The organism is Pseudomonas sp. TH43, from assembly GCF_016650635.1.
Lineage (GTDB): Bacteria > Pseudomonadota > Gammaproteobacteria > Pseudomonadales > Pseudomonadaceae > Aquipseudomonas.
The window spans coordinates 1395268-1508757 of record NZ_JAEKFI010000004.1 but is presented as its reverse complement, the minus strand read 5'-3'; the positions used below and the strand labels follow the sequence as shown (position 1 = coordinate 1508757).

104 protein-coding genes and 1 pseudogene (1 of these 105 only partly in view) are annotated in these 113490 nt (G+C 58.8%); 72 read left to right on the top strand and 33 right to left on the bottom strand.

Annotated features, from left to right (window positions below; genetic code table 11):
- On the top strand, window positions 1-744 hold the 3' portion of the coding sequence (locus JFT81_RS23310; RefSeq protein ID WP_201229375.1) for an FAD-dependent oxidoreductase. It extends 405 nt beyond the left edge of the window; only the last 744 of its 1149 coding nucleotides appear in the window; its start codon lies off the left edge, out of view; its stop codon occupies window positions 742-744.
- 190 nt (window positions 745-934) lie between these two features.
- Entirely contained in the window at window positions 935-1210 is a 276-nt protein-coding gene (locus tag JFT81_RS23305; protein WP_003213368.1) for an HU family DNA-binding protein, read from the top strand.
- 99 nt (window positions 1211-1309) lie between these two features.
- Here JFT81_RS23305 and JFT81_RS23300 read toward each other — a convergent pair whose 3' ends face one another.
- The 3 genes from JFT81_RS23300 to JFT81_RS23290 are packed head-to-tail and all read right to left on the bottom strand — an operon-like array spanning window position 1310 to window position 3469.
- Window positions 1310-2254, bottom strand: coding sequence for a phosphatidate cytidylyltransferase (locus JFT81_RS23300; protein ID WP_201229374.1), 945 nt, complete (start codon window positions 2252-2254; stop codon window positions 1310-1312).
- Window positions 2251-2850, bottom strand: coding sequence for a lysophospholipid acyltransferase family protein (locus tag JFT81_RS23295; RefSeq protein WP_201229373.1), 600 nt, complete (start codon window positions 2848-2850; stop codon window positions 2251-2253). Before JFT81_RS23295 ends, JFT81_RS23300 begins: the two co-directional genes overlap by 4 nt.
- The gene (locus JFT81_RS23290; RefSeq protein WP_201229372.1) at window positions 2837-3469 is read right to left on the bottom strand and encodes a CDP-alcohol phosphatidyltransferase family protein; all 633 of its coding nucleotides are present in this window, start codon (window positions 3467-3469) and stop codon (window positions 2837-2839) included. The genes JFT81_RS23295 and JFT81_RS23290 overlap by 14 nt, the downstream gene beginning before the upstream one ends.
- Window positions 3470-4143: 674 nt before the next feature.
- Here JFT81_RS23290 and tssA point away from each other — a divergent pair.
- The 42 genes from tssA to JFT81_RS23085 all read left to right on the top strand — a co-directional run bounded on the left by tssA (window position 4144) and on the right by JFT81_RS23085 (window position 50374).
- Window positions 4144-5706, top strand: coding sequence for a type VI secretion system protein TssA (tssA, locus tag JFT81_RS23285; protein ID WP_201229371.1), 1563 nt, complete (start codon window positions 4144-4146; stop codon window positions 5704-5706).
- Window positions 5707-5738: 32 nt separating this feature from the next.
- On the top strand, window positions 5739-6242 hold the full coding sequence (tssB, locus tag JFT81_RS23280; protein ID WP_201229363.1) for a type VI secretion system contractile sheath small subunit: 504 nt from the start codon (window positions 5739-5741) through the stop codon (window positions 6240-6242).
- 25 nt (window positions 6243-6267) lie between these two features.
- The gene (gene tssC / locus JFT81_RS23275; protein ID WP_201229359.1) at window positions 6268-7743 is read left to right on the top strand and encodes a type VI secretion system contractile sheath large subunit; all 1476 of its coding nucleotides are present in this window, start codon (window positions 6268-6270) and stop codon (window positions 7741-7743) included.
- A 9-nt stretch (window positions 7744-7752) separates the two neighbouring features.
- On the top strand, window positions 7753-8160 hold the full coding sequence (gene tssE, locus JFT81_RS23270) for a type VI secretion system baseplate subunit TssE (protein WP_201229358.1): 408 nt from the start codon (window positions 7753-7755) through the stop codon (window positions 8158-8160).
- Window positions 8161-8400: 240 nt separating this feature from the next.
- A complete protein-coding gene (locus tag JFT81_RS23265) occupies window positions 8401-8811 on the top strand; it encodes a hypothetical protein (protein WP_201229357.1) in 411 nt (136 codons plus the stop codon).
- On the top strand, window positions 8811-9590 hold the full coding sequence (locus JFT81_RS23260; protein WP_201229356.1) for a hypothetical protein: 780 nt from the start codon (window positions 8811-8813) through the stop codon (window positions 9588-9590). The genes JFT81_RS23265 and JFT81_RS23260 overlap by 1 nt, the downstream gene beginning before the upstream one ends.
- A complete protein-coding gene (locus tag JFT81_RS29550) occupies window positions 9581-9703 on the top strand; it encodes a hypothetical protein (protein ID WP_277952812.1) in 123 nt (40 codons plus the stop codon). The genes JFT81_RS23260 and JFT81_RS29550 overlap by 10 nt, the downstream gene beginning before the upstream one ends.
- Window positions 9700-10146, top strand: a complete 447-nt coding sequence (locus JFT81_RS23255) for a hypothetical protein (protein WP_201229353.1) — start codon at window positions 9700-9702, stop codon at window positions 10144-10146. The genes JFT81_RS29550 and JFT81_RS23255 overlap by 4 nt, the downstream gene beginning before the upstream one ends.
- A complete protein-coding gene (locus JFT81_RS23250; RefSeq protein WP_201229351.1) occupies window positions 10139-10564 on the top strand; it encodes a hypothetical protein in 426 nt (141 codons plus the stop codon). Before JFT81_RS23255 ends, JFT81_RS23250 begins: the two co-directional genes overlap by 8 nt.
- Before the next feature lie 27 nt (window positions 10565-10591).
- Window positions 10592-12379, top strand: coding sequence for a type VI secretion system baseplate subunit TssF (tssF, locus tag JFT81_RS23245; RefSeq protein WP_201229349.1), 1788 nt, complete (start codon window positions 10592-10594; stop codon window positions 12377-12379).
- On the top strand, window positions 12343-13350 hold the full coding sequence (gene tssG / locus JFT81_RS23240) for a type VI secretion system baseplate subunit TssG (RefSeq protein ID WP_201229347.1): 1008 nt from the start codon (window positions 12343-12345) through the stop codon (window positions 13348-13350). The genes tssF and tssG overlap by 37 nt, the downstream gene beginning before the upstream one ends.
- An 11-nt stretch (window positions 13351-13361) precedes the next feature.
- Complete coding sequence (tssH, locus tag JFT81_RS23235) at window positions 13362-16019, top strand: type VI secretion system ATPase TssH (RefSeq protein ID WP_201229345.1); 2658 nt, start codon at window positions 13362-13364, stop codon at window positions 16017-16019.
- Window positions 16020-16029: 10 nt separating this feature from the next.
- Entirely contained in the window at window positions 16030-17550 is a 1521-nt protein-coding gene (locus JFT81_RS23230; RefSeq protein WP_201229343.1) for a sigma 54-interacting transcriptional regulator, read from the top strand.
- A 312-nt stretch (window positions 17551-17862) separates the two neighbouring features.
- Window positions 17863-18003, top strand: a complete 141-nt coding sequence (locus JFT81_RS23225; protein ID WP_003229566.1) for a hypothetical protein — start codon at window positions 17863-17865, stop codon at window positions 18001-18003.
- An 18-nt stretch (window positions 18004-18021) separates the two neighbouring features.
- Window positions 18022-19218: a type VI secretion system-associated FHA domain protein TagH gene (tagH, locus tag JFT81_RS23220; RefSeq protein ID WP_201229341.1), complete on the top strand. Its 1197-nt coding sequence runs from the start codon at window positions 18022-18024 to the stop codon at window positions 19216-19218.
- A 5-nt stretch (window positions 19219-19223) separates the two neighbouring features.
- Entirely contained in the window at window positions 19224-19724 is a 501-nt protein-coding gene (gene tssJ / locus JFT81_RS23215; protein ID WP_201229339.1) for a type VI secretion system lipoprotein TssJ, read from the top strand.
- A gap of 2 nt (window positions 19725-19726) precedes the next feature.
- Entirely contained in the window at window positions 19727-21058 is a 1332-nt protein-coding gene (gene tssK, locus JFT81_RS23210; protein WP_201229337.1) for a type VI secretion system baseplate subunit TssK, read from the top strand.
- A gap of 5 nt (window positions 21059-21063) precedes the next feature.
- Window positions 21064-21939 (top strand): type IVB secretion system protein IcmH/DotU, encoded by an 876-nt coding sequence (gene icmH / locus JFT81_RS23205; protein ID WP_008078709.1) that lies wholly within the window; start codon window positions 21064-21066, stop codon window positions 21937-21939.
- A 13-nt stretch (window positions 21940-21952) separates the two neighbouring features.
- Window positions 21953-25492 carry a type VI secretion system membrane subunit TssM gene (gene tssM / locus JFT81_RS23200; protein ID WP_201229327.1) on the top strand — a complete coding sequence of 1180 codons (3540 nt, stop codon included), beginning with the start codon at window positions 21953-21955 and terminating at the stop codon, window positions 25490-25492.
- On the top strand, window positions 25492-26220 hold the full coding sequence (locus JFT81_RS23195; RefSeq protein ID WP_008078706.1) for a PP2C family serine/threonine-protein phosphatase: 729 nt from the start codon (window positions 25492-25494) through the stop codon (window positions 26218-26220). The genes tssM and JFT81_RS23195 overlap by 1 nt, the downstream gene beginning before the upstream one ends.
- Window positions 26217-27218, top strand: a complete 1002-nt coding sequence (locus JFT81_RS23190; protein ID WP_201229319.1) for a serine/threonine-protein kinase — start codon at window positions 26217-26219, stop codon at window positions 27216-27218. Before JFT81_RS23195 ends, JFT81_RS23190 begins: the two co-directional genes overlap by 4 nt.
- A gap of 28 nt (window positions 27219-27246) precedes the next feature.
- Window positions 27247-29295 (top strand): type VI secretion system tip protein VgrG, encoded by a 2049-nt coding sequence (locus JFT81_RS23185; protein WP_201229317.1) that lies wholly within the window; start codon window positions 27247-27249, stop codon window positions 29293-29295.
- A 10-nt stretch (window positions 29296-29305) separates the two neighbouring features.
- Window positions 29306-30325 carry a sel1 repeat family protein gene (locus JFT81_RS23180; protein ID WP_201229315.1) on the top strand — a complete coding sequence of 340 codons (1020 nt, stop codon included), beginning with the start codon at window positions 29306-29308 and terminating at the stop codon, window positions 30323-30325.
- Window positions 30325-33468 (top strand): hypothetical protein, encoded by a 3144-nt coding sequence (locus JFT81_RS23175; protein WP_201229313.1) that lies wholly within the window; start codon window positions 30325-30327, stop codon window positions 33466-33468. Before JFT81_RS23180 ends, JFT81_RS23175 begins: the two co-directional genes overlap by 1 nt.
- Window positions 33465-34559 (top strand): tetratricopeptide repeat protein, encoded by a 1095-nt coding sequence (locus tag JFT81_RS23170; protein ID WP_201229311.1) that lies wholly within the window; start codon window positions 33465-33467, stop codon window positions 34557-34559. The genes JFT81_RS23175 and JFT81_RS23170 overlap by 4 nt, the downstream gene beginning before the upstream one ends.
- Window positions 34560-35242: 683 nt before the next feature.
- Window positions 35243-35443, top strand: a complete 201-nt coding sequence (locus JFT81_RS29500) for a lysozyme inhibitor LprI family protein (protein ID WP_242485660.1) — start codon at window positions 35243-35245, stop codon at window positions 35441-35443.
- Between the two features lie 101 nt (window positions 35444-35544).
- Window positions 35545-36072, top strand: coding sequence for a hypothetical protein (locus JFT81_RS23160; protein ID WP_201229309.1), 528 nt, complete (start codon window positions 35545-35547; stop codon window positions 36070-36072).
- A gap of 34 nt (window positions 36073-36106) precedes the next feature.
- Window positions 36107-36532 carry a hypothetical protein gene (locus JFT81_RS23155; RefSeq protein WP_201229307.1) on the top strand — a complete coding sequence of 142 codons (426 nt, stop codon included), beginning with the start codon at window positions 36107-36109 and terminating at the stop codon, window positions 36530-36532.
- A 100-nt stretch (window positions 36533-36632) separates the two neighbouring features.
- Window positions 36633-37514: a hypothetical protein gene (locus tag JFT81_RS23150; RefSeq protein ID WP_201229305.1), complete on the top strand. Its 882-nt coding sequence runs from the start codon at window positions 36633-36635 to the stop codon at window positions 37512-37514.
- Between the two features lie 545 nt (window positions 37515-38059).
- Window positions 38060-38485: a hypothetical protein gene (locus JFT81_RS23145; protein WP_201229304.1), complete on the top strand. Its 426-nt coding sequence runs from the start codon at window positions 38060-38062 to the stop codon at window positions 38483-38485.
- A 10-nt stretch (window positions 38486-38495) separates the two neighbouring features.
- Entirely contained in the window at window positions 38496-38972 is a 477-nt protein-coding gene (locus JFT81_RS23140) for a hypothetical protein (protein WP_201229302.1), read from the top strand.
- Window positions 38969-40345: a lysozyme inhibitor LprI family protein gene (locus JFT81_RS23135; protein ID WP_201229300.1), complete on the top strand. Its 1377-nt coding sequence runs from the start codon at window positions 38969-38971 to the stop codon at window positions 40343-40345. The genes JFT81_RS23140 and JFT81_RS23135 overlap by 4 nt, the downstream gene beginning before the upstream one ends.
- Window positions 40346-40483: 138 nt before the next feature.
- On the top strand, window positions 40484-41878 hold the full coding sequence (locus JFT81_RS23130; protein WP_201229298.1) for a TIGR01777 family oxidoreductase: 1395 nt from the start codon (window positions 40484-40486) through the stop codon (window positions 41876-41878).
- A 9-nt stretch (window positions 41879-41887) separates the two neighbouring features.
- Window positions 41888-44338: an alpha/beta fold hydrolase gene (locus JFT81_RS23125; protein ID WP_201229296.1), complete on the top strand. Its 2451-nt coding sequence runs from the start codon at window positions 41888-41890 to the stop codon at window positions 44336-44338.
- A 38-nt stretch (window positions 44339-44376) separates the two neighbouring features.
- Window positions 44377-45054, top strand: a complete 678-nt coding sequence (locus JFT81_RS23120) for a hypothetical protein (protein WP_207199914.1) — start codon at window positions 44377-44379, stop codon at window positions 45052-45054.
- A gap of 88 nt (window positions 45055-45142) precedes the next feature.
- A complete protein-coding gene (locus tag JFT81_RS23115) occupies window positions 45143-45592 on the top strand; it encodes a hypothetical protein (RefSeq protein ID WP_201230629.1) in 450 nt (149 codons plus the stop codon).
- 10 nt (window positions 45593-45602) lie between these two features.
- Window positions 45603-45974 carry a hypothetical protein gene (locus JFT81_RS23110; RefSeq protein ID WP_201229294.1) on the top strand — a complete coding sequence of 124 codons (372 nt, stop codon included), beginning with the start codon at window positions 45603-45605 and terminating at the stop codon, window positions 45972-45974.
- 19 nt (window positions 45975-45993) lie between these two features.
- Entirely contained in the window at window positions 45994-46542 is a 549-nt protein-coding gene (locus JFT81_RS23105; protein WP_201229293.1) for a hypothetical protein, read from the top strand.
- A complete protein-coding gene (locus JFT81_RS23100) occupies window positions 46529-47383 on the top strand; it encodes a tetratricopeptide repeat protein (protein WP_201229292.1) in 855 nt (284 codons plus the stop codon). Before JFT81_RS23105 ends, JFT81_RS23100 begins: the two co-directional genes overlap by 14 nt.
- Entirely contained in the window at window positions 47380-48141 is a 762-nt protein-coding gene (locus tag JFT81_RS23095; protein WP_201229291.1) for a lysozyme inhibitor LprI family protein, read from the top strand. Before JFT81_RS23100 ends, JFT81_RS23095 begins: the two co-directional genes overlap by 4 nt.
- A gap of 55 nt (window positions 48142-48196) precedes the next feature.
- Window positions 48197-49195, top strand: coding sequence for a hypothetical protein (locus JFT81_RS23090; protein ID WP_201229290.1), 999 nt, complete (start codon window positions 48197-48199; stop codon window positions 49193-49195).
- Window positions 49196-49354: 159 nt separating this feature from the next.
- The gene (locus JFT81_RS23085; RefSeq protein ID WP_242485640.1) at window positions 49355-50374 is read left to right on the top strand and encodes a hypothetical protein; all 1020 of its coding nucleotides are present in this window, start codon (window positions 49355-49357) and stop codon (window positions 50372-50374) included.
- A gap of 62 nt (window positions 50375-50436) precedes the next feature.
- Here the strand turns inward: JFT81_RS23085 and JFT81_RS23080 are convergent, their stop codons facing one another.
- Window positions 50437-50808, bottom strand: coding sequence for a DUF6124 family protein (locus JFT81_RS23080; RefSeq protein ID WP_201229289.1), 372 nt, complete (start codon window positions 50806-50808; stop codon window positions 50437-50439).
- Between the two features lie 531 nt (window positions 50809-51339).
- On the opposite strand from JFT81_RS23080, the gene JFT81_RS23075 reads away from it, so the two are divergent.
- Complete coding sequence (locus JFT81_RS23075; protein WP_201229287.1) at window positions 51340-51723, top strand: helicase; 384 nt, start codon at window positions 51340-51342, stop codon at window positions 51721-51723.
- 279 nt (window positions 51724-52002) lie between these two features.
- Here the strand turns inward: JFT81_RS23075 and JFT81_RS23070 are convergent, their stop codons facing one another.
- From JFT81_RS23070 to exbB, 6 genes are all read right to left on the bottom strand, one after another.
- The gene (locus tag JFT81_RS23070; protein WP_201229286.1) at window positions 52003-53403 is read right to left on the bottom strand and encodes an aminoacyl-tRNA deacylase and HDOD domain-containing protein; all 1401 of its coding nucleotides are present in this window, start codon (window positions 53401-53403) and stop codon (window positions 52003-52005) included.
- Between the two features lie 79 nt (window positions 53404-53482).
- On the bottom strand, window positions 53483-55558 hold the full coding sequence (recG, locus tag JFT81_RS23065) for an ATP-dependent DNA helicase RecG (protein ID WP_201229285.1): 2076 nt from the start codon (window positions 55556-55558) through the stop codon (window positions 53483-53485).
- Between the two features lie 9 nt (window positions 55559-55567).
- Window positions 55568-56497, bottom strand: coding sequence for a hydrogen peroxide-inducible genes activator (locus JFT81_RS23060; RefSeq protein ID WP_201229284.1), 930 nt, complete (start codon window positions 56495-56497; stop codon window positions 55568-55570).
- Window positions 56498-56754: 257 nt separating this feature from the next.
- The gene (locus JFT81_RS23055) at window positions 56755-57501 is read right to left on the bottom strand and encodes an energy transducer TonB (protein WP_201229283.1); all 747 of its coding nucleotides are present in this window, start codon (window positions 57499-57501) and stop codon (window positions 56755-56757) included.
- Complete coding sequence (gene exbD / locus JFT81_RS23050; protein ID WP_201149356.1) at window positions 57498-57926, bottom strand: TonB system transport protein ExbD; 429 nt, start codon at window positions 57924-57926, stop codon at window positions 57498-57500. The genes JFT81_RS23055 and exbD overlap by 4 nt, the downstream gene beginning before the upstream one ends.
- Before the next feature lie 6 nt (window positions 57927-57932).
- Window positions 57933-58886, bottom strand: coding sequence for a tonB-system energizer ExbB (gene exbB / locus JFT81_RS23045; RefSeq protein WP_201229282.1), 954 nt, complete (start codon window positions 58884-58886; stop codon window positions 57933-57935).
- Window positions 58887-59074: 188 nt separating this feature from the next.
- Between exbB and JFT81_RS23040 the strand changes: the two genes are divergently transcribed.
- Complete coding sequence (locus JFT81_RS23040; RefSeq protein WP_201229281.1) at window positions 59075-59932, top strand: SDR family oxidoreductase; 858 nt, start codon at window positions 59075-59077, stop codon at window positions 59930-59932.
- 139 nt (window positions 59933-60071) lie between these two features.
- Here JFT81_RS23040 and JFT81_RS23035 read toward each other — a convergent pair whose 3' ends face one another.
- The 6 genes from JFT81_RS23035 to JFT81_RS23010 form a co-directional block, all read right to left on the bottom strand.
- Entirely contained in the window at window positions 60072-60812 is a 741-nt protein-coding gene (locus tag JFT81_RS23035) for a hypothetical protein (RefSeq protein ID WP_201229280.1), read from the bottom strand.
- A gap of 69 nt (window positions 60813-60881) precedes the next feature.
- Window positions 60882-61262, bottom strand: coding sequence for a RidA family protein (locus tag JFT81_RS23030; RefSeq protein ID WP_003229509.1), 381 nt, complete (start codon window positions 61260-61262; stop codon window positions 60882-60884).
- Between the two features lie 24 nt (window positions 61263-61286).
- Window positions 61287-63392, bottom strand: coding sequence for a bifunctional GTP diphosphokinase/guanosine-3',5'-bis pyrophosphate 3'-pyrophosphohydrolase (gene spoT, locus JFT81_RS23025; RefSeq protein ID WP_007920338.1), 2106 nt, complete (start codon window positions 63390-63392; stop codon window positions 61287-61289).
- A gap of 57 nt (window positions 63393-63449) precedes the next feature.
- Window positions 63450-63713: a DNA-directed RNA polymerase subunit omega gene (rpoZ, locus tag JFT81_RS23020; protein WP_007894670.1), complete on the bottom strand. Its 264-nt coding sequence runs from the start codon at window positions 63711-63713 to the stop codon at window positions 63450-63452.
- Between the two features lie 167 nt (window positions 63714-63880).
- Complete coding sequence (gene gmk / locus JFT81_RS23015) at window positions 63881-64501, bottom strand: guanylate kinase (RefSeq protein ID WP_201229278.1); 621 nt, start codon at window positions 64499-64501, stop codon at window positions 63881-63883.
- A 10-nt stretch (window positions 64502-64511) separates the two neighbouring features.
- Window positions 64512-65375: a YicC/YloC family endoribonuclease gene (locus tag JFT81_RS23010; protein ID WP_201229277.1), complete on the bottom strand. Its 864-nt coding sequence runs from the start codon at window positions 65373-65375 to the stop codon at window positions 64512-64514.
- 269 nt (window positions 65376-65644) lie between these two features.
- Between JFT81_RS23010 and rph the strand changes: the two genes are divergently transcribed.
- The 4 genes from rph to JFT81_RS22990 all read left to right on the top strand — a co-directional run bounded on the left by rph (window position 65645) and on the right by JFT81_RS22990 (window position 68972).
- The gene (rph, locus tag JFT81_RS23005) at window positions 65645-66367 is read left to right on the top strand and encodes a ribonuclease PH (RefSeq protein WP_201229276.1); all 723 of its coding nucleotides are present in this window, start codon (window positions 65645-65647) and stop codon (window positions 66365-66367) included.
- A 28-nt stretch (window positions 66368-66395) separates the two neighbouring features.
- Window positions 66396-66764, top strand: a complete 369-nt coding sequence (locus JFT81_RS23000) for a DUF4870 domain-containing protein (protein WP_201229275.1) — start codon at window positions 66396-66398, stop codon at window positions 66762-66764.
- 29 nt (window positions 66765-66793) lie between these two features.
- Window positions 66794-67687 (top strand): AraC family transcriptional regulator, encoded by an 894-nt coding sequence (locus tag JFT81_RS22995; protein ID WP_201229274.1) that lies wholly within the window; start codon window positions 66794-66796, stop codon window positions 67685-67687.
- Between the two features lie 94 nt (window positions 67688-67781).
- Window positions 67782-68972, top strand: a complete 1191-nt coding sequence (locus JFT81_RS22990) for a Xaa-Pro peptidase family protein (RefSeq protein WP_201229273.1) — start codon at window positions 67782-67784, stop codon at window positions 68970-68972.
- A 58-nt stretch (window positions 68973-69030) separates the two neighbouring features.
- On the opposite strand, the gene JFT81_RS22985 is transcribed toward JFT81_RS22990, so the two are convergent.
- A complete protein-coding gene (locus tag JFT81_RS22985) occupies window positions 69031-69810 on the bottom strand; it encodes an exodeoxyribonuclease III (protein ID WP_007920349.1) in 780 nt (259 codons plus the stop codon).
- An 82-nt stretch (window positions 69811-69892) separates the two neighbouring features.
- On the opposite strand from JFT81_RS22985, the gene pyrE reads away from it, so the two are divergent.
- Window positions 69893-70537: an orotate phosphoribosyltransferase gene (gene pyrE, locus JFT81_RS22980; RefSeq protein WP_008078597.1), complete on the top strand. Its 645-nt coding sequence runs from the start codon at window positions 69893-69895 to the stop codon at window positions 70535-70537.
- A 109-nt stretch (window positions 70538-70646) separates the two neighbouring features.
- Here pyrE and JFT81_RS22975 read toward each other — a convergent pair whose 3' ends face one another.
- The 6 genes and pseudogenes from JFT81_RS22975 to coaBC all read right to left on the bottom strand — a co-directional run bounded on the left by JFT81_RS22975 (window position 70647) and on the right by coaBC (window position 76312).
- Window positions 70647-71030 carry a hypothetical protein gene (locus JFT81_RS22975; RefSeq protein ID WP_201229271.1) on the bottom strand — a complete coding sequence of 128 codons (384 nt, stop codon included), beginning with the start codon at window positions 71028-71030 and terminating at the stop codon, window positions 70647-70649.
- Window positions 71017-71589, bottom strand: coding sequence for a hypothetical protein (locus JFT81_RS22970; protein WP_201229269.1), 573 nt, complete (start codon window positions 71587-71589; stop codon window positions 71017-71019). The genes JFT81_RS22975 and JFT81_RS22970 overlap by 14 nt, the downstream gene beginning before the upstream one ends.
- 437 nt (window positions 71590-72026) lie before the next feature.
- Window positions 72027-72932, bottom strand: coding sequence for an acetylglutamate kinase (gene argB / locus JFT81_RS22965; protein ID WP_003229488.1), 906 nt, complete (start codon window positions 72930-72932; stop codon window positions 72027-72029).
- Between the two features lie 17 nt (window positions 72933-72949).
- Window positions 72950-74353, bottom strand: a pseudogene (locus JFT81_RS22960) (phosphomannomutase/phosphoglucomutase); the annotation flags it as partial.
- Between the two features lie 289 nt (window positions 74354-74642).
- Window positions 74643-75098, bottom strand: coding sequence for a dUTP diphosphatase (gene dut, locus JFT81_RS22955; RefSeq protein ID WP_034152055.1), 456 nt, complete (start codon window positions 75096-75098; stop codon window positions 74643-74645).
- A gap of 5 nt (window positions 75099-75103) precedes the next feature.
- Window positions 75104-76312, bottom strand: a complete 1209-nt coding sequence (gene coaBC, locus JFT81_RS22950; RefSeq protein WP_201229267.1) for a bifunctional phosphopantothenoylcysteine decarboxylase/phosphopantothenate--cysteine ligase CoaBC — start codon at window positions 76310-76312, stop codon at window positions 75104-75106.
- A gap of 135 nt (window positions 76313-76447) precedes the next feature.
- Here coaBC and radC point away from each other — a divergent pair, with 135 nt between their 5' ends.
- Window positions 76448-77122 (top strand): DNA repair protein RadC, encoded by a 675-nt coding sequence (gene radC, locus JFT81_RS22945; RefSeq protein WP_201147456.1) that lies wholly within the window; start codon window positions 76448-76450, stop codon window positions 77120-77122.
- A 130-nt stretch (window positions 77123-77252) separates the two neighbouring features.
- Here the strand turns inward: radC and JFT81_RS22940 are convergent, their stop codons facing one another.
- Window positions 77253-78839, bottom strand: coding sequence for an ABC transporter substrate-binding protein (locus tag JFT81_RS22940; RefSeq protein WP_201229266.1), 1587 nt, complete (start codon window positions 78837-78839; stop codon window positions 77253-77255).
- Between the two features lie 448 nt (window positions 78840-79287).
- Here JFT81_RS22940 and rpmB point away from each other — a divergent pair, with 448 nt between their 5' ends.
- Both rpmB and rpmG read left to right on the top strand, forming a co-directional pair.
- A complete protein-coding gene (gene rpmB, locus JFT81_RS22935; protein WP_007920377.1) occupies window positions 79288-79521 on the top strand; it encodes a 50S ribosomal protein L28 in 234 nt (77 codons plus the stop codon).
- Between the two features lie 11 nt (window positions 79522-79532).
- Window positions 79533-79688, top strand: a complete 156-nt coding sequence (gene rpmG, locus JFT81_RS22930; protein ID WP_003177274.1) for a 50S ribosomal protein L33 — start codon at window positions 79533-79535, stop codon at window positions 79686-79688.
- 206 nt (window positions 79689-79894) lie between these two features.
- Here rpmG and JFT81_RS22925 read toward each other — a convergent pair whose 3' ends face one another.
- On the bottom strand, window positions 79895-80257 hold the full coding sequence (locus JFT81_RS22925) for a cupin domain-containing protein (RefSeq protein WP_201229265.1): 363 nt from the start codon (window positions 80255-80257) through the stop codon (window positions 79895-79897).
- A gap of 240 nt (window positions 80258-80497) precedes the next feature.
- On the opposite strand from JFT81_RS22925, the gene JFT81_RS22920 reads away from it, so the two are divergent.
- Complete coding sequence (locus JFT81_RS22920) at window positions 80498-81991, top strand: aldehyde dehydrogenase (RefSeq protein WP_016985821.1); 1494 nt, start codon at window positions 80498-80500, stop codon at window positions 81989-81991.
- A gap of 298 nt (window positions 81992-82289) precedes the next feature.
- Entirely contained in the window at window positions 82290-83435 is a 1146-nt protein-coding gene (locus JFT81_RS22915) for an MFS transporter (RefSeq protein WP_201229263.1), read from the top strand.
- A gap of 189 nt (window positions 83436-83624) precedes the next feature.
- Here the strand turns inward: JFT81_RS22915 and JFT81_RS22910 are convergent, their stop codons facing one another.
- Window positions 83625-85160 (bottom strand): phospholipase D family protein, encoded by a 1536-nt coding sequence (locus tag JFT81_RS22910; RefSeq protein WP_201229262.1) that lies wholly within the window; start codon window positions 85158-85160, stop codon window positions 83625-83627.
- 382 nt (window positions 85161-85542) lie between these two features.
- On the opposite strand from JFT81_RS22910, the gene JFT81_RS22905 reads away from it, so the two are divergent.
- From JFT81_RS22905 to JFT81_RS22890, 4 genes are all read left to right on the top strand, one after another.
- Window positions 85543-86214: a DUF1120 domain-containing protein gene (locus tag JFT81_RS22905; protein ID WP_201198915.1), complete on the top strand. Its 672-nt coding sequence runs from the start codon at window positions 85543-85545 to the stop codon at window positions 86212-86214.
- 168 nt (window positions 86215-86382) lie between these two features.
- Entirely contained in the window at window positions 86383-87099 is a 717-nt protein-coding gene (locus JFT81_RS22900) for a fimbria/pilus chaperone family protein (RefSeq protein WP_201229261.1), read from the top strand.
- The gene (locus JFT81_RS22895) at window positions 87096-89489 is read left to right on the top strand and encodes a fimbria/pilus outer membrane usher protein (protein ID WP_201229260.1); all 2394 of its coding nucleotides are present in this window, start codon (window positions 87096-87098) and stop codon (window positions 89487-89489) included. Before JFT81_RS22900 ends, JFT81_RS22895 begins: the two co-directional genes overlap by 4 nt.
- A 13-nt stretch (window positions 89490-89502) precedes the next feature.
- Window positions 89503-90003: a hypothetical protein gene (locus JFT81_RS22890; RefSeq protein ID WP_201198903.1), complete on the top strand. Its 501-nt coding sequence runs from the start codon at window positions 89503-89505 to the stop codon at window positions 90001-90003.
- Here JFT81_RS22890 and JFT81_RS22885 read toward each other — a convergent pair.
- Window positions 89990-91423, bottom strand: a complete 1434-nt coding sequence (locus JFT81_RS22885; protein ID WP_201229258.1) for a PLP-dependent aminotransferase family protein — start codon at window positions 91421-91423, stop codon at window positions 89990-89992. The two genes, JFT81_RS22890 and JFT81_RS22885, sit on opposite strands and share 14 nt — an antisense overlap.
- Before the next feature lie 179 nt (window positions 91424-91602).
- Between JFT81_RS22885 and JFT81_RS22880 the strand changes: the two genes are divergently transcribed.
- Window positions 91603-91848, top strand: a complete 246-nt coding sequence (locus JFT81_RS22880; RefSeq protein ID WP_201229257.1) for a DUF1127 domain-containing protein — start codon at window positions 91603-91605, stop codon at window positions 91846-91848.
- A 116-nt stretch (window positions 91849-91964) separates the two neighbouring features.
- On the opposite strand, the gene JFT81_RS22875 is transcribed toward JFT81_RS22880, so the two are convergent.
- The gene (locus JFT81_RS22875) at window positions 91965-93275 is read right to left on the bottom strand and encodes an FAD-binding oxidoreductase (RefSeq protein ID WP_201229255.1); all 1311 of its coding nucleotides are present in this window, start codon (window positions 93273-93275) and stop codon (window positions 91965-91967) included.
- 148 nt (window positions 93276-93423) lie between these two features.
- Between JFT81_RS22875 and JFT81_RS22870 the strand changes: the two genes are divergently transcribed.
- The gene (locus tag JFT81_RS22870; protein ID WP_064116421.1) at window positions 93424-93777 is read left to right on the top strand and encodes a YkgJ family cysteine cluster protein; all 354 of its coding nucleotides are present in this window, start codon (window positions 93424-93426) and stop codon (window positions 93775-93777) included.
- 122 nt (window positions 93778-93899) lie between these two features.
- Here JFT81_RS22870 and JFT81_RS22865 read toward each other — a convergent pair whose 3' ends face one another.
- Complete coding sequence (locus tag JFT81_RS22865; RefSeq protein WP_003177284.1) at window positions 93900-94388, bottom strand: Lrp/AsnC ligand binding domain-containing protein; 489 nt, start codon at window positions 94386-94388, stop codon at window positions 93900-93902.
- 153 nt (window positions 94389-94541) lie between these two features.
- On the opposite strand from JFT81_RS22865, the gene dadA reads away from it, so the two are divergent.
- From dadA to JFT81_RS22835, 6 genes are all read left to right on the top strand, one after another.
- Window positions 94542-95846, top strand: coding sequence for a D-amino acid dehydrogenase (gene dadA / locus JFT81_RS22860; RefSeq protein WP_150649016.1), 1305 nt, complete (start codon window positions 94542-94544; stop codon window positions 95844-95846).
- Window positions 95818-96171, top strand: coding sequence for a RidA family protein (locus JFT81_RS22855; RefSeq protein WP_201229253.1), 354 nt, complete (start codon window positions 95818-95820; stop codon window positions 96169-96171). The genes dadA and JFT81_RS22855 overlap by 29 nt, the downstream gene beginning before the upstream one ends.
- A 95-nt stretch (window positions 96172-96266) precedes the next feature.
- Complete coding sequence (alr, locus tag JFT81_RS22850) at window positions 96267-97340, top strand: alanine racemase (protein ID WP_201229251.1); 1074 nt, start codon at window positions 96267-96269, stop codon at window positions 97338-97340.
- 88 nt (window positions 97341-97428) lie between these two features.
- Window positions 97429-97977: a cupin domain-containing protein gene (locus JFT81_RS22845; RefSeq protein WP_025112726.1), complete on the top strand. Its 549-nt coding sequence runs from the start codon at window positions 97429-97431 to the stop codon at window positions 97975-97977.
- 181 nt (window positions 97978-98158) lie between these two features.
- Window positions 98159-98575, top strand: coding sequence for a c-type cytochrome (locus JFT81_RS22840; protein WP_053125000.1), 417 nt, complete (start codon window positions 98159-98161; stop codon window positions 98573-98575).
- A gap of 346 nt (window positions 98576-98921) precedes the next feature.
- Window positions 98922-100850 (top strand): acetyl-CoA hydrolase/transferase family protein, encoded by a 1929-nt coding sequence (locus JFT81_RS22835; protein ID WP_201229249.1) that lies wholly within the window; start codon window positions 98922-98924, stop codon window positions 100848-100850.
- Window positions 100851-101053: 203 nt separating this feature from the next.
- Here JFT81_RS22835 and JFT81_RS22830 read toward each other — a convergent pair whose 3' ends face one another.
- Complete coding sequence (locus JFT81_RS22830) at window positions 101054-101992, bottom strand: hypothetical protein (protein ID WP_201229247.1); 939 nt, start codon at window positions 101990-101992, stop codon at window positions 101054-101056.
- A 459-nt stretch (window positions 101993-102451) separates the two neighbouring features.
- On the opposite strand from JFT81_RS22830, the gene JFT81_RS22825 reads away from it, so the two are divergent.
- The gene (locus JFT81_RS22825; protein WP_201229245.1) at window positions 102452-103600 is read left to right on the top strand and encodes a hypothetical protein; all 1149 of its coding nucleotides are present in this window, start codon (window positions 102452-102454) and stop codon (window positions 103598-103600) included.
- Window positions 103601-103925: 325 nt separating this feature from the next.
- Here JFT81_RS22825 and JFT81_RS22820 read toward each other — a convergent pair whose 3' ends face one another.
- A complete protein-coding gene (locus JFT81_RS22820; protein ID WP_201229243.1) occupies window positions 103926-104498 on the bottom strand; it encodes a xanthine phosphoribosyltransferase in 573 nt (190 codons plus the stop codon).
- Window positions 104499-104556: 58 nt separating this feature from the next.
- Window positions 104557-106566, bottom strand: a complete 2010-nt coding sequence (gene rep / locus JFT81_RS22815; RefSeq protein ID WP_201147467.1) for a DNA helicase Rep — start codon at window positions 106564-106566, stop codon at window positions 104557-104559.
- Between the two features lie 262 nt (window positions 106567-106828).
- Between rep and JFT81_RS22810 the strand changes: the two genes are divergently transcribed.
- Window positions 106829-108502, top strand: a complete 1674-nt coding sequence (locus JFT81_RS22810; protein WP_201229240.1) for a bifunctional diguanylate cyclase/phosphodiesterase — start codon at window positions 106829-106831, stop codon at window positions 108500-108502.
- Window positions 108503-108700: 198 nt separating this feature from the next.
- On the opposite strand, the gene JFT81_RS22805 is transcribed toward JFT81_RS22810, so the two are convergent.
- Window positions 108701-110098, bottom strand: a complete 1398-nt coding sequence (locus JFT81_RS22805) for a NorM family multidrug efflux MATE transporter (RefSeq protein WP_201229238.1) — start codon at window positions 110096-110098, stop codon at window positions 108701-108703.
- Window positions 110099-110257: 159 nt separating this feature from the next.
- Between JFT81_RS22805 and JFT81_RS22800 the strand changes: the two genes are divergently transcribed.
- Together JFT81_RS22800 and JFT81_RS22795 are read left to right on the top strand one after the other, a co-directional pair.
- Window positions 110258-111178 (top strand): LysR substrate-binding domain-containing protein, encoded by a 921-nt coding sequence (locus tag JFT81_RS22800; protein ID WP_201229236.1) that lies wholly within the window; start codon window positions 110258-110260, stop codon window positions 111176-111178.
- A gap of 184 nt (window positions 111179-111362) precedes the next feature.
- On the top strand, window positions 111363-113339 hold the full coding sequence (locus tag JFT81_RS22795; protein WP_201229234.1) for a methyl-accepting chemotaxis protein: 1977 nt from the start codon (window positions 111363-111365) through the stop codon (window positions 113337-113339).
- The last annotated feature ends 151 nt before the right edge of the window (window positions 113340-113490 follow it).

The following is a 113490-nucleotide window of genomic DNA, read 5'->3' as shown; positions in this document are numbered from 1 at the left end:
TTTCGCGCGGCAGCGGCCGGCAAACGCCGGGTGTTGCTGCTCGGCGCTGGTCTGATTGGCTGCGAATTCGCCAACGACCTGATCCTCGGTGGCTATGAAGTGCAACTGGTCGCGCCGTGCGAACAAGTCATGCCGACCTTGCTCCATCCGGCCGCTGCGGCAGCGGTACAGGCAGGGCTGGAAAGCCTCGGGGCAAAATTCCACCTCGGCCCGGTGCTGACGCGCTTGCAGAAAGTCGCTGACGGCCTGGAAGCGCATCTGTCCGACGGTCAGGTCATCGCCTGCGATGTGGTGGTCTCGGCGATCGGTCTGCGTCCCCGCATCGATCTGGCAGCGGCTGCCGGCGTGCAGGTCAATCGCGGCGTCGTCGTCGACCGGCACCTGAAGACGTCCCACGCCAATATCTATGCGCTGGGCGACTGTTCCGAGGTCGATGGGCTGAATCTGCTGTACGTGATGCCCCTCATGAGCTGTGCGCGAGCGCTGGCACAAACCCTGGCAGGAAACCCCACCGCCGTGAACTACGGTCCGATGCCGATCACCGTAAAAACTCCGGTGTGTCCGCTGGTAGTTTCGCCACCGCCACGGGGCAGCGAAGGCGTCTGGAGCGTCGAAGGGCAGGGTGGCGACATCAAAGCCCTGTGCCACAGCGCCGACGGTCAGTTGCTGGGTTACGCGCTGACGGGCGCGGCGGTCATGGAAAAACTTGCCCTGAACAAACAGCTTCCGGCCCTGCTGGCGTAAATACCGGTCGTTCTGTCGGAATCACCCCGGTTTTGCCCCCACAAAGGTCGTAGTGAGACTGGCGCAGGCCTTGTCCGCGTGCCATTCTCACTCCCGTCTGCCGCAGAGTAGAGCCTGCGGCGCCTTGGGCGCTGTTCCAACGAGAACAGCACGGACATAACAACAAAAAACCGTCAAAGGGGCTTCACTAATGCGTAAACCAGAACTCGCCGCTGCAATCGCTGAAAAAGCAGATCTGACCAAAGAACAGGCCAACCGCGTACTCAACGCCGTTCTCGAAGAAATCACCGGCGCTCTGCACCGCAAGGACAGCGTCACGCTGGTGGGCTTCGGCACCTTCCTGCAACGCCATCGCGGTGCGCGCACCGGCAAAAACCCGCAAACCGGTGAGCCGGTGAAAATCAAGGCCAGCAACACTGTTGCGTTCAAGCCAGGCAAGTCGTTGAAAGACAGCGTCAATCCTTAATACGGCGAACTCCCTCAATCGCGGGGGCGCTGTATAAAAAAATGGGCATACCGATTGCGGTCGGATGCCCATTTTTTGTGCCTGAAGAAAGTGCCCGGATCAGGCCGAGAAGAAGTACCGGGTCAAGTGGAAGAAGATCGGTGCCGCGAAGCAGATCGAGTCCATCCGATCCAGCATGCCGCCGTGGCCCTTGATCATCGTGCCCCAGTCTTTTGCGCTCAGGCTGCGCTTGATGGCCGACATGACCAGCCCGCCGAGGAAGCCCATCACCACAATCACCAGCGACATCAACAGGGATTGCCAGAAGTTGAACGGCGTCATCCAGAACATGCAACCACCGATCAACGTGGCGCTCAAGCCCCCGCCGATCAAGCCCTCGACGGTTTTCGACGGGCTCACCAGCGGCGCGACCTTGTGTTTGCCGAAGAGCTTGCCGAACACGTACTGCAGCACATCGCTCATCTGCACCACAAATACCAGATAGAACAGCAGCAAGGCGTTCTGGCCCTGGAACCCTCGCAAGTCCAGGAGCAACAGCGCCGGAGCGTGGCTGATGCAGTAGAGGCAGATCATCACACCCCACTGAATCTTCGCCGTGCGCTCAAGGAAACCCTCGGTGTCCTGACTCAACACGGCAATTGCCGGCAACAAAAGGAAGGCATACACCGGCACCAACAGGGTGAACATCGAGTACCAGTGCATGCCGATCAGCAGGTATTGCAGCGGAATCAGGATGAAAAACGCCGAAAACAGTGCGTTGTGGTCACCGCGTGCGGTGGGAGCCAGAGTGATGAACTCACGCAGCGCGAACAGCGAGATGAAGGCAAACAACACCACTGTCGCGTTAGGCCCCAGCAGCCATGACACGAAGAAAATGATCACCATCCCCCACCAGGCATTCACCCGTTGGTTGAGGTTGTCGATGGTCGCGATCGAGCTTGCGCTTTTTGCCCGCCGCGCCAGCACGTAACCGGTCAGCGAGGCGACCGCCAGCAACCCGGCGATGGCCGCGAAGAACCAGAGGAATTTGGTTTCCAGACTCATTTCGACAACCTCACGATGGCTTCACGCGCTCGCTCCAAAAACACTTGTTTCTCCTCACCGGCAATCCTTTGCAGCGGGTCGCCGATGCGGATCGTGCAAATGATCGGCAGTGGCACATGTTTGCCTTTTGGCATTGAGCGGTGCAGGTTTTCGAGGTAAATCGGCACCAGATCAACGTCGGGAAAGGTCTCGGCCAAACGGTACAGGCCGGATTTGAATTCGCCCGGCAGCGCTTGGGTGGAGCGCGTGCCCTCTGGGAAAATGATGATCGAATGGCCGGCCCGCACCACATCGAAAATCGGCTCGAGCACATTGACGCCGGGCGCCGGATTACGCTCGATCAGCACTGCATTCAGGCCCTTTTCCGAGATGTACTTGAGAAAGCGGTTCTTGCCCCAGTAGTCGGCGGCGGCCACCGGTTTTACATCTTTTCGGGCTTCCGGTGGCAAGGCGGCGATAATCGCCAGGGTGTCCATGTGGCTGGTGTGGTTGGCGAAATAGACACGTTGGCGCGACAGGTCCGGTGGACTCTCCCAGCGAGCGGTTACGCCGATCAAGAAGCGCAACAACGAGATCAACGCATTACTGATCCACATGGTGATTCCCCTTCAATTGCCGGGCGATAGCCAGCGTGCGTGAGACGCAAGTGGCGACGGAGCCGATGGCGATGATCGTCAGTGCAATCAGCAAAGCGTAGTGGGTCGAGTAATAGCTGGCTTCGAACGCGTTCAACAGCAAAGCCACCGTCATGACCGCCATTCGATGCTGTTTGGCCATCGGCCCGATGAAGCTTTGCGCGAGGCCAAGCGAGCCGCCGAACACTCGTACATACGCGGTCAGCGCTGCGGCGAGCGCCGCAAACCAGCCCAGATCAGACTGACCGATGGCGTAGCCGAGCCCGACGATCAGCAGGCTGTCCGCGACGCGATCGGGGAATTCGTTATAGAGGCTGCCGATGGCTGATTGTTTGCCGCCCTCGATGGCCACCATGCCATCGAACAAGTTGCATAACAGGCGCAATTGGATGGCCAGAGCGCAGAGGATCGAGCCCGTGATTCCATCGTCGATATTGAGCGCGGCTGCGCCGAACAAGGCGAAAACGATGCTGACGACCGAGATCTGATTCGGCGTGATGTTGCTGTTCACCAGTCGCTGGGTAATGTATTTCGCCCAGCCCGCGGACCGCGTCTTGATGGGCCTTCTGTTGTCGTCCATGTGCAATGTCCATATCAATGATGAATGCCATCCAATTGATGACGGCGGGCGACAATATAATGACTTTTCCAAGTGGCGACGCTATTAGCGTTGAAACAATTTGATGTAAGAACACTCCTCGACATCTGTCAGTAAAATACTTGCCCAAGTTTTCCGGCCAATCGCAACAGTTAGCCGTGTATTGCCGTGTTAAGCGCACAAGTTTCCATGAAAAATAAAAATGCTAGCAAATTGATGGCACTTCTGCCGGCGTCTGTTGTCGTCGGCAATGGGTAGATAGATACGCTGCATTTATAGGAAAATTCCTACTTCTATTTCCTGCAAGTGCAGGCATGCTTTTACCCGTGGTTTGGAACGGATGTTCAAAGTGCCGGGTAAGCCTGCAGCGAGCCGCTCTATCTCTAGGGTTGTGGCCAGGCGCGAGCATCAGGGCAAATATAAATCGACATCAGGGAATCCCCTGTCACATATAGGGCGATCTCCTACAAGCAGCAATGAACACTTCGTCTTGTTGTTTAACCAGATGCTTGCTAGTGGCCATCATTGTGATTACGATGCGCGCACTTGATAGAGCACACACTCAATTGGATGAGTCGCGTCACTGCTCTTCGATACTGTCCCGCGCCGCTGAAACTCCAATAGGCGCACGACTGTAATCCAATTAAAGGCCATGGATGTCCTACTCAAGCAAACTTTCCGCCCATTACCTCGAACTCGCGAAAGTCTCTGTTTCCAAAGAGAATTTTGCGGGCGAAGACGTACGCTTTTCGAGCGAATTCGAGGCCCTGGAAAGTGAGCTGGCCAAAGCCTCGTCGATGCACGAAAGCGGGCAGATCGACTGGCTGAAAATTCGCGAAAACAGCGAAAACCTCCTGCGTACCCAATCCAAGGATCTGCGTGTCGGCGCCTGGCTGACCTGGTCGTTGTATCAGCGTGAATCCTTCCCAGGGCTACTGGCCGGCCTCGGTCTGCTGCACCATCTGTCGGAAAACAACTGGGCCGACGTTCATCCGCTCAAACCCCGCACCCGTGCCGCCGCCATTGGCTGGCTGGTGCCGCGTCTTGAGCAGGTGATCACCGAAAACATCGCGATCAAAGAGCAGCTGCCGATGTTCCGGCAGCTCTCCGAGCACCTGTCCGGCCTCGAAGCCGCGTGTGCCGAGCATTTGGGCGACGACTCGCCGCTGTTGCTGCCGATCTCCCGTCGCCTGAAAACCATGATCCAGCGTGCGGCCGACAACCAGCCGGCCCCCGGCGTCGTCGGTGCGGCGGTGGCGCAGGTCAAGCAGGCCGCCAGCCAGTTGCTCGCCCCCGGCGCACCGATCGACAACGAAAGAGACGCGCACAAAGCCCTGCGCGCCCAGCAGGACAGCGCCCGTCCGCTGTGCGCCTGGTGGCTCAAACAGAAAGCCACCGACCTGCGCGCCCTGCGCCTGAACCGCACGTTGCTGTGGATGACCATCGACGCCGTGCCCGAACGCAACGCCGAGCAGATCACCGTGTTGCGCGGTCTGCCGCTGGAAAAACTCAAGCTCTACCAGGACCGTTTCGATCAGGGCAAATACGCCGACCTGCTGGTGGAACTGGAGGCGAGCCTGGCGAAGGCGCCGTTCTGGTTCGATGGCCAGAGGATGGTCTGGGAATGTCTCCAGAACCTCAACGCCGAGCTGGCCATGCGCGAAGTGGAAATCCACTTCGCGCTTTTGATTCAGCGCCTGCCCGGCATTGTCGAATTGCGCTTCCATGACGGCGCGCCGTTTGCCGATCCGTCCACCCGGGCGTGGATCGCCGCCAACGTCATGCCGCACCTGCAAAGCGCCAGCGCGCCGCGCAAGGTCGAAAGCGAAAACGTCGAAACCCAGCCGGCCTGGGAAAAGGCCCTCGAAGAAGTTCTGCCACTGCTGCGCAAGGAAGGCTTGAAGCCTGCCGTGCAGACGCTCAAGCAAGGCTTGCAGTCGGCCCATGGCGGCCGCGAACGGTTCTTCTGGCAGTTCGCCCTCGCGCGCCTGTGCTTCATGGCCAAGAAATACGAACTGGCCAAGAACCAGCTGGAAACCCTCGATCAGACATTACAGGACTCAGGCCTGCACGCCTGGGAGCCCGATCTTGCATTGGAAGTGCTGCACCTGCTGCACAGTTGCTGCGAGTTGTTGCCGCAGAACCATGCCGTACGTGAACGCAAGGAAGAGATTTATCGCAGGCTGTGCCACCTCGATCTCGAAGTGGTACTCGAATAGGCCCCAGGGCCACAACCGCAAGGAGAAAAGCCATGGCCAAAGAAGGCTCGGTAGCCCCCAAGGAACGCATCAACGTCACCTTCAAACCCGCCACCGGCGGTGCTCAGGAAGAGATTGAACTGCCGCTGAAGCTGCTGGCAATCGGTGACTACACCCACCGCAAGGACGAGCGCAAAATCGAAGATCGCAAGCCGATCAGCATCGACAAGATGACCTTCGACGAAGTGCTGGCCAAGCAAGAGCTGCAACTGACACTGAGCGTACCGAACCGTCTGCAGGAAGATGGCGACGCCGACGAGCTGGCTGTGCAACTGCGCGTCAATTCGATGAAGGACTTCAACCCGGCCAGCCTGGTCGAGCAAGTGCCTGAGCTGAAAAAACTGATGGAACTGCGCGATGCGCTGGTGGCCCTCAAAGGCCCGCTGGGTAACGCACCTGCGTTCCGTAAAGCGATCGAAGGCGTGCTCGCCGACGACGAATCCCGCGGTCGCGTACTCGGTGAGCTGGGCCTGAACGCCGCAGCCCCGGACGCCTGAGACTCCAGCCAAGGAAGCCAACACAATGAGCACTAGCGCAGCACAAGAGAAGAGCGCCGAAAACGGCGAGTACAGCATTCTCGACAGCATCATCGCCGAAACCCGTCTGACCCCGGACGACGAAGCCTACGACATCGCCAAGCGCGGTGTGTCGGCGTTCATCGAAGAACTGCTCAAGCCGCAGAACAACGGTGAGCCGGTCAAAAAAGCCATGGTTGACCGCATGATCGCCGAGATCGATGCCAAGCTCAGCCGTCAGATGGACGAAATCCTTCACCACCCGGACTTCCAGTCGCTGGAATCGGCGTGGCGTGGTCTGCAGTTGCTGGTCGATCGCACCAACTTCCGCGAAAACATCAAGATCGAAATCCTCAACGTCTCCAAAGACGACCTGCTGGACGATTTCGAAGATTCGCCGGAAGTCATGCAGTCTGGCCTGTACAAGCACATCTACACCGCTGAATACGGCCAGTTCGGTGGTCAGCCGGTTGGCGCGATCATCGCCAACTACTACATGTCGCCAAGCTCGCCGGACGTGAAACTGATGCAGTACGTGTCCAGCGTAGCCTGCATGTCCCACGCGCCGTTCATCGCCGCTGCCGGTCCGAAATTCTTCGGTCTGGAAAGCTTCACCGGCCTGCCGGATCTGAAAGATCTGAAAGACCACTTCGAAGGCCCGCAATTCGCCAAATGGCAGAGCTTCCGTACCTCGGAAGACTCCCGCTATGTTGGCCTGACCGTGCCGCGTTTCCTGCTGCGTAACCCGTACGACCCGGAAGAAAACCCGGTCAAATCGTTCGTGTACAAGGAAACCGTTGCCAATAGCCACGAGCACTACCTGTGGGGCAACACCGCTTACGCGTTCGGCACCAAGCTGACCGACAGCTTCGCCAAATTCCGCTGGTGCCCGAACATCATCGGCCCACAGAGCGGCGGTGCGGTTGAAGACTTGCCTCTGCACCACTTCGAAAGCATGGGCGAAATCGAAACCAAGATCCCTACTGAAGTTCTGGTTTCCGACCGTCGTGAATACGAACTGGCCGAGGAAGGCTTCATCTCCCTGACCATGCGTAAAGGCTCCGACAACGCGGCGTTCTTCTCCGCAAGCTCGGTGCAGAAGCCGAAGTTCTTCGGCATCAGCGCAGAAGGCAAGGCGGCAGAGCTGAACTACAAGCTCGGCACTCAACTGCCGTACATGATGATCGTCAACCGCCTGGCTCACTACTTGAAAGTGCTGCAGCGCGAGCAACTCGGTTCGTGGAAAGAACGTACCGACCTCGAGCTGGAACTCAACAAGTGGATCCGTCAGTACGTTGCCGACCAGGAAAACCCGAGCGCCGAAGTGCGTGGCCGTCGTCCGCTGCGCGCTGCGCAAATCATCGTCAGCGACGTTGAAGGCGAGCCAGGCTGGTACCGCGTGAGCTTGAACGTGCGTCCGCACTTCAAGTACATGGGTGCCGATTTCACCCTGTCGCTGGTTGGCAAGCTGGACAAAGAGTAAGAGCGACTCATGGACGGATACGGCAGCCTGTTCGAACGCCTCAACGGCGACGCGCAACTACGCAAGGGCAACAGCCTTGAGGCTTGTGCCATGGCGTCAGTGGCTGCCCATCTGGCCAAAATGCTCAGCACCCGGGCCGGCAGCGTGCAAACGCTGTCCGACTACGGGTTGCCCGATCTCAATGACATGCGCCTGAGCCTGCACGACTCCCTGAGTCAGGCCCGTCTGGCTATCGAAAACTTCATCGAAGCCTACGAGCCGCGCCTGAGCAACGTGCGTGTCATTTCCCTGCCGCGTGATCACGATCAGCTTCGCCTGTCCTTCAGTATCGAAGGCCTGCTGGAAGTTGAAGGTTTCAAGCGTCAGGTCAGTTTTTCCGCGCGCCTGGATGGCAGCGGGCAAGTGAAGGTGAATTAAGACCATGCGAGGGAGCGCCGTACACCGGAGCCCGTTCGCAACGTTGGGGCGTAGCGCTGTGCTTTTTTTCGCCCTAGCGGCCGCTGCGCTGATCGCTGCTGCCTGTTACGTGAAAGCGACGGCGGCACGCCTGGCTCAAGAGTTCACCACGGATGTACGCTGGTATTGGCTGGGTACCCGAGCGGTCTACCCGACAGTGACAGGTTACGAGGGCTGGAATATTCCAGCGTGTGGCCAACCATGAACATGCGTAAGTATGCGAGGACGGTTGGTGTCTTCCTGGCCGTGGCGCTATTGCTGCCAGTGATCGTAGTGATCAACGAATTGACGCGTGCCCCGTCCCTGGTGACCTTCAGTCCTTCCGGCGATTACCGATTCGAGGTGGTACCCGCCAGTTGGATGATCGGTGCCTCCGGCATGCTCTATCTCAGACTGATTGACCTGAAAGACCCCGGCCACACTTACCGTACGCCGCTGATGATCCGTGAGTCGCTGTATATGCGCGGCTATGAGGACAAGGAAGTCGTCGGCGTGTCGTGGATTGATTTCAACAAGGCTGATCGAACATTCACGTGGTCGCTTCCAAGCTGGAAAGAGCATTGGGCCAACAGCGTGATCAGCAATACCCCTTATAAAGTGATAGAAAACTGATGGGTACCCGACTCATTGGATTGGCCGTGCATGCGCTGGCCTGCGTGATTTATATCGTCCTGAATGGCTATGCCGTGCCGGCCTACAAACAGCTGGTCGGTGGACTGACCTCGCGTGGTGTAGCCATTGGCATGGCGATGTACCTGATTTTCTATTTTTTCGTTTCTCTCAATCTGATTCTGGTCTTCATCCAGCGCCAGGCCATTCAGTTCGGTCTGGTAATTTTCATGATGCTGACGATCCTGTTTTACCTGCTGCCGCAGTATCCCATCCGGGGTTTGGCGTACTGCGCACTTACGGGTGGCTTGACGGTTGGCGGGATCCTGCTGAGCAGCGCCATAAACTCGGTGTACACCCGCTGGCGCCGGCAGGCGGGCGCGCAACCGCTGAAGATTCACCCGCGTCGAGCGACATCGCGACTGCTGCTGGTGACCGCGCTGATCGGTGTATGCATATGTACCGTTTTGCTTGGGTTGAAGATTTTCGGTGGTGTAACGGCAGAGCCCATCACCCGACACTCGAACGATTCGGGCGAGTGCTATCTCGTCACCTACGCGCCCGGCTATCACAAGCTGGGATTGCTCGGGAGTGTGTTCGAGTTGTTCGCCAGTGAGTACTTTTTCCGCGTGTACACCGCTGACGGCGCGCTGCTCGAATCGTCCGAATGGAATTTTCGGGTGACTGAAGTTTTCGGTGGGCCCCCGGAGTTCAGCGGCTCGACAGTACTGTATCCCGGCACGCAAGGTTACGAAGACTGGTGGGTGCCGGAATGCGCCTGATCACTTTGCTCGTCCTCCCCAAGCAGCCTCTTTTTTACGGGCTGACGGCGCTGCAGTCGTTGGTTGCGATCGAAATGGCCGGCGCTTACTACTCATCGTTGCCTGTCGCATGAACCTGCCAGCCCGCCTGATCTGCTGCCTGTTGATCCACAGTGTTTTCTGTGTGGGTTACACGTTGCTGAACAATTTTGCCGCCGACTGGTACATCGCGACCTACGGCGGTTTGACCTCGCGTGGGGTGAACATTCGCCTGACCAGCAAATTCCTCTACGAGTTTTTCCTGGTGTTCAACTGGCTGTTGGCGATGATCCTGGTTCTGCGCGTGAAGCTGGTGTTGTGGGCGATCTGGGTAGCGCTGGTGCTGTTGTGGATGCTGCCGGATCACCCGCTGCGGGCGCTGCTGTATGGCGTCGGTCAAGGGACTTTCACCCTGGCGGCGATTCTTCTCTGTACCGGGCTGGATCGTTGGTACACGCGCAGGTCCAACGCTGGAAAGCACCCAGCACATGGGCAAGAACCGGTCAGCGTGTCTGTCGCGGGGGCCGAGCATGCTTAGTCGCGCGCAACTGAACTTCTTCATGGCGGCCTTGTGGACGCCATTGCTGCTGATGCTGGCGTTTTCATCCTATGGCCTTTGGATTGGCGACTACTCGACACTCGAATCGCCCGAGACCCATTGGGTGTATCTGCTGTGGTTCGGTATGCCCGGGCTGCTGCTGTTTGCGCTGTGGGTATCGCGGGCGGCGAAGAGTCGAAGCGAGCGACAAGCGCTGCGGATGGTGTGGTGGGCGCCGGTCAAGTTCATCCCGTTCTACGCCGTGCCGTGGATGCTTTATGGCCTGTGCAGCCTGATCGCCGGCCCATTCGATGACGCTTTCATGGCCTACAGCTGGTTTTTGCTGGTGCCATACCTCCTGATCGCCGGTTATGTCTGTGCCGGCGTGACGGTTGCGCTCTACAGGATATTTTTTTGATGAGTACCACTACCAGGCAGGTAACCCGTGTCCTTTAACCACTACTACCAAAGCGAACTCACCGCTCTGCGCCAACTCGGTCGCCGTTTCGCCGAGCGTAGTCCGGCGCTGGCTCCGTATCTGGGGCAGGCCGGGCGGGACCCGGACGTGGAGCGGTTGCTCGAAGGCTTTGCGTTTCTGACCGGACGCTTGCGCCAGAAGCTCGATGACGAGCTGCCGGAGCTCAGTCATTCCCTGATGCAACTGCTGTGGCCGAACTACATGCGCCCGCTGCCGGCGTTCAGCATCTTGCAGTTCGACCCGCTCAAGCGTTCTGGTCCGGCGCTGAAAGTCGAGCGCGATACGCCGATTGAAAGCGTGCCGATCGAAGACGTGCGCTGCCGCTTCCGCACTTGCTACCCGACCGAAGTGTTGCCACTGGATCTGGCCGCGCTGAACTACTCGGTGAAGGGCGACGGTTCGTTGCTCAGCCTGCGTCTGGAAATGAGCGCCGACGGCCACCTCGGTGAGCTGGAACTGAGCAAACTGCGCCTGCACTTTGCCGGTGAACGTTACATCAGCCAGATGCTCTACCTGAGCCTGCTGCGTAACCTTGAAGGCATCGAATTGATCCCGCTCGACGGCGCCGGCAAGCCGATCGATGGCGTCAGCGGCAAGCCGATGGCGTTCAAGATTCCCGGTGACCGGGTCAAACCGGTGGGCTTTGCCGAAGAAGAAGCGTTGATCCCGTATCCGCTGAACACCTTCCGTGGCTATCGCTACCTGCAGGAATACTTCGCCTTCCAGGACAAGTTCCTGTTCGTCGACGTCAACGGTCTGGACATCCTCAAGGCACTGCCGGAAGACACGCTCAAGCAGATGCGCGGCCTCGAATTGCGTTTCGACATTCGCAAGAGCGGCATCATGCGCATGCGCCCGACGCTGGATAACGTGAAGCTGTTCTGCACGCCAATTGCCAACCTGTTTGCGCACGACGCACTGCCGATTCGCCTCGATGGCAAACAGGACGAATACCTGCTGCTACCGGCGGAATACGACCTGGAAAACTGCGGCGTGTTCTCGGTGGAAACCGTGACCGGCTGGAAGCCCGGCGGCCTCGGCTATCAGGAGTACGTGCCGTTCGAATCCTTTGAGCACGACCCGAGTTTCGACGTGCCCAACAGCCGTCCGCACTACAGCATTCGCCAGCGTTCGTCGCTGTTGCACGACGGTCTCGACACCTACCTGAGCTTCGGCATTCGCCACACCGAGGCCCACGAAACCCTGTCGATCGAGCTGATGTGCACCAACCAGAACCTGCCCCGCAAGCTCAAGCTCGGCGACATCTGCATGGCTTGCGAAGAGACGCCGGAGTTCTTGAGTTTCCGCAACATCACCCCGGCGACCTCGAGTTTTGCGCCACCGCTGAATCGTGACTTCCTGTGGAAGCTGATCAGCAACATGTCGCTTAACTATCTGTCGCTGGCCGACGTCAATGCGTTGAAGGTGATTCTCGAAACCTACGACTTGCCGCGCTACTACGACCAGCACGCGGAGAAGGTCAGCAAACGCCTGCTCGGCGGCCTCAAGCACATCAAGCATCACCACGTCGATCGGTTGCACCGTGGCCTGCCGGTACGCGGTTTGCGCACCGAGCTGACCATCGACCCGGAAGGGTACATCGGCGAGGGCGACCTGTTCGTCTTCGCTTCGGTTCTTAACGAGTTTTTCGCGCTTTACGCCAGTCTCAATTCATTCCATGAACTGCGCGTAAAAAGCACACAGGGAGAGGTGTACCAATGGACACCACGTATGGGCCTTCAGCCCCTGCTTTAAGCGGGCTGACCAAGGTAATACGCGAGTACTCGCTGTTTCAGGCCGTGCTGCTGGTGATCGACCGGCTGCGCGAAGCACACCCGCACCTGAGCGAAGACGATCTGTACGATCAGGTCGAGTTCCAGGCCAACCCGAGCCTGGGCTTTCCGCGCAGCGATGTCGATCGCGTGGAGTTTTTCGAAGAGCACGGGCAGATGCGCGCGCGCATGCGTTTCAACCTGATCGGCCTGGTGGGCTCGGGTTCGCCGTTGCCGGCGTTCTACGGCGAACAGGCCCTGGGCGACAGCGAGGACGGCAACCCGACGCGCAATTTCCTCGACCTGTTCCACCATCGCCTGCAACGGCTGATGCTGCCGATCTGGCGCAAGTACCGCTATCGCGCGAGCTTCCAGAGTGGCGCGCTCGACCCGTTCTCGTCGCAGCTGTTTGCGCTGATCGGTCTGGGCGGCGACGAGATCCGCAAGGCCAAGGAGCTCAACTGGAAACGCCTGTTGCCGTACCTCGGCCTGCTCAGCTTGCGGGCGCACTCGGCGGCACTGATCGAAGCCGTGCTGCGTTACTACTTCAAGCACGAAGACTTGGTCATCGAGCAGTGCATCGAGCGTCGCGTGGAGATTCTCGAAGAACAGCGCAATCGTTTGGGCCGCGACAACAGCGTGCTCGGCGAAGACCTCGTGCTCGGTGAGCACGTGCGCGACCGCAGCGGCAAATTCCGCATTCACATCACCCAGCTCGACTGGCAGCGATTCCATGAATTCCTGCCGATCGGTTTTGGTTACCAGCCGCTCTGCGCGCTGGTGCGGTTCACCCTGCGTGACCCGCTTGATTACGACATCCGCCTGGTCTTGCGCCAGGAAGAAATCCGCGAACTGCGCATCGGTGAGCAGAACGCCTGTCGCCTCGGCTGGACCAGTTGGCTGGGCCGCGAAAAAGCGGACGGCGTGGTGACCCTGGGCAGCAAAATTCATTAAGGACGTGAGCCATGATCAACGTAGACCTGCAACAACTCATCCAGGCGCTGGACGCCGAAACCCGTCGTGATCTGGAGCGTTCGGCCGAGCGTTGCGTCGCCCGTGGCGGCAGCAAGATCCTCGTCGAAGACCTGATGCTCGGCCTGCTCGAGCGCCCGAACGGTTTGCTCGCACGCGCGTTGCAGGATGCTGATGTCGACGCCGGTGAACTGAGCGCCGCACTGCAATCGCGAGTTGAACACAGCGCATCGCGCAATCCGGTGTTTGCTCCGGAACTGGTGCAATGGCTGCAAGACGCCTTGCTGGTGGCCAACCTCGAACTGGGCCAGACCCAGGTCGAAGACGCCGCGCTGATTCTCGCGCTGCTGCGCAACCCGATGCGCTACGCCGGCAGCCGTTATCAGCCGCTGCTCGCCAAGCTGAACATTGATCGCCTGAAAGAATTCGCCCTGTCGCAAAAAGAGCAACCGGCGGCCAATGGCAAACCGGCCGCGCAGGGCGAATCGCTGTTGCAGCGCTTCACCCACAACCTGACCCAACAGGCCCGCGACGGCAAACTCGACCCGGTGCTGTGCCGTGATGGCGCGATCCGCCAGATGGTCGACATCCTCGCCCGTCGCCGCAAGAACAACCCGATCGTGGTCGGTGAAGCCGGTGTCGGTAAGACCGCCATCGTCGAAGGCCTGGCGTCGCGCATCGCTGCCGGTGAAGTGCCGCAAGTGCTCAAAGGTGTCGAGCTGCTGTCGCTGGACATGGGCCTGTTGCAGGCCGGCGCGAGCGTCAAAGGTGAGTTCGAGCGTCGCCTCAAAGGCGTGATCGACGAAGTCAAAGCCTCGCCGAAACCGATCATTCTGTTCATCGACGAAGCCCACACCCTGATCGGCGCGGGCGGCAATGCCGGCGGTTCCGACGCGGCCAACCTGCTGAAACCGGCACTGGCGCGCGGCGAGCTGCGCACCATCGCCGCGACCACGTGGGCCGAATACAAGAAATACTTCGAGAAAGACCCGGCCCTGGCCCGTCGTTTCCAACCGGTGCAGTTGCACGAGCCGACCGTCAGCGAAGCGGTGACCATCCTCCGTGGCCTGGCTCAGGTCTACGAGAAGAGCCACGGTATCTACCTGCGCGATGACGCGGTGGTCTCGGCGGCGGAACTGTCGGCCCGTTATCTGGCCGGTCGCCAACTGCCGGACAAAGCCGTCGACGTTCTCGACACCGCTTGCGCCCGCGTGCGCATCAGCCTCGCCGCTGCACCGGAAAGCCTTGAACGCCTGCGTGGCGAATTGGCTGAAGGTGGCCGTCAGCGTCAGGCCCTGCGCCGCGACGCCGAAGCTGGCTTGCTGATCGACCACGAAGCACTCGATGCGCTGGAAGCGCGTCTCGACGAAGCCGAAGATGAGATGGTCGCACTGGAAACCCAGTGGACCGAACAGAAAGCCTTGGCCGAGCGCCTGCTGGAACTGCGTCAGCAACTGGCCAAGGCTCGTGAGGCTGCCGCTGTCGAGCCGACCGTCAGCGTTGAAGAAGACGCCGAAGGCACCGTGATCGAAACTCTCACAGCCGACGTTGAAGAAGGCCAAAGCGTTGAAGCGCTGGAAGCCGAACTGAACAAGACTCACGCCGAGCTGACTGCCGCACAGGTCAAGGAGCGTCTGGTCAGCTTTGAAGTCTGCCCGCGTCTGGTCGCCGAAGTGATCAGCGCCTGGACCGGTGTGCCACTGGCGCAACTGGCCCGTGAGCACAACGCCAAGGTCGCCAGTTTCGCCACCGACCTGCGCACGCGCATCCGTGGTCAGGAGCAAGCCGTACACGCACTGGACCGCTCGATGCGCGCCACCGCTGCCGGCCTCAACAAACCTGATGCACCGGTCGGTGTGTTCCTGCTGGTCGGCCCGAGCGGCGTCGGTAAAACCGAAACCGCGCTGGCGCTCGCTGACCTGCTGTACGGCGGCGATCGTTTCATCACCACCATCAACATGTCCGAGTTCCAGGAGAAGCACACCGTTTCGCGCCTGATCGGTGCACCGCCAGGCTACGTCGGTTACGGCGAGGGCGGCATGCTCACCGAAGCCGTGCGGCAGAAACCGTACTCGGTGGTGCTGCTCGATGAAGTCGAGAAGGCAGACCCGGACGTGCTCAACCTGTTCTACCAAATCTTCGATAAAGGCGTGGCCAACGACGGCGAAGGTCGCGAGATCGACTTCCGCAACACGTTGATCCTGATGACCTCGAACCTCGGCAGCGACCGTATCAGCGACCTCTGCGAAAACGGTGCACGGCCAACCGCCGAAGTGCTCGAAGAAACCATTCGCCCGGTGCTCAGCAAACACTTCAAACCGGCGCTGCTGGCGCGGATGAAAGTGGTGCCGTACTACCCGGTCGGCGGCCCGGTATTGCGCGAGCTGATCGAGATCAAACTCGGCCGTCTCGGCGAGCGTCTCAACCGTCGTCAGCTGGATTTCACTTGGTGCCAGAACCTCGTCGATCACTTGTCCGAGCGTTGCACGCAAAGCGAAAGCGGTGCGCGCCTGATCGATCACTTGCTTGATCAGCACGTGCTGCCGCTGGTAGCGGATCGTCTGCTCGACGCTATGGCCACCGGTGAAAGCCTCAAGCGTGTGCATGCCACGCTCGACGGCGAAGCCAGCGTGACGTGCGAGTTCGCCTGAGGTGGGCGTGATGTTCACTCAAGTGCCGCAGCCGCTGGTCTATGCCGAAGCGTTGCTGGCGCAGTTCGCCAGTCTGTCGCGTGCGGCAGACGGCGCTGCGCTCTTGGGTGACTTCGTGCGCGGTTTGGCCGAGTTGAGCGGCTGCGAATTGACGCAGCTGTACCTGCTCGACGCTACCCACACCTGCCTGGGGATGAACGCCGAGTACCTCGACGGCGCGCTGCAACCGCGCGAAGCGGCAAGCCTGCCGGCGGATTACAACGGTGAGCAACTGTTGCAATTCGCCCTGTGCCAGAACCGCGTGGTGTGCCTCGACGACCTCGGCGGAAGCCTGCACGAAACCAGTTTCCTGCCAGTCGCAACGCAGGCCTGGCAATCGTTGCTGTGTGTGCCGCTGGTCAATCAGCACAAGGCAGTTGAAGGCTTGCTGCTGTGTGCCAGCCATCGCCGCGTCGACCTGCAAGGCTTCGCCCATTCCCTCGGCCAGCTCGGCTCGTTCGTGTTGGGTCAGTTGCACTTGCTGCAACGTCTGCGTCAGCCAGTGGATGTGGTCGCGCCGATGTCGCGCAGTGTGGCCAACGTCAGCGGTTATGGCCTGATCGGCAAAAGTGCGGCGATGCGCCAGACCTACTCGCTGATCAGCAAGGTCTTGCACAGCCCGTACACCGTGCTGTTGCGCGGCGAAACCGGCACCGGCAAGGAAGTTGTGGCGCGAGCGATTCACGACTGCGGCCCGCGACGTTCCCAGGCGTTCATCGTGCAGAACTGCGCGGCGTTCCCGGAAAACCTGCTGGAAAGCGAACTGTTCGGCTACCGCAAAGGTGCCTTCACCGGCGCCGATCGCGACCGTGCCGGGCTGTTCGACGCGGCCAATGGCGGCACGCTGTTGCTCGATGAAATCGGCGACATGCCGCTGTCGTTGCAGGCCAAGTTGCTGCGCGTGTTGCAGGAAGGCGAGATCCGTCCGTTGGGCTCCAACGACACGCACAAGATCGATGTGCGCATCATCGCCGCGACGCACCGTGATCTGTCGGTGCTGGTCAGCGAAGGTAAATTTCGCGAGGACTTGTATTACCGCCTCGCGCAATTCCCGATCGAACTGCCGGCGTTGCGTCATCGCGAAAGCGACATTCTCGAACTGGCGCGGCATTTCGCCGACAAGGCCTGCTCGTTCTTGCAGCGCGACCCGGTGCGCTGGTCGGAAGCGGCACTGGAGCATCTGTCTGGCTACAACTTCCCCGGCAACGTTCGCGAGCTCAAAGGCCTGGTCGAACGCGCGGTGCTGTTGTGCGAGGGCGGCGAGTTGCTGGACGAGCATTTCTCCCTGCGCATGGAACCGATGCCCGACGACCACAGCGGCCTGAACCTGCGCGAACGCCTGGAGAAAGTCGAACGCAGTCTGTTGCTCGATTGCCTGCGCAAGAACGACGGCAACCAGACCCTGGCCGCCCGCGAACTGGGCCTGCCACGTCGCACGCTGCTGTATCGCCTCGGTCGCTTGAACATCAATTTGGGTGACTTCGATGGTTGAGTTACAGCAGTTCGTTGAACTCAAAACATACCCTGTGGCGAGGGGATTTATCCCCGTCCGGCTGCGCAGCAGTCGCAGTCCGGTAAACACGGTTTCACTCAGAGACCGCGCTGGCAGGTTTTGGGGGCGCTGCGCACCCCAACGGGGCGGTGCGACGTTTCGCCAAGTCCCCTCGCCACAGGAGATCGTGGCACCTCCTTGGATTGGCTCTGAGCCTTGGTTTAGAGCCTCCCAAGCCAATGAATTCGCTAATAATGGCGCCGCCCGCAAGGGTCGGCGCCTTGTGCTTTGTCTACCCCTGGAGACCCTCTGATGTCTGTTCGTCACTGGCACGCTGTTCTGCTGACCCTTGTCGTTCTTTGCGGCCTAGGCGGCTGTAGCGGCAATTACAAATTCAACGACAACGACTATCGCCCGTTGGGTGATCCGCAAGCGGTCAATCGCGGCAAGTGACCGCAAGGAGCATCAAACATGGAATTGGTTTTCGAAATGCTGAACACCAAGCAGTTCGTGCCCACCGAGTTGTGCCAGAAGACCTTCAAACAGGCCGGCGGCGTGATCGGGCGGGGCGAGGACTGCGACTGGATCATCCCTGACCGCAAGCGTCACCTGTCCAATCACCACGCGATTGTGAGCTTCCGTGACGGTGTGTTTTTCCTCACCGATGCCAGTAGCAACGGCGTGCAGGACGGCGACAGCGGCGCGCGCCTGCACAAGGGTGAGCCGGTGCGCATCGAGCACGGCAGCACCTATGTGCTCGGCGACTTCGAGATCCGTGCGCGGCTGGTCCGTGACCCGGCGGCGTTCGACGGTGAAGCCGGGCGCCCGCGCGCGGCCGGCAGCATCATTCCGGACGACGCGTTCCTCGATCTCGACCCGCTGAAATCCCTCGAACAGCAAGAGCGCGTGTACTCGGAATTCGAGGAAATGCTCGCGCCGAACACCGACCCGGAGGACTCCCGTCAGCGCGCCGACTATGCGCGCATCGACATGGAAAGCCTGATGGTGCCGGAGCTGATCGCCGCGCCCGCCGAACCTGAGCCAACGCCGGCGCCCAAAGCCGTTGAGCGCCAGAGCGAAGGTTTCTGGGAGCACTTCGGTGCCGCGCTCGGTGTCGACGTCAAAGGTCTCAGCCACGACGAGCGTGAAGCCCTGGCGCTGAACGCTGCGCGCTTGCTGCGTCAGAGCGTCGGCGGTTTGCAGCAGAGTCTGCGTACTCGTTCGGAGCTTAAAAACGAACTGCGTCTGGCCCAGACCACCGTGCAAGGCAGCAACAAGAATCCGCTGAAATTTGCCGTTGATCCGAGCGAAGCGCTGCAGATTCTGTTGCAACCAAGCAAGCCTGGCCATCTGCCGGCCGAGCAAGCCATCTCCCGCGCGTTCCGCGATTTGCAGGCGCATCAGGTGGCGTTGCTGACCGCCAGCCGCGCCGCCGTGCGCGGCACGCTGGAGCACTTCTCCCCGGAGCAACTGACCCTGCGTTTCGAGCGCGACAACAAGCCGTTGATTGCAACGTCGGGCGGGCGCTGGAGAGCGTTCGGTCGTTATCACCAGGCGCTGCGTCAGGACGATGACTGGAGCGAACGCCTGTTGGCCCGCGACTTCGCCCAGGCCTACGAAGAACAGATCCGCCTGATCTCCACCCTCCACACCGACCACCAAGGATGATGCGCATGTCTCGCCGCTCGACCGCTTTTTTCAAGACGCTGACTGCGCTCACCGTGCTGGTGCTGCTCGCCGGTTGCTCGTCGCTGTCGCCGTACTCGAAAGTGACCAAGATCAATCTGAAACTGACCGGTAGCGATCAGTTGAACCCGGATCTCAATGGTCGGCCGTCGCCGATCGTCGTGCGCCTGTTCGAACTCAAGCACCCGGTGACCTTCGAGAACGCTGACTTCTTCAGCCTCTACGAGCGCGCCAAGGAATCCCTCAACCCGGATCTGGTGGCCAGCGAAGAAATCGAACTGCGCCCGGGTGAAACCGTGGAAATGAAGCTCAGCGTGGAGGAGGGCAGCCGCTACGTCGGCATCCTCGCCGCCTACCGTGACCTGCCGGAAACCAAATGGCGCTACACGGTGCAAATCACTCCGCTGGAAGTCACCGACGCGGATCTGACGCTGGATCAGGCCGGGATCCGCAACACCCATGAAGTGCTCGCCAAGGCGGATGACTGACCATGAATACCCATAAAGTCATTTGGCAGGAAGGCATGCTGCTGCGTCCGCAGCACTTCCAGCACAACGATCGCTACTACGATCACCAGATGAAAACCCGCACCCAGTTGCTGGGGGGTTACACCTGGGGTTTTCTCAATCTGGAGATCGACCTGCAGTTTCTCAACATGGGCAAACTGGTGATCAGTGCTGCCTCGGGGATCTTGCCGGACGGCAGCCTGTTCGAACTCGGCGGCAACACCGAGCCGCTGGCGCTGGACGTGCCGCCGAATACCGGCAACACGCCGATCTACCTGGCGCTGCCGCTGGTCACCGGTAATCACATCGAGTCGCGCCGTCCGGAGCAGTCCGACGTTCTCGCGCGCTACACCGCGTACGACGCCGAAGTGGCCGACTCCAACGCCGGCGACGATTCCGCCAGCCAGGTCAGCTGTGGTCGCCCGGACTTCAAACTGTTGCTCGGCGAGCAGCAGAGCGATCAGGCCTACGTGAAGCTGAAGATCTGCGACGTGCTCGACACCACGCCCGACGGCGTGATCAGCCTCGACCCGGACTTCGTGCCGACCTACATTCAGGCCCACGCCTCCAGCTATCTGCTGTCGTGCCTGAAAGAAGTCATCAGCATGCTCAACCACCGTGGCGACACGATTGCCGAGCGGATTCGCTCCAACGGCAAGGTCGGCGGTGCGGAAGTCGGCGACTTCATGATGCTGCAACTGATCAACCGTACCGAACTGCTGCTGCGCCACTACCTGGGGCTGGAGCAGGTTCATCCGGAAGAGTTGTACCGCACGCTGCTGACCATGCTCGGCGATCTGGCGACTTTCTCCGGCGATAGCAAACGCCCGCGTCTGGACAGCCGCTACTCGCACGCCGATCAGGGCGCAAGCTTCCGCAAACTGATGGACGCAATTCGTCAGGTACTGTCGATGGTGCTGGAACAGCACGCCATCGAGCTGATCCTGCAAGCGCGTCAGTACGGCATCATCGTGTCGCCGTTGCACGACCACAAACTGCTCGGCACGGCATCGTTCGTGCTGGCGGCCAGTGCCAACTGCGACTCCGAAGAACTGCGCCACCGCTTGCCGGCGCACCTCAAGGTCGGCCCGGTGGAGCGCATCCGCCAACTGGTCAACCTGCACCTGCCGGGGATCAAGGTCAAACCGTTGCCGGTGGCCCCGCGGCAGATCGCGTTCCACTCGAACAAAACCTATTTCATCCTCGAACTCAGTTCCGAAGACCTGGCACAACTCGAGCGCTCCGGCGGCTTCGCGTTCCACGTGTCCGGCGAATTTGCCGAGCTTGAACTGAAATTCTGGGCCATCAGGAACTGACCGACATGATCAAGGACATGGAACACAATCAGGACGACAAAACCGTCCTGCTCGACCGTCAGGGCCATGGCCCGGCGTCGAGTCCGCTGACCGACTTCGCCGCGCCGCCGCGTTTCGAGCAACTCGAAGAACGGATGATCTACGCCGCGCGCCTGCGCCCGGCCGAAGCGTTCAACATCAGCCTCAATTCGCTGGTGGCCGCTTCCTCCGAACTGCTCTCGGAAGTGGTGCGCCTCAAGCACAGCGAAACCCGCGAAGATCTCTACGCGCTCAACGAGCGCCTGACCGCCGGGCTCAAGCTGTTTGAAGTGCGCGCCCTGCACAACGGCGCCGAGAGCAGCCAGGTGATGGCCGCGCGTTACGTGCTCTGCACCGTGGTCGACGAAGCTGTCGTGACCACGCCGTGGGGCAACGAAAGCGAATGGTCGCAGATGAGCCTTTTGAGCAGCTTCCACAACGAAACCTTCGGTGGCGAGAAGTTCTTCCAGTTGCTCGATCGGCTGTCGAAGAACCCGGTCAAGCACCTGCCGATGCTCGAGCTGATGTACCTGTGCCTGTCCCTCGGTTTCGAGGGCAAGTACCGCGTCCAGGCTCGCGGCATGCTCGAACTCGAAGGCATCCGCGACGCCTTGTACCGGCAGATCCGTCAGTTGCGTGGCGACGTGCCGCGCGAGTTGTCGCCGCATTGGGAAGGCTTGAACGATCAGCGCCGCAACCTGGTGCGCATCGTGCCGGCGTGGATGGTGGTGTTGTTCACCTTCGTCTGCCTGGTGGTGATGTATTCGGGCTTCGCCTGGGTCTTGGGCGAGCAGCGCGACACCGTTCTGCAACCATATCAGCCGCTTGATCCGGCCGCGGTCCAGCCGCAGTCGCAGCCGTAAACAGGGACGTGTGATGAAAAAGTTTTTCAAGAAAGTCGGCGCCTTCCTGCGCCAGACCTGGGTCTGGACCCTGCTGCTGGTGCTGTTCGTGGCGCTGCTGGTGTGGTTCGTCGGCCCGTTGTTGGCAGTGGATGACTACAAGTTCTGGGAAGGTTCGACCTCCCGTCTGTTGACCATCAGCGTGCTGTTCCTGATCTGGGGCCTGACCATGGTCTTCGTCAGCTGGCGCTCGGGCATTCGCAAGAAAGCCGAAGAAGAGTCCGAAGACGGTCAGGATCGCATCCGCCGCGAAGAGCAGATCGACGAAGAACAGAAAGAGTTGAAGGCGCGCTTCAAAGACGCGCTGAAAACCCTGAAGACTTCGAGCCTGTATCGCGGCCGCAGCGAACGCTGGCGCAGCGACTTGCCGTGGTACCTGTTGATCGGCCCACAGGCCTCGGGCAAGACCAGCCTGCTGGACTTTTCCGGTCTGGAATTCCCGATCAACAAGATCGACCGCAAACTGACCCGCGACACCCTCGGCACCCGTCATTGCGACTGGTACTTCGCCGATCACGGTGTGCTGATCGACACCGCCGGCCGTTACCTGACGCAGCCTGACGCCGAAGTCGACGGCAGCGCCTGGACCACCTTGCTGGAGCTGTTGCGCAAGCGTCGTCGTGGCCGTCCGTTGAACGGTGTGCTGGTGACCATTCCGGTGGAAACCCTGCTCGGCGGCAGCGAACAAGACATCGACACCCTGGCGCGCCAGGTGCGTGCTCGCCTGCAAGACGTGCACCAGAAACTGCACGTCGACGTGCCGGTGTATCTGGTGCTGAGCAAGGCTGACAAGCTGCTCGGTTTCGACGAGTTCTTCGATCAACTGACCCGCGAAGAAAGCGATCAGGTGCTGGGTACCAGTTTCCGCAAGGATCAGGTCGGCACCGACGTGACCGTGCTGCGCAACGAGTTCGAAGAACTGCTGCGTCGCCTCAACAGCCAAGTGATCATGCGCATGCACTCCGAGCGCGACACGCAGCGCCGTGGCCGCATCCTCGACTTCCCGCATCAACTGGGGCAGATCGGCGAGCGCATGTGCCTGTTCGTCGACATGGCGTTCACCGGCAACCGTTATCAGCGTGCTACGCAACTGCGCGGTTTCTACCTGACCAGCGCACCGCACCTGACACAAGAGATGGATTCGACCACCGCCGGCATCGGCGCCAGCCTCGGCCTCAACGCCGGTGTGTTGCCGACCCTGCGCAGCGGCCGTTCGCGATTCATTCATCACCTGCTCAGCCGAGTGATTTTCCCTGAAGCCGATCTGGCCGGTCTCGACAAGCGCGAGCGCAGCCGCATCCATTGGGGTCAGCGTGCGTTGTACGTCGGCGCACTGGCGGCACTGGCGTTGTTCGGCATGCTTTGGGCTGGCGGTTTCTCGGCCAACTACGAGCGTCTGGAAAACCTGCGCAACCTGGCGCAGAACTGGACACAGCAGCGCTCGGCCTTGTCGCCGCGCGATGATGCGATGGGTGTGCTGAAAACCCTCGACACCAGCTACGCTGCGACCCAGGCCTTCCCGAAAAAAGGTGACGTCTCGTACCTTGAACGTGGCGGTCTGTATCAGGGTGAAACCGTTAATCCGGTGGTGAAAGAGGCTTACGATCGTGAGCTTGAAAAGCAGCTGCTGCCACGCGTCGCGACCATGCTCGAAGGGCAGATTCGCGCCAACATGAAGGACCGCGAAAAGCTGCTCAACAGCCTGCGCGCGTACCTGATGCTGAACATGAAAGACCGTCGTGACGCCGCATGGCTGAAGGACTGGGTCGCCACTGACTGGTCGCAGCGCTACACCGGCAACACCGCGGTGCAGAACGGTCTGAACACTCACCTCGAACGCTTGCTGAAGCTGCCGTTTATCTACCCGCTGAACGACCAGTTGGTCACGCAGGCGCGTCAGGTATTGCGCAGCGAATCGCTGGCCACCGTGGTTTATCGCATGCTCCGCGAGCAGGCGCGCAACCTGCCGGAATACCGCTTCAGCCAACACCTCGGCCCGCAAGGCGCGCTGTTTATCGGCACCGAATATGTGATCCCGGGCTTCTACACGCAGACCGGTTATCAGCAGTACTTCTCGGTGCAGGGTTCGGCGCTGGTCACCGACATCCTGCGTGACAACTGGGTGCTGGGCGAAGGTGCGGGCATCAGCGACATGGACTTGCGTCGCCTGATGGTCGAACTGGAGCAGCTGTATTTCCGCGACTACGCCAACTACTGGAGCGAAGCCGTTGGCCAGGTAGCCTTGCCGCCGATCAGCGACGCCGGTGAAGGCGCCGAGCAACTGGCGGGGCTGACTTCGGCCAACTCGCCGGTGCTCGCATTGCTTACCGAAGTGCGTGAAAACACCCGCTTCCCGGCCGCTGCCGATCCGGTCGATGAAGCCGGTGATGCCGCCGATGCACTGGCGGGGCAAAAGGGCAAACTGGGTAAAGTCGGCAAACTGGCGTCTGCCGTGGCGGATAAGGCTTCGGCCCTGAACGTCGCCAAGAGCCTGCCGGACACCGCGAAGAAGTCGCTGCAACGTCGCTTCGAACCGCTGCATCGTTTGCTCGATGACAACAACGGTCCGGGCGCCGACCTGACGCCTGCCTTCACCGCGCTCAACGACCTGCAACTGCAACTGTCCGGTCTGGCCCGTTCCAGCACGCCGGAACAAGCCGCGTTCGAACTGGCGAAAACCCGCATGAGCGGCCAGCGTGATGCGCTGACCAACCTGCGCACCGCTTCCGGTCGCCTGCCGCGGCCACTGAGCGTGTGGTTCAACGTGCTGGCCGAAGACTCCTGGCGTCTGGTGCTCAACGATGCTTACCAATACCTCAACGGCCGTTATCAGAACGAGCTGTACAGCGTGTATGGCAAGACCATCAGCAAGCGTTATCCGTTCAGCGCCAGCAGCACCAGCGACGTGGCGATCAGCGACTTCCGCGAGTTCTTCAAGGCGCAAGGCACCGTTGACCGCTTCTTCGACAGCTACATGCGTCCGTTCGTCAGCGGCGATCCGGGCAACTACCGCATGCGCAGCATTGACGGTCACAGCCTGCCGGTGTCCAAGGTCTACCTCGATCAGATGGCGGCGGCACTGACGATTCGTCAGAGCTTCTTCTCGATCAACCCGGCCGAACCGACCGTGCAGTTCAAACTGGAGCCATACACCCTCGACCCGGCCGTCAGCCGTTCCGAGTTCAAGTTCGGCGACAAGACCATGGAATACCGTCACGGCCCGATCCTGCCAATGTCGTTCAAGTGGCCGACCGATGCTGAAGACGGTCGCACCAGCCTGGTCATGGACAAAATGGCCGGCCGCCCGATCGGTATCGAAAAGAACTCCGGCCCATGGTCGCTGTTCCGTCTGTTCGACCTGATGCAGACCGAGTATCTGACCGGTCGCGACGTGCTGGTGCTGAAAGCTGACGTAGGCGGCCTGCGCGCCAACTACCTGCTGACCAGCCAGCGCACGCCGAACCCGTTCGACATGGGCGTGCTGCGCACCTTCCGTATGCCGGTGCAGCTCTGATGCTGGTGGCCAGTCCCTGGCGCAGCGCGGCGCGTACTGACCCGGGCAAGGTGCGGGCGCGCAACGAAGATGCCTTCCTCGACCATCCGCAGCAGGGGCTGTGGGTGGTCGCGGACGGCATGGGCGGTCATCAGGGTGGCGACGTCGCCAGCCAGTTGATCGTCGCCAGCCTGGCTGAACTGCCGGCACACGACGAGTTCGACGAACGCCTCAAAGCCATTCGCCAGTGCCTGCACTGGCTGAACCGGCGCCTGGGGCAGGAGTTGACCGTCACTGCCGGCCGTCACGACAGCATCATGGGCAGCACCGTCGTGGCGCTGCTGGTGGAAGGCAATCGCGCGGCCTGCATCTGGGCCGGCGACAGCCGCTGCTACCTGTGGCGCGGCCAGCGTCTGTATCAACTGTCCAAAGACCATTCGCTGCAACAGCAACTGATCGACGAGCAACAGATGAGCGTCGAACAAGCGGCAGCGCACCCGTCGGCTCAGGCGTTGACCCGAGCCGTCGGCGCCGCCGAACAACTGACCCTGGATGTCCTCGAACTCGAGGTCTATCCGGGCGATGCGTTTTTGCTCTGCAGCGATGGTTTGTATCAAGGCCTGAGCAGCGATGCCCTCGGCAACGCCCTCAGCCTCAGCGCGCCGCACGTGGCGCTGGAACGTTTGTTCGACGGTGCCCTGCGGGGCGCCGCTCGGGACAATTTGACCGCCGTGGTAATCCGCCAATGAGTGAAATCGAATCGCCAATCGATGACTTGCTGATGAGCGAAGAACAGGCCAACAACCTGACGTACTTCGCCTTCGCCAAAGCCCATAACGCGGAACCCGCGCTAGCCCCCACCAAGGCCAGCATCGGCGCGTTGCCGGACGTGCTGGCCGGCCGTTATCGCCTCGAGCGCCTGCTCGGGGCCGGCGGCATGGGCGCTGTATACCGGGCGAGGGATCTGCTGCACGAACAGTTCGGCGATCCCGACCCTTACATCGCGCTGAAAATCCTCAGCGAAGAATTTGCCGAATCGCCGGACGCCAGTGCCTTGCTCTACAGCGAGTTCGCCCTGACCCGACGCTTGCGCCACAACAACGTTGTGCGCGCACACACCTTTGAAGTCGACACCGATTGCCAGCGGGCCTTCATCACCATGGAATACATGCGTGGCCTGACCCTGGACAAATTGCTCTGCGAGCGGCCTCTCGGCCTGCCGTGGAAAGAACTGCGCGACATCGTCTTGCCGCTGCTCGACACGCTGGCCTACGCCCACCGTCGCGGCGTGCTGCACGGTGACATGAAACCGAGCAACGTCATGCTCAGCGAGGAAGGCTTGCGCCTCTTCGACTTCGGTCTCGGCCAGGCAGAAGAGGGCACGTTGCCCGGCCTGCCACACCTGAGCCGCGAGCGCTTCAACGCCTGGACCCCGGGCTACGCCGCCCCCGAACTGCTTGAGGGCCAACCATTGTCGGCCAGCGCGGACGTGTACGGCGTGGCCTGCGTGATCTATGAATTGGCGGGCGGCAAACACCCGTTCCGCCGCTTGCCCTCGACCCAGGCCCGCGACGAGCACCTGGAGCGCGAACTGCAAGCCCCGCAGAACTTACCGAAACACTGTTGGCCAGCGCTGCAAACCGCGCTGAGCTTCGATGCGGCAGCGCGCACCATCACTGCCGAACAACTGCGTGACGCCTTGGGCGCCACTTCATCCTGGCTGCAACGTCTGCGGTTTCGGGCGTAACGGATGACATTCGAACAGGGAGCACACAATGTTCAACTCAGCTAACGAGACCCACTTCAGCCTCAAGGTCGAAGACTACGTGGGCGACCTGCAAGTGCTGGCGTTCACCGGCACCGAAGGCATCAGCCAGCCGTTTCGTTTCGACCTCGAACTGGTCAGCGAAAACCCCGATCTGGACCTGGAAAAGCTCCTGCACAAACAGGCCTTCCTCGCCTTCGATCCGCAGGGCTCTGGCATCCACGGGCAGATCTATCGCGTCGCCCAGGGCGATGCCGGCAAGCGCCTGACCCGCTACAAAGTGTCGCTGGTGCCGCAACTGCAATACCTGCATCACCGCACCAACCAGCGCATCTACCAGCAGATGTCGGCGCCGAAAATCATCGCGCTGATCCTCGAAGAGCACGGCATCAAGGGCAACGCCTACAACTTTCAGTTGAGCCAGCCGTGCCCGGATCGTGACTACTGCGTGCAGTACGACGAAACCGACCTGCACTTCGTCCAGCGTCTGTGCGAAGAGGAAGGCATTCACTACCACTTCCAGCACACCCCGAAAGGCCACCTGCTGGTGTTCGGCGACGACCAGACTGTGTTCCCCAAACTCGGCCAGCCGACCGCCTACATTCAGGGCAGCGGTATGGTGGCTGATGAGCCAGTGATCAAAGGCTTCCGCCTGCGCCTGGAAACCCGCACCAGCCGCGTCACCCGCCGCGACTACGACTTTGAAAAGCCGCGCCTGCAAATGGAAGCGGCCTACAAACCTGACGCCGCTCCCGATAGCCAAAGCACTGAACCGGATCTGGAAGACTACGACTACCCCGGCCGCTTCATCGACCGCGCTCGCGGCAAATTCCTCAGCCAGCGCGCCCTCGAACGCCACCGCGCCGACTACCGCCAGGCCGAAGGTCGCGGCGACCAGACCCGTCTGGTCAGCGGCCACTTCATGGAAATGTCCGACCACCCGCGCAGCGAGTGGAACGACCTGTGGCTGCTCACCGAAATCTTCCACGAAGGCAAACAGCCGCAAGTCCTCGAAGAAGGCGTGACCAGCGACACCACCGACAACAAGGACGACTTCCATCAGGGCTACCGCAACACCTTCCTCGCCACCCCGTGGGAAGTGTTCTACCGCCCGGCCCTCGAACACCCGAAACCGCGCGTGCTCGGCAGCCAGACCGCCCACGTCACCGGCCCCGCCGGCGAAGAAATCCACTGCGACCAATACGGCCGCATCAAGGTGCAATTCCACTGGGACCGCGAAGGCCAGGCCGACGACAAGACCAGCTGCTGGCTGCGCGTCTCCAGCTCCTGGGCTGGCGACCGTTACGGTGCCATCAGCATCCCGCGCATCGGCATGGAAGTCCTCGTCACCTTCCTCGAAGGCGACCCCGACCAACCACTGGTGACCGGCTGCCTGTACCACAAGGAAAACCCGGTGCCCTACGCCTTGCCGGCGAACAAAACCCGTAGCGTCTTCAAAACGCTCAGCTCACCGGGCGGCGGCGGATACAACGAACTGCGCATCGAAGACAAAAAAGGCGCCGAGCAAATCTACATCCACGCCCAGCGCGATTGGGATGAAAACATCGAGCACGACCAGAAGATTCGCGTCGGCAACGAACGCCACGACACCGTCGAGAAGAACACCTACACGGAGCTCAAGGCCGAAGAACACCGCACCACGGTTTCCGACCGCAAGGTTGAAACGCGAGTCGATGATCACCTGACAGTTGGACAGAACCAGCACATCAAGCTGGGGACTGCGCAACTGACCAGCGCCGGGAAAGAGATACACCTCAAGGCTGGGGACAAGATTGTCATTGAGGCGGGGACTGAGCTGACCATTCTTGGCGGTGGCAGCTTTATCAAGCTCGATGGCGGTGGCGTGACGGTGGTTGGGCCGGTGGTGAAGATTAATGCTGGCGGAGCGCCTGGTAATGGGACCGGGATCGGGATTAAACCGCCGGTGCTGCCGGGGGCGGCGGATAAGGATAAGGCGGGGAGTTTGATGGATCAGGCGTTGGCGAATTCGCCGCCTGAGAAGGTTAAACCGAAGGCTTTTTTTGTGTTTTCTGAGTGATGAGTTCGTGATGACAACAAACAAATTCGTAATGAAGTGGTTTTCCATTGCGCTCTTGAGCCTCGGGATGAGTTCAGGTGCCTATGCCTCATCGTCCAACGCCACCCAATGCCCAAGCAGCGATTTTGCTGAGTTCGTAAAAGCTTTTTCATCCGAACCTGAGATACAGAAAGCCTTTATCGCGCCCCCTGTGAAGCATGTTTATGTAACAGTTGATGGGAAAATACCAAAGGTTGTTGAGCGGAGCCTGAATGCGATTGACGCTGATGAGTTGAAGGTACTGCTTCCGGAAAATGCCGCCAGCTTAAATCTCAAGATTGAGATCGAATTACCGAACAGGGTAATCATTCGAGATGAGAAGGGCCATTTCCTGAAAATTTTTGTCTTCAAACACGATAACTGCTGGGCTCTGACGCGCGTGGAAGACTGGACACTCGACGCGGTCATGGAGGAAATCACTCAGTCTGAGAAAATGACGCCTGGTGAGCTAGAACTCAAAAAAGGCGTGATATTCGACAGGCTGGTCAATAAGGCTTCTCCCGAATCTGGCATCTATTTGTACGCTGCGGTACTTGATAGTTATTTAGATGGCGCTCGTAAAGGTTCCGCTCAAGCTGCAGTTGCTGCTGCGGGAATCAGTCTTTCGGGAATGGCACCACGATTGGATAATGAAGAAATTTTGAGTCTTTTAATACAAGCATATAACAGCATTCCTGATGTGGCTGTGGCGCTCGCACTATTCTATTGTGATGAGGGTGATTACGAAGTTAAACGTGCTTGTATCAATCCGCAGAAGTCAATAGCCACATTGGAAGGTGCAGCGAAGCGTGGTTCAACCCGTGTGCTTATTAGGCTAGGTGAAATTTACGAAGGTGACACTGTTGTTCCTTCTGATCTACCTCGGGCATTGGCATGCTATCGAGAAGCTCAAAAGACCATGCCTCAAGCTGTTACTCGTCAGTTTGACCGACTGGTGGCGAGAGGTATCTCAGACAACTCAATTCAGTGTATTAAAGCAGGAAGCCTTTGATGAGCACCGGACTACTAGAGCAGCTAGATAAATATCGCACCGGTTATGAATACGGCCCTCATAAGGGTGAGACTGATATTAATAACAACGGTAAAAAAGAAATAGATTGTTCAGGCTTGGTTTATCGATTGCTGAAGGACGCCGGATATACAATCCCTTACCGCACAACATCACAACTCAATACTGACAGGGTACATTTCCTCGAGATTCCAGTTGAGGACGCCGAACCTGGTGATATCGCGCTTTGGATTAACTTCCATGGTCATACCGGAGTTATTGAGGCTCTTAGCGGTACTGAAACTCCGGGTGATTTCTTCGGCTCGCAATCGCACGGTCCGAAAACCGCGAAATACGGACCGGATAGCCATTATTGGCCAATGCCAGAGAAGGTTCTGCGTCCTAAACCAGAATTTAGAGGCGCACAACCTGCGCCCGCGGCTGCATCCGCCCCCGCCCCTGTTTCCGTAGGGGCAGCACCCTTGATGAATTTCCAATACCCGTTCCGAAAGCCAGATGGCAAACAATTTTCTGGTGCGGATGAAGTATATAAGGTGCTAGAGAAGGAAACTTCTGGCCATTATTTGCTTGGTAGTAATAAATTCTGGCACGGCGGAATTCATATCAGCGATGCAAGCGCTTCACAATGTATATTAGATGAGCCAATACGCTGTATGGCCGATGGTGAAGTTGTCGCGTATCGCTTAAACAAGGACTATTTAGAGTCGCCTTTCGATGTAAATGGCGAAACGAAAAGGTTGAAGTATTCAAGTTCATTCTGTCTGGTTCGGCATGAATACAAATCTGCACCTAATCCAGAAGATGGGGCAAATAAGGGGAGGCAGAACAAGCTGACATTTTATAGTCTGTATATGCACCTTTTGCCGTTTAATAAATATCCTCTTTCTCCTGCGGAAACTCCAAAGCCAAAAGTGACAATGCAGGTAAATGATTTTAAGGCATATGATGAGTTGCCGGTGTCATCTAGTGTTATATCCGCAGGTAAGCTAACTAAGGGTTCAAGGCTTGAAATCTTAGATCAAGGGCCGGTCCCCAACACAGATAGAATTTATGCCAAAGGTAAGATAATTTCTGGAAGCGTAAAGTCAGGCTCGCAAGTAAAAAGAGAGGCAGGAAGTGAAATCTGGTTCGCGTATTTAAAAAACGGGCAGCCTTATGAAAATAACGCCGGAGATAGGGTTTGGATAGAAGATAAGATACCTGAGCGCGAACGGCCAAACTATTGGCAGGGAAAAGTTAATGGAACGGTAGTGAATAACCTTCCGCTCTTTGGTGCTCCGTCTGATCCTAGTAATGGAAAAGCGGCAGGTGCTCCGCTTGGTGCCATGCAGTTAGTTATGAATAGCGTCGTGGCATTCGATAGTCAGAAGGTAGTGAGTTTAGTTTCGGGGGCGTCACTGCAGCGTATGGCTGAATGCACTTTGGTCAGCGGTGGTCCGGCTGGTGCGGGAAATGTTCCGCCAACATTTTGGGCGTGTGTCGAAAATACTCCAGAAAAAAACGTAGTGAGATGGAGTGTTACCGAGCCGGCTTCTGCCGACATTGTTATAAATGTGGGGGTTGGAATCAAGGCAGGGGATCCTATTGGTTACCTTGGGCAGATGGAAAATATAAATGAGTTGGAAGAGATCAGCAGCAAGTTTCAAGTTCACGTAGAGATTTTTACCGCTGATGCAGGTATAGAGGACTTCTTAAGTAACACTGCCGGCTTGAAGATAGGTAAGCAATACTTGTCTTTGGCAAAAGATAGTTTGCTGAAGTTGAAGGCTCCGGGCGTAGGGGAAGTCAACCTGAAGGAGTCGCACGCAGTAGACTTGAGCAAGGCACCAATATTCAAAGATCCGGAAGAGTGGTATGAGGTTCATGTAGAGGACGATGGCCAAGCTCTTGTAGGATTGGCCAGGAAGGCAGGTTCTACGTTAATAACCCAGCATGACTGGGCGGGGTTAGGATTTCAGGTAGTTGAAGAATCAAACTCTACAGCTGATGGCTTTCTCGATCCAAATGATCTTCCACCGTTTTTCAAGAAGTTATTTGATAAAATCGATAAAAATAACAATCATGAAATAGAGGCTGAAGAGTTAGCTGAAGCACTAAAAAATATGGAAACGCGGTCACAATGGTCAAAGCTAATTGCTCGGCATCCTACTGAGTGGAAAGATACGGCAGATCAACCGAAGTGGGCTCGTCTATCTGATATCCTCGAACACTCCCCGAAACTGATGGCACATGAAAAAGAAAGAATAAATAAACTTATATTTTGGGACGAGCTGTCGGGAAAGGCCTCGGTTGGGACTAGTATGGTTTGGCATTTTCACCCAATAGAATTTGTTGGAGGGTTCACCTCTGCAGTGGCAGAACTGGTTTCTTATGATCAGATGAAACGAATGTTTCCAGCATCTTCGGAAGAGAAGCGCGAGGAAGTCAGGGGTTTGTTTAATAAGTACGCTGATCGCTTTGAAATCAATACTGCACCCAGGATTGCACAGTTCTTCGCCCAGGTAAAGACAGAAGTTGGGGATGCGCTGGTTGGTAAGGTCGAGGACTTGTGGTACAGAACTGACATACTTAGAACAACGTTTACACGCTATTTTGATACTTACCCAGCAGAGGCAGAACAGTTGGGGTATAAGCGTATTACGACGGCTCAGTACAATGCTCTCAGTCCGGCCGCAAAAAGTGCGTACACTATCTTTAAGGGAAAGCCGTACTCTCAGTTTGCCAATGAAGATGAAATAGCCAAGCGTGTATATTGCTGCTGCTCTGCAGAAGGGAATTTTGTATTGATGCAGGGTGGATGTGTTGAAGGGATAAAGTACAAAGGGAAAGGCTTCATTCAACTCACTTGGAAAGCCAACTATCAGGCTGTTGAGGATCTTTTAAAGGCAAAGATTCCGGAGGAAACATTTCAGTTGGTTTCAAATCCCGATCAGCTACTTGAGACAAAGTTTGGACTGCTATCAGCGTTGGGTTTTTGGGAGTGGAAAAAATTAAATGATCTTGTTGCGCCGAACACAACTGCAACAGATGAAATTACTAAAATTGTAAACTTTCACACTCCCCCGTTAAGCTATACAGAGCGTAAGAATAATTTTACGTCAATATATCAGGTGGTAGGGCAGTGAACATGTTTTCGAAAGCTAGAGTTGTTTCTGTTGTTTTTTTTATGGCCTGCAACTCATTTGTATGGGGCGCTCAAGAAGCCAGTGTAATAACTAATTCAAAACTTATAAAAGACTTTGAAATAGACTTGGTTCCAGGCTTTTCCAAGCAAAAAATATTGATTTCTAAGGGAAGTGACAGTGCTGGAGAAATATTAAATATTTTAGCGGAAAAGGATGGAAGTCAATTCGTAATTTCACGAGCCCCGTTGGCGTTGCCTAACATAAAAAATGAATACTCCCCAGCGAGTTATGATGGTTTTGATGTGGCTGTGCTAAGAGGTGCTGAAAAGTTGGTAAGCGTCTCTGGTGTACAGGGGGAAGATTTAATTTATAACGATCAGCTTTCTAGGGCTGGCGATATAGTTGATTTGGTAACAAAAGAAGAAGATAATTCTCAGTCTAATTTTAATGTGCAATTTCAGTATGATGCATCGCTGAAAAAAATTGTGGTGAGCAAGGTTCTTCTTGTTACTAGTAATAATGCGTGTGATAGATCGATTATGAGCGTTTATGCGCTTCCTTCAAATGACTTGATGTCTGTTTCAATTGAAGATTTCGATGGCGCGAAAGCGTTTGAATATTTAAAGAAGCTTCGCTTAGGTGTTCAGACCGCCAAAATTGATAATAAAAAACTTTCCTCAGTTTTCGTGACTTTAAATTTTGAAAAGGCGTTGGCAGCATTTAAGGCTGGAGATAGGGCGAAGCTTAAAGAACTTATGGGTAACATGCTGGCTGATGGAGGCTCGAGTGACAGCTGTACTCCAGATTCTTATATAGCGGAAAAATATTACTATCCGGGCATGGTGCAGTGGTCTAACGATTTAGGGTTCTTATTTTCTGAGGCAGGGTTCTATCAAGAAGCGATCGAGCTATTAAAAGTAGTTGTCGCGGAAAATCCAGATAGGACGGTCGCGTACCTTAATTTAGCGGATGCGTACTGGGGGGAAGGTCTTAAAGAGCTTTCTGTTGAGAACTATAAAAAATATAGTCTATTGATGCAACAATCTGGTAAGGCTGCAAAAGTACCAAAAAGAGTTGGAGAGCGCATTTAAGAAAAGGTGACAGATTTATTTGTGGTGTTGCGCTCAACGGCTTTGATTTTGGTGCGGCGGTTAAATAGATCTGTTTCGTATATTTAGATTCAAACAGGTTCTAATTTGCTGTTGGATTTTTGCGGACATCAAGGGATTATGAATTTTAGATTTAGTCTTGTTTTGGCTTTTTCTTTGCTGTCTTCGGTTGTGAAAGCAGAAGGAACTATGATTGCGACCGTGCTTCAGGCAGATTTTTCCAAAGATCCAGAAATACGACTGCTCGTCAGGGTTCTCGACGTAGGAGGGGGGCCGGGTGATACCTCTATGGCCCTTCGTAAAGAGTGTCTGGAGAGGGTTAAGTCAGCCGCTCGCCCCGGCCCGGACCCATGCTTTTCGATTGAAATCACCGAGAGCAAAAACAACGGGCCATCGTTCGCCAAACGCTGCTGAATGATCCTCAGCGCTCAACCGACCCGATCTATCTGGAGATTGTTTACCAGTCTGAAGTCAGTGAGACCGATCCGACCAATCATCATAGGCGCTCTGCCTGGCTGAAAATTGAAGAGAACGGTTTCTACAACTGGAACAACGAAACCAAGCAGGCATTGGCGGACGTTGAGTGGCCAACTGTGTCGAGTGGGGCGCTTGATCTGGTCGTGACGGATACGGATGCACTGCTCAACCTGGTTTACAGGGAGCGCATGGAGCGGTTAGACGAAAATGCACAGAAAGGGCTGAGAGAAACTCAAAGAGCCTGGATGAAGTTTCGCGATGCGGAGTGTCTGCCTGAGGCGAAATCGTATAAATCGGTTTTCGGTGAATGGTCAAATTCCTGCTTGATCCGCGCGACGATAGAACGAGCCCGTCAATTGGCTATGGCTCCGGAAAAGAACAAGCAGTGAACTAAAATACCGCGTTGATGGTGAACGTCTCGCTGAACCTGAATGTACGGCGCAGTAATGGTCGTGTATTGCACAGTCAGCCACGCCATCGGAGAGTCAAAGTGAAAGTCGTTTCCTTGTTGTTCCTGACATTGACGTGGGCATTGCCCGCAAGCGCAGAGCCGGCCGGTGTCAGTACAAGCCAAGCAATGCCCGCCGCCATGGTCGCCGCGCTAACGAAAGAACACCAAATGCCTGCAGAGAGGTTTCGCTCTATTACAGATGGCGTCGTTAGCTGGAGCGGTGGAACGATGGCTGCCGTGGTGATCGAAGACCCGAATGGCATTTGTGCGATTTACAGGTATCAAGAAGGCCAGTTGGATCTGCCTTTTGACGGCGTGCCCTGTAAGTTTCTTGGGCCACCCTCGCTGATGTCGGATAGAAAAACTGATATGCCCGATGTCGTGTTCGCCGTCGAGTTGTTCGTCCCCAACCGGGGCGGGATGGCCAATCACAAAGTGGCGTTTTATTACGATGCAGAGAAGAACGCTTATTGCGAGAGTCAGTCGCTTGCGAGCTGGTATCTGTCGGGAAATCGGGCGCTGGCTCCTGATCTTCAGGATGGGCGGTGTGTAGCGGGATCGGAATAGGCACGTGCGCCCGATCTCTCATAAGGAAATGAACATGAAAAAAGTACTTCTTCTCTTGGTCAGCCTCCTGCCCCTGATGGCCCATGCAGAAGTCACCACCAAATCACTTTGCTTCGAACTTTCACAGGACAGCCCAGTAAAATTTGAGCTCCGCACTTACTACGATGGGGCCAGCAAATGGTCCGCTGGCTTCGTCAAATACGCCAAGTCCAACGTGCCCATTTCCATCGTGTTGACGGAGTCCGAAAGTGAAATCCTCGACCCGGATGCCCCTTGGCAAAACACCAGAACCTGGTCTGAAGTCGTCTACGGCAAGGTCACGGGAACCTATGAGTTGATGACTCAAGGCTCACAAATTGTCTCGATGTCGTACACGAAGAAGTCCAACGGCAAGGAATACAGCTTTCTGCTCAGTCCCAGCGTTGATTCCTCCCTCGAGTCCGGATGCAAGTGGGAATAGGGCAAGCGCATGCATTCAAAACCCTAGTGATATCACTGCCGGGCTTCAAGATCGTATTAATTAAGTTATTGAAAGACATGGTTGCGGAGGAGATGGGGTTGTGAAAGTCGTATTTTTGGTTTTTTCGCTTGTTTTTCCTTTTATGTCTGTTATTGCTGATGAAAAAATAGTAAGCCTCGATCCTGTTTTTGGTTTGTCTCAAAGCGCCAGATTTTATTATGTGGGGTCAGAAGGGAATCAAACACTCCGTGGCGAGTTGCTAGTAGCGGGGAAAAAAAGTACTCAACTTCCAGATGTTTGCGAGCATGAGGGGGGAGATGCACAGTTGCATGATGCTTACACGGTGAGCGCGGGCAAAACGTTTTTTATTTTTACGTGTAGCTGGGTCGTTATGCACCCCGGGGTCAACTTAAAAGGGACAGATTTTGTTTCCTACGTTTATAGCGATAAAACAATACGAAGTCTTGTGAATGACAAAAATCTTGCTTCATCTATTTCTGGGTATGAAGGAAGCCTGGAAGAGGGGGGGGATTATTTTTGGTATTCAACACGAACGCTTGCCTCAAAGAAGCTAAAAGAGGCTGCTCGCGGTGCTAGACAAGACTCTTTGGAATTGTCTCATGATGTCGTTCTGGTAAGACTGAAAGATAAAGATTTTGAAGCTCTTAAATCTTATCTGACGCAAGAGAGACTTGACTCATTATTAAAAGAGACTCCAGTGTCGAGAGTTAATTCCGGAATTTATAATGATTTTGGCTTTGCTCTGGGAGAGGCTGGATCTAACAAAGTTGCTTATTCTTTGCTTTCTAAAGTTGAGGCCGTTTCACCTGAGCGCGTGGTTCTCAAACTCAACATTGCGGACGTTTTGTGGGGTAGTGATAAAGTGAAGTCGAAGCAGTACTATCAGGATTATATCGCTGTGATGAAAGCTCAAGACAAAGAACGCCTGATTCCTTCAAGAGCAATGGAGAGAGTTAAATAAGGGTGAAATGGGGGCAGGCCACGTTTTATTAATGATCCGAAAACTTGGTCTGTCCCCATTTTTCTGCCTGTGGATAGGCCGGAGCCTCGTTGGAATATATTCAGTCCGATTTGGAGTAAGGCTTTTCTGGTTTTGTACTCTAAGACCGGCGATGAAAGAATTTAGCGTGCCGGTGTAGTGGGGAAAACACTAACTAAAATTGTCAGTGCAGGTGATCGGCAGGTTGTTAAAAGTCCTACACCAGTTGTTATGAAAGGTCTTGAGGCTGTTGTGTATCTGGAAGATTAAATGCTGAAGATAGCTATAGGCCGGATGAGTAGAGCGCATTGCTTGCAATATGCAATATTCAGTTTTTTGTGTAAGAGATAGCCAGCCATAAGGTCGGGTTGTATTACGATGTCGAAAAACGCTTATTGCGAGAGTCAGTCGCTTGCGAGTTTGGACCAGTTTGGAAATCGAACGCTGGCTCCTGATCTTCGGGATGGTCAGTGTGTAGAGGGATCGGAATAGGCCAGCACGCCCCGATCTCTCATAAGGAAATGAACGTGAAAAAAGTACTTTTTCTGCTATCCAGCTTCTTTCCGCTAGTGGCCCACAGCGCAGTCACCCGCGAATCCTTTTGCTTCGAACTCTCCGAATCCAGTCCGGTAAAGTTTGAGTTCCGTACCTTTTACGACGCGTCCAGCAAGTGGTCAGGTGGTTTCGTCAAGTACGCCAAGTCCAACGAGCCCATCTCCATTGTGTTGACGGATTCCGAGGAGGAGATGCTCGGTCCCGACGCCCCTTGGCAGAGAGCCACAACGTGGTCTGAAGTCGTCAATGGCAAGGTTGCGGGAACCTACGATTTCGTGACTCAAGGGACGCAGATCGTCTCGATGAAGTACACGAAAAAGTCCAACGGAAAGGTTTACCACTTCTTGAGTAACCCCAACATCGACTCCTCCCAGGAGTCCGGATGCAAGTGGGAGTAGGGGCAAGCACATGCAATTCAAAACTCTAGCGGTATCACTGCTCGGCCTGCTGTGGGCGATCCCGGCGTTGGCCGAAACCACCACATTCAGTCCAACCCAAGGCGTCGAAGCAACGCTAACCCTCGAAGGCTCAACGCTGAATATCGCGGTTAAAAGCGATGCACATAGCGAGTCGCGAACAATCAATTTTGAAGCCGAAAACGAACTCCACGTGCAGTTCGACGATTTCAATTTCGACGGCGCCCAGGATTTCGCGATCTGGCAGCTTGATGACGGCATGGGCACCTACGACTACTACCGTGTGTTCGTTTACCAAGCCAAAACCGGCACGTTCGAGGAGTTGCAGCCGGACTGCGGCGATGGTTTCGTCAATCTGCGCGTCGACAAAAAACGTAAAGTTTTGCTCAGCACTTATTGGGAGATGAACAGACCGAAGCAATGCGTCACCCGATTCACCAATCGCAAAACCCGAATGACTCAAGGATGAACACAGTGAAACGCTTAGTCTTAACGCTGTTGGCTGCTCTGCTACTGCCCATTTCGGCAGCCTATGCGGAGGATGACTGCAGCAACGTCACCTCAAGCATGGAAATGGTGCCCTGCTCTGAGGCGGCGAAGAAGGCTGCCGATGCGCAGTTGAACGTTAGCTACAAGCAGCTGATGGCGCGGCTTGAATCTGACTATCGAACAGATCCGGCGTTGGGCGCGGAGTACGCGGCGAAGGTTAAAGAGTCGCAGCGTGCGTGGTTGAAATTGCGCGATGCGAACTGTCCGTTGGAGGCGTTCGAGATCGAGGTGGGTAAGCCTGCTTACGTGGCGGTCAGCAACTTGTGCATCGCCAGAATGAGTCGCGAGCGCTCGGCGTATCTAGACAAGATTGTCCCTGCGCTTGCATCCGATAAGAGCGCTTCGACGGCACCGACCAGCGACGCTTGCCCCTCGGAGGAGTTCGCGCCTTTCCTGACAGCGTTTTCCGCCAACAGCGAATCACAACGCCGTCTCACTGCGATGACGGTCAAGTCGCTGGTGTTGAAACCGGTAGCGGGAAAGGATCGAAGTACTTTTGAGCCTTCGACCTCGGGTGTCAGTGGAGCTACCTTCACCTATCCACTGATGGCTGCAATCACACCCGGCAAGACACCTGGAGTCGAGATCGAAGAGGTCGACGACAGTCACGTCAACGTGGTGGATAAGCGAGCGGGAAACAGCAATGTGAAAATCTTTAACTTCTCTCGGCAGGCCTGTTGGGTGCTGGAGGGAATTGAGGATTGGTCGATCAGCGAAAAGGATCTCGTCGCAACGGAAACCTCTGGAAGGAGTCGCGCCGAGAACTTCTGTTATCAACGTGCCGAAGCGTTAGGTGGATTGGGATTTCTTGAGCAATACCCGCTTACGGTGGAGTTGATTGAAGCGTCCCTGGAAAATTATTTATGTGCTGCAGAGTCGGGTGATGCACAGGCGAGCTTGTCGGCAGCAAGCCTGAGTCTTTCGCAAATGGCGTCGCAGTTGGAAACCCCTAGAGTTGAGGCATTGTTCAAAGCAGCCTCGAAAATACCGAGTGGTGCGTTGGGCTATGCCACGTTTTTTTGTTTAGGCAATTCCACCGACTACAGCGGTCCTTGCCTCCATCCCGCGGAGGCAGAAAAACAGGTTATTCGTGCTGTTTCCATGGGTTCCACAGAGGCGATGATTTATTTGGCTTCTTCTTTCGAAAGTGGCGATTTGGGAACGAAGGATATGTCCCGAGCCTTAGCCTGTTATCAAATGGCGGCTGACAAAGGTATTCAGTCGAGCATCGACAGCGTGAAACGATTGGGATCGCAAGGCGCGGAATCGATCAAGGCCAGTCACTGTATTTGAAATGCCAGGTCATGTTTGATGCGTTTTCGCAGGCGTTAAGTCTGAATCCGTTCGGTAAAACGTTTAGTTTTTGAGCGTCTGACGACCGCGATTTTCCTTTAAACTCCCCACCCCCAAGGAATGCGCTCAGGACACGGAATGCCAGCCCCCTCGATCTCCCTTCGCCCCGCGTTAGTGCTCTGGCTATACGCCGCCGCAATTGTGCACATTCTCGCCGGTCTGACCCTGACCTGGGCCGGTCACTCCGGTTTACTCGACGGCTATTTGCACACCCTCGAACGCGCATTCTGGGGCGCTGAAGCGGTGCCCGCGGCCGGCCACGAACAGCAGGTCTGGTGGCTCGCGCTGTTCGGCGCGACGCTGCAAAGCTATTCGCTGTACATGCTCGCGCTGGTGCACATCGGCAATCGTTCGAAAGCGCCGAGTGTGTGGGGCTGGTTGATCGCTGGTGTCCTGTTGTGGGCGCCGCAGGACATGTGGCTGTCAGCGCAACAACAGGTCTGGTCGCACCTGTGGCTCGACGGTTTTGCGCTGCTGATGCTGTTGCCGCCGCTGGTCTGGCTGTATCGCCATGACTGCCGGAAATCCCCTCGAGTAAAACCTCAGAGTACGTCCAATCCGTTTGCGGGCAGCGCCTACAAGCGCGTGCTGATCACCGGTGGCACAGGGTTTATCGGCGAGGCGGTGGTCAATCAATTAATCGACACCGGCCACACCGTGAGTGTGCTGGCACGTGATCCATTGAAAGCAGCCAATCTGTTCGAAGGCCGCGTCCGCTGCGTGCAATCCCTGAGCGAACTCAGCCACGACGAGACCTTCGACGTGGTGATCAACCTGGCCGGCGCGCCGGTCGCCGGGCCTCGCTGGAGCCCCAAGCGCCAGGCGCAACTGATCGCCAGTCGGGTCAACACTACCGAAGCGCTGATGACCTGGCTGAAAAACGCTCGGCAAAAACCGGCGCTGTGGATTCAAGCCTCGGCCATCGGTTTCTACGGCGTGCGCGATGCCAGCGAAAGCCTTGATGAACAGGCGAGCAAGGGCGACGGTTTCATGGCCGAACTCTGCGCGCGCTGGGAAGCCGCCGCGCAACCGGCCACGCAGTTTGGTGTGCGTCAGGTGGTGCTGCGCCTCGGTGTGGTGTTCGGTCCGGGCGGTGCGCTGTTGCCGTTGCTGATTCCGTTTCGCCTGGGCTTCGGCGGGCGCATGGGCGATGGTCAGCAGATCATGAGCTGGGTGCACCGCGACGATGTGATTCAGGTGATCGCTCGATCCTTCCACGATGAAAATTTGCGCGGCACCTACAACATGGTGGCGCCGGAAACGGTCAGTCAGGCAGCGTTCGCCGAGAATGTCGGCAAGGTCCTCAAGCGCCCGGTGTGGTTCCATATTCCTGCTGCGCCAGTGCGGGCGTTGGCCGGGGAAATGGCGCAGCTGTTCTTCGACGGTCAGCGTGTGGTGCCGCAGCGTTTGAGCGAGGCGGGGTATACGTTCCGTTATCCGACCCTCGACGCCGCTCTGCGCGATCTGGCCTGAGGATCGCCCATGAGCAAGCCCCTGATGTACCTGCTGGCCGGCAACGGCGGCGCCGCCGATTGGTGGGACGACGCGCTGCCGCACTTTCAGCGCTACGACGTGGTGCCGCTGGAGTTGCCCGGTTTCGGCGCTAACCCGCAACCACCCTGCGAGGATCTCGCGGATTACGCGCAAACCTTGCTGACGATGACGCAGCAGGGCAGCGCGATCATGGCGGTCGGGGTCAATGCGTTGCTGGTGCTGCATGCGCTGCAACGTCGGCCCGGGCATTTTTCGCGCAGCGTTTTGCTGGCGCCGGTCGGTGCTTTTTTGTGGCAACGGCGGTTGCCGGCGCTGATGTCGCCGCTGCCAATCCGCAAGACCATTCACTGGCTGCTGTCGAACAAACCGACGCTGTTCGCGCGCAAGTTTTCCAATCAGACCTGGACGCCCGTTCAGTACCAACGCATGGGCGCCGGTTATGCGCGTTGCCGGGCATTTGTGCCGCATTGGGACCTGGTCCGCGCTGACACCGCGCTGCCGTTGCTGGAGTGGATCACCGATCCGGTCGAGCTGGTCTGGGGCGATCAGGACAACGTGTTGGGCATCGAGCAAGCGGCGGCATGGTCGGCGATTCTCGCCCGCGCAGATCTGACCATCAGCCTCAAACCCGGTTGGGGCCATTACCCGTGGATCGACGCGCCGGCTGAATTTGCCGCGTGGCTGGAGTCCGGCGAGCGTGGTTTTGTCGCGCACACCAAGGGCGGCCGTTTGCGCCTCGCTGAACTGGCCCGGCAACCGGTGCCGGCCGCGCTGAACCTCAACGATTGCGATGATCCGCGTCTGTCAGCGTTTCTCGCCGCGCAACCCGACGTGACCTGGGCCGTGCGCTCCTCCAGCTATGGCGAGGATCAGGCTGATTCGGCGAATGCCGGTTTGAGCACCACTTACCTGCGCGAGCCGCGCGCCAACGTGCCGACGCGCATCGCCGAATTGACCGCCGAAGGCGTCGAGGAAGTGGTGGTGCAGCGCTTTATCACGCCGCAGGTTTCCGGCATCGCGTTTGTCCGGCATCTGTCGGTAGAGCTGGAATGGGTGGAAGGTCATCTGGAGTCGTTGGCCGATGGTCACGTCAGCCCTTCGCGCGCCACTCTGTCGCGGGTTGGCGAGGCCTGGCGCAGCGGTGCATTTACCGCCACGCACGGTTTGACCGAAGCGCTGCTGTGGCAGTTTCTGCAAGACGTGCTGCGCGTTTTCCACTACGTGCCCGGCGACGTCGAATGGGCCTGGGACGGTGCGCAACTGTGGCTGCTGCAATACCGGCCGATCAGCGACTACGGCTGGCGCCGCCACCTGACTGCCGCCAACATCGCCGAGATTCTGCCACCGCAACCGAGCGTGCTGGTGGAGTACGCCCAGCGCCGCGCGGCAGCGAGTATCCCGGCGATCATGGCGCGTTGGGATGCGCGGGTGTTGCAGGACAGTGAGCCGTTCACCGCAGTGTTCGGCGGCGCGTCCTATATCAACAATGACCTGTTTCTCGCCCGGCTCGCCGACTGGGGCATCAGCGCCAGCAACTACGCCGGTGAAGTCGGCGGCGCGACCCCGCACCTGCCGTGGCAACCGCTGAAGTTACTGCGTTCGCTGCCGCTGTTCCTGCGCATGCAACGCATTGCTCGCGGGCATCTGCTGAGCCTTGAGCGCGGCTTGCAACGCTTCGATAAAGAGCTGGCCGAACTCGTCGCCCAAAACGCTGACGGCCAGCAACTGGCGGACTGGTTCACCCGATTTTACGTGTTCGTCGTGCAAGGCAATCTGTGCATCGCCACGGCGCTGGCCAGCAGTGGCGGCGATTGGCTGGGGCGCCCGCCGACCGCTTACGACAACCTTGAAAACAGCCCGCATCGACTGCCCTGGGAAACCGATCCGGCGACCCCGCGACCGGCGCCGAGCGAGCTGCCGTTGCAGGCCTTTCCGCAGTGGTCGAGCCTGATCCGCATCGCGCATTCGACCGGCCTGCCGGGCCTGCGCGGCTACTACCTGCAAGTGCGCGAGTGGTACCGCGACAACCTGATGCGCATCTTCTTTCGCCTGCACCACGCCATGCCGCTGGCGGATCGCGAGCATTGGTTCGCACCGCACCCGGACGTGCGGACGCGTGATGGCAGCTTCTGGCAGGACGGCCGTGAAGGCGCCGAGCAAGCGACCGGATTCATGATTTATCCGGGGCAGGTGCAGGGCATTCTGGGCGAGGACATTTTGCTCGAAGACACCCTCGATCCGGGGCGGCATGCGCATTATCAAACGGCGCGGGCGGTGATTGCGCGGATGGGCGGGAGGCTGTCGCATGGCTCGACGTTGCTGCGCGAATTGCGCAAGCCGTCGGCGGTGATGCCGCAGGTGGATCCCGCGTGGGTGGGGTGTGAGGTGTTGTATCGGGATGGTGAGTTGCAATTGATCAATGCGAAGGATGCGCAGTGAAGCCTCGATATTTCCAAGGATTATTGGCGTGTTTGCTCATGCTTGCTCAAATCGGCCATGCCGCTGAGACCGTGATGGTCGGCAATATGACAGGCCAGTCGCGTGTCGCTCAGGGTCCGGCGGACGTTGGCGTCGATATGGGAGCGTGCCGGTTTTCCATGCCGCTCCTGCAAGACCAATGGCTGCAATTCAACGCACCCGATCTGATATTCATCGCCTCCCAACAACTGCCCGATCCCTCCAGCGCACCGCACTTGTGGCAAGCGCCGACATCCAGCGGCTATGAATGGAATTTCGAAACGTTGGCCAATCGGACTCAGCCATGGTTCGGGATGATGTGTGAAAACCTCGGCAGCTTTTCCTCCCTGACGACGCTGCCGCCAGCGGATGACACGATCGAACTGCAACTGCTGCGCGAGGCCAATGACCGCAAGTGCCCGGCGACCTTGACCGAAAACGGCTGGCGGCCAACAGCGCTGGCGGGTGATCCGCAGACCTATGCCTTTGAGTCACTGCAGGGCGCGAAGTCGTCGGGGTTCATCATCGGCTACCACCCACCGCATCAACCTCAATTCAGCCGTATCGCCTTCTGCCTGATGCAAGGTGAGCAGGTGCTGATCGGTGCTGCCGAATCAGGCTCGGCCACGCCGTTGTCGATCAGCGCCGCAGGCTTCAAACAGATCAAGACAGCGGTGCGCAGCATCGCCTTCGAATGAGCATCCCGACGATACGTCGCACAGATGGAGTTACAGCGTGAAAGGATTTTTGGTTCTACTCGGCAGCTTGCTGCTGGCGGTCTCTTCCATGGCTTTCGCCGCCGACCCGGATTTCAAGGATTACACCGTCACCCCGGTCTTCACCGGCACTCACCCTGCGCTGGTGCCGCAGGAAAACAGCAACCCGGTGATTGACAGTGCGCGAGCGAAGGCCCTGAAAGGCAAGGTCAACTTCGCCGGCCACTACATCATCAACCCACTGGGTTGTGGCGGCGGTGCCATCTGCGCCGAAGTGCTCGATGCACAAACCGGAGAAGTGGTCGGGGGCCTGCCGAATGCCTACGACGGCAGCACGTTCGCCATGGCGTACCAACCCGACAGCCGCTTGATCTTCATCACCGGGATTTCCCTCGATGGTGAAGTAGACGCTCAGGGCAATTCGCTGGAGAGCGTTAACCGCTACCGTTACTACGAATTTGTGAACAACGAATTCCGTCTGCTGACGATGACCGACGCGGAATCGCCGCCGCTTGAATAAGGATGATGGGATGATCCGTTTTTTTATTCGGAGCGTGCTGAGCGCGCTGCTGCTTTTGCCTTTCGCCCTGCCGGCGAGTGCCAGTGAAGGCAGTTGCTACGGCTACCTCACTGAACTGGTCAGGAGCAGCGACTTCCCGTTTCAGTATGTCGGCAAGGACAAGGTCAATCTGCTGATTGATGAGGACGACGGAGAAATGGTGCGCGCCCAATTGTTTTTCGACACGGACGGCACCGGCACCATCGGCTGGATCAAATACACCCCGGCGACACGCGTATTGCTCAATACCTCGGCCGAATTGGACGAGCCGGTGGCGTTGTCCTTTGACGCCAGGTTCGCCGATGGCTACGCAAAATGCCTGACGGAAAAACAGGCCGGTTAACGGCGAAAGGGAATTCTCGATGAATCAGTTTTATCTAGCGGGCAGCCTCGCGTTGCTGCTCTGCGCGCCTGCATTTGCAGCGCCAGCGGATGCCTACACCCAGCGCGACGTAATGCAGTGCGGCGGGGTTGAAGTGGTGCTGGTGTCGTCGTGCCGGTCGGTGACAGTGGATGACGCGGAAACCCACCTCATCGCGGTCTGCTCCGACCAGACCATCAATATCGGCGGCAAAGTGCTGCGGCGTGACATCGGTAAAGTTCTGCAACGTACCTCCGACGGTGCGAAGACGAAGATGTTGAACAACGTGGTGGTGGCAATGGATTGCGTGACAGGCAGCAAGGGCAGCCTTGTTTCAATCGGTGGCTACGGCGGTTGCGGTGCCTGCCCGGAGTGGCACGGGTATTACTCGACCGCCGGGCGACTGGAGCAATACAGCTTCGACAATACCCAGCGCTCGTTTGGTTCGAAGGGGTCACGGGAAGAGCTGATTGAGGCGTATGGGGTTAGCAAAAGACAGCTGCAATCGCCAAGCCCGACGGAGAAAAGGATTGAATATGGCAAGCCTTAAGTGGGTGTTGATCGGCAGTCTGTTTGCAACCGCCGCCTGCGCTTTTGCCGAAGACGAAGATCCGCCAATTGTTGGTATCGGCGGGCACACGGTTACGTTTCGAGCGACAAAGTGGACGATGCCCGGCGTTGAGTCGGCGACTGCATGGTTCACCGCAAACGGCAAAACCTTTCCGCTCTTCGGCGCTGACATTGGCGCTGATGGACACACTTATATGCTCAGTCCTGACAAGAGAACCTTGTTGCTCGACCCAGTGATCTTCGGCATGTTGTCGGATGAGAATCAAGAAGAAAAACTGGTGTCGCAGCAGCATTGTGATGTGATCTCCATGGAGACTGGTTGCGTGCTGGCTGAGCGTTCTGCTCGCTTTTGTGTCGGTAAGTGGGCAGGCAATAGCTGGATTTCAGAAGAGGGCGAAGTGTTGGAGCCCATCCTTGAGACGAGGACGCCAAAGGACCTGCTGAAAAACGTCACGACTACCGAGCCGGCGCAGTCCCGCGCCGAGTCCCTCGAATGGAGCATGAGTTTTTTAAGTGCCGAATCCTATATGGCGTGCCATCCCCCAGCGCAAAACATTCAAGTCTACAACGACCTGGGTTTTTACCTCGCCGAGGGCGGCAAAGATGAACTGGCACTGAAGTTCTATCGCGGTGTTGAGGCGGTCGGCAAGCGCACAGTGTTGATGCTGAACATGGCGGATTCGCTGTGGCGACTGAACAGAAAAGGCGAAGCACAGCGTTATTACCGCGAGTACGGCGAAGCAATGGCTGCCGCTGGTAAGGCACAGAAAATTCCGCAACGCGTCGCTGAGCGAACTGCACATCAGGGAATGAAAAATTGAACAGGTTGGTGCGCTTTATCGCGTTGTCCTTTGGACTGCTGTTCGCTTCAACCGCGTTCGCTGAGAATAATTGCAAAGTCATTACCGTGAGCTGGCAATACCTTGAATGCATTGAAGCCGAAGGTAAGGCGGCCGACGCGAAACTGAATGCCAGTTACAAAAAGCTGATGGCGCGCTTCGCGTCAGAGCGAGCAGAAGACCCAGCAGAAGCTGAGGCTTTCATGGCGATAGCCAAAGATTCACAACGTGCCTGGCTCAAGTTGCGCGACACAACGTGCCTGCTGGAAGCCACAGAAGTCCAACCCGGCTCCCAGGCACAGTCCTTGATGGTCAGCTTGTGTGTGGAACGGATAAGTCTTGAGCGCGCTGGTTATCTGGACGCTATCGCCTCTGATCGACCGAGTGATGTGACCAATATCAGTCTAGTGTCGCAATCTTCCTCTCAACGCTACGGCGATGTCGTGGCTCGCTACGTCAGTACCTTCAGCAATCCTTGCCTGACTGTTCAGATCCTCGCGCCCGACGGCAACTGGAGAGTGCTGTCGTCCAGGCAGTTTTGCAGTTTCGATGGCAAGACGTTCTGGAGCGACTATGCCGACGCGGGTTTCAAGGATCATGCGTTTGCCGAGGATGGGTTACACGTAACGCTCCGCCTGACCGAGCGCAGTGCGCCCGGGGAGAAGCGGCTGGCCTGTGTGATTCCGATTCAGAACGAGCAAATCAAAGAGCTGAAATGTGGCGCACCTGAATCATCGTGATGCCCCTCGCGCTAGTTATTGAAGACTGATCAATTCGTCGATCAACAAGGAAGTAATGGAAGTGAACAGGTTTTCAAGTTGTGTGTGCTTGCTCGCATCGATCATCGGTCTTAACGCGGAACCGGCAACTGCGGATGACTTGCAAACCATCAAGCAAATGCATCCGCCGGTGGTGGCATCGGTGGGCGAGCAGAAGATCACCGTGCTGTTCTTGAAGAACACGCTCAAAGGTCAGACGACAGGTGCCTACGTTCCCGGTGGGGAGGTTTTCTACACGACAATGAGTGCCACGAGGCCAGAACTCTCGTTTGTGGCGCCGCTCGTGGGTGAAGAAGTCACATCGGTGTTTTTTTTCGAACGCAAATTCCCTGAGCGAGCGGGGAAGTCCCTGTACGTGCTCATGAGGCGAAAAGAGTCAAACGCTGGTTTCGAAGGCTACACCTATTGGACGCTGGAATTGCCACTCATCAAGCAGGGCGAGCAGTTGTCTCTGCGGTTTTTTCGCGGTGATCCACCAGACCCCGAGTTGCAGGACTGTCGCGACGGCCGAGACCTTGAAAACGGCGTCGATGTTGTGTGTGCCTACAAGGATGCGGCGAGTATCAAAAAGCGCTTGGCAGACCTCGATGCAAAGATCATTGCTGATTCAAAGCTTCAACAGGACCTGCGCCAGAAGTCGCCCGAAACCACCGGCGGCGTGCTCCGAGTAGCTTGTCCTTCACCCGAGTTTTCAGTGTTCCTCGCTGCGTTTTCCGAGCGCGCTGACGTGCAAAAGGCTTTCGTCCTGCAACCGCTGCAAATGGTCACTACCGTGGCGGGCGATCCTGAGCCTGAGATGCAAAAACGCAGCCTCAGCGGTGACGAACTCAAGTTTCCAATCATTCCGGATCTGGCAAAGCGAGAGGCCCAGGGCCTGACGTTGACCGTCAAGGAAGAGCAGGGCAACCAAGCCACGGCAATCCTGCAGAAGCCGGATACCGACTATGTCTTCGAGTATCGGTTTGAGCGTGGGCAGTGTTGGCAGTTGAAAGAAGTGATGGATTACTCACTTTAAAACGCAGGGCACAGGGTTCAAAGGCGAAATGCCTTCTGTTCAATCAGACCCGTAAATCATGAGCAGGAAGGCAAGTTGAAAAGATTAGGCTTGGTCGCGTTGTTACTGTGTTCTTTCTCTGTGGCAGCGGGGCCGATGTTTCCGTCGCTCAAGTCGTGCATGGATGCCGACAGCGACTGTGCGCTGGCGCTGAAAGACGATTTCTTGGTGGACGCCAAGTCCGGGCAACGTCTCTCTGAAAGGCCGGTATCGGCGGGAGCAATGAGTGTTTTCTGGCTGTATCGAGATGGCGAGCGCTACATCCTGGAGGAGGAAAACTCCTCACAGGCGAAGTCGCGTCGCTGGCTGGTATTCACCTACGACAGCGGCAAAGTGGTGCTCGACGGCGCTTATGTTTTCTCGATCGACATTGATATGAACACCGGGCCCTATTGGCATGGCTACGACTGCCGAGGTGCTGCCAAGCCGTTCGCCGTGCCCACGAAAGATCCGTTCAATGAAGTCGCTTTGGAGGAGTTGTGCGGGGAGGCCGAAGGCTGGGTCGTCTCGGGCCGGGATGCCGAAGTGCCGGTGTCTGCCAAGGGGCTGGCCGTCAGTGTTCCCGTTTACCACGCCCGCAATCGTGAGGGCTCAGCGACGTACCTGTTTACTGAAAGCGATGTTCCGGATCTTTCCAAGTTGGTGTGTTTGTCCAATTGTGCCGATGTCGCTCAAACACCAGAACGCGTTTCGCAAGAAACAGCGCTATTGAAGGGCGGGCAGGATGGAACGTTGTGTTCGGACGACGAAGACATTTATTTCAGTTGCCCGTTACAGGGTGGCAAGACGGTTTCCATTTGTGCGCGCGGAAACAGCAAACCCACGGCCGGTTCTGTTCAGTACCGATATGGTATTCCGGGAAAAATAGAGATGGTCTATCCGAAGACGGCTTTGCCGCCCAAGGGCAAATTCTTCGTTGTTGATGCGTCGGAAGGCAGCGTGAACCTGAACATCATCAAGTTCAAAAGCGGTGCCTATACCTACTTCGTTAGTCAGGCATTCGTGAGTTATCTGAAGGTGCTCAAAGAGGACAAAGTTGTGTTCCGCCAGTCTTGCAATGCCGGTGGCAACGCTTACGTCCACCGATTGGCGGACTTCGGGTTGGAAGCACGCGCAAAAAGCGCAGAGGACTTTCGCTAGTCGCTTTGGCTTAGGATCAGAAAAGGGGACTTACCGTCCCCTTTTTTCATCCAAACCTCTCGCTACGGCTTGATCGCCGCGCGCCGTATTTCGATGTGGTCGAGCGTGCCTTCCACCATCAGTCTCACTCCGTCCGCCATTCTGCTCAGGGCCAGCGCTACCGAGCGGCGTGAGCCGTGGAGGTCGTCGGCGAGGTCGGAGGCGATGACGCTGATGGACAGGAGGTCTTCGGAGGCGTTGGCCATGAGGGCTTCTGCGTCGGTGCCGGGGGAGAGGCTGAAGAGGCCGGTTTCGCGTTTGGGTTGCGGTTCGAGGGGCGGTTTGAAATGGTGGTCGAGGGCGCGCTCGGCGGCTTCGTGGAATTTCTTTGATTCCAGCGATTCGTAGGGCGAGATATCCGGGGTTTCGGGGGGATTGGGTGTTGGTTTGATCATGGCGCAGTTTCCTGGAGTTAAGAGACTGCCATCGTTTCGCTTTGCACTTCGAAAGAGGTGGCAGCTGTGCGTTGGTGTGCAAGACCGGTCCAGGTACCCGGCAGACCCTAAGGTCTCCGACGCACAGCCGCCATAACGATCCGCGAGCATAGGAAAACGCTCAGCGGAATGCCATCAGTGATTGTGCACCTGAACCGGACTTGCACGTCCGAGTCACCGATTTTGCGGTGACACACAAAGCCTATCCACATCGCACCTGCTCGCCTAGTTCATGGACAGCCCCGCGGTTTGCAGGAAATTTCCCATAGATGTGCGGGGCGGAAGATCAAAAGATCGCAGCCTTCGGCAGCTCCTACATGAATGTGATTCTTAAGGTGTAGGAATGGTCGGTGGCTGGACTTTGTATCGTGACTTGGTGGTCATCGTGCGGGAAATGGTCTGCATCCTCTTCCAACAGTGGCGGATAGTGGCGTTATTGTCCGAATCCCTTACACTGCCCCCGCCGTTCATTTTCCTTTTGAGGCTGTGCGCATGAAATTTCGTTTTCTCCTGTGGATGCTGGGTCTGTTGATGGGTAAGGCCAGTCGGAAAAATCCTGCGTTCCAGCAGCAGTTGGGCGACAAGGATCTGGTGTTTCAGCTACAGACCCTGGACGGCAAAGTGGCGCGGCATTTCGTGGTGAAGAACCAGCGCATCACCAGCAAGACCGGCGTGGTCGCGGAGCCGGCGTTTGCGATTGCCTTCAAAGATGCGGCGTATGGGTTTGCCACGATGCAGGCGAAGAACAAGCAATTGGCGTTCATGCAGGGGATTCAGGACAAGTCGATCCAGATCAAGGGCAACCCGGCGCTGGTGATCTGGTTTCAAGGGCTGACCAAGTATCTGAAACCGCGCAAGGCCAAGCCGAAGGCTTGAGAAGTAGAAGGGCCTGAGTAGAAGAACTGTTGTGGCGAGGGGATTTAGCGAAACGTCGCACCGCCCCGCTGGGCTGCGAAGCGGCCCCAAAACCTGAGACCTCGGTTTTTCTGAAACACATTGTTGGCTGGGTTTGCGACTGCTACGCAGCCGAACGGGGCGGTGCGACGTCTCGCTAAATCCCTTCACAACAGGTTTTTTTGTGAGTCAGGTAAATCGGGGGGAATTCATCGCGGGCAAGCCTTGCTCCTACAGGAGTGTGGCTTGCCCGCGATGCATTCAGGCCTGGCTGAACTGTGAGGCCAGCTCACGCAGCAGGACTTCGGCTTCGAGGACTTTGCTGACGACGTCGTTGGCTTTTTCGCGGCTCAGGCCGACGCGTTCGAGCAGGGCGTCGGGGATGTCTTCATCCGGCCCCGAGCCAATCCCGCGACCGCGCAGCAGGCGCACGGCCAGGCAGACGAGATTCGGGTATTCGGCGTAGGCGCCGTCGTAGCTTGGGTCGTGCTGGAAGCGCAGGGCGGTGGCCAGCTCGTCCGGCATGTCCCAGTAGCGCATCAGCCACGAGCCGATCTGTTCACGGCTGATACCGAGCAGGTGTTGCTCGATGTAGCTGTGGCACAGGTGCGGGTTGACCTCCAGGTGGCGGCAGATCAGCGAGAAGTGCGGCGGAAAGACGTGGGCCAGCAGCAGATAACCGAAGTTGTGCAGCAGACCGGCGAGGTAGGTCAGGCCGGCTTCCGGGCGCTGGGCGCGCGGCATGGCGCGGGTCAGGCCCTCGATGACAGCGGCGGTGTAGATCGACTGCTGCCAGTAGGGCGTGGTGTGTTGCGGGTGATCTTTGGGCAGGCTCAGCGTCTTGCCGAGGGCCAGGCCCAGCGCCAGGTTGATCACCAGATCGAAGCCGAGCACGCGGACGATGGCGTCTTCCACCGATCGAATCTTGCCCGGCGAGGCGTAGTACGGCGACGCCGCCCAGCTCACCACTTGTGCGGCCAGCGCCGGGTCGGTTTCGACCACGCCGGTGATGTCGTCGATGGTGGCATTAGGGTCAACGCGCAGCTTGATGATTTTTTGCGCGGTTTCGGCCAGCGGCGGAATCTCGATGGTCGCTTCCAGGCGCTGCTGGATGCGTCGCGCGGTGAACGCTTGCACGGCCTGGGTGATTTCCTCGCGGTCATCGTCCGGGCGGTCGAGGTTGGGGCGAATGCTGCTCAGGGCTTCGCCGAAGTTGGCGGCGCTGGCCTTGGTCAGCATGGTCTTGAAGTCTTCGCTGGCGATTTCCAGCAGCAGGCCCGGCTCGCCGGAGTTGATCAGCAGCTTCGGTTCGCGCAGCAGGCTTTCTTCGTACAGGCACGGCGAACTGGTCAGCGCCGGCAGGCCCGGCAACAGGCTCAGGCTGTGTTTGCCGAGCATCTTTTCCAGACGCTCGGTGGACACCGCAGTCAAACGCCGGCCAGTCAATTCGGCGAGGCGATTGAGGTCGAGCAATTGGCTCTGTGGAAACAGCACCATCAGCGCGCCCACGGCGTCGTCGAGCAATACGGCTTGTACCTTGCGCGAGGCATTGAGGCCGTGATGGTCGAGCACTTCTTCGTAGGCGATACCCAGCTTGCCGAGCAACAGCCGAATTACCGACGGCGCGTGCAAGGATTCGGGGGCGAGAGCTGCGTCAGTCATGGTGTGTATCCGTTTTTGAAACAATGGCAGGAGTATAACCAGCTCTGTCGGAACGAGCTGTCAGAAACTGCGACGGTGCTCACACTTGGCCATATTGCTGCCCGTGCCGCAGCCAGCGGTCGAGCAAAGGGCTGACGTGGGTCGGCCAGCGTTCCAGCAGGGCTTGCGCGGCGTCGCGTACGGCGGGCAACAAGTCGGCATCGCGCATCAGGTCGGCGACTTTGAATTGCAGCAGGCCGGTCTGGCGGGTGCCGAGCATTTCGCCGGGGCCGCGCAGTTCGAGGTCTTTTTCGGCAATGACGAAACCGTCGTTGGTCTCGCGCATGATGCCCAGACGCTGACGACCGATCTGCGACAGCGGCGGATGGTAGAGCAGCACGCAATGGCTGGCGGCGCTGCCTCGACCGACGCGGCCACGCAACTGGTGCAGTTGTGCGAGGCCGAGGCGCTCGGGGTTTTCGATGATCATCAGGCTGGCGTTGGGCACGTCGACGCCGACTTCGATCACCGTGGTGGCGACCAGCAGTTGCAGGTTGCCGGCCTTGAACTCGGCCATCACGGCGGCTTTCTCGACGGGTTTCATGCGCCCGTGAATCAGCCCGACTTTCAACTCGCCGAGGGCGAGGGTGAGGTCTTCAAACGTGGTTTCAGCAGCCTGGCAAGTCAGCTCTTCCGATTCTTCAATCAGCGTGCACACCCAATAGGCCTGACGCCCTTCGGCGCAAGCGCCGCGTACCCGCTCGATGACTTCGACGCGGCGGGTGTCGGTGACCAGCACGGTGTTGACCGGGGTTCGACCGGGCGGTAATTCGTCGAGGATCGAGGTGTCGAGGTCGGCGTAGGCGCTCATCGCCAGGGTGCGTGGAATCGGCGTGGCGGTCATGATCAGTTGATGCGGACACATGCGCCCGCCAACACCTTTCTGCCGCAACGCGAGACGTTGCTGCACGCCGAAACGGTGTTGTTCGTCGATGATCACCAGTGCGAGATTCTTGAACTGCACTTCGTCCTGAAACAGCGCGTGAGTGCCGACCACCATCGGCGTACCGCTGGCGATCTGCTCTAACGCCGCGACACGATTCTTGCCCTTGAGCTTGCCGGCCAGCCACGCCACTTCAATGCCCAGCGGTTCGAGCCAGCGCTTGAAGGTGATGAAGTGTTGTTCGGCGAGAATCTCGGTCGGCGCCATCAGCGCGACCTGATAGCCAGCCTCCAGCGCTTGCAGCGCGGCGAGGGCGGCGACCACGGTTTTACCGGCGCCCACGTCGCCCTGAATCAGCCGCAGCATGGGTTCATGCTGGCTGAGGTCGTAGGCTATTTCGTTGCCGACGCGCTGTTGCGCGCCAGTCGGGCTGAAACCGAGATTGGCGAGATATTTCGGTGGCAGCTTTTTCGCTTTCGGCATCGCTGGCGCGCGCAGCGAACGCATGCTTTCGCGCAAACGCTGTTGAGACAGTTGATGGGTCAGCAGCTCTTCGAAAGCGAGGCGATGTTGCGCCCAGTGATGGCCGAGGGCGAGTTCATCGACGTCGGCATCGGCGGGCGGGTTGTGCAGGTAGCGGATTGCATCGGCCAGTGGCGCCAGTTGATAGTCGCGGGCGAGCTCGGTCGGCAACCAGTCGGGCAGGGTGTCGGGCTTGAGCATCGTCAGCGTTTGCATGCACAACTGGCGCAGGCGCGCTTGGGTCAGGCCTTCGGTGAGCGGGTAAACCGGCGTCAGGGTTTCATCCACTGGCGGCGGCTCGTCGCCGGTGATGGCGCGATATTCCGGGTGGTAGATTTCCAGTCCTGACGCGCCGGGCCGCGCTTCGCCGTAGCAGCGAATCCGCGTGCCGCGCTTGAGGCCTTCTTTTTGCGCGTTGCTGAAATGGTAGAAGCGCAGGCTGAGGCCGCCGGTGCCGTCCTGCAAACGCACGACGAGGCTGCGACGGCGGCCCATGACCACATCGGCGCCGCTGACGGTGCCTTCGACCACGGCATCCTGTCCCGGTCGCAAATGCCCGATCGGCACCACGCGGGTGCGATCCTGATAACGCAGCGGCAGGTGAAACAGCACGTCCTGGAGGTTCTCCAGACCGACCTTGGCCAATTTCTCGGCCATGGCTTCACCGACACCCTTGAGTGCCGTCACCGACACTTGCGACAGCTCAGTCATGACGCTCGCTTAACCGGCCGTAACCGGTGCCGCTGGCTTGGCCACCGAACACAGGCGAATGGAGTCGGCGAGGATCTCGATGGCTTTCGGCCGTGGGAAACTCGCGCGCCAGGCAATGGCCACGGTGCGAAACGGTACCGGTGGCGACAAAGGGCGCACTTCGATCACGCCCGGGGCGTAGTGGTGGCTGTCGACTGCCGACAGCGGCAGGATCGAAATACCCAGCCCCGACGCGACCATGTGGCGAATGGTTTCCAGCGAGCTGGATTCGACCGTGGTGTGCTTGGCGCCGTCGTTGCCTTTGGTCAGGGTCGGGCAGGCTTCCAGCACCTGATCGCGGAAGCAGTGACCTTCGCCGAGCAGCAGCAGGCTCTTGTCGTTGAGCAGGCCGGCGTCGATGGTTTCCTTTTGCGTCCACGGGTGTTGAGCCGGCATCAAGACGTAGAACGGCTCGTCGTAGAGTTGCAGGGTCAGCACGTCGGCTTCGTTGAACGGCAGGGCGATGATGATCGCGTCGAGCTCGCCGTTGCGCAGTTTGTCGCGCAGCACGTGGGTAAAGTTTTCTTCGATGTACAACGGCATCTGCGGGGCGACCCGGTGCAGTTGTGGAATCAGGTGCGGGAACAGGTACGGGCCGACCGTGTAGATCGCGCCGACTTTCAGCGGCGCGGTCAGCTGGTTCTTGCCGGCCTGGGCCAGTTCGCGGATGCCCTGAGCCTGCTCCAGCACTTTCTGCGCCTGGGCGACGATACCTTCGCCAACCGGAGTCAGGCGCACGGCGCTCTTGCTGCGCTCGAAAATCAGCACACCGAGTTCGTCTTCAAGCTTTTTCACGCCCACCGACAGGGTCGGCTGGCTGACGTGGCAACGCTCGGCGGCGTGGCCGAAATGCTGCTCTTGGGCGAGGGTAACGATGTAGCGTAATTCTGTGAGAGTCATAGCAAGCGTCCATGAAGATGCGGGCCAAGCATACCGGCTGCAATCGATAGACGCACGTTATCAGACTGAGTGAGAAATGCGACACCGGGCAATGTAGGTTTGCAGTGCGCAGATACGCAAAAGGCACCTTTCGGTGCCTTTTTGGCTTTGCGCAAACCTTGTAGGAGCAGAGCTTGCTCGCGAAGGCGGCGTGTCAGTCAGTACATCGTTCTCTGACACATCGCTTTCGCGAGCAAGCTCAGCTCCTACAGACTGCGTTAACGGCGGCGTTCGAGGGAGTACACAAACGGCGCAACAATTTCGATCGAGCCATTGGTCAACATGTCGGCCGGTGGCTTGGGCAGCGGTTGCGCGCGGCGGATCATTTCCAGGGTAGCCCGGTCCAGATCGGCGTTGCCGGAGCGGCCCACCAGTTCGAAAGACAACACATTACCTTCAGCATCGACCACGAAGCGCAGACGGTTCAAGCCTTCCTTGCCCCGTGCCTGAGCACTGGCCGGGTACTTTTTGTACTTGGCCAAATGCGCGAGCAGGGTGCCTTGCCAACTGGCTTTGGCAGCCATCTGGGCAGGCGAAGGGCCTGGCGCAGGCTGGGCGGATTTCTCCGTCGGTGCCTGAGTCGGTTGGGTGTCGGCCGGTTTCTCCTCGGAAGGTTTCTCCTTCGGCGGATCAGGCTGCTTCTTCTCGACAGGCTTCGGCGGTTTAGGCTTTGGCTTCGGTTTTGGTTTGGGCACCGCAATTTCAGCTTTCGGTGCTTCGGCCAGTTTCGGGATCGGCAACTCTTCAACCGGAGCCGGTGGCTGCGGCGGTGTGACGACTTTCGGCGGAGCAGGCGGTGGCGGGGCCGGAACCGGGGCCAGCTCGACCATCATTGCCTGCGGTGGCAATTCGATGGGCGGGCGAGCGGTCCAGTTCAGCGCCAGCGCGATGGCCAGCGCATGAACGCCCAGCACCACCGCCAGGCTACCGCTGTAACGCGTCAGCTTATGGCGCGTTGTGATCATTTTTTGGCTGCCGTCTCAAGTCCGACCAGACCGACCTTCAGGTAACCGGCGGCGCGCAGTTTATCCATCACGCTCATCAGGTCGCCGTAATCCACGCCCTTGTCGGCCTGGAAGAAGATGGTGGTGTCTTTCTTGCCCTGAGTCTTGGCGTCGAGGAAGGCGCCGAGGGTTTCCGGCTTCACTTCGTCTTCGCCGATGTACAGGCGTTGATCAGCCTTGACGCTGAGGAACACCGGTTTCTCTGGCCGCGGCGCCGGTTTGGCGGTCGAGGCAGGCAGGTCGACTTTGATGTCCACGGTGGCCAATGGAGCCGCCACCATGAAGATGATCAACAGCACCAACATCACGTCGATGAACGGAGTGACGTTGATTTCGTGGTTCTCGGCCAGATCGTCGTCTGCGCCTTCTTTCAAATGCAGGCCCATGGCCGATTACCCCACTTTGACCATGTGCGGCTGCGAGCTGCGCTCAGGCTGGTGGTCCAGATCACGGCTGACCAGCAGCAGCACTTCGGCCGATGCATCGGAAACCTGTGCCTTGTAACCGGCGATGGAGCGGGCGAACACGTTGTAGATCACCACGGCTGGAATCGCAGCAACCAGACCCAGTGCGGTGGCCAGCAGCGCTTCAGCGATACCCGGTGCTACCACGGCAAGGTTGGTGGTCTGGGTTTTGGCGATACCGATGAAGGAGTTCATGATGCCCCACACGGTACCGAACAGACCGACGAACGGTGCGGTGGAGCCGATGGTGGCAAGTACGCCGGTGCCGCTGCTCATGTTGCGACCGCAAGCTGCCACGAGGCGCTCGAGACGGAAGCTGACGCGTTCCTTGATGCCTTCCTTCTCGCGGCTGTTGACCGACAGGCGCATCTCTTCGAGCGCGTCGTGCACCAGCAGGTTGGCGAGGGTGCCTTCCTTGCCCGCCGTCGCGCTGGCCTCTTTAAGGGTGGTGGCTTTTTTCAGGGCAGCGATTTCGCCACGCAGACGACGCTTGGCACCCATCAGCTCGAAGCCTTTGGCGATCCAGATGGTCCAGGTGATGATCGAAGCGATGGCCAGACCGATCATCACGATTTTCACGATGATGTCGGCGTTCTGGTACATGCCCCAAGGCGACAGGTCGTGGGCCATGCCCAGGCTGTTGTCGGCTTCGAGAACTTCCGGCACGTCAGCAGCATCTACAGCTTGTACCGGATCGGTAGCGGCCGGGGCGGCTGGTGCGGCAGCAGGTACGCTCTGCTCAGTGGCTGCTGGTGTCGCGGGCGCTTGTGCATCGGAGAAAGCGGCAGTCGGTGCCAGCATCAGGCTGAGCAGCAGAGCTGCCACCGCGCTCCAGGCGCGAGGTCGAGTGGTTGGCGAAGCGGGGATTTGATTACGTGTCATGCTGGCCGGACCTGAGATAGAAAAACGTTGATGCTCTTCCAGGCCTCGTAAGGCCGAGAACAAAAGTGGCAGGCATTATTGCAAGTAATTCTTGTTAACAAAAGTAATAGAGTATCTTTTTTTCCTTGATTGCTAGCCGCTCGTCCTTTGCCGGCGCTAGTCTATGCCTTTGCGATGGGAGTTTTTTGATGTCTGCGCCTTCTGTTTTGATTGCCGGTTGTGGTGATGTCGGCAGTCGTCTGGCCACGCAGTTGCTGGCGGCTGGCTGGGAAGTTCACGGTCTGCGCCGGGACGTTTCGAAGCTGCCTGACGGGGTGATCGGCGTTGTCGGCGACCTGTTCAACGAAGAGTGTCCGGCGACCTGGCCGGTGGGGGCGGTGGATTACCTGGTGTACTGCGCGGCTGCCACCGACCACGATGAGGCCGGTTATCGCGCGGCTTACGTGCAGGGTTTGCAGAATGTGCTGAGCTGGCTGGAAGACTACGGGCAGGTGCCGGAGCGGCTGATCTTCGTGTCCAGCAGCAGTGTGTATGGACAACAGGACGGCGGATGGGTGGATGAGACTTCCGAGACCGTCGCTACAGGTTACTCAGGTCGTTTGATGCTCGAAGCCGAACAAGTGGCGATTAATAGCGGCATTCCGGCCAGCGTTCTGCGCCTGACCGGCATTTATGGCCCGGGCCGCGAGTGGCTGCTGACTCAAGTGCGTCGCGGTTATCGAGTGGCGGTCGATCCGCCGCTGTATGGCAATCGCATACACGCTGATGACGCGGCGGGGTTGTTGGCGTTTCTGCTCGAAGCGGACCGTCGTGGCGTGAAGCTGGATCAGTTCTACATCGGCGTCGACGATGCTCCGGCACCGCTGGCCGAAGTGGTGGCCTGGTTGCGTGAGTATCTGGGCGTGACCGAGTGGGCTGATGATGCCAGCGTGCGTCGCACAGGCAGCAAGCGTTGCAGCAATGCGCGGGCGAAAGCATTGGGCTGGGAGCCGAAGTACCCAAGCTACCGTGAAGGCTACGCCGCGATCCTAGAAGGTAAATGCTGACTCTCTGACACCCCAAAAACTACTGTGGGAGCGAGCCTGCTCGCGAATCGGTGTGTCAGACAACATTGCTTTGGCTGACACACCGCTTTCGCGAGCAGGCTCGCTCCCACATTTGATCTTCAGTGGTTTCAGAGGCGAGTTACTGCTTCTCCAGCAACCACTTGCGCTCGCCCGGCGTGTACTGCGGCATCTCATCTGCCAGCGCCGTGTTCACGGCCTGGAAAATCTCCAGTTCCTTGCCCTTGCGCGCAAAGATGTAGGCATTGCCCTGGCCGTTGAGCTGCAACCACATGTTGTCGTTGGTGCTGCTCATCGACGCGCAATCGCCCGCCAGGCACAAGGCATAACGGTCGGCGCCAGGCAGGCCGGACACTTGGCCGTCAGCCTGGAACTGCACGGTGGCGCCTTCACCCTGGCCATTGGCGATTGTCCAGTTGCCGCCCATGTAGGCGAAATACAGGGCACGTTCGAAACTGGCACCTATCGGCGCGCCTTCCGGCGCGGGAATCTGTGCGCGGTCGAAGTGCTGTTCGGGTTCGTTATCGCTGGCGGCCTGCTGCAGTTGGCTGCCATCACGTTTCAGCTCACTGGCGGAGCTGCCATAGAAGTCGACCTTCCAGGTGCCGGATTGTTCGCCCAGCAGCCGTCCTTCTACGTTCTCAAAACCGTTGGTGTAGCGGGCCTGACTGGCCTTGGTGTTGACGTCCCACTCCAGGTTCGGGCCGTAAGCCTGAAGCGCTTCGCGCAGGGGGCCGCCCTTGGCTGCGGCATCGATCGCCACCTGATTGATCCAGGTGCCGCTGATGTCACGGTCGGCAGGGTTGCTGGCGCAGCCGCCGAGGAAAATGGCGAGCAGCGGGAGAGCTAGCGCTTTGCGCATGGTGGAATCCTTTCAAAACCTTGTCTTGCTGAGCAGTCGGCGCGGCATTTGAAGGCCGCGCCGCGCGCATCACTCGATGACCAGAATGGCATCCATTTCAACCTGCGAACCCTTTGGCAGGGCAGCTACGCCGATGGCGGCGCGAGCCGGGTACGGCTGGTCGAAGTACTTGCCCATGATCTCGTTGACCTTGGCGAAGTGGCTCAGGTCGGTGAGGAAGATGTTCAGTTTGACGATGTCCTTGAACGAACCGCCGGCAGCTTCGGCCACGGCTTTAAGGTTCTCGAACACTTGAACGGTCTGGGCTTCGAAGCCTTCAACCAGTTCCATGGTTTTTGGGTCCAGAGGAATCTGGCCCGACATGTAGACGGTGTTGCCAGCCTTGATTGCCTGGGAGTAGGTGCCGATGGCAGCCGGGGCCTTGTCGCTGGTGATAACAGTCTTGGTCATGTATGACTCCTTGTTAGGTGTGAGTTATGCGCGCATGCGGGTAATGCGGATTACCCCGGTCAAGGCGCGCAGCTTCTTGATCACGCGGGCCAGGTGCACACGGTCGTGGACGCTGACCACCAGTTGCACGACGCTGATGCGACCATCGCGTTCGTCCATGCTGATTTTCTCGATATTGCCGTCGGCCGCGTTGACGCTGCTGGCCAGTAGGGCGATCAGGCCGCGCTGGTGTTCCAGTTCGACGCGCAGCTCGACGTTGAATTCGCCGGTGACATCCTTGGCCCACGAGAGCTGGATGCATTTTTCCGGGTTGTGCCTGATTTCGCTGATGTTGCGGCAGTTGTCCAGGTGCACGACCATGCCTTTGCCCGCCGACAGGTGCCCGACAATCGGGTCGCCCGGAATCGGCGTGCAGCACTTGGCGTAGCTGAGCACCAAGCCTTCGGTGCCGCGAATCGCCAGCGGGCCTTCCGGGCTCGGCAACTGTTCGCCTTCGCCGAGCAGGCGGCGGGCGACCACATAGGCCATCCGGTTGCCCAGGCCGATGTCTTCAAGCAGGTCTTCAATCAGTTCGAGGCGGTATTCAGTGAGCATCGCCTTGACGCGTTCGGCCGGGATTTTCTCCAGCGAACTGTCGAAACCGTTGAGCACCTTGTTCAGCAGGCGTTCGCCGAGGCTGATCGATTCGGAGCGGCGTTGCAGCTTCAGCGCATGACGGATGTGCGTGCGCGCCTTGCCGGTGACGACGAAATTCAGCCACGCCGGGTTTGGCCGTGCGCCCGGAGCACTGACGATCTCGACCGTGGAGCCGCTTTGCAGCGGTTCGGACAGCGGCGCGAGACGCCGGTTGATCCGGCAGGCGATGCAGCTGTTGCCGACGTCGGTGTGTACCGCGTAGGCAAAGTCGACCGCCGTGGAGCCTTTCGGCAGCTCCATGATCCGGCCTTTGGGCGTGAACACGTAGACCTCGTCCGGGAACAGGTCGATCTTCACGCTCTCGATGAATTCCAGCGAGTTGCCGGCACGTTGCTGCATTTCCAGCACACCCTTGACCCACTGGCGGGCGCGGGCATGGGTGCCTTTCGGCTGCTCGTCACCGCTGGATTTGTACAGCCAATGGGCGGCGATGCCGTTGTTGGCCATCTCTTCCATTTCGCGGGTGCGGATCTGGATTTCGATCGGTACGCCATGCATGCCGAACAGCGTGGTATGCAGAGACTGATAGCCGTTGGCCTTGGGGATCGCGATGTAATCCTTGAAGCGACCCGGCAACGGTTTGTACAAATTGTGTACAGCGCCTAGCACGCGGTAGCAGGTATCGACCTTGTCGACGATGATCCGGAACGCGTAGACGTCCATGATCTCGTTGAAGGCCCGACGCTTGCCGCGCATTTTCTTGTAGATGCCGTAAAGGTGTTTCTGGCGACCGCTGACTTCGCCCTGGATGCCGTCGATCGCGAGGCAATGACCAAGGGATTCTTCGATCTTGTTGACGATTTCCTTGCGGTTGCCCCGGGCGCGTTTGACCGCCTGGTAGATCCGCGCGGAACGCATCGGGTGCATGGCCTTGAAGCCGAGGTCTTCGAATTCGATGCGAATGGCGTGCATGCCCAGCCGGTTGGCGATGGGTGCATAGATTTCGAGGGTTTCCTTGGCGATGCGCCGGCGCTTTTCGCCGGACAGCACTTCCAGCGTGCGCATGTTGTGCAGGCGGTCGGCGAGCTTGACCAGGATCACGCGAATGTCGCGCGCCATGGCCATGGCCATTTTCTGGAAGTTTTCGGCCTGTGCTTCGGCTTTGGTCTCGAAATTCATCTGGGTCAGTTTGCTGACCCCGTCGACCAGTTCGGCCACGGTTTCACCGAACTGCGCTTGCAGCGCTTCTTTGGCGATACCGGTGTCTTCGATCACGTCATGCAGCATCGCCGCCATCAGGCTTTGATGGTCCATGTGCATGTCGGCAAGAATATTGGCCACGGCAAGAGGATGCGTGACGTACGCCTCGCCGCTGCGACGGCGCTGACCGTCATGGGCTTGTTCGGCGTAGAAATACGCTCGGCGGACCAGGTTGACCTGGTCGTTGCCGAGGTAGGTCGATAAGCGATCGGCGAGGGCGTCTATGCTCGGCATGATGATTCCTGCCGTAGGCTGTGATCCCGCGCCGTGCTACGTCGACCAGGCATAGGCTTAGACGGCCTCGTTGGACTCGTCCTCGAACGCTGCGAACAGCGGTTCGTCTTCGACGATTTCAGCGTTGGCGATGAACTCGTAGCTCATCAGGCCTTCAGCGATTTCACGCAGCGCTACAACGGTAGGCTTGTCGTTTTCCCACTGAACCAGTGGCTCTTTGCCGCCGGTGGCCAGTTGACGGGCACGTTTGGTAGAGAGCATGACCAGCTCAAAACGGTTTTCCACGTGGTTCAGGCAGTCTTCAACGGTTACGCGGGCCATGGTATTCCTCGGAGCGAATGCAATATGCGCGCTGCCCGGTTGGGCGAGCGGACTCAACAGTTTAAAAAATCACCAGCGATTAGGGAAGCGCTGATTTTTTGACCAAGCCCTTCAACGCGCTGCAAGTGCCAATGTAAAGCGCTTGCAGGCATTTTGGGAAGTGCTGATTAACCGAGCAATTCGGCCAGCAATTTGCCATGAAGCTGTTGCTGACGCTTCTGAATGAGCTGATTGGCACGGAAAATCGCCTTCAGATCGTCCAGCGCATGGGCGAAATCGTCGTTGATGATCAGGTAGTCGTAGTCGACGTAGTGGCTCATCTCGCTGACCGCTTCACGCATCCGGCCATCAATGATTTCGTCGCTGTCCTGGCCACGGTTGGTCAGGCGCTGGTGCAGCGCTTGCAGCGATGGCGGCAGGATGAAGATCGAACGCGCCTGCGGCATCAGCTTGCGTACCTGCTCGGCGCCTTGCCAGTCGATTTCCAGAATCAGGTCATGGCCTTCGTCTAGGGTCTGTTGCAAGTGGCTCTGCGAAGTGCCGTAGAGGTTACCGAAGACTTCAGCACGCTCAAGGAAATCGCCGTGCTCGATCATCTTCACGAACTCGTTGCGCTCGACAAAGTGATAGTTCACGCCGTTTTCTTCACCCGGACGCATGGCCCGCGTGGTGTGGGAGACCGACACGCGGATCTCCGGGTTGGCGTCGGTCAAAGCCTTGACCAGGCTGCTCTTGCCTGCGCCCGAAGGGGCGGAAATGATGTACAGGGTGCCGGTGCTGTGGGTCATGTCTGTTGCCTTACTCAATATTCTGCACTTGTTCGCGCATCTGCTCGATCAACACCTTGAGGTTGACCGCCGCCTGGGTGCTGCGCGGGTCGAAGGCCTTGGAGCCCAGTGTGTTGGCTTCGCGGTTGAGCTCCTGCATCAGGAAGTCCAGGCGACGCCCGGCTGCACCGCCGGACTTGAGCACCCGGCGAACTTCGATGATGTGAGTGCTCAGGCGATCCAGTTCTTCAGCCACGTCGCTCTTTTGCGCGAGGATGACCATTTCCTGTTCCAGACGCTGCGGATCCAGCTCGGCCTTCATGTCGGCAAAGCGGTCGAGGACTTTCTGGCGCTGGGTGGCGAGCATTTGCGGCACCAGTTCACGCAAGGTCACGACGTCTTCTTCGATGGACGTCAGGCGCTCATTGATCAGGCGTGCCAGCTCCGCGCCTTCGCGCTCGCGGCCGGCCTTCAACTCTTTCAGGCCCTGATTGAACAGGGCCAGCGCGTCGGCATTCAGTGCTTGCGGGTCGCTGGCATCGGCGACCAGTACGCCGGGCCAGGCCAGCACTTCCAGTGGATTCAGCGCTGCCGGGTTTTTGATCAGGCCGGCGATGGTTTCGGCAGCAGCGACCAGTTGCGCGGCGCGCTCGCGATCGACTTGCAGGGGTTTGCCGGTGCTTTCTTCAGTGAAACGCAGGGTGCATTCCAGTTTGCCCCGCGACAGCCCCTGACGCAGCGCTTCGCGCACAGCGCCTTCGAGATCGCGAAAGGACTCCGGCAGGCGCAGATGCGGCTCCAGATAGCGGCTGTTGACCGAGCGCAGTTCCCAGCTCAGGGTGCCCTGTGCGCCGGCTTTCTCGACGCGGGCGAAGGCAGTCATGCTGTGCACCATGGTGGTACCTCGCAATGCAGATCGGCGCGAAACTTGGGTTCCGCAGGCGCGATATGAATGAATTTAAGCCGACTGGCAGCAAAGGCGCAGGATTGTAGCGCAGTGCGGCGAATGCGCCCAAACACACGGTGTGACAAAGGGCTGCAGCCCGTCGGTAATGCGTGTTTCAAGGCCTTCGATCGTCGGCCCGAATTTTTAACAAGTGCCCAGTCGCAGTGCAGCGCTCTATAATGCTCGGCAGTTTTCCGTCCTCAGTACAGGTATCTCCTATGAAACGTCCAAGTGGTCGCGCTGCCGATCAGCTCCGCTCGATCCGCATTACCCGCAACTACACCAAACACGCCGAAGGATCGGTGCTGGTCGAATTCGGTGATACCAAAGTCATCTGCACCGTCAGCGTCGAAAACGGCGTGCCGCGTTTCCTCAAGGGTCAGGGCCAGGGTTGGTTGACCGCCGAGTACGGCATGCTGCCGCGCGCCACTGGCGAGCGTAACCAGCGTGAAGCGAGCCGTGGCAAGCAGGGCGGCCGCACGCTGGAAATCCAGCGTCTGATCGGCCGCTCCCTGCGCGCGGCGCTGGACATGTCCAAGCTGGGCGACGTCACCCTGTACGTCGACTGCGACGTGATCCAGGCTGACGGCGGCACCCGCACGGCGTCCATCACTGGCGCCATGGTTGCACTGGTCGATGCGCTGAAAGTGATCAAGAAGCGCGGCGGCCTGAAAGGCGGCGACCCGCTCAAGCAGATGATCGGCGCGGTATCGGTCGGCATGTATCAGGGTGAGCCGGTACTGGATCTGGATTATCTGGAAGACTCCGCCGCCGAGACCGACCTCAACGTGGTGATGACCAGCACCGGTGGTTTCATCGAAGTGCAGGGCACCGCTGAAGGCGCGCCGTTCCAGCCGGAAGACCTCAACGCCATGCTGGAACTGGCCAAGAAAGGCATGAACGAGATCTTCCAATTGCAGAACGCCGCACTGGCTGACTGAGCACATTGATAACCGCAAGGAGAATGCGATGAGTGACCAGCAAGAGCTACTGCCCAAGCCGAGCCAGGAGGTTCGTCAATGGGCGATGTTTTGTCACTTGTCGGCCTTGCTGGGAGTCTGGATTCCGTTCGGCAATTTGATCGGGCCGTTGATCCTCTGGCAGATGAAGCGTGAAAAGGATCCGTTTATCGATGCCCAAGGCAAAGAGGCGCTGAATTTTCAGATCACCGTGGCGATTGCCTCATTGGTCTGCTTCCTGCTGATGGTGCTGATCGTTGGTTTCTTCATGATCGGCATTGTGGCCATTGGCGCACTGGTGTTGACGATCATTGCCGGGGTCAAGGCCAACGAAGGTTATCCGTACCGGTATCCGTTTACCTGGCGGTTGATCAAGTAGGTTCGCGGGCCTGACGGGCGGAGTGCGCAATGTCTCAGCCCTTCGCGTTTTCTATCGAGCAGCAAACCGAGGAGTGGCGGATGAAACCCGCCGCTGCCCTCACTGGTCTGCAATCGACCGGCGCTGCGGTGTTCCGCTGGCAGCGCTTTTCCACAGACAGTTATCGTTTTGAGCGCACGGAACCACGCGAGCATGTTTTGCTCAGCGTGATGCTTGCGCCTATGCAGTCGCGTGCCGCTGTTGGCGGCCAGCAGGTGTGGGACGGCCCGATTCACAGTGGTCAGGTGCGATTGCTACAACCCAGCCAATCCGCGAGCTGGAACACTCATAGCGCTTTCGACATCCTCCATGTGCACTTGCCCATGCAGGCGTTGACCGCTGCCGCGCAGGATCAGGGACTGAGCTTCGCGGGATTTCGCGGAACGCATCAGCCGCTGTATCAAAACGACCGAGTGGTTCACTTGCTTGCCCGGCAGTTGGCACTGTCCATCGGTGACAACCGTCAGGGCGCCCGTGAGCAGGCGGATCTGAGCGTTCAGGTGTTGATTGCTCATTTATTGAACAGTTATGAGCTTTCGAGTGCGCAGCCCATGGTTGCCAGCCAAGGCCTGATGGATGCCCTGCGCTACATTGAGCGTCACCCCTGCGAGAAACTCTGCATCGCCCGGTTGGCGGCGATCGCAGCGATGAGCGAATTCCATTTCGCCCGCGAATTCAAACGCGCTTTCGGTACTTCGCCTCACGCTCGCGTACTTGCCGTCCGCCTGCAAAGGGCGCGCAACGCTTTGGAAATCTCCGGCAAGACTGTTTTGGAAGTTGCCCTGGAAAGTGGATTTGCCGACTCCAGCCATTTCGCCAGAGTCTTTCGTAAAGCCTATGGCATCAGTCCGACGGATTTTCGTCAGTCCCGGCAAAACTCCTGAGCAAGAAAGTACCGGCAATTGAGCAAGAATCGGCGCGACGCCTGCAACGCCCTCGTTGAACACTGTCCGCACTTCAACGACACGGAGCCAGCCAATGGCACACCTCGGACACGCTGTGCGCGACTATCGCCTGCAACTCATGTACGCGCTGATGGATCGCGAAGGTTTTGATGCGCTGGTCTTTACCCAGGGCGATTTTTTCCAGTTTGCGACCAACTTCAATACCGATGTCGAGACGTGGGAGCGACCGATTCTGTGCGTCGTACCGAGAAACGGCGCGCCGTTCGTGATCGCCCATGAACTCTCGACCCACCATTGGCGATTCACCAGGGAAGCAGGGCACCTATGGGTCGAGGATGCGCGTTTTTACGCCGAGCATCCGCGGGTGCAAAATCGTCTGCCCTTGGTCACTCAGTGGAGTGAGTGGGTTGCGCAGTCTTTGCAGGATGCTGGCCTGCATCGCTCGCGCATTGGTGTTGATGCGATCACGGCACCGCTGGCCCGCGCCGGCACTCTGCTGCCGTCACTGATGCTGGAAAGTGCCACTGAAGCGTGCCGCGCGTTGCGACTGGTCAAGCATGCGGAGGAGATCCAACTGATGCGCGAAGCCTGCGCGCTGACCGATTGGTTGCAGGATCGCTACCGGGAAAATATCCGTCCCGGACGCCTGGTTCAGGAGCTGGACATGAGCATGGCGGCGCTGTTTGTCGAAGAGGCGGCCAATCGTTTCCCCGGTGAGGATGTGCAATGCATCGAGTTTTTCACCCTGTCCGGCCCGGCGAGTTGCGCGCCCCACGGTGATGGCCGGCAATGCGGTGCGCGGATTGAAAAGGGCCATGGCCTGGTCAATATCATCATCCCGCGTATCAACGGCTTGATCATCGAGAACGAACGGACGTGGTTTTGTGGCAAACCTTCGCCTCGACAGGCCCAACTGTACGCCGCGGCGCGGGAGGCCAATGAAGCCGCGTGCGAAGCGGCGGTAACCGGCAATCCGGTATGCGCTATCGACGCAGCGGCCCAAGGGGTTTTCGAGCGGCACGGGGTTGCCGATCTGATCATTCATCGCACGGGGCATGGTCTTGGCCTGATCGGCCATGAATTTCCCCACGACATGGCGTTCAACACGCGTGCGCTGATGAGTGGTGAAGTGTATTCGGCTGAGCCGGGGATTTTTCAGTGGGGGCTCGGGGGATTCCGCATTGATGACACGGTGGTGATCGGTGAAAAGCCAGACATCCTCACCCGCGCCCCGAGAGACATTGCCAGCCAGACAATCCTTTGACCGAAAAAAATGCCCGTATCTCGCGATACGGGCATTTTTTATGTCTACGAATCGACGCTTAGATGGTCAGCGTCCAGTCGTAGTCGACGATCAGCGGTGCGTGCTGCGAGAACCGTGGCTGACGTGGCAGGCGTGCGCTGCGCACAAAGCGGCGCAGACCCGGCGTCAGGATCTGGTAGTCGAAACGCCAGCCGAGATTGAGCATCTCGGCCTGTTCGTTGTCCGGCCACCAGCTGTACTGATCGCCTTCACGGCTGACTTCGCGCAGGGCATCGACATAACCCATGTTGCCGACAATCTCGTCCATCCAGGCGCGTTCTGGCGCCAGGAAGCCCGGGGATTGCTGGCTGTCGCGCCAGTTCTTGATGTCGAGCTTCTGCTGCGCGACGTACAGCGAGCCACAATAAATGTACTCGCGACGTTTACGCCGCTGTTTGTCCAGATACTTGCCGAAGTCGTCCATGAGCTTGAACTTCTGATTCAAGTCCTCATCGCCGTTCATCCCCGAAGGGAGCAGCAAGGTGGCAATACTGACTTTGTCGAAATCTGCTTGCAGGTAGCGCCCGTAGCGGTCGGCCGTCTCGAAACCGAGACCGCTGATGACAGCCTTCGGTTGCAACCGCGAATACAAAGCCACGCCACCTTGGGCAGGGACTTCAGCATCGCAGGCATAAAGGAAGTAGCCATCCAGTTGGAAGGCTGGGTCATCCAGTTCAAAGGCGGAGGCACGGGTGTCCTGCAGGCAGATGACGTCGGCATTCTGAGCTTGCAGCCAACTGAGCAAACCGCGCTCGACTGCCGCCTGAATACCATTGACGTTCACACTGATGATCCGCATAAATGGCCCCAAAAATCGCGTGCGTGTATGATACACGGCGTCAAGCTAATTAGCTAAATCCGTGGTATTTGGGGTTTTTTTCATGCAAGCGTATCAGCGCGATTTCATTCGTTTTGCCATCGATCGCGGCGTTTTGCGCTTCGGTGAGTTCACCCTGAAGTCCGGGCGCACCAGTCCCTACTTCTTCAATGCCGGCCTGTTCAACTCGGGCTCGGCCCTGGCGCAGCTGGGGCGTTTCTACGCCGCAGCCATCGCCGAAAGCGGCATTCCCTTCGACGTCCTGTTCGGCCCGGCCTACAAAGGCATCCCGTTGGCGGCAACCACCGCCGTGGCATTGGCCGAGCACCACGACCGTGACCTGCCGTGGTGCTTCAACCGTAAAGAAGCCAAGGCACACGGCGAAGGCGGCAGCCTGGTCGGCGCGCCACTGACCGGTGATGTACTGATCATCGACGACGTAATCACCGCTGGCACCGCCATCCGCGAAGTGATGCAGATCATCGCGTCCCAGGATGGCGCGAAGGCCGCCGGTGTGCTGATCGCGCTGAACCGTCAGGAGCGCGGCAACGGTGAGTTGTCGGCTATCCAGGAAGTCGAGCGTGATTTCGGCATTCCGGTGATCAGCATTGTTTCGCTGAATCAGGTGCTGGAATTCCTCGCGGACGATCCACAGCTCAAGCAGCATTTGCCGGCCGTGGAAGCGTACCGCGCTCAATTCGGCGTCTGATACGACATCATTCTGTAGGAGCTGCCGCAGGCTGCGATGTTTTGACTTTGGCTTATAAAAACCAGATCAAAAGATCGCAGCCTTCGGCAGCTCCTACAGGGGTTTCGGTTTAACGCAGTTTTCGCCATTTTCTGAGCAGTTTCACGGTCAATCCCGCATTGATCAGCGCAAACGCCAGCAACGCCAGTACGACCATCACGTACAGCGTGCGATCCACATCAAAATCCCACAGATCCAGCGTGCTGCTGCGAATAATCCCCACCGCAGCCGGCAAGTTGACGTAAAACAGCGCTACAAACGCGCATGTCAGCGGCAACGCTCGCCCGTAAACAGCCCCTCGAACCTTGTCCCTGCTGCGTTTTCTGTTCAGCGGCCCCGACAGGTGTTCATCCAGCGCTAACGCCTCATTGAGCTTCGGCCACGCCAGATTGAACATGAACGTGGTCAGGGTCAGCAGCAAGCCACTGACCGCGACGATGTCACTGAACGGCATTGAGCCCCAGCGTCGTGCAGAGCAAGTCGTGGGAGTCTTCGCTGATCTCGAATTGCCCGGCGCTGCCCTTGCGCTTGGTGATGGGTTTGAAGGTCGGCTGGTTTTGCGTGATGAGCATGTTCAGCTCATCGCGAATCACGTCTGAACTGATCACCACCAGATAGACATCCTTCGCATGTTCCGCAGACTCGACGACCGCGCGCATGCTGTGTTGCAGGATGTCGTCGAGTTGATTGCGAAAGCGTGAAACCGTGTTCTTCAGCAAGGTTTTGCTTTGGCTTTGGGTCAGTTGGAAGATCGTCGATATCTGCGATTCGGTCGGCAGGGTTTGCCCGAAGTAACTTTGAATCAGATACAACAGGCGATCCTGCTTGGCCTCGTCGGCCCGGCTGGGCATGCCGCCCTCGACCAGCATTTTCAGGTATTCCGTCAGGCTGGCCTTGGCGATACGCTGCAGGGCGTGGGCGATTTCGGCGTCGCCAATACGCAAGGTCTTCTTGACCGGTTCCTTTTGTTCCTGCTCGAAAGCGTCGGCGTCGATCGTGAACGAGATCTGCATGGCTCAGGCGCTCCGGGGTTATTTTTCGTTGCTGTCCGGGTACGGATCCTGGGGCGCATCACCTTGGCCGCTGAGCACTTTCCAGCCTTTGAGCGGGTGCGAGGCGGGGGTGAAGTCAGGGCAGGGCGGCATCGATGATTGCGATGGGCCTGAATACTCTCGGCCGCAGTCCACGCAAGCGTAGGTACCTGCTGAAATGTCACTGCCGTAAGGAACGAGGTTTTTTTGCATGAGTAAATCTCCGCTGGATGAAGGGAAGATCCTAGGGAGATTTGTTCTGAGGTGATGTCGGACGTTTCGCTGAGTTATGTCGGACGTTTCTTGCGCGCACAAAAAAGATCGCAGACTTCGTCAGCTCCTACAGGGACTTCGTACAAAACGACGTTTCTGTAGGAGCTGCCGCAGGCTGCGATCTTTTGCTTTTCAGCGATTACCGATCAAGGACGCTTGCGATTGCTGATCAGCGTGCCCACACCGGTATCAGTGAAGATTTCCAGCAGGATCGCATTCGGCACACGACCGTCGATGATCAGCGAGCTGCCCACGCCGCCCTGAACCGCTTCGAGCGCGCAACGGATCTTCGGCAGCATGCCGCCGTAGATGGTGCCGTCGGCGATCAGATCGTCGACCTGCTGGGTGCTCAGGCCGGTCAATACGGTGCCCGACTTGTCCATCAGGCCGGCGATGTTGGTCAGCAGCATCAACTTCTCGGCTTTCAGCGCTTCGGCAACTTTACCGGCGACCAGGTCGGCGTTGATGTTGTACGACTCGCCGTTCTCACCCACGCCAATCGGCGCAATCACCGGGATGAAGTTGCCTTTGACCAGCAGGTTGAGCAGTTCGGTGTTGATCCCGACCACTTCGCCGACCTGACCGATGTCGATGATTTCCGGCTGAGTCATCTCCGGCGTCTGACGGGTGACAGTGAGCTTCTTCGCGCGGATCAGCCCGGCGTCTTTACCGGTCAGGCCGATGGCGCTACCGCCGTGACGGTTGATCAGGTTGACGATGCTTTTGTTGACCTGACCGCCCAGGACCATTTCCACCACGTCCATGGTCGCGGCGTCGGTGACGCGCATGCCGTCGACGAAGTGGCTTTCGATCGACAGGCGCTTGAGCAGATCACCGATCTGCGGGCCGCCACCGTGAACCACCACCGGGTTGATGCCCACGGCTTTCATCAGCACGATGTCGCGCGCAAAGCCGGTTTTCAGCTCCTCGCTTTCCATCGCGTTGCCGCCGTATTTGATCACCAGGGTCTTGCCGACATAACGTCGGATGTAAGGCAACGCTTCGGACAGGACCTGGGCGGTATGGGCGGCGGCTTCGCGTTCGAGGGTCATTCAGGGCTCCGGGTGGATCAAAACGGTAGTTGGAGATCAGGTGCAACGCGTTTCAGTTGGGCGTGGAACACATCCTTGATGCGCTGCAATTCAGCCTCGTCATCGGCCTCGAAGCGCAGCACCAGCACCGGCGTGGTGTTGGACGCGCGCACCAGGCCCCAGCCTTTGGCGTAGTCGACTCGCACGCCGTCGATGGTGGTCAGGTCAGCGCCTGCGCCCCACTGTGCGTCGTGCAGTGCATCAATGATGCTGAATTTGCTCTCTTCGGTCACATGGATATTGATTTCCGGCGTAGAAATATCGTTCGGGAAGGTCGCAAACAGCTCCTCCGCCGTGGATTTTTCCTTGCTGAGGATCTCCAGCAGCCGGGCGGCGCTATAGATACCGTCGTCGAAACCGAACCAGCGCTCCTTGAAGAAGATGTGCCCGCTCATTTCACCGGCCAATAGCGCGCCGGATTGTTTCATTTTCTTTTTGATCAACGAATGACCAGTCTTCCACATTAGCGGCCGACCGCCATATTCCTTGATCAGCGGTACCAGGCGACGGGTGCATTTGACGTCGAAGATGATTTCCGCGTCCGGGTTGCGCGCCACCACGTCACGGGCGAACAGCATCAGCAGGCGATCCGGGTAGACGATGCTGCCAGTGTTGGTTACCACGCCGACGCGGTCGCCGTCGCCGTCGAACGCCAGACCGATGTCGGCGTTGGTTTCCTTGACCTTGGCGATCAGGTCGACGAGGTTCTCAGGCTTGCCCGGGTCCGGGTGATGGTTGGGGAAATTGCCGTCGACTTCGCAGAACAGCGGGATGACTTCGCAGTTCAGCGCTTCGATCAGTTGCGGAGCGATCACCCCGGCCGCGCCGTTGCCGCAGTCGACCACGACCTTCATGCGCCGGGCCAGTTTGATGTCCTGGACGATTTCGGTGTTGTAGCGGTCGAGGATCTCGACTTGGGTAACGCTGCCGGTGCCGCTGCTCAAGTTGTTGGTCTTAAGGCGCTCGTGCAGGGCCTGGATCTGTTCGTTGGCGAGGGTGTCGCCGGCGATGACGATCTTGAAACCGTTGTAGTTCGACGGGTTGTGGCTACCGGTGAGCATTACCCCGGATTTGCCGGCCAGCACGTTGGCGGCGTAATACAGCGCCGGCGTTGGCACCAAGCCAACGTCGCTGACGTGGCAGCCGCTTTCGGCGATACCGCGAATCAATTCTGCGACCAGCTCCGGGCCGGACAAGCGACCGTCACGACCGACGGACACATTCGGCTCGCCTTGCGCCAGGCTCTGCGAACCGATGGCGCGGCCGATCCAGTAAGCGGTTTCGGCATTGAGGAATTCCGGCACAGTGCCGCGAATGTCATAGGCGCGGAAAATGCTGTCGGGCAGCGTCGGGGCGATCTTGGCTGGGGTGCTCATCTACGGAAATGCTCCATCTCGAAAGTGGCGGGACAGACCGACGAATCGTTCGACGGCAGGCTCAAACTGAAGGGTATGACGGCGTTTTCCACAGAGAGTTCGTGGTGTGAAAGGGCCATGACGCCTCGGCTGGCGTGGCTTTCGGCCGGCAAAACCTTGATTTACGGTGTTAAAACCTGCCGCACGAATCGCACAAATTTCTCTCCTGTAGGAGCTGCCGCAGGCTGCGATCTTTTGACTTTGTTTTTTAAGATCAAGATCAAAAGATCGCAGCCTGCGGCAGCTCCTACATGGGTTATTTGGTGCCGGTGTGGCCAAACCCGCCGGTGCCACGTTCGGTTTCGACGAACTCTTCAACCATTTCGAAGTGCGCCTGCACCACCGGTACCAGCACCAGTTGCGCCAGACGTTCGCCGACGGTCATGGTGAAATCGGATTGGCCACGGTTCCAGCACGACACCATCAGAGGGCCTTGGTAATCGGAGTCGATCAGGCCAACGAGGTTGCCCAGCACGATGCCGTGTTTATGGCCCATGCCCGAGCGCGGCAGGATCAGCGCGGCGAGGTTCGGGTCGCCGATGTAAACCGACAGACCGGTCGGGATCAGCACGGTTTCACCCGGTTTGATCACGATGTCCTGATCCAGCATGGCGCGCAGGTCGAGGCCGGCGGAGCCCGGGGTGGCGTATTGCGGCAGCGGGAAATCGGTGCCGATGCGTGGGTCGAGGATCTTGGCTTGCAAAGCGTGCATGTAAATTAAACCTGGTTCAGACGTTCGGCGATAAAAGTGACCAGTTGGCGAGCGATCTTGCTCTTGCTGGTCTGGGCGAAAACCGTGGCGTGCAGCGCACGGTCAATCACGCTGCAGGCGTTTTCTTCGCTGTTGAAACCGATGCTCGGGTTGGCGACGTCATTGGCGACGATCAAATCGAGATTCTTGTCCTTCAGCTTGCGCGCAGCGTAGTCGAGCAGGTGTTCGGTCTCGGCGGCGAAGCCAACACTGAACGGACGGTCGGGACGGGTCGCAATGGTGGCCAGGATGTCCGGGTTACGCACCATTTGCAGGACGAAACCGTCGCCGCTCGTAGGATCTTTCTTGAGTTTTTGCGGGGCGACGACTTCCGGGCGGTAGTCCGCAACCGCTGCCGAGGAAATGAACACGTCGCAGGGGATCGCGGCTTCACACGCGGCGAGCATGTCGCGGGCGCTGACTACATCGATGCGGGTGACACGATCCGGAGTCGGCAGATGCACCGGGCCGCTGATCAGGGTCACACGGGCGCCGGCTTCCACCGCAGCTTCGGCGAGAGCGAAGCCCATTTTTCCGGAGCTGTGGTTGGTGATGTAGCGCACCGGGTCGATGTTTTCCTGAGTCGGGCCTGCAGTGATCACGACGTGTTTGCCGGTCAGTGCCTGACGCTGGAAGCAGTCCGCCGCGCATTGCGCCAGATCGGTAGCTTCCATCATGCGGCCCATGCCAACGTCGCCACAGGCCTGGCTGCCAGAGGCCGGGCCGAAGGTCTTCAGGCCACGGCTTTCCAGGAGTTGCAGGTTGGCCTGGGTCGCCGGGTCGCGCCACATCGCCTGATTCATCGCCGGCGCGACGGCCACGATGGCGTCGGTGGCCAGTACCAGCGTGGTCAGCAGATCGTTGGCGATGCCTTGCGCCAGGCGGGCGATCAAGTCGGCGGTGGCCGGGGCGATCAGCACCAGATCGGCCCACTTCGCCAGCTCGATGTGGCCCATTGCTGCTTCGGCAGCCGGGTCGAGCAGGTCGAGGTGAACCGGGTGGCCGGACAGCGCCTGCATGGTCAGCGGGGTGATGAATTCGGCGCCGCCGTGGGTCATGACCACGCGCACTTCGGCGCCCTGATCGATCAGGCGACGAACCAGATCGGCGCTCTTGTAGGCCGCGATGCCGCCGCCGACGCCCAGAACGATGCGTTTCCGATACAGCCGCTGCATAGGTCTGCCTTTCATTTCGTGGGTGACATACGTGGCGAAACCCCCTCCCCAGGGTGAATCCGCCCGCAAAAAAGATGGGCTACGATATCACAGCGACCGCTACGGAACAGCGGCGCCCACAGACAAGGAATGTGTATGAGTATTCGCGATTGGCCTGCGGCGGAACGGCCGCGGGAAAGGTTGTTGGAACACGGTGCAGCGAGCCTTTCGGACGCTGAGTTATTGGCCATATTTCTGCGTACCGGATTGCCCGGATTAAGTGCTGTGGATCTGGCGCGCAACCTGCTGACTCAATTTGGCAGTCTGCGTTTGCTGCTTGAGGCCGATCAGGACGCATTCAGCAAACAATTGGGTCTCGGGCCGGCGAAGTTTGCGCAACTGCAAGCGGCTCAGGAAATGAACAGGCGGCATCTGGCTGAGAAATCACGGCAGAAACCGGCCCTGGAAAACCCTCAGGTCGTTCGCGACTATCTGAAGTCGATGCTGCGTCACGAGCCACATGAGGTGTTTGGTTGTCTGTTTCTTGACTCCAAACATCAGGTCCTGAATTTCGAGATACTTTTTCGTGGCTCGATCGACAACACCAGCGTGCATCCCCGCGAGGTAGTTAAGCGATGTTTGGCCAATAACGCGGCGGCGTTGATCCTGTGCCACAACCATCCATCGGGGAACACCGATCCGAGCCAGGCTGATCGATTGCTGACCAAGCGCTTGCAGAAGGCGTTGGAGCTGATTGACGTGCGGGTGCTCGATCACTTCATCATCGGTGACGGCGAGCCGCTGTCGATGGCGGAATGTGGCTGGATGTAACTCTCAGGAAAACGCCGATCCCTGTGGGAGCTGGCTTGCCAGCGATAGCGGACTGACAGGCAACATTTGTGCTGAATGTGCCGCCGTCATCGCTGGCAAGCCAGCTCCCACAGGTTTCAGGGTGTGGTAGTTACCTCAGGTTGACCTTGGAGTAGTCCTGGCGGCCGAATGGGCTTACGGAGTAACCCTGCACGTCTTTGCGGGTCAGTGCGTACGCGGTCGGGTGCGCCAGCGGCAGCCACAGCGCCTGCTGCTGAATCTGCGCCTGCGCCTGCTCGTAGAGCTTGGTGCGTACGCCTTGCTCGCTGGTGGTCTTGCCGGCGCTGATCAGCTTGTCCAGATCGGCGTTGCAGTAGCGCGCGAAGTTGGTGCCGGACTTGACCGCCGCGCAGGAGAACTGCGGCGTGAGGAAGTTGTCCGGGTCGCCGTTGTCACCGGCCCAGCCCATGAACAGCAGATCATGCTCGCCCGCCTTGGCGCGACGAATCAGTTCGCCCCACTCGATCACGCGGATCTCCGCCTGAATGCCGATTTCTGCCAGATCCGACTGCAACATCTGTGCGCCGAGGCTTGGGTTCGGGTTGAGCAAGCTGCCCGATGGGCGTGTCCAGATGGTGGTCTGGAAACCGTCCTTCAGTCCGGCCTTGGCCATTAGCGCTTTGGCTTTCGCCACGTCGTGCGGGTAGCCCGGCAGGTTTTTCGCGTAGCTCCAGGTGTTCGGCGGGTAAACGCCGTTGGCGGGTTCGGCAGTGTCTTCGAACACAGCCTTGATGTAGTTGGCCTTGTCGAACGCAAGGTTGATCGCCTGACGCACTTCCGGCTTGTCCAGCGGCGGATGCTGGCTGTTGATGCCGACGAAAGCGGTCATGAATGCGTCAGTCTTTTCGACTTTCAATGTCGGCTCTTTCAGCGCCGCCTGTACGTCCAGTGGTTTTGGCGACAGGGCGATCTGACACTCGTTACGCCGCAGCTTTTGCAGGCGCACGTTGGCGTCCGGGGTAATGGCGAAGATCAATGGATCCACCGATGGCTTGCCGCCGAAGTAATCCGGGTTGGCCTTGTAGCGAATCGCTGCGTCTTTCTGGAAACGAGTGAAGACGAACGGGCCAGTGCCGATCGGCTGGCTGTTGAGCTTTTCCGTCGCGCCGGCCTTCATCAGTTTATCGGCATATTCGGCAGAGTAGATCGAGGCGAAACCCATGCTCAGCGTCGCCAGGAAGGTTGAGTCCGGGTGATCAAGGGTAAACCGCACGGTCAGCGGATCGAGTGCGTCGATCTTCTTGATCAGTGCCGGCAACTGCATCGATTGCGCGTGGGGGAAACCGCTCTGGGCAACTTTGTGCCACGGATTGGCCGGGTCGAGCATGCGGTCGAAGCTGAATTTGACGTCTTCAGCGCTTAGCTCACGGCTCGGCTTGAAGTAGTCGGTTGTATGAAACTTCACCTGCGGATGCAGCTTGAACACGTAAGTCAGGCCGTCGGTGCTGACTTCCCAGCTGTCTGCCAGACTCGGCACCACTTTGCCGCTGGCGGTATCGAAGTCCACCAAGCGGTTCATCAGCACGTCGGCCGACGCATTGGTGGTGGTCAGCGAGTTGTATTGCACCACGTCGAACCCTTCAGGGCTGGCCTCGGTGCACACGCTCAGCGCGGCGGCCTGGGCCAGAGGGCTCAGCAGGAGCGGGGCGAGCAACAGGGGTAGGGCAGCGAGGCGCATGGTCGGTTTCCTTTTACAGATCGAAGGCCCATCTGCAAGTGCAGTCTGGAAAAGGCCTACCCTAGAGGGCTGGATTACAAATGACTATCCCCTTTTTGCATTTTCGGGGCACAGTGATGGCGGTTTTTCAGACCGCGGCGCGCCGCAAAAAGTCTGTAGCCGCCGCGCAGGTGATTTTCTGCGACGAGTGGTAAAAACCGGTGCCGGCCTTTATCCAAAGCGTTCGCAGGTCGAAAAAGCGCTTTTTTGTGGATTGATTGCACACGGAAAGTTGTTGCACCCCGGTCTTTCTGGTATAAAGCAGCGCTCTTTTCTAGGGGCCCGGTTCCTTCACTGTAGGTGTAGCCGGTAAGACCTCTAAAGAAACGCGGCGCCTGGCGCCAAATGACTGAGAGATTAAGCGGCCAACCCATGCCGGGTTGGGCATGTGGTTTTAGAGGGCTGAGGCATGTCGAGAGTATGTCAAGTTACCGGTAAGGGTCCGGTGACTGGGAATAACATTTCCCACGCAAACAACAAAACCCGTCGTCGTTTCCTGCCGAACCTGCAGCATCACCGCTTCTGGGTTGAAGAAGAGAAACGTTTTGTGCGTCTGCGCGTATCTGCCAAAGGCATGCGTATCATCGACAAGCGTGGCATCACTGTCGTGCTCGCCGAACTTCGCCGCGATGGCAAGATTTAAGGGAGCTAATCATGCGTGAATTGATTCGTTTGATCTCGAGCGCCGGTACTGGTCACTTCTACACTACCGACAAGAACAAGCGTACTACCCCGGACAAAATCGAGATCAAGAAATATGATCCGGTTGTTCGCAAGCACGTGATCTACAAGGAAGGCAAAATCAAGTAATTGATTTTTCCCGACTTACGAAAAAGGCCCGTATCTCACGATACGGGCCTTTTTTGTTGCCTCGGATTCGACGGTGTCTGATCGGGCCTCATCGCTGGCAAGCCAGCTCCCACAGGTTTTTGTGTTGAACACAATTTAGTGAACACCAATGACCCTTGTGGGAGCTGGCTTGCCAGCGATAGGGCCGGATCAGCCAGCCCGAATCCTCAGGCCTTCTGTTCAAAAATCACATAGATCTTGCGGCAAGCCTCCAGCACTTCCCAGGTACCACGGAACCCCGCCGGAATCACAAAGCGGTCGCCAACACGCAAGGTCTTGGCATTACCGTCGCTATCACGCAGCACCGACACGCCCTGCAAAATCTCGCAATACTCATGCTCGGTGTAATTCACCGTCCACTGCCCAACCGCACCTTCCCACACGCCGACACCCATTTGCCCACAAGGGCTGTCGTATTGATGGAACACGGCTTGCTCAGGATCGCCCTTGAGCACTTTGGCCGGGTCCGGGCGATAGCGTTCGGCTTCGCTGCTGGTGAGGCTGATGTCGACGACGTTCTCGATGTTCATTGTTGTTATCCCCCGTGAATACGGCGCGATTGGCTGGAAAGGGCCAAAGTCTATGTTGATTAAAATCAACACCGCAAGGCCGTACGGCCCCCTTATGTCAAATATATTGAAACAAGCCCGGTGCCTGGTTTAGGGTGGCGGGTGCCTCTGGCCGAAAAAACCGGCTGGCCGGGCAGAATTCCTGAGGACGCTGGCGAAGATCGCGCGGCGCTCGTATTCAACAAGCGGAGGACACTCGAAATGACCACCCTGACTCGTGCCGACTGGGAACAACGCGCCCGCGACCTGAAAATCGAAGGCCGCGCCTACCTCAACGGCGAATACACCGACGCTGTCTCCGGCGAAACCTTTGAGTGCATCAGCCCGGTCGATGGCCGTCTGCTCGGCAAAATTGCCAGCTGTGACGCCGCCGACGCCCAGCGCGCTGTAGAAAATGCGCGGGCCACTTTCAATTCCGGCGTGTGGTCGCGCCTGGCACCTACCAAACGCAAAGCCACCATGATCCGTTTTGCCGGCCTGCTGAAACAGCATGCCGAAGAACTGGCCCTGCTCGAAACCCTCGACATGGGCAAGCCGATCAGCGATTCGCTGTACATCGACGTTCCGGGCGCGGCGCAAGCGTTGAGCTGGAGCGGTGAAGCGATCGACAAGATCTACGACGAAGTGGCAGCGACGCCGCACGATCAACTCGGCTTGGTAACCCGCGAGCCGGTCGGTGTGGTTGGCGCCATTGTGCCGTGGAACTTCCCGCTGATGATGGCCTGCTGGAAACTCGGCCCGGCGCTGTCGACCGGTAACTCGGTGATCCTCAAGCCGTCGGAAAAATCGCCACTGACCGCCATTCGCATCGCTGCGCTGGCCGTTGAAGCCGGCATTCCGAAAGGCGTGCTCAACGTGCTGCCGGGCTACGGCCACACCGTCGGCAAGGCCTTGGCCCTGCACAACGATGTCGACACTTTGGTGTTCACCGGCTCGACCAAGATCGCCAAGCAACTGATGATCTACTCCGGCGAATCGAACATGAAACGCGTCTGGCTCGAAGCCGGGGGCAAGAGCCCGAACATCGTCTTTGCCGATGCTCCGGACCTGCAAGCCGCTGCCGAATCCGCTGCCAGCGCCATCGCTTTCAACCAGGGCGAAGTCTGCACCGCCGGTTCGCGTCTGCTGGTCGAGCGTTCGATCAAGGACACATTCCTGCCGATGGTGATCGAAGCACTGAAAACCTGGAAGCCGGGCAACCCGCTGGATCCGGCGACCAACGTCGGTGCGCTGGTCGATACGCAACAGATGAACACCGTGCTGTCGTACATCGAATCCGGGCATACCGATGGCGCCAAACTGGTGGCTGGCGGCAAGCGCATCCTTCAGGAAACCGGCGGCACTTATGTTGAGCCAACGATTTTCGACGGCGTGAGCAATGCGATGAAGATCGCTCAGGAAGAGATCTTCGGCCCGGTGCTGTCGGTTATCGCTTTCGACACGGCCGAAGAAGCCATCCAGATCGCCAACGACACGCCGTACGGCCTGGCGGCTGCGGTATGGACGCAGGACATTTCCAAAGCACACCTGACCGCCAAAGCACTGCGCGCCGGCAGTGTGTGGGTCAACCAGTACGATGGCGGCGACATGACCGCACCGTTCGGTGGCTTCAAGCAATCGGGCAACGGCCGCGACAAGTCGCTGCACGCGTTCGACAAATACACCGAGCTGAAAGCGACGTGGATCAAGCTGTAAGCCGTTAGCGGGAGCCCGGTCACTCCGGGCTTCCTGCCAAACAGAGATCCCCTGTGTGAGCGGGCTTCCTGACGAAACAAAGATCCCCTGTGGGAGCGAGCCTTTGTGGTGAGGGGATTTATCCCCGTTCGGCTGCGAAGCAGTCGCAAAATCATTGCACGCGGTGTACCTGATGCATCGCGGTTGCAGGTTTTGGGGCCGCTACGCGACCCAACGGGGATAAATCCCCTCACCACAAAGGCTCGCTCCCACAGTGGTTTTGTGGTGCACATAAAAATAATCCACAGGAGCGTGGAACATGCGTTGGGCGACGTATTTCGCCGTGTTGGCGTCTGTCTTGAGTGTCGGCCTGGCCCTGGGGGTCAGCATGCCGCTGGTGTCGTTGCGCCTGGAAGGTTGGGGTTACGGCGCTTTCGCCATCGGCGTAATGGCGGCGATGCCGGCGATTGGCGTGTTGTTGGGCGCAAAGATCTCCAGTCATTTGGCGGCGCGTTTCGGCACGGCGAATCTGATGCGTCTGTGCCTGTGGGCGGGGGCACTGTCGATTGGTCTGCTGGCGTTGTTGCCAAGCTATCCGATCTGGCTGGCGCTGCGCCTGATGATCGGCGTGATCCTGACCATCGTGTTCATCCTCGGCGAAAGCTGGATCAATCAACTGGTGGTCGAGCATTGGCGCGGCCGGCTGGTGGCGCTGTATGGCAGCAGTTATGCGTTGAGCCAACTGTCGGGGCCGCTGCTGCTGGGTGCGCTGGGCACCGAGCATGATTACGGTTTCTGGGTTGGCGTCGGCCTGCTGCTGGTTTCGCCGTTGCTGCTGCTGGGCCGCAGCGGTGCGCCGAGCAGTGAAGCGAGCAGTGTGACGTTCCGTGACCTCTGGGGGTTTGCCCGCGAACTGCCGGCGATTGCCTGGGCGGTGTCGTTGTTCGCGGCGTTCGAGGCGATGATCCTGACGCTGCTGCCGGTGTATTGCCTGCAACAGGGCTTCACCGCTGACATCGCCTTGGCGATGGTCAGTACCGTGGTGGTGGGCGATGCGCTGCTGCAACTGCCGATTGGTGCGTTGGCCGATTACCTGTCGCGACGGACGCTGTTTGCCGGGTGCGCGGTGGTGCTGATGCTGTCGAGTCTGGCGATTCCGTTGTTGCTCGATACGCTGCTGATCTGGCCGTTGTGGGTGCTGTTCGGTGCCAGTGCCGGCGGGCTGTTTACGCTGTCGCTGATTCTGATTGGCGAGCGTTACCGCGACGATGCGCTGGTGCGGGCGAATGCCCATATCGCGCAGCTTTGGGGTGTGGGCTGTCTGGTTGGGCCATTGGCGGCAGGGGCAGGTAGCCAGTGGATCAACGGGCATGCGTTGCCGCTGTTGATGGCGATCGGGGCGTTTGGGTTGGTGCTGCTGCTATTGCGCCAAGGTGCGTTTGGCCCAGTCACCGAACCTGCCTGACCCGAACCTGAAGCGCTGATGACCTGTGGCGAGGGGATTTATCCCCGTTGGGCGGCGAAGCAGCCCCAAAACCTGCGATTGCGCTGCATCAGATACACGGCGTGCGATGGTTTTTACGACTGCTACGCAGCCGAGCGGGGATAAATCCCCTCGCCACAAAAGCCCTCTAAAGCAGAGATCCTTGTGTGATTACAGCATGCGTTCCAGGCCCACGGTGGTGCTGAACCACGCATTGAACCGTCGCCACCAGCTCCCCGGTTCCTTGGTCAGCGTGTGCATCTGGCCGTTGTCCTCGGTCACCCAGACGATTTTTCCATCCTGCAGTTTCGCTTCGTAGCTGAGCGCTGGCGCCATGCCTTGCAGGGCCAGTTCGCGCACGTGTTCGGCGAGCTCCGGGCTGTCCACCAGAACGCCCACCTCGGTGTTCCACAACACTGAGCGAGGGTCGAAATTGAACGAGCCGATAAACGCTTTCTGCCGGTCGAAGATCATCGCTTTGCTGTGCAGGCTTGAGTCCGAGCCGCGAAACGACTTGCTGTAAAACACGTGCGGCCCGCTGCCATAGTTATCCCCAGGCTGGCGGCGCAGTTCGTACAGTTTCACTCCGTGCTCCAGCAGCGCCTTGCGATACGGCGCATAACCGCCGTGTACCGCCGGCACATCAGTGGCCTCCAGCGAGTTGGTCAGCAGGCTCACGGATACGCCGGCATCGGCCCGGCCGGTGAGGTAAACCAGCCCCGGCTGGCCCGGCACGAAGTACGCAGAGATCATGATCAGCTCTTTACTGACGCCTCGCAGCTCCGGCGCCAGTTGCGTAGTCAGCAGCAGTTGCGGATCCGGTTCGCCATCGGACAGAACCTTGCTCGGCGCATCCCACAGCGCCTGGTTCCAGGCCCAGATCAGCTCTTTGCGCCAGATGTCCATGCGCGGTTCAGTGGTGAAGGTCATCAACTGTTGGTACAGCGCGTGGTTCTGTTTGCGGGTTTCCCCCAGCGATTCCTCCAGCCGCGTGCGAGTGTTCTGCAAGTCCTTGGCCGTCGGTTTGCTGGAGAGAAATTCATCGATCGGCTTGCTCAGCGCACTGTTCCAATACTGATCAAAGCTGTGCCCGAGCTGCTCGGCCACCGGCCCCATGCTGAGCATGTCGATGTCGGTGAAATTCAGGTTCGGCTCGGCATCGAAATACTCATCGCCCAGATTGCGCCCGCCGACGATGGCCGCGCTGTTGTCGGCCAGCCACAGCTTGTTGTGCATGCGCCGGTGTTGCAGCGACAGGTTGAACAGGCGCCCGGCCGCGCGGGTCACGCCGGTGCTGCGGCCCAGGTGCAGCGGGTTGAACAGGCGAATCTGGATCTGCGGATGCGCCGCCAGCGTGGCGATGATCTGGTCGAGGCCATCACTGGTGGTGTCGTCGAGCAGGATGCGCACGCGCACGCCCCGGTCGGCGGCCTTGAGCACTTCGTCGACCAGCATGCGCGTGCTGATGCCGTCGTGGACGATGTAGTACTGCAAGTCGAGGCTGACCTGCGCGTGGCGGATCAGCTCGGCGCGGGCGGTGAAGGACTCGGTACTGTTGGACAGCAGACGGAAACCGGAGCGGCCCTGATGCGGCGCGGCCTGGGCCTGGATCGAACGGCCGAAGGCCGAGCTGCTGGCGGGCAAGGCCTGGCTGGGTTCGCGCTGCACATCGACACTGGCGCAGCCGGCGAGTGACAACACGAGCATCAGAAGCAGGAGAGGGCTGGATCGCAAGTCGGATCATTCCGCGTGTGAGTAGGGATCGGAGTATGGCACGGGTTATGACCGTCATCCGCTGCGGTTGATTCAGGAAAAATCTGCCTTCGTGAACAGCCCGATTCGAGCGCTGTGTAGGCAATGCCCGACGGGCAGGAAATGAGAATTTTTGAAGTAGGGCATTTCTCCTACTCCTGTCAGCTACGGCCTCAGGCGAATTTTCTCTAGTTGCTTTGTAACTTCGTCTTACATCGGAAACAGGGGCGAATCGCAATAATGGCCGGGCGTTGTCAGGGAGGAAGTTTCGCTATTTCACGCCAGACAATGCGCTTCTTGCTGTCGTTTTTTAATTCTTACGGAGAGAGAATTTCTCATGAAAAAGCTATTCATCAGCGCCACAGTGGTGGCTTCGTTGTTGCCGGTTTTTGCCCTCGCAGAAAGTGCCAGCCTCACGGTTAGCGGCACGATTATTCCTACGGCGTGTACGCCAAGTTTTGCCGGCGGCAGCGTGGTCGATCTGGGCAAGGTATCGGCGGCGGATCTGAACGCCACTACGCAAACCGAGCTAGAGCTGAAAAACATCACTCTGAGCATGAACTGTAACGGTCAGGTGCCGGTGGCGGTGAAAGTGCATGACAACCAGGCGGCGACCCAGCTGCAGGGTATTACCATCGATGGCCGTGCAGAGAGCATGTACATCTACGGCATGGGCGCTGCCAGTGGCGTGAAGATCGGCGGGTACGGCTTGCGTCATGGCACGCCTACGGTCGATAGCGCGGCCATGGCCCTGATGTTTCAGCAGGGTGGTGGAATTGGCGGGCCGACCTGGAATCAGCCGACTTCGACACTGGTGGGCAAAGACGCTTCCAGCGGTGGTTATCTGCATTATTCGTGGGGTCGCAGCATTGCTGAAGGCCCGAGCAATGGCCGCATCCACACCCTTCCAATGACACTCGTTCCAGTCGTTGGCCCGGCCAAGGATCTGCCGACCGGCTCAGACATTACCCTCGATGGTTCCGCGACCTTCGAACTGGTCTACCTCTGAGGCAAGCAGGTGTGTGAGCGCTGTCAGCGCTCACACACCTGAGCAAACACGCACCGCAGTTCTTGCGGTGCGTCGTTATCGGCGCCATGGGCGCACGCCTTTTACGATTGTGTTTCAAGGATGGGCCTTTTCGTCGGCATTGCCGCGACGAGGCGCCAGGGAATCGTCATGCCTCAGATTCAACGTTTTTCAACCACCGGCCTGTTGGCATTACTCCTTCTATCGAGTGCAACGTCCGTGGCCGACGCCGCCGGCATGGTGCCGCAAACGCCGATCCTGATCCTCGAAGAATCAGCCGGCGAAGCCAGCATCAATATCACCAACACCGAACCGCACCCGGCGCTGCTGCACACCAGCATTGAAAATGTCCCCGAGGACACCGAGTTGCTATTGCTGCTGACCCCACCGGTGGCGCGGGTGGAAAGCGGTGGCACGCAACTGGTGCGGTTCATTCTGCGCAGCGCTGAGCCGCTGCGAACCGAGCGCCTCAAACGGGTGATTTTCGAGGGCATTCGGCCGCTGGAAAAAGGCAGCAACGCGCGGGTCAGCCTGACCGTGAGACAGAACATTCCAGCGATTCTGCGCCCGAAAAACCTGCCCATCGAACGCCAGCCATGGACGCTGCTGAAGTGGTCGGTGCAGGGCGCTCAACTCCAGGTCAGCAATCCCAGCCCCTACGTGGTGCGGCTGGCCAATACCGTCAATCTGCTGCCTGGCGATGCCCCGGTGGATCTGGGTCGCAGCTACATCTTGCCCGGCGAACGCTTGCGTCTGACGCCCGCCTTACCACTGTCGGTAACGGTGGCTCAAGTGCGTCTGTACCCGGCGACGATGTACGGTTATGCCGCCGGCAGTTTCGATGCGCCGTTGGTGGCCGGTGAATGAAGCGCGCCCGCAGATGTGCGCTGCTCAGCCTGTTGGCATCGACCAATAGCTATGCCGATTCGGTCACCTTTGACCCTAACGTCCTGCGCGCCCGTGGGCTGGATCTGCAACTGGCGGAGTATTTTCAGGACGCACCGCGCTTTCAGGAGGGCGCGTATTCGGTGCTGCTCAGCGTTAACGGCGTGCCGAAGGGACGGGTGTTGGCGACGTTCGACGGGCAAGGCGAGTTGTGCACCACCGAGGCGTTGCTCGAACAGGCAAACATGCGTGTCGAGGCGCTGCCGAGCCTGGAATGCAGGCGCTTTGTCGACAGCTTCGACGGCGTGATCGCGCGGCTCGATCCGGCCAAGGAACAGGTCGACTTGCTGCTGCCCACCGCGCTCGTCGCGTCATCGGTGGCGGCCCGCCGCAATTACGCTCACGGCGGCAGCGCTGCACTGTTGAACTACGACGCGCTGGTGCTGGGCAACGAGTACGTCGGCCAGACCACGCACTACCGCAGTCTCAACACCGAGTTGGGGCTGAACATCAACGACTGGGCGCTGCGCAGCCGTCAGTCTTATGCGGCCTTCGAGGGCAGCAGCCAGACCGAGCATCTGTACGCCTACGCTTCGCGCACCTTCGAGCCGCTGCAAACCAACGTGCAACTGGGCCAGCTCAACATGGCCTCGCCGTTGTTTGCCGGCGAGGCATTTACCGGCGTGCAACTGCAACCGGAGGCCGCCCTGGGGGAGCTGGATGCCGACAGTCAAGGCGCTCACGTCGAAGGCATCGCCTACTCCGCGGCGCGGGTCGAAGTTCGGCAGAACGGTGCGCTGATCTACACCACGCTGGTGCCACCCGGGCCGTTTTCGCTGGTGGGTTTACCGTTGCTCAGCCAGACCCTGGACCTGGAAGTCATCGTGCATGAAGAGGATGGCCAGCAGCGCAGTTTCATTGTTCCCGGAAACAGTCTCGGCGGTTTGTCACCGGGGCGACAGCCAGGCTTCGCAGTAAGCGCCGGACGCGTTCGCCGCTATGCCCGCGATGATCGCGACGCGCCTGATTTCGTCGCCGCCAGCAAGGATTGGCGTTTGGCCGCGGGCAAGCAACTGACGGCGGGAGCGATGCTCGGCAGCGACTATCAATCGGCAGGCATGGCGCTACAGATTCCGTTGTCGCCGCGCACGGCGATGGGCTTGCGTCAGGTGCTGTCCCGCGCCCGTCGCGAAGATCAGCTGGGCGCGCAGTTTCAGCTCAGCCTGAGCACGGCGCTGACCGAGCGCGTCTCGGCGAATCTGTCGGTCACCCAGCAGGTACAAGGCTTTCGCACGTTGTCCGATACCACCTGGAATCGTGACACCGATCAACCGGATCAGCGCATTCGTAATCAGATGACTCTAGGACTCAGCGGCGCCAGTGTGTCGTTGGGCTCTTTCTCCGGTGGTTTTTCCCGCTACACCGATTTTGAAAACGACACCACCTCACGCCTCAGCGCTTCGTGGTCGCGGATGTTTCAGCGCACCAGCGTGTCGCTGAGTCTGGAGCGCGACATGGGCGGCACCGCGCGAGACAGCCGCGGATTTGCTACCTATCTAACGGTCAGCGTGCCGATCGGTCGCAACGGTGCGCTGCGCAGCTTTGTCAGAAAGGACGACCTCAGCGGCACCCGCAGCGGCTTGCGCCTGAATCAACAGCTCAACGATGCCGTGGCCTACAGCGCCACTGTCGAGCGCCCGGAAAACGGTGATGCGGATGTCAGTGCTCGACTCAACCTGCTGCCGCGTTACACCCAGGTCGATCTGGGTTATTCGCAGCGTGGCTCCGGGGCGACGGGTTATGACTTCGGGGCAAGGGGCGGCGTGGCGCTGCACAGCGAAGGCGTGACGTTGTCGCCATACACCGTGCGCGAAACCTTTGCCCTGCTCAAGGCCGGGGATGCCGCCGGGGTCAAGCTGCGCACACCTCACGGCCCGGTCTGGACGGACGCGGCTGGCCGCGCGGTGGTGGCCAGTGTGCCGGCCTATCGCAAAACGCGGGTGGAGATCGACACCACGAGCCTGGCGCGCAATGTCGATGTGCTCAACGGCTACCGCGAGATCGAAGCGGCGCGCGGCTCGGTGCAGCGCCTGGCGTTTCAGATGGTCACTTCCCGCCGCGTGTTGCTGCATGCGCGCACGGCTGACGATCAGGTGATCGGCAAGGGCTTCGGCGTGTTTGATGAGCAGGGTCGGTATGTCACCAGCGTGCTTGATGACGGGCGGATTTTTCTCTCCGACATTCAGGCAGGCATCGCGTTGCACGTGCAAAAGGGCGACGGCTCGCGCTGTCATCTGAGGTTCGAACTGGCTGAAGAGGCTGATCCCGATGAACTCTATGAATCTGCGCCGGCACGTTGCAGCGACGCATGATTGAGGCAAACCCATGACCTTTTTCAAAGCGCCGTTCGTGGCGATGATGTGGCTGTGCTGCGCGACGGCGTTTGCCCAGGGCGAAGATTGCGAGGTGCGCGTCAGCCCGCCAGCGTTTGATTTTGGCGTGACTGATCGGGGCGTGTTGTTGCAGCAAGGTATGACGGCCGGAGAGCTGAGTTTTGGCAGTCGCCGGGTGCAGGTGCAGGTCGTCTGCGATCAGACGTTGCCGCTGGCGCTGCGTTTTGCGGCGCCGGGCGCTGATGCCGAGCGTTATCGCTTCGGCATCGGCACGCTGCGGCTCAAGGTGATGTCGGTGCGGGTCGACGGTGCGGTCACTCAAAGGGCAGGGGAGCACGACGTGCTGCGTCCCGGCGAGCGCCTTCTGCCACTGTTGGCGAGCGGCAGGCGGCTGGATGTCGAGTTCGAGGTTGAAGGGCAAATCAGCAACGCGGCCAGTCGGGTCGCGGACCTGACCCGACTGGACGGCGAAGGCGTGTTCAGGCTGGATTGATCCCGCTTTCGGCGAGCAGTTTGATCGCCGCCGCGCCGACCTTGCGCACCGCCTCTTCAATCTGCGGGGTCGGCTTGGCGGCGTAGTTCATGCGCAGGCAATTGCGGTACTTGCCCGAGGCGGAAAAGATGCTGCCGACGGCAATCTGGACGCCTTGATCATGCAGCGCACGATTGAGCTTCAGCGTGTCGAAACCCTCCGGCAATTCGACCCACAGCATGAAGCTGCCCTGCGGACGGCTGGCGCGAGTACCGGCCGGGAAATAGCGGGTGACCCAGTCGATCATCAGGTCGCGATTACGCTGGTATTGCGTGCGCATCCGCCGCAAGTGCGGTTCGAAGTGGCCGGACCTGAGAAACTCTGCGATGGCTATTTGTGGCTGTGGAGCGGTGGAGCCAGTGCTGATGTATTTCATGTGCAGCACCCGTTCCAGATAGCGGCCCGGCGCGACCCAGCCAATGCGCAAGCCCGGCGCCAATGTCTTGGAAAACGAACTGCACAACAGCACGCGGCCATCCTCATCGAAGGATTTGATCGTGCGCGGCCGCGGGTAGGTGTAGGCCAGTTCGCCATACACGTCGTCTTCGATGATTGCCACGTCGAAGCGCTGGGCCAGGTTGAGCAGGGCGCGTTTGCGCGACTCCGGCATGATGTAGCCGAGCGGATTGTTGCAGTTGGGGGTGAGTTGGATGACTTTGATCGGCCACTGCTCCAACGCCAGTTCCAGCGCTTCGAGGCTGATGCCGGTGAGCGGGTCGGTGGGGATTTCCAAGGCCTTCATGCCCAGGCCCTTGAGCGTCTGCATGGCGCCGTGAAAGCTTGGCGAATCCACCGCGACGATGTCGCCCGGCTCGCAGATCGCGTGGATGCTGGTGGACAGCGCTTCGTGGCAACCGGTGGTGACGACGAGGTCGCTGGCGCTCAACTGACAGCCGGAATCGAGCATCAATCGGGCGATCTGCTCGCGCAGTTCGAGGGTGCCGTGAATGTTGTCGTAATACAGACCGGGCATGTCCTGGCGGCGACTGATGCGCGCCAGTCCACGCAGCAGTGGCTTCATCGTTGGCGAACTGACGTCGGGCATGCCTCGGCCCAGTTGCACGACGTCCTTGCGCGGCACCGCGCGAATCAATTCCAGCACTTGATCCCACTGCGAAATTTCCACTGGCCGCTGCGCCGGGCGGCCGATGGCGGGCAGTTCCGGAAGCTCGCGGCCCACCGGCACGAAGTAGCCGGATTTGGGTTTCGGTGTGGCGAGGCCGCTGTCTTCAAGCATGCGATAGGCCTGCTGCACCGTGCTCAGGCTGACCCCATGTTCTACGCTCAAGGCGCGCACCGATGGCAGGCGATCGCCAGGACGATAGAAGCCTTGTTCGATGCGCGTACCGAGCAACTCGGCGAGGTTCACATAAAGGGTCATGGCACTGCCTCGGTGAAGGAAACTCGATAAACCAGTACAGATGCGGCACAAATCGGCAATTCAGTCTCAGGAACGGCAAATCTGTATGGATTTAATACAGTTGCTTTGAATCTGTAACGGTTTTGTCGACCCGCGCATCATGGAATCTCTGGCTACCCAAGTAAACAGGAGCAACAAAAATGAACGGCTTGAGCGATGTGCGGCTGACGTTACACAGTCAGGAACTGGCGGCAGGGCAGGAGGACAGTGCATGGAATACCGCCATGCGCAACGCGCCTTCCGGCCTTGGTCGCTGGGGCCTGCTCTGGCACCGTTTGCACACGCGCAAGGCGTTGCTCGGCTTGACGCCGGAGCAGCTCAAGGATGTCGGGCTGACCCGGGAGCAGGCGCAGGAGGAGGGCTTGAAGCCGTTCTGGCGGATCTGAAATCTTCAATGATCTTGAGGACCCTTCGCGAGCAGGCTCGCTCCCACAGGGAAATGCATTCCAAGTGTGGGAGCGAGCCTGCTCGCGAAGGAGTCAGCAAAGGCGCCACATATCTGTCAGACCAACTCTTTGAGGCGATGCCACAACATCCCCAACGCCAGCAACGGCGAACGCAAATGCTTGCCACCCGGGAAGGTGATGTGCGGCACTTTGGCAAACAGATCAAAGCCACCGCTGTGCTGCCCACTGATCGCCTCAGCGAGCAACTTGCCCGCCAGGTGCGTGGCATTCACGCCGTGACCGGAATAGGCCTGGGCGTAATACACGTTCGGCTGATCCGCCAGACGGCCGATCTGCGGCAAACGGTTCGCGCCGATGCCGATCATCCCGCCCCACTGATAATCGACTTTCACCCCGGCCAATTGCGGAAACACTTCGAGCATTTTCGGCTGCATGTACGCGCCGATGTCCTTGGGGTCGCGCCCCGAGTAATGACAAGCACCGCCGAACAGCAAACGACGATCCGCCGAGAGCCGGTAGTAATCCAGCGCCACGCGCTGGTCACAGACCGCCATGTTTTGCGGCAACAGCCTGTGCGCCTGTTCTTCGGATAGCGGTTCGGTGGCGATGATGTAACTACCGGCCGGCAGGACTTTGCCGCTGAGTTGCGAATTGAGGTCATTCAGATAAGCGTTGCAACCGAGCACCAGCGTCTTCGCCCGCACCGAACCTTGTGCTGTGTGCACTTTCACTTCGCGGCCGTAGTCGATACGCGTCACCGCCGAATGCTCGTACAGTTTCACTCCCAGTTGGAGCGCCGCGGCCGCTTCACCCAAGGCCAGATTCAACGGATGCAGATGCCCGGAACCCATGTCGATCAAGCCGCCAACGTAGCGTGTGGAACCGACCACGGTGTGCATTTCATGGGCTTGCAGCAGGCGGGTTTCATGGCGATAACCGAGGCTGCGCAATTCCTCGGCGTCTGCGGCAAAACCGTCGAGGTCGGCGGGTTTGTTGGCGAGGTCGCAGTAACCCCAGGTCAGGTCGCAGGCGATTTGAAAACGTTCGACGCGCTGACGGACGATTTCCACCGCTTCCAGGCCCATCAATTTCATCTCGCGCACACCGTCGGCGCCGATGACGTTGGCGAACTGATCGAGACCATGACCGACGCCGCGAATCAATTGCCCGCCGTTGCGGCCGCTGGCGCCCCAGCCGATCTTGTGCGCTTCCACCAAGACTACGCTGAGGCCGCGTTCGGCCAGTTCCAGCGCGGTGTTCAACCCGGAAAAGCCGCCACCGACCACACAGACGTCGGCCACTGCTTCACCTTCCAATACAGGATGATCCGGCTGCGGCAGGCTGCTGGCGGCGTAGTAAGAGGCAACGTGGGGTTGGCTCGCGGTGGTATGGGCGCGGGCATTCATGGGCATCATCCAACGGCTGTGGTGTCGAGAAAATTTGACGGAGCATAAGCCGCGCGCCCGAACGCGGGCAACACTGGTCGGCCTGCGGTGTCTGGATCACGGCTTTTGCGGCACAATTGCCGCCTATTTCACCTTGGTTACCGCTTCGATGAGCTGCAACAGCCAGAAAATTCGCGCCTTGCGCCAGCAGATTCCCTCGTTCGAGTGCGTGCCCGGCTGCCACGATTGCTGCGGCCCGGTGACCACTTCGCCGGAAGAAATGGCCCGCCTCCCGCGCAAGACCCGCGCCGAGCAGGATGCGGCGATGGAGGAGCTGAACTGTGTGCACCTGGGACCGAATGGCTGCACGGTGTATGAGGAGCGGCCGTTGATTTGCCGGTTGTTTGGCACGACCAAAACCTTGCCTTGCCCGAATGAGCGGCGGCCGGTGGAGCTGATTCATCCACGGGTGGAGAAGCAGATTTTCGAATACATGGCAGCGAATCGGCAGGTGCTGGTTTAGCTGTTTCGTTGCCCGTGGATCGAGTCGCGGCCTTCGCGAGCAGGCTCGCTCCCACATTTGGAATGCATTCTCCTGTGGGAGCGAGCCTGCTCGCGAAGAGGCCGGCTAAAACACCGCAAAATTCAATCAGGGATAGGCAGGCTCAAGCTCTCCTTGACCTCTTCCATGACGATATAACTCTTCGATTCACGCACATGCGGCAGTTTCAGCAGAATGTCGCCCAGCAACTTGCGGTACGAGGCCATCTCGGAAATCCGCGCCTTCACCAGATAGTCGAAATCCCCTGACACCAGATGGCACTCCAGCACGTGCGGCAATTTCAGTACCGCGCGGCGGAACTCCTCGAACGTGTCGCCGGATTTGTAGTCGAGGCTGATCTCGACGAACACCAGCAAGCTACCCTTCAAATGCTGCGGATTCAGCCGGGCGTTGTAGCCCATGATGATCCCCTCACGCTCCAGCCGGCGCACCCGCTCAGTGCACGGTGTGGTGGAGAGGCCGACCTTTTCCCCGAGTTCGGTGAAGGAAATCCGCCCGTCCGCCTGCAGGATCCGCAAGATGTTGCGATCGATCTTGTCCAGCTCACGTTTGGTCTGAGTGTTGGTACGCATAGGGGATGCGCCTCCGTGAAAAGGGTTTTTGCCGAGAATTGTCGCCAAATATAGGCGCTTATATAGTGAAAAGCACTGGCATTTATTTTTTACACTGCGCGCATCATTGCTCTAACAACAGACGTACGCGGCACGCCGCGAGAGGGATAAAAAATGCGCGTTATGGTCTTGGGTAGCGGCGTCATCGGTACCGCCAGTGCTTACTATCTGGCCCGTGCCGGGTTTGAAGTGGTGGTGGTCGACCGGCAGCCAGCCGCGGCCATGGAGACCAGTTTCGCCAACGCCGGCCAGGTCTCGCCGGGCTATGCCTCGCCGTGGGCCGCGCCGGGCGTACCGCTCAAGGCGATCAAGTGGCTGCTGCAACGCCACGCCCCTCTCGCGATCAAGGCCACCGCCGACATCGATCAATACCTGTGGATGGCGCAGATGCTGCGCAATTGCACTGCCAACCGTTACGCGGTGAACAAGGAGCGCATGGTGCGTCTGTCCGAGTACAGCCGCGACTGCCTCGACGAATTGCGCGCCGAAACCGGCATCGCCTACGAAGGCCGCAGCCTTGGCACCACGCAACTGTTCCGCACTCAGGCTCAGCTGGATGGCGCCGCCAAAGACATCGCCGTGCTGAAAGAGTCCGGCGTGCCGTTTGAAGTGCTCGACCGCGCCGGCATTGCTCGCGTTGAACCTGCGCTGGCGGGTGTGACTGACATCCTCGCCGGTGCCCTGCGCCTGCCGAACGACCAGACTGGCGACTGCCAGATGTTCACCACGCGTCTCGCCGAAATGGCAGTGAAACTCGGTGTGGAATTCCGCTTCGGTCAGGACATTCAGAAGCTTGACTACGCCGGTGATCGCATCAACGGCGTGTGGATCGACGGCAAACTGGAAACCGCCGACCGCTACGTCTTGGCGCTTGGCAGCTACTCGCCGCAACTGCTCAAGCCGCTGGGCATCAAGGCCCCGGTGTATCCGCTCAAGGGTTACTCGCTGACCGTGCCGATCACCAACCCGGCCATGGCCCCGACTTCGACTATTCTCGACGAGACCTACAAGGTCGCGATCACCCGTTTCGACAATCGCATCCGCGTTGGCGGCATGGCCGAAATCGCCGGTTTTGACCTGTCGCTGAACCCGCGTCGGCGCGAAACCCTGGAGATGATCGTCAACGACCTTTATCCTCAGGGCGGCAATCTGGCCGAAGCAAGCTTCTGGACCGGCCTGCGTCCGACCACCCCGGACGGCACGCCGATCGTTGGCGCCACGCCGTTCAAGAATCTGTTCCTCAACACCGGTCACGGCACGCTCGGCTGGACCATGGCGTGCGGTTCCGGTCGTTTGCTGGCCGACTTGATGGCGAAGAAAAAACCACAGATCAGCGCCGAAGGCCTCGATATTTCCCGTTACGGCAACAAAATTCAGGAGTCCGCAAAACATGGCAATCCAGCGCCAGCTCACCAATGAGCGCATGAGTCAGATCGTCAGCCACAACGGCACCGTGTATCTGGCCGGGCAGGTCGGTGACGACTTCGACGCCGGGATTGAACAGCAGACCCGCGAAGTCCTCGGCAATATCGAGCGCTTGCTGGATCTGGCCGGGACTGACAAACAGCATTTGCTGTCGGCGACGATTTACCTGAACGACATCGAAGCGCACTTCGCCGGGATGAACTCGGTGTGGGACCAGTGGCTGCCAAAGGGCGCCGCCCCGGCCCGCGCAACCGTCGAAGCGAAAATGGCCAAGCCGAGCATTCTGGTAGAAATCTCTATCGTCGCCGCGCTGCCGTAACCCGTTGTAAAGATCCCTCTCCCGGCGCTGTTGGCGGTTCACGTCGTCAGTCGGCGCCGGTTTTTATTCCCATGACCGCCAAGAAGTCTGCTGCCATGCGTCCTGCCCGTGCCCTGATCGACCTTCAAGCCCTGCGTCACAACTACCGAATTGCCCGCGAAGTCACCGGCGCCAAGGCGCTTGCGGTGATCAAGGCCGATGCTTACGGCCATGGCGCGGTGCGTTGCGCGCAGGCGCTGGAAGCCGAGGCTGATGGTTTTGCCGTCGCCTGCATCGAAGAAGCTTTGGAGCTGCGCGCTGCGGGCATTCGTGCTCCGGTGTTGTTGCTGGAAGGGATTTTCGAGGCCGATGAGCTGGCGCTGATCGTCGAGCATGATTTCTGGTGCGTGGTGCATTCGCTGTGGCAACTCGAAGCGATCGAGCAGGCTGCGCTGAGTAAACCGATCACCGTTTGGTTGAAGCTCGATTCGGGCATGCACCGCGTTGGGCTGCATCCGAAGGATTATGCGGCGGCTTATCAACGTCTGCTGGCCAGCGGCAAAGTGGCGAAAATCGTCTTGATGAGCCACTTCGCCCGCGCCGATGAGCTGCACGCGCAGAGCAGCACCGAGCAAGTTGCGGTGTTTGAAGCGGCGCGTCAGGGCCTGGCGGCGGAAGTCAGTCTGCGCAACTCGCCAGCCGTGCTCGGTTGGCCGCAGATCCACAGTGACTGGGTGCGTCCGGGCATCATGCTCTACGGCGCCACGCCGTTCGAAGAAGCCAACGCCGTGGCCGAGCGCCTGCAACCGGTGATGACGCTGGAATCGAAAGTCATCTGCGTGCGTGAACTGCCCGCCGGCGAACCGATCGGTTATGGCGCCAAATTCATCACCGACAAGCCGATGCGTATCGGCGTGGTCGCCATGGGTTACGCCGACGGCTACCCGCGTCAGGCGCCAACCGGCACGCCAGTTTTGGTGGCAGGTAAACGCAGCCGCATTCTCGGTCGCGTGTCGATGGACATGCTCTGCATCGATCTGACGGATGTGCCGGAAGCCGACCTCGGCTCGACCGTCGAGTTGTGGGGCAAAAACATCCTCGCCAGCGAAGTGGCGAAGTGGGCCGACACCATCCCGTACCAGATTTTCTGCAATCTGCGTCGGGTGCCAAGGCTCTATTCCGAGGGTTAAGGTCGCCGGGGAGCCCAAGTGTTGTAAATACTGAACGCTGTCGCCATGATAACGCTCAATATTCTTACAACATCAGGAGGCTCGCGCCTTGGACGTCGGTGAACGACTGCAATCGATCCGCAAGCTCAAAGGGCTTTCCCAGCGTGAACTCGCCAAACGCGCGGGCGTCACCAACAGCACCATTTCGATGATCGAAAAGAACAGCGTCAGTCCTTCGATCAGTTCGCTGAGGAAGGTACTGGGCGGGATTCCCATGTCCATGGTCGAGTTCTTTTCCGAAGAGATCTTGCAGGAAATCCCGACCCAGATCGTCTACAAGGCCAACGAGCTGATCGACATTTCCGACGGCGCCGTGACCATGAAACTGGTCGGCCGTGCGCATCCCAGCCGCGCCATCGCATTCCTCAATGAAATCTACCCGCCGGGCGCCGATACCGGCGAAGAAATGCTCACCCATGAAGGCGAGGAGACCGGAATTCTGGTGGAAGGTCGTCTGGAACTGGTAGTGGGTCTTGAAACTTTTATTCTCGAAGCCGGCGACAGCTACTACTTTGAAAGTACCAAGCCGCATCGTTTTCGCAATCCGTTCGACTTGCCTGCGCGACTAATCAGCGCAGCAACACCGGCAAATTTTTAAAATAGAGGCGCCAAGCCATGACGGCGAAGGCATCCGAAGAGTTTTTTCACTGCGCGGTATAACCCCTTCGACTATGGGGTTGTTTCAGTGTGGCGGGCTACCCGCTATACTTCCGCCCGCCTGCGAACCGTGGCCGCAGGCGTGAATAGCCACCATTGAGGGTGAACGCGTGAACCTAATTATGAAAATGCTGGCCGCACCAGCAACCGTACTGGCCCTCTGGGCTGTCAGCGCTCAAGCTGCGACCAATGACGACATTGCCAAACGCCTTGAGCCTGTCGGCCAGGTGTGTGTTCAAGGGCAGGAATGCAAGGGGATGGAAGTGGCTGCAACTGCCGGCGGCGGTGGCGGTGCGAAAACCCCGGACGAAGTGATTGCCAAACATTGCAACGCTTGCCACGGTACTGGCCTGTTGGGTGCGCCGAAAATCGGTGACGCAGCGGCCTGGAAAGACCGCGCCGATCATCAGGGCGGCCTCGACGGTTTGCTGGCAAAAGCCATTACCGGCCTGAACGCCATGCCGCCAAAAGGCACCTGCGCCGATTGCTCGGATGACGAGCTCAAGGGTGCAATCCAGAAGATGTCCGGCCTGAAATAAGCCGCGCTTCTGATGAAAAAAACCGTCTTCGGACGGTTTTTTTGTGTCCGCGATTCAGGAGCCCCTCATCGGAACGCCGCCCGCCCAGCCCTCCCGAAACGTCGGACCGCCCGGAGGTAGAGGGAGCGGACCGAGGTGTCTGGCGCTCTACACCGACCTGATAGATTGAGTCGATTGTGGATTCAACAAAGCAGGTTCACGTCGGCGTATCTCTCCAATATTCCCCATTCAGTCCCCTCTCCCTCCGGGAGAGGGTTAGGGTGAGGGAAATCTGACGCTGTTCTTTGCAGCAAACTCAAGGCAAGCTCGGTCTACCTCTATTCACGGAACGGGCGGGAGGCTTCAGATGGTGCAGTTGTGTTCGATCGAACAGGCAGTGGACGACGTACTGGCGAGGTTGCCGGCGCACATCCACATGGGCATGCCGCTGGGCCTGGGCAAACCCAATCATTTCGTCAACGCGCTGTACCGGCGCATCAAGGGCCTGCCCGAGCGCCAACTGACGATCTACACCGCACTGTGCCTGGGCCGTCCGAGCTTGGGCGATGGTTTGCAGAAACGCTTCATCGAACCCTTCGTCGAGCGCGCCTTCGGCGACTACCCGGAGTTCGATTTTCTCGCCGATCTGCGCGGCGACAGCCTGCCCGCCAACATCCGCATCGAACAGTTCTTCATGCAGCCCGGCAGCCTGCTCAACAGCCCGCCGGCCCAGCAGGATTACGTCAGCAGCAACTACAGCCATGCCGCCCGCGACATCAACGCCGCCGGCCTGAATCTGGTGGCGCAACTGCTCGCCAGCAGCAGCGAACACCCGGATCGCCTGAGCCTGAGCTGCAACCCTGACATCACCCTCGACCTGTTGCCGATGATCGCCAAACGTCGCGAAGCCGGGGAGACCATTTTGCTGGTCGGTCAGGTTCATACCGATTTGCCGTACATGCCCGGCGATGCCGAAGTCGACATCGACACCTTCGACCTGCTGATCGACGCGAAGGACAGCAGCACGCTGTTTTCCACGCCGAACATGCCGGTCGGGTTTCAGGATCATTTCATCGGTCTGCACGCGAGTACGCTGGTGCGTGACGGCGGCACGTTGCAGATCGGCATCGGCTCGATGGGCGATGCGCTCACCGCCGCACTGCTCGCGCGCCAGGCTGACAACGCGGGTTACCAAGCGTTGCTCAGTGACATCAACCTCAGCCAATGGGCGCAGTTGATCGACCGCGAGGGCGGCACCGGGCCATTCGCCAAAGGCCTTTACGGTTGCAGCGAAATGTTCGTCAACGGTTTGCTGGTGCTGGCGGATGCCGGGATTATTCGGCGCAAGGTCTACCCCGACGTGCCGACGCAGGAGCAAGCCAACGCCGGCACCCTCGACGAAGCGGCGCAGACTGACGGCATCTCGGTGCACGGCGGTTTCTTCCTCGGCCCGCGCAGTTTCTACGAGCGCTTGCGCGAGCTGCCGTTGAGCAAGCGCCTCGAATTCAACATGACCCGCATCAGCTACATCAACGAGTTGTATGGTCAGGAAGAGCTCAAGCGCTTGCAGCGTCTCGATGCGCGGTTCATCAACACTGTGTTCACCATGACCTTGCTGGGCGCCGGTGTGGCCGATCAACTGGAAGACGGAAGGGTGCTCAGTGGTGTCGGCGGGCAGTACAACTTCGTTGCGCAGGGGCATGCATTGCACGATGCGCGCTCGATTCTGATCCTGCGCAGTTGGCGTGAATCCGGCGGGGATGTCAGCTCCAACATCGTCTGGGAATACGGCCACTGCACGATCCCACGGCATCTGCGCGACATCGTCGTGACCGAATACGGCATCGCTGATCTGCGCGGTAAAACCGATGCCGTAGTGATCGAGTCATTGCTGAATATCAGCGATTCACGTTTCCAGCAGGGCCTGATCGAACAAGCGCAAAAGGTCGGCAAACTGCCAAAGGATTTCCGCCTCGATCCGCGCTTCACTGACAACACACCGCAGCGTTTGCAAGCCATCGCCGCACGGCACAAAAACCTGTTTCCGGAGTACCCGCTGGGCTGTGATTTCTCCCCGATCGAACGGGATCTACTGCGGGCGCTGAACTGGCTAAAAAGCAAATTCAAACTCACCGAAATCCTCGAACTGGGCAAAGCCGCCCTCGACGCCCCCGAGGCATCGCTCTACCCCGAACACCTCGAACGCATGCGACTCACAAACCCGGAAGGCCTGAAAGAAGACCTCTTCCAACGCCTGCTCCTCACCGGCCTAAAAGCCACCACCCAAACCCCGTAGGAGTTGCGGCACGCTGCGATCTTTTGATCTTGATCCTTAAAAGATCAAAAGATCGCAGCCTCGTTGCACTCGACAGCTCCTACACGGGGATTGCGGAGTACCCGAACAACTGTGGGAGCGGGCTTGCTCGCGAAAGCGGTGGATCGGTCAAAAAATGTATCGACTGATACGACGCTTTCGCGAGCAAGCTCGGCTCCTACAGGTCAGGCGCATGCAAGCGAGTGTATTGGATGGACGTTCACGGATGGGCTAAGAAAGTCTATGTGGTAGCCAGAGGAACCATCACCAATTGCTAAATGAATACCACTGATTCCCTCATTCATTTGGGAGTTGATTTTGTAATCAATTTTGTTCGAGATGGATTCGTTGACGCCGATAGCAAATTCCGTAAGTTTCAGTCCACGTTTGCCAGCAGCGAGATCCAGAAGTTTTATATGTTCTTCGTTATTTATTTTTAATGAGGTTATGTCGTTTTCTTTTACTGTGAGCCAGGCCTCTTCGTTTGAGATTCGATCGCTTAGCCATTTTAGAGAGGTTTTTAGACCGGCAGGTAATTCGGGGTTAGGTTTTCTGAGTACAGTCAGTATTCCAGAAATTTTCAATGTGCCTGAAAATATAAAGGGGCAGGGCTCTAATGGGTTCATATGTGCGTAATGAACTTCAAAGAATTCCGCGACGGACTGCACGAAGTTATCGGTCACATCTTCGTCAAGTAATGCATAAGGCTGTGCATGGGGAAGGATGGATACTGTTGCATTGGATTCATTACCAGACAACGCAAATGTCTGGTAGGAGTTAAGCATATTCAATACAACTCGCTGCGAGAAGAGCGATTGCTGAAAATCACTGTTCATCAGAAGCTCTAGGCTGTAAAGCGCCGCGGCTAAAGATGGCTCAAATACTTGGGTCGCGCAGAAGATGATTTTTTTGCGCTCTGTTCTTCCAGCGATCTCAAATGTCAATTTTGCAGCTTCGTTACTGAAAGAAAAAACGATACTGTTTTTTGGAAACTCCTCTAATTGAGCGATATTTGCCGTCATAAATCCCAAGAGCTCGCATTCTTTGAGGAACTCATTCGAGTCGGCGATAATCGAAAATTCCTCATGATTGAAGAGCGTCGGCGCTATATTTGGCGGTGACATAAAAAACCCTCCTTGTTCTGAAGTGCGCGGCAAGGGCGGTTGCCGCGCGGTGCTTCAATTAATCTTCGGTATGCGCCCAAGCCAACGGTGCCCATCCAAAATTATCCGGGCCAGAAGTGATGCGATTAAGATTTTCTTTTGTGGTTTTTTCAGTTTGCATTTGAGTTTTCCTTTTTTTGGTTTTTGTTGTGGTCCCCCCATGTGGCATGGGGTTGAGCGGATTAATGCATAAGTTAGCGATCCGATTGAATAATTATTTTCACTTTTTAAGAATCAATTTTTATGTCTTCTTTTTAGATATGAGTGGTTTGGTTATTTACGTGGGTTGCGTCTGTAGGTCTATTCTGAAAGTTGTAAATTTAAGGTTTTTCATTTGTGGTGAGAGGTCTTGTCTGGTTAGGTTTTATTTATGGGCTTTGTTTTCGGGGCTCATGCCAACCACGAACACAGGGGCACACAGTGCACACACCAAAGAAGTACCTGACAGACACATCTGTCCACCAAGCCTTACTCCTCACTGACTTAACCGAAAAGAACCAACCCGACCACGCAGTCCGACTACTGCTCAATGAAGTCCTTCAAGGACTCGCAGCAAGAGGCTGGCCCCGAGCGCAGTTGCAGGTTGGGCCAAGGATTGTGTCCGCCGAAGAGAACTACGGTTTGCTGGGTTACGACCCGGCAGAAATTACCCTTGGCAGCGAGCACACACGTTGGGTCGATGAGCATTCGCTTTTGCGAACGCAGACCACCAGCCAGATTCCTGCGGCACTTCAGCAGGCCGCCGAGGTTCGTCGGCCGGGACAAACCATTTTGCTGGCAGCGCCAGGCATTACCTTCAGGCGTGATAGCCGAGATCGTTGGCATTGCGCCGAGCCGCACCAAATGGATATCTGGGTATTGGGCGACCCGGAGCTGGCATCCCATGAGCATTTACTGCGTCTTGTCGGCGATATTTTGCAGTCGGCCGTCCCGGAAAAGTCCTGGGTTTATAGCGACAGTCCACATCACTACACCGAGGGCGGGATTGAAGTGAATGTGTTGAATGATGGCGTGCCGGTCGAGGTTCTTGAGTGCGGGCGTATCGCGAAGTCGCTGTTGCAGCGTTTGCAGATTGATCCGCTGCACCATGGCGGACTCGCTCTTGGGATGGGGCTGGATCGCCTGACGATGTTGCGCAAAGGCATTCCTGATATTCGTTTGTTGCGTGATCAGAATGTGCGCGTGCAGGCGCAGATGCATGATCTGGATCCGTGGACTGCGGTATCTCGTTTGCCGTCGATTGCCCGTGATATCTCGTTGGCAGTAACGCCGGGTTTGAGTGAAGAGGTATTGACCGAGAGGATGTTGCAGGCGGCAGGGGATTGCTCTGGATGGATCGAGGAGATGCGAATCAAGGGGCGCTGGCCACGTTCGGATTTACCGGCGCAGGCCATTGAGCGACTCGGGATGTTACCGGGTCAGGAGAACGTGCTTTTGCATGTGGTGCTGCGTGATTGTTCGCGCTCGATTACCACCGGTGAAGCGAATGCCTTGTACGCGGATATTCAAGCTGCGATGCATGAAGGGGTACCGGGGGCGGGGTACAGAATGGATTTGTCGAAGGTTTGAGACTTACCTGTGGGAGCGAGCCTGCTCGCGAAAGCGGTGGATCAGTCAAAGAATAGGTTGACTGACACGACGCCTTAGCGAGCAGGCTCGCTCCCACAGGGAAATTGCGGTGCGGCTTTGTTCGATGAAAATATCGACGTGCTGCAGTGTTGCTGATTATCGACGCTATTCGGCCAAGAGGCCGCCGCGCAATAACTGCCAGTCCCAAAACAACTGTAGGAGCAAAGCTTGCTCGCGAAAGCGGTGGATCAGTCAACACAAGATGTCGACTGATCCAAAGCATTCGCGAGCAGGCTCGCTCCCACAGGGGTAATGCGGTGTGGCTTTATTCGATGAAGGTGACAACGCCGCCGGCCAGCGATTTCACGCGGGCCAGCGATTCAACGCGGTAGCCTTGCGAATCCAGTTCGGCGCGGCCGCCCTGGAACGATTTCTCGATGACGATGCCCAGACCGGCAACGGTGGCGCCGGCCTGCTTGATGATCGAGATCAGCGCCTGCGATGCCTTGCCGTTGGCCAGGAAGTCGTCAATGACCAACACGCGGTCGCTGCTGGTCAGGTGGCGCGGGGAGATGGCGACGGTGCTTTCGGTCTGCTTGGTGAACGAGTAAACGGTCGCCGACAGCAGGTTTTCAGTCAGGGTAAGGGACTGGTGCTTACGGGCGAAGATCACCGGCACACCGAGGTTCAGACCGGTCATGATCGCCGGGGCGATGCCCGAGGCTTCGATGGTGACGATCTTGGTGATGCCCGAATCCTTGAACAGCGTGGCGAATTCGTCGCCGATCAGCTTCATCAGGGCCGGGTCGATCTGGTGGTTCAGAAAGGCGTCGACTTTCAGAACCTGATCGGAAAGCACGATGCCTTCTTCGCGGATTTTCTTGTGCAGTGCTTCCATGAAGCTGTCCTCTGTTGGCGCTATGTGCGCCCTAAGGTTTTAAAAAAAGTGGTCAATTCTAGCGCTTTAACATCGCGCGTATATCAGCCAATGCGTTATTGCCGCGCACGGCTTTGACTTCGGTCGGTGTGTCGTCGTTGCCTTCCCACGCCAGATCGTCCGGCGGCAGCTCATCGAGGAAGCGGCTGGGCGCGCAATCGATGATCTCGCCGTACTGCTTGCGCTTGGCGGCGAAGGTGAAGGCCAGCGTCTGACGGGCGCGGGTGATGCCCACGTAGGCCAGGCGGCGTTCCTCTTCGATGGTGTCGGCTTCGATGCTGGAGCGGTGCGGGAGGATTTCCTCTTCCATGCCCATGATGAACACGTACGGGAATTCCAGACCCTTGGACGCATGCAGCGTCATCATCTGCACGCCTTCGGCGCCGTCTTCCTCTTCCTGCTGACGTTCCAGCATGTCGCGCAGGACCAGTTTGCCGATGGCGTCCTCGACGGTCATTTCGCCTTCTTCGTCCTTTTCGAGGGTGTTTTTCAACGCCTCGATCAGGAACCAGACGTTGCTCATCCGGTAATCGGCAGCCTTGTCGCTGGAGCTGTTGGTGCGCAGCCAGTTCTCGTAGTCGATGTCCATGACCATGCTGCGCAGCGCCGAGATCGGGTCTTCGCCGGCGCACTGCTCGCGGACCTTGTCCATGAAGCGCTTGAAGCGCGACAGGCGATCGGTGAAACGGCTGTCCAGATGCTCGCCCAGGCCGATTTCATCGGTGGCGGCGTACATCGAAATCTTCCGTTCGGTGGCGTAGTTGCCGAGTTTTTCCAACGTGGTCGAGCCGATTTCACGGCGCGGCACATTGATCACCCGCAGAAAGGCGTTGTCGTCGTCCGGGTTCACGATCAAGCGGAAGTAGGCCATCAGGTCCTTCACTTCCTGGCGGCCGAAGAAGCTGTTGCCGCCGCTCAGGCGGTACGGCACCTGGTGGTGCTGCAGTTTCAGCTCGATCAACTTGGCCTGATAGTTACCGCGATAAAGAATCGCGAAGTCGCTGTACGGGCGGTCGGTGCGCAAGTGCAGGCTGAGGATTTCCATGGCCACGCGCTCGGCTTCGGCGTCCTCGTTGCGGCAGCGGATCACGCGGATCTCGTCGCCGTGGCCCATTTCACTCCACAACTGCTTCTCGAATTCGTGCGGATTGTTCGAGATCAGCACGTTGGCGCAACGCAGAATGCGGCTGGTGGAGCGGTAGTTCTGCTCGAGCATCACCACTTTCAGGGACGGATAGTCGTCCTTGAGCAGCATCAGGTTTTCCGGCCGCGCACCGCGCCAAGCGTAGATCGACTGGTCGTCGTCGCCTACCACGGTAAATTGGTTGCGCTTGCCGATGAGCATCTTCACCAGCAGGTATTGGCTGGCGTTGGTGTCCTGGTATTCGTCGACCAGCAGGTAGCGAACCTTGTTCTGCCACTTCTCCAGAATGTCGGCGTGCTCTTCGAAGAGTTTTACCGGCAGCAGGATCAGGTCGTCGAAGTCCACCGCGTTAAACGCTTTGAGCGTGCGCTGGTAGTGGGTGTAGACGATGGCGGCAGTCTGTTCCTTGGGGTTGCGCGCGTTCTCCAGCGCCTGAGGCGGCAGGATCAGGTCGTTTTTCCAGGCGCCGATCATATTCTTGATCTCGTCGACGCCGTCTTCGCCCGCGTACTCCTTCTGCATGATGTCGGTCATCAAGGACTTCACGTCGGTCTCGTCGAAGATCGAGAAGCCGGGTTTGTAACCCAACCGCGCGTGTTCCTTGCGAATGATGTTCAGACCGAGGTTGTGGAAGGTGCAGACCGTCAGGCCACGCCCCTCGCCGGCCCGCAGCAGGGTGCCGACCCGCTCTTTCATCTCGCGCGCGGCCTTGTTGGTAAAGGTCATGGCGACGATGTACTGGGCGCGGATGCCGCAGTTCTGGATCAGGTGCGCGATTTTGCGCGTGATCACGCTGGTCTTGCCGGAGCCAGCACCGGCGAGCACCAATAGAGGGCCGCCGACGTAGTTCACGGCTTCTTGCTGCCGGGGATTGAGTCGGGACATACGAAAATTCGGGAGTCGTTGACGAAATGGGCCGGCATTTTAACAGGCTCAGAGAATTGTGCTGCTCTGTCCGACTTGTGACGCACCGCTCGATTCAAATTTGCCGGTTTTGTTACTTTCACGCAGGATGCGCGGAGATTTTGCGGCTAATGTTCTCATTCGTGACACAAAATAACGTTTTGATAACCGTTGTCATTTGGTCATTGAACTGCGCAACGGCATAATGCCCCGCCCACATCATTGCAGAGTCTAGGGAGCTAGCTTGTCTACGCCTGTCGAACCCTTGCGTTTGCTGCTACTGGCCGAAGAGCCAGCGTGGACAGCGTTATTGCGCGAGTGTCTGGCTCCGATGGGGAGCGCGGCGGTGCTGATCAGTGCGCCGAGTTGGGACTCGGTCAGCAGTCTGTTCGAAGACAACCGCCATGCGGTGCTGTTGACCCTTCCCGCACTGCAACCGGCCCCGGGCCGTTGCAGCCTGCCGACCGTATTGCTGCTGGACCACGAGCCGGCGACCGCGCCTGTTGGGGTCAGCGACTGGCTGGTGTTCGACGCCCTCGACGCCGGCATGCTGCGGCGTTGCCTGCGCCATGTGCGTGAGCGCGGCGTACTCGAAAACACCTTGCAACGCCTCGCCGAACAGGATCCGCTGACCGGTATCGCCAACCGTCAGGGTTTTCAGACCTTGCTCACGGCGCGGCTGGCGGAAAACGACGGCCGTGGCCTGGCGCTCGGCCATCTCGATCTCGACAACTTCCGCCACGCCAACGACGCTCTCGGTCATCAGGCCGGCGACCGCTTGATCCTGCAAGTCGTCGCGCGGCTGAAAAGCCAGCTTGAGGCCGGCGATCAACTGGCACGGCTGGGCAGCGACGAATTCGCGCTGTTGATCGATACTCGCCGTGCACCGCAACGCGCCGAATGGATGGCCGAGCGCATCACCGAAGCCTTGTCCGAACCCTACTGGGTCGATGGCGAAAGCCTGTTGATCGGCTCCAGCCTCGGCATCGCCCATGCCCGCGCGCAGGGTGGCGCCGACCCGCTGATGTGGCACGCGCACATCGCCATGCAGCAGGCCAAGAGCACTCAGGGCTGCACCTTTCACATCTTCAACGAACGGATCAACCGCAACGCGCGAAGCATGGCCGACCTCGAAAGTGAGCTGCGCCGGGCCTTGCGTCGCGATGAACTGGAACTGCATTACCAGCCTCGGCTTAATCTTGAGGACGGCCAGATTGTCGGCCTCGAGGCCTTGGTGCGCTGGCGCCACGGCGAGCGCGGTCTGCTGCCGCCAAGTGAATTCGTGCCACTGGCCGAGCAGAGTGGTTTGATCGTGCCGCTGGGTTATTGGGTCATTTCCCGGGCCCTGCGTGACATGCAGGCTTTGCGCGAGCGTGGTTTGCCGGCGTTGCACATGGCGATCAACCTGTCGTTTCGTCAGTTTCAGGACAGTCAGTTATTGCCGACGCTTAGCCGGTTGATCGCCGAACGCGGTGTCGAAGCACAGTGGCTGGAGTTCGAGCTGACTGAAACCGCAGTGATGCGGCGCAGCGATCTGGTCAAACAGACCATGGACGCCCTCGGTCGCCTCGGCGTGCGCTTCTCGCTGGATGACTTCGGTACCGGTTTCTCGTCGTTTGTGCACCTCAACAGCCTGCCGATCACTTTGCTGAAGATCGACAAGAGCTTCGTCGGTGGCATGGAACAGCGCGAAGAAAACCGCAAACTGGTGCATGCGATGATCAACCTCGCGCACAACCTGCATCTGGAAGTCGTGGCTGAAGGGGTGGAAACCCCGGAACAGCTGGAATTGCTGCGCGGCTTTGGTTGCGATCAGGTACAGGGTTATCTGATCAGCCGGCCGTTGCCGCTGGCTGAACTGGTTGAATACCTGACCTTCGGCTCAAGCCAACAGCCCGCCCTCGAAATCGTGAGCTGACCACTAGAGCAAATTTGAAACAACATTGTGGCGAGGGGATTCAGCGAAACGTCGCACCGCCCCGTTCGGCTGCGAAGCAGTCGCAAAACCGTCGCACCGGGTGTAACTGATACACCGCGACATCAGATTTAGGGGCGGCTTCGCCACCCAACGGGGATAAATCCCCTCGCCACGAGTTTCCCTTTTATTGGGGGGATTTCAGTCGGTCTGAGGAACTGTGAATGGCCTGGATGACGCCGGCTCACGCCGAATCATCCGCTTCATCTTCCACTCGAACGCCAGCGTCAAACTCACCGCCGCACACGCCAGGCCCAGCGCCAATCCCCACCAGACCCCCGTCGGCCCCCAGTTCAAATGGAACGCCATCCACCACGCCGCCGGCGCGCCGATCAGCCAGTAGCAAGCGAGCCCGACCAGGAACGTGGTTTTCGCGTCCTTGAGCCCACGGATACAGCCCATGGCAATCGTCTGCGTGCCGTCGAACAGTTCGAACCACGCCGCCACCGCCAACAGGCTCACCGCCAGACGAATGACCTCGGCAAACGCCGGATCGTTGTGATCGAGGAACAACCCGACCAACTGATTCGGCAAAAACCAGAAGACCAACGCAAAGCCAAGCATCACCACCGCACCAAAGACGATCCCGACGCGGCCGGACATCCGTGCATCCAGCAATTGCCCAGCGCCGTAATGCTGGCCGATGCGCATGGTGATCGCATACGACATACCGGCGGGCACCATGAATGCCACCGAAACGATCTGCAGGGCAATCTGGTGCGCGCCCATCTGTGTGCTGCCCATCGTGCCCATGCACAACGCAGCGAAGGCGAACAAGCCGACTTCCACCGCATAGGTGCCACCAATCGGCAGGCCGAGGCGCCAGAGTTCTTTGAGGTATTGCCGATCGGGCCGCGACAGGCCGGCACGCAACGGATACGCGTCATAGGCCGGATGCCGGCGAATATGCCAGGCCAGTGCCAGCGCCATGCAGTTGGCGACAATCGCGGTGACCAGGCCAATGCCCATCAGACCGAGTTTTGGCAGGCCGAACATGCCAGTGATCAGCGCGTAATTGAGCAGGAAGTTGGCCACGGTGCCGGCCAGACTGATGACCATCACCGGCGTCGCCCGACCGATTGCGCTGGTGAAGCCGCGCAGGGCCATGAAGCTCAGATAGCCGGGCAGGGCGAACGGCAGCGCAATCAGAAACTGTCCGGCAGCGATGACGTTGGTTTCAGTCTGGCCGAACAGCAGCAATACGGGTTTCAGATTCCACAGCAGCAATCCGGCGCCCAGCGCCATCAGCCACGCCAGCCACAACCCGGCCTGGGTCAGCCGCGCCGCGCCGATGATGTCGCCGGCGCCCTTGCGGATCGCCACCAAGGTGCCGACGGCCGCGATCACGCCGATGCAGAAAATCGATACGAACGAATAGCTCGCAGCCCCCAGCCCACCGCCGGCCAGCGCTTCGGGGCTGATGCGCGCCATCATCAGGGTGTCGGTCAGCACCATCAACATGTGCGCTAACTGCGAGGCGATCAACGGCCCCGACAGCCGCAGGATGGCCCAGAGTTCGGTACGCACAGGATGCTGCATGGTCATCACCACTCAATTTTCAGAGGGAACAGGAGACCGTCGATTCTCGGCGCTTGGAAGGCTTTGCACAAAGGGATAAAAAGGATGGGTGGCATGATTAAAACTCATCCTGAACTGATTCTGCTAAGTTGGCCGCATCCCGCTACAGGAGCTTTTTGCATGTCCCGTCGACTTCCTCCGTTGTATGCCCTGCGCGCATTTGAAGCCGCGGCGCGGCACAGCTCTTTCACCCGTGCCGCCGAAGAACTGTCGATCACCCAGAGTGCAGTCAGTCGGCACATTCGTACGCTTGAGGATCACTTTGCCTGTCGGCTGTTTCATCGCAGTGGACGCAACTTGCAACTGACCGAAGCGGCGCGCCTGCTGCTGCCCGGTATCCGCGAAGGCTTCACCGCCCTTGAACGCGCTTGCAACACTTTGCGTGCTGAAGACGACATCCTGCGCATGAAAGCCCCGTCAACCCTGACCATGCGCTGGCTGCTGGCGCGCCTTAGTCGCTTCCGTCATTTGCAGCCGGGCAACGAAGTACAACTGACCAGTGCCTGGATGGACGTGGATTCGGTGGACTTCAACGATGAGCCTTTCGATTGTGCCGTGCTGTTGAGTGACGGCCATTTTCCGCCGGACTGGGAGGCCAGCCTGCTTTTTCCCGAAGAGCTGATCCCGGTGGGCGCGCCGAACCTGCTGAATGATCAACCGTGGGATGTTGCGCGACTGGCCAGCGCCGAATTGTTGCACCCGACCCCGGATCGCCGCGATTGGCGCAGTTGGCTGGAGCACATGGGGTTGTCCGATCAGGTCTCGCTCAAGGGCGGTCAGGTGTTCGATACGTTGGAATTGGGGATGATCGCGGCAGCTCGCGGTTACGGCGTGTCGATGGGTGATCTGCTGATGGTGGCCGAAGATGTCGCTCAAGGAAGATTGAGCCTGCCGTGGCCGACGGCGGTCGCCAGTGGATTGAATTATTACCTGGTGTGGCCAAAAACCCGTCCGGGAGGTGAACGTTTGCGCCGCCTTAGCGACTTTCTCCAGGGCGAAGTCCGCGCCATGGAGCTGCCGGCAGTCAAACGCTTGAGCTGAAACGTTCGAGCCGCCACAATGCCGGCCTTCTGCCATAACCCTGCTGAGTGCTCAAGTATTCGGGTTTTCCGCCGACTACGAGCAAGTGGAACCGTCGTGCCGGTATCCACGAGCCACCCCCACTATTAGAAAATTATCCGAGCTGCGATCAAGGAGGATCGAAAAGTTCGGCCAGGAGCTGTCCATGTCTCAACCTCGCGCTCGGATCGCCTCGCAGCTGGGCCTCGCGCTCGCCGTGATACTGGCGATTGTCATCAGCGGCAGTACGGTGTTCGCCTTGCGTTCGCTGGATACCGCCAACCTCGCCACCCGTGAAGAGCACCTGGCCAGCGAAGCACGTCTGCTGGCCGACCAACTGAGCACTTTCCACGGCACGCTGCGTGAAAGCACCCAGCGCCTGAGCGGGTTGTTCGAGAAGCGCTTCAGCGCCGGTCTGAGCATTCATCCCGATGAGCCGGTGACCGTCGCCGGTACGCAAACCCCGGGCCTGCACCTGGGCGGCGAAGTGCTGAACAACAACTTCAAGGAAGTCGACGAGTTCAAGCAGATGACGGCGGGCGTCGCCACGCTGTTCGTGCGCAGCGGCGAAGACTTTGTGCGGGTCAGCACCTCCCTGACCAAACAGGACGGCACCCGCGCCATCGGCACCTTGCTTGATCACGCGCACCCGGCTTACGCGAAGTTGATGGCGGGGCAGGGTTATGTCGGCCGCGCCTTGTTGTTTGATCGCTCTTACATGACTCAGTACACGCCAGTGCGCGACGGCAGCGGCAAGGTGATTGCGGTGCTGTTCGTCGGTTTCGATTACACCGACGCGCAGAACATTCAGTTCGACAACCTCAAGCGTTTCCGCATCGGTCAGAGCGGTTCGCTGGCGTTGCTGGATGAGCAGAACAAATGGCTGGTTCCGCCAGCGGGCGTGCAGGCGCTGGATCAAGCCGTACCGGTGATCAATGGTCTGGTGAAGACCCCGGGCAAAGGCGAGTTCTGGAGCGACAAGTCGGAGGACTTCTACAGCATCGCCGTGCCGTTCGATGGCGGGCCGTGGTCGGTCGTGGCGAGCATGCCGAAGTCGGAAATTCGTGCCGTGACCTGGAGCGTCGGTACGCAACTGGCCATTGGCAGCCTGTTGGCGATGTTGCTGGCGGTGGGTTCGGTGGTGTGGCTGCTGCGCAGCAAACTCGCGCCGCTGAGCGATCTGGTACGTCAGGCCGAAGCCTTGGGCGCCGGTGATCTGAGCGTGCGCCTGAACGTGTCGAGCAATGACGAGATCGGGCAACTGTCCCGCGCGTTCAACCAGATGAGCCAAGCGTTGTCGACCATGGTCGAGCACATCCGCCGCTCTTCGGAAGAGGTCAACAGCCGTGCTCAAGCCTTGTCTGGCCTGTCCGGCGGCGCGTACGAAGGCATGGAGCAGCAGTCTGGCGAAATCACCAGCATGGCCGGTGCGGTTGAAGAGTTCAGCGCCACCTCGCTGAACATTGCCGACAACATGGGCGCCACCCAGCGTCTGGCCCAGGAAAATGCGCAGCAAACACAAATTGGTCGCAGCTCGATGGAAGAAGCTTCGTCGTCGCTGGAGCAAATTGCTGGCGCCCTGAACAGCACCGCCACGGTGATCAACACCCTTGGCCAGCGTTCTCAGGAAATCGGCGGCATCGTTGGCGTGATTACCTCGATTGCCGAACAGACCAACCTGCTCGCGCTTAACGCTGCGATTGAAGCCGCGCGTGCCGGTGAGCAAGGTCGCGGCTTTGCCGTGGTGGCGGATGAAGTGCGCAGCCTGGCGTCGCGTACTCGTCAGGCGACCGATGAAATTTCCAGCATGATCCACAGCATCCAGCAGGAGACCGGCAACGCGATCAGCACCATGGAGCAGGGCAATGTGCTGATGCAGGAAGGTTTGTCGCGTAACGCTAATGTTGCGTCGGCGCTGGCGCGAATCGATGAGCAGAGCCGCTCGGCGGGGCAGCAGTTTGCTGCGATTACCACGGCGACTCAGGAGCAGAGCAGCACCGCGACGTTGCTGAGCAGTAATTTGCAGAGCATTGCGTTGGCCAACAGTGAGCAGCGTGAAGTGGTTTCCAACCTGGCCGTGACCGCCAAGGAGCTTGAGAAATTGGCGGCGGACTTGCGTTCCGAGGTTGATCGCTTCCGTTGATGCGCCTTTGAAATAGCTTTCGCGAGCAGGCTCGCTCCCACAGTGTTCGGTGTGATTCACAGATTTTTTGAAGACCCGGATTCCCTGTGGGAGCGAGCCTGCTCGCGATTGCATCACTGAAGATCTTCGGCATAACAGGCGATCTGTCGAT

Bases quoted from the DNA above. Each gene is read 5' to 3' on its own strand.
- JFT81_RS22880 (WP_201229257.1), top strand. From the start codon at position 91,603: ATGAACGGCTTGAGCGATGTGCGGCTGACGTTACACAGTCAGGAACTG.
- JFT81_RS23030 (WP_003229509.1), bottom strand. From the start codon at position 61,262: ATGACCAAGACTGTTATCACCAGCGACAAGGCCCCGGCTGCCATCGGC.
- JFT81_RS23075 (WP_201229287.1), top strand. From the start codon at position 51,340: ATGAAATTTCGTTTTCTCCTGTGGATGCTGGGTCTGTTGATGGGTAAG.
- recG (WP_201229285.1), bottom strand. From the start codon at position 55,558: ATGACTGAGCTGTCGCAAGTGTCGGTGACGGCACTCAAGGGTGTCGGT.
- JFT81_RS23250 (WP_201229351.1), top strand. From the start codon at position 10,139: ATGCTTAGTCGCGCGCAACTGAACTTCTTCATGGCGGCCTTGTGGACG.
- JFT81_RS22975 (WP_201229271.1), bottom strand. From the start codon at position 71,030: ATGCCGTTCAGTGACATCGTCGCGGTCAGTGGCTTGCTGCTGACCCTG.
- JFT81_RS22990 (WP_201229273.1), top strand. From the start codon at position 67,782: ATGGCACACCTCGGACACGCTGTGCGCGACTATCGCCTGCAACTCATG.
- tssG (WP_201229347.1), top strand. From the start codon at position 12,343: ATGGACACCACGTATGGGCCTTCAGCCCCTGCTTTAAGCGGGCTGACC.
- JFT81_RS23260 (WP_201229356.1), top strand. From the start codon at position 8,811: ATGGGTACCCGACTCATTGGATTGGCCGTGCATGCGCTGGCCTGCGTG.
- JFT81_RS23300 (WP_201229374.1), bottom strand. From the start codon at position 2,254: ATGAGTCTGGAAACCAAATTCCTCTGGTTCTTCGCGGCCATCGCCGGG.
- JFT81_RS23040 (WP_201229281.1), top strand. From the start codon at position 59,075: ATGTCTGCGCCTTCTGTTTTGATTGCCGGTTGTGGTGATGTCGGCAGT.
- JFT81_RS22910 (WP_201229262.1), bottom strand. From the start codon at position 85,160: ATGCTCGTGTTGTCACTCGCCGGCTGCGCCAGTGTCGATGTGCAGCGC.
- icmH (WP_008078709.1), top strand. From the start codon at position 21,064: ATGATCAAGGACATGGAACACAATCAGGACGACAAAACCGTCCTGCTC.
- coaBC (WP_201229267.1), bottom strand. From the start codon at position 76,312: ATGCAGCGGCTGTATCGGAAACGCATCGTTCTGGGCGTCGGCGGCGGC.
- JFT81_RS23230 (WP_201229343.1), top strand. From the start codon at position 16,030: ATGTTCACTCAAGTGCCGCAGCCGCTGGTCTATGCCGAAGCGTTGCTG.
- tssE (WP_201229358.1), top strand. From the start codon at position 7,753: ATGGACGGATACGGCAGCCTGTTCGAACGCCTCAACGGCGACGCGCAA.
- JFT81_RS23305 (WP_003213368.1), top strand. From the start codon at position 935: ATGCGTAAACCAGAACTCGCCGCTGCAATCGCTGAAAAAGCAGATCTG.
- JFT81_RS23090 (WP_201229290.1), top strand. From the start codon at position 48,197: ATGGAAGTGAACAGGTTTTCAAGTTGTGTGTGCTTGCTCGCATCGATC.
- JFT81_RS23070 (WP_201229286.1), bottom strand. From the start codon at position 53,403: ATGACTGACGCAGCTCTCGCCCCCGAATCCTTGCACGCGCCGTCGGTA.
- JFT81_RS23080 (WP_201229289.1), bottom strand. From the start codon at position 50,808: ATGATCAAACCAACACCCAATCCCCCCGAAACCCCGGATATCTCGCCC.
- JFT81_RS22970 (WP_201229269.1), bottom strand. From the start codon at position 71,589: ATGCAGATCTCGTTCACGATCGACGCCGACGCTTTCGAGCAGGAACAA.
- rpmB (WP_007920377.1), top strand. From the start codon at position 79,288: ATGTCGAGAGTATGTCAAGTTACCGGTAAGGGTCCGGTGACTGGGAAT.
- JFT81_RS23185 (WP_201229317.1), top strand. From the start codon at position 27,247: ATGTTCAACTCAGCTAACGAGACCCACTTCAGCCTCAAGGTCGAAGAC.
- JFT81_RS22920 (WP_016985821.1), top strand. From the start codon at position 80,498: ATGACCACCCTGACTCGTGCCGACTGGGAACAACGCGCCCGCGACCTG.
- JFT81_RS22940 (WP_201229266.1), bottom strand. From the start codon at position 78,839: ATGCGCCTCGCTGCCCTACCCCTGTTGCTCGCCCCGCTCCTGCTGAGC.
- JFT81_RS23290 (WP_201229372.1), bottom strand. From the start codon at position 3,469: ATGGACGACAACAGAAGGCCCATCAAGACGCGGTCCGCGGGCTGGGCG.
- dadA (WP_150649016.1), top strand. From the start codon at position 94,542: ATGCGCGTTATGGTCTTGGGTAGCGGCGTCATCGGTACCGCCAGTGCT.
- tagH (WP_201229341.1), top strand. From the start codon at position 18,022: ATGGAATTGGTTTTCGAAATGCTGAACACCAAGCAGTTCGTGCCCACC.
- JFT81_RS29550 (WP_277952812.1), top strand. From the start codon at position 9,581: ATGCGCCTGATCACTTTGCTCGTCCTCCCCAAGCAGCCTCTTTTTTAC.
- JFT81_RS23255 (WP_201229353.1), top strand. From the start codon at position 9,700: ATGAACCTGCCAGCCCGCCTGATCTGCTGCCTGTTGATCCACAGTGTT.
- tssH (WP_201229345.1), top strand. From the start codon at position 13,362: ATGATCAACGTAGACCTGCAACAACTCATCCAGGCGCTGGACGCCGAA.
- JFT81_RS23035 (WP_201229280.1), bottom strand. From the start codon at position 60,812: ATGCGCAAAGCGCTAGCTCTCCCGCTGCTCGCCATTTTCCTCGGCGGC.
- tssA (WP_201229371.1), top strand. From the start codon at position 4,144: ATGTCCTACTCAAGCAAACTTTCCGCCCATTACCTCGAACTCGCGAAA.
- JFT81_RS23295 (WP_201229373.1), bottom strand. From the start codon at position 2,850: ATGTGGATCAGTAATGCGTTGATCTCGTTGTTGCGCTTCTTGATCGGC.
- rep (WP_201147467.1), bottom strand. From the start codon at position 106,566: ATGTCCCGACTCAATCCCCGGCAGCAAGAAGCCGTGAACTACGTCGGC.
- JFT81_RS22870 (WP_064116421.1), top strand. From the start codon at position 93,424: ATGAGCTGCAACAGCCAGAAAATTCGCGCCTTGCGCCAGCAGATTCCC.
- radC (WP_201147456.1), top strand. From the start codon at position 76,448: ATGAGTATTCGCGATTGGCCTGCGGCGGAACGGCCGCGGGAAAGGTTG.
- JFT81_RS22835 (WP_201229249.1), top strand. From the start codon at position 98,922: ATGGTGCAGTTGTGTTCGATCGAACAGGCAGTGGACGACGTACTGGCG.
- JFT81_RS22855 (WP_201229253.1), top strand. From the start codon at position 95,818: ATGGCAATCCAGCGCCAGCTCACCAATGAGCGCATGAGTCAGATCGTC.
- JFT81_RS23060 (WP_201229284.1), bottom strand. From the start codon at position 56,497: ATGACTCTCACAGAATTACGCTACATCGTTACCCTCGCCCAAGAGCAG.
- JFT81_RS23140 (WP_201229302.1), top strand. From the start codon at position 38,496: ATGCAATTCAAAACTCTAGCGGTATCACTGCTCGGCCTGCTGTGGGCG.
- exbB (WP_201229282.1), bottom strand. From the start codon at position 58,886: ATGACACGTAATCAAATCCCCGCTTCGCCAACCACTCGACCTCGCGCC.
- JFT81_RS22840 (WP_053125000.1), top strand. From the start codon at position 98,159: ATGAAAATGCTGGCCGCACCAGCAACCGTACTGGCCCTCTGGGCTGTC.
- JFT81_RS23000 (WP_201229275.1), top strand. From the start codon at position 66,396: ATGAGTGACCAGCAAGAGCTACTGCCCAAGCCGAGCCAGGAGGTTCGT.
- JFT81_RS23125 (WP_201229296.1), top strand. From the start codon at position 41,888: ATGAGCAAGCCCCTGATGTACCTGCTGGCCGGCAACGGCGGCGCCGCC.
- JFT81_RS22820 (WP_201229243.1), bottom strand. From the start codon at position 104,498: ATGGAAGCACTGCACAAGAAAATCCGCGAAGAAGGCATCGTGCTTTCC.
- JFT81_RS23055 (WP_201229283.1), bottom strand. From the start codon at position 57,501: ATGATCACAACGCGCCATAAGCTGACGCGTTACAGCGGTAGCCTGGCG.
- JFT81_RS23100 (WP_201229292.1), top strand. From the start codon at position 46,529: ATGGCAAGCCTTAAGTGGGTGTTGATCGGCAGTCTGTTTGCAACCGCC.
- JFT81_RS22900 (WP_201229261.1), top strand. From the start codon at position 86,383: ATGCCTCAGATTCAACGTTTTTCAACCACCGGCCTGTTGGCATTACTC.
- JFT81_RS23110 (WP_201229294.1), top strand. From the start codon at position 45,603: ATGATCCGTTTTTTTATTCGGAGCGTGCTGAGCGCGCTGCTGCTTTTG.
- JFT81_RS22875 (WP_201229255.1), bottom strand. From the start codon at position 93,275: ATGAATGCCCGCGCCCATACCACCGCGAGCCAACCCCACGTTGCCTCT.
- JFT81_RS22995 (WP_201229274.1), top strand. From the start codon at position 66,794: ATGTCTCAGCCCTTCGCGTTTTCTATCGAGCAGCAAACCGAGGAGTGG.
- rpmG (WP_003177274.1), top strand. From the start codon at position 79,533: ATGCGTGAATTGATTCGTTTGATCTCGAGCGCCGGTACTGGTCACTTC.
- alr (WP_201229251.1), top strand. From the start codon at position 96,267: ATGCGTCCTGCCCGTGCCCTGATCGACCTTCAAGCCCTGCGTCACAAC.
- JFT81_RS22865 (WP_003177284.1), bottom strand. From the start codon at position 94,388: ATGCGTACCAACACTCAGACCAAACGTGAGCTGGACAAGATCGATCGC.
- JFT81_RS23265 (WP_201229357.1), top strand. From the start codon at position 8,401: ATGAACATGCGTAAGTATGCGAGGACGGTTGGTGTCTTCCTGGCCGTG.
- rpoZ (WP_007894670.1), bottom strand. From the start codon at position 63,713: ATGGCCCGCGTAACCGTTGAAGACTGCCTGAACCACGTGGAAAACCGT.
- JFT81_RS23105 (WP_201229293.1), top strand. From the start codon at position 45,994: ATGAATCAGTTTTATCTAGCGGGCAGCCTCGCGTTGCTGCTCTGCGCG.
- spoT (WP_007920338.1), bottom strand. From the start codon at position 63,392: ATGCCGAGCATAGACGCCCTCGCCGATCGCTTATCGACCTACCTCGGC.
- JFT81_RS22915 (WP_201229263.1), top strand. From the start codon at position 82,290: ATGCGTTGGGCGACGTATTTCGCCGTGTTGGCGTCTGTCTTGAGTGTC.
- JFT81_RS22985 (WP_007920349.1), bottom strand. From the start codon at position 69,810: ATGCGGATCATCAGTGTGAACGTCAATGGTATTCAGGCGGCAGTCGAG.
- dut (WP_034152055.1), bottom strand. From the start codon at position 75,098: ATGCACGCTTTGCAAGCCAAGATCCTCGACCCACGCATCGGCACCGAT.
- JFT81_RS22795 (WP_201229234.1), top strand. From the start codon at position 111,363: ATGTCTCAACCTCGCGCTCGGATCGCCTCGCAGCTGGGCCTCGCGCTC.
- JFT81_RS23190 (WP_201229319.1), top strand. From the start codon at position 26,217: ATGAGTGAAATCGAATCGCCAATCGATGACTTGCTGATGAGCGAAGAA.
- JFT81_RS23010 (WP_201229277.1), bottom strand. From the start codon at position 65,375: ATGGTGCACAGCATGACTGCCTTCGCCCGCGTCGAGAAAGCCGGCGCA.
- JFT81_RS22905 (WP_201198915.1), top strand. From the start codon at position 85,543: ATGAAAAAGCTATTCATCAGCGCCACAGTGGTGGCTTCGTTGTTGCCG.
- argB (WP_003229488.1), bottom strand. From the start codon at position 72,932: ATGACCCTCGAACGCGAAGCCGCCGCCCATACCGCCCAGGTCCTGTCC.
- JFT81_RS23115 (WP_201230629.1), top strand. From the start codon at position 45,143: ATGGCTTTCGCCGCCGACCCGGATTTCAAGGATTACACCGTCACCCCG.
- JFT81_RS23085 (WP_242485640.1), top strand. From the start codon at position 49,355: ATGGATGCCGACAGCGACTGTGCGCTGGCGCTGAAAGACGATTTCTTG.
- pyrE (WP_008078597.1), top strand. From the start codon at position 69,893: ATGCAAGCGTATCAGCGCGATTTCATTCGTTTTGCCATCGATCGCGGC.
- tssJ (WP_201229339.1), top strand. From the start codon at position 19,224: ATGTCTCGCCGCTCGACCGCTTTTTTCAAGACGCTGACTGCGCTCACC.
- JFT81_RS22925 (WP_201229265.1), bottom strand. From the start codon at position 80,257: ATGAACATCGAGAACGTCGTCGACATCAGCCTCACCAGCAGCGAAGCC.
- JFT81_RS22885 (WP_201229258.1), bottom strand. From the start codon at position 91,423: ATGACCCTTTATGTGAACCTCGCCGAGTTGCTCGGTACGCGCATCGAA.
- tssK (WP_201229337.1), top strand. From the start codon at position 19,727: ATGAATACCCATAAAGTCATTTGGCAGGAAGGCATGCTGCTGCGTCCG.
- JFT81_RS23130 (WP_201229298.1), top strand. From the start codon at position 40,484: ATGCCAGCCCCCTCGATCTCCCTTCGCCCCGCGTTAGTGCTCTGGCTA.
- JFT81_RS22890 (WP_201198903.1), top strand. From the start codon at position 89,503: ATGACCTTTTTCAAAGCGCCGTTCGTGGCGATGATGTGGCTGTGCTGC.
- JFT81_RS22830 (WP_201229247.1), bottom strand. From the start codon at position 101,992: ATGTCACCGCCAAATATAGCGCCGACGCTCTTCAATCATGAGGAATTT.
- rph (WP_201229276.1), top strand. From the start codon at position 65,645: ATGAAACGTCCAAGTGGTCGCGCTGCCGATCAGCTCCGCTCGATCCGC.
- gmk (WP_201229278.1), bottom strand. From the start codon at position 64,501: ATGACCCACAGCACCGGCACCCTGTACATCATTTCCGCCCCTTCGGGC.
- JFT81_RS23180 (WP_201229315.1), top strand. From the start codon at position 29,306: ATGACAACAAACAAATTCGTAATGAAGTGGTTTTCCATTGCGCTCTTG.
- JFT81_RS23175 (WP_201229313.1), top strand. From the start codon at position 30,325: ATGAGCACCGGACTACTAGAGCAGCTAGATAAATATCGCACCGGTTAT.
- JFT81_RS22805 (WP_201229238.1), bottom strand. From the start codon at position 110,098: ATGCAGCATCCTGTGCGTACCGAACTCTGGGCCATCCTGCGGCTGTCG.
- tssB (WP_201229363.1), top strand. From the start codon at position 5,739: ATGGCCAAAGAAGGCTCGGTAGCCCCCAAGGAACGCATCAACGTCACC.
- JFT81_RS23155 (WP_201229307.1), top strand. From the start codon at position 36,107: ATGAAAAAAGTACTTCTTCTCTTGGTCAGCCTCCTGCCCCTGATGGCC.
- JFT81_RS22895 (WP_201229260.1), top strand. From the start codon at position 87,096: ATGAAGCGCGCCCGCAGATGTGCGCTGCTCAGCCTGTTGGCATCGACC.
- tssM (WP_201229327.1), top strand. From the start codon at position 21,953: ATGAAAAAGTTTTTCAAGAAAGTCGGCGCCTTCCTGCGCCAGACCTGG.
- exbD (WP_201149356.1), bottom strand. From the start codon at position 57,926: ATGGGCCTGCATTTGAAAGAAGGCGCAGACGACGATCTGGCCGAGAAC.
- JFT81_RS23225 (WP_003229566.1), top strand. From the start codon at position 17,863: ATGTCTGTTCGTCACTGGCACGCTGTTCTGCTGACCCTTGTCGTTCTT.
- tssC (WP_201229359.1), top strand. From the start codon at position 6,268: ATGAGCACTAGCGCAGCACAAGAGAAGAGCGCCGAAAACGGCGAGTAC.
- JFT81_RS23195 (WP_008078706.1), top strand. From the start codon at position 25,492: ATGCTGGTGGCCAGTCCCTGGCGCAGCGCGGCGCGTACTGACCCGGGC.
- JFT81_RS23135 (WP_201229300.1), top strand. From the start codon at position 38,969: ATGAACACAGTGAAACGCTTAGTCTTAACGCTGTTGGCTGCTCTGCTA.
- JFT81_RS22800 (WP_201229236.1), top strand. From the start codon at position 110,258: ATGTCCCGTCGACTTCCTCCGTTGTATGCCCTGCGCGCATTTGAAGCC.
- JFT81_RS29500 (WP_242485660.1), top strand. From the start codon at position 35,243: ATGGAGCGGTTAGACGAAAATGCACAGAAAGGGCTGAGAGAAACTCAA.
- JFT81_RS23120 (WP_207199914.1), top strand. From the start codon at position 44,377: ATGCTTGCTCAAATCGGCCATGCCGCTGAGACCGTGATGGTCGGCAAT.